A 109,873-nucleotide genomic window follows, 5' to 3' on the forward strand; every position below is an offset into this window, starting at 1 on the left:
CCGACCACTGCTCGTCAGAAAGATCCCCTCGCCCCACACCGAGATCATCACGGCACAGGGCGAGAGACGGAGCCCACTTCTAAAACACGGCCTAGGCCGCCCTGCGCCGGCGCACCGGGCGCACCGGGTGTACGGGCGTACGCCTACGATCGACGGGTGAACGACGACGCGACGCCGCCCAGCCTCCTGGGGCACACCACCTACCTGATGTCCCGGACGGGCCGGGCGGCCCGGTCCCGGCTCGCGAAGCGGCTGGCCGGGCGCGGCCTGCGGCTGCGGCACATGGCGGTGCTGGCCGCGCTCTGCGACTTCGGGCCGCACGCGCAGCGGGAGCTGGCGTCGCGGCTGTCGATCGACCGGGGCGACATGGTGACCCTCGTGGACGACCTCGGGGCCCTCGGCCTGGTGGAGCGGGCGCGCGACACCGCCGACCGCCGGCGGATGACGGTCACCGTGAGCCCGGCGGGAAGGCGGGTGCTCGACGATCTCCAGGCCGAGGCGTCGGAGGTGCAGGAGGACGTCCTGGCCCCGCTGAGCGCCCGTGAACGGACGCAGCTGGCCCGTCTGTTGAAGCGCGTCCACGACCACGTCCGCCATGGCGAGGCGGTGCGGCCCGCAGGTCGCTGACGGTATCCGCCCCCTCGGTGCGGGAGACTTCTGCGATGACCAGTCCCTCGGCCCAGCCGTCCCGTGACCGTGCCCTCGGGCGCGGCATCACCACCCTCATCCCGCAGTCGGCGTCCGCGACCCCCGCCGAGCAGGCCGCCGCCGTGCTGACCGCCATGCGGAGCGTTCCGGTGCGGGTGGGGGTGCTCCAGGCGGCCGTCGTCCTCCTGGAGGAGCGGGTGCGGGCCACCGACGATCCGGCGGAGCGTGCCGCGGCCGCGACCACCGTCGCCATGCTGCGCGGCGCCATCGGCCAGGCCGGCTGACCACGCGCCGTACGCCGCCCCATTGACAGTCTCCCCGGCCGCTCACTACCGTCACGCCCACATTTCGAACGCATGACGAAATTTCGAACAGCGCTGTTTCGCAGTCCCGGTGCGCACGGGCGATGCCGTCGATGTGGCGGACTCCCGCATGCCTCCGCGTACCACGAGTCCCGAACCATGTCCGATATACCGAACCAGAGGAGGGCGGCGCGGCCCGACCGGCCGCCGCCCCCGCACCGGAGGATCGACCATGCGCAGCTCCTCACGTACCCCCACCGCACGGACCGCGACAGTCCTCACCGCCCTGGCCCTCTGCCTCACCCTCGCCGCCTGCGGCCAGAACAGCGACGGCGGCAGCAAGGAGAAGAAGTCCGGCGGCAAGGGCTCCACCATCGGGATCGCCATGCCGACCAAGTCGTCGGAACGCTGGATAGCCGACGGCCGCAACATGGCCGCCGAGTTCCACAAGCTCGGGTACAAGACCGATCTCCAGTACGGCGAGGACGACGTCGACCAGCAGGTCTCCCAGATCGAGAACATGATCACCAAGGGCGTCGACGTCCTGGTGATCGCCGCCATCGACGGACGCGCCCTCGGCGACGTCCTGCGCCAGGCGGGGGAGCAGGGCATCAGGGTCATCGCCTACGACCGCCTCATCCTCGGCAGCCCCGACGTCGACTACTACGCCTCCTTCGACAACGAGAAGGTCGGTGAGCTCCAGGCCGGCTACATCCTCGACAAGCTCGGACTCGCCTCCGGCACCGCCAAGGGCCCGTTCACCATCGAGCTGTTCGCCGGCTCCCCGGACGACAACAACACGCGCTACTTCTTCCAGGGCGCCTGGAAGAAGCTCAAGCCCTACCTCGACAGGAAGCAACTGGTCGTCCGCAGCAAGCAGACGAAGCTCGACCAGATCACCACCCTGCGCTGGGACGGCGGCACCGCCCAGAAGCGCATGGACGACCTGCTGACGAGCGCGTACTCCTCGGCGGACGTCGACGCGGTGCTCTCGCCGTACGACGGCATCTCGATCGGGATCATCTCGGCCCTCAAGTCCGACGGCTACGGCACCGCCGCGAAGCCGTACCCCGTCGTCACGGGCCAGGACGCCGAGATCGCCTCGGTGAAGTCCATCATCGCGGGGCAGCAGACGCAGACCGTCTACAAGGACACCCGGGCCCTGGCCAAACAGGCCGTCCAGATGGCCGACGCCGTGCTGAACGACAAGAAGCCCGAGGTCAACGACACCACCACCTACGAAAACGAGAAGAAGGTCGTCCCCTCGTTCCTGCTGAACCCGGTGAGCGTCGACAAGAGCAACTACCGCGCCGAACTGGTCGATTCCGGCTACCTCAACGAGAGCGACCTGCGATGACCGCCACGACGGCCGACCCGGTGGCCCCCGCACCGATCCTGGAGATGCGGTCCATCGTCAAGACCTTCCCCGGCGTCACCGCCCTCTCCGACGTCTCCCTGACCGTCGCCCGGGGCGAGATCCACGCCATCTGCGGGGAGAACGGCGCCGGCAAGTCCACCCTGATGAAGATCCTCAGCGGTGTGCACCCGCACGGCAGTTACGAGGGCGAGATCCGCTTCGACGGCGAGGACTGCGCCTTCCGCGACATCCGGGCGAGCGAGGCACGCGGGATCGTCATCATCCATCAGGAACTCGCCCTGATCCCCTACCTCTCCCTCGCGGAGAACCTCTTCCTCGGCAACGAACACGCCACCGGCGGCTTCGTCGACTGGAACGAGACCCTTCGCCACGCCGCCGCCCTGCTCAAGCGCGTCGGCCTCAAGGAGCACCCGCAGACCCGGGTCGCGGACATCGGCGTCGGCAAACAGCAGCTCGTCGAGATCGCCAAGGCCCTGGCCAAGAAGGTGGACCTGCTCATCCTCGACGAGCCGACCGCTGCCCTCAACGACGAGGACAGCGCCCATCTCCTCGCCCTCATCCGCGAACTGAAGGACCAGGGCATCTCCTCGATCATCATTTCGCACAAGCTCGGGGAGATCACCGCCGTCGCCGACTCGGTCACCGTGCTGCGCGACGGCCGGACCGTCGAAACGCTCGACGCCCACGCCGGGGCGGCGACCGAGGAGCGCATCATCCGGGGCATGGTCGGCCGCGATCTCGACCACCGCTTCCCGCCGCGCACCCCGTACGAGGGGGACCCGGACGCCCACCCCGCCCTGGAGATCCGGGACTGGACCGTCCACCACCCGATCGACCGGCACCGCAAGGTCGTCGACGGCGTCTCGCTGCGCGCCGGCCGGGGTGAGATCGTCGGCATCGCCGGACTCATGGGCGCCGGACGCACCGAACTCGCCATGAGCGTCTTCGGCCGCAGCTACGGCGCGGACATCAGCGGCACCGTCCTCAAGGACGGCCGGGAGATCCGCACCCGCACCGTGGCCGAGGCCGTCCGCCACAAGATCGCGTACGTCACCGAGGACCGCAAGCACTACGGCCTCAACCTCATCGACACCATCAGCCGCAACATCAGCCTCGGCGCCCTCGGCAAGGTCGCCCGCTACGGGATCGTCGATGAGCACGAGGAGGCCCGCGTCGCCGAGTCGTACCGGACCTCCATGAACATCAAGGCGCCCAGCGTCTTCGAACAGACGGGCCGCCTCTCCGGCGGGAACCAGCAGAAGGTCGTGCTCAGCCGGTGGATCTTCGCGGGCCCCGACGTGCTCGTCCTCGACGAACCCACCCGCGGCATCGACATCGGCGCCAAGTACGAGATCCACACCGTCATCGACCGGCTCGCCGCCGAGGGACGTGCCGTCGTCCTCATCTCCTCCGAGCTGCCCGAACTCCTCGGCATGTGCGACCGGATCTACACCATGGCGGCCGGCCGGCTCACCGGCGAAGTCCCGCGCGCCCAGGCCACCCAGGAGGTCCTGATGCGCCATATGACCAGCGACAAGAGGTAGCAGGACATGGCCCAGGCCCCCACCGACACCCGACGGCCCACCCTCGGCAAGGACGCCCCCGCCGCGCCCACCACCGGCGCGATCCTGCGCGAGGCGGCCCGCCGCAACATCCGCCAGTACGGCATGCTCATCGCCCTCGGACTGATCGTCGTCCTCTTCGGCATATGGACCGACGGCGTCCTCCTCAAGCCGAACAACGTCACCAATCTCGTCCTGCAGAACAGCTACATCCTGGTCCTCGCCATCGGCATGATGATCGTCATCATCGCCGGGCACATCGACCTCTCGGTCGGCTCGCTCGCCGCGTTCGTCTCCGCCGCCTGCGCCGTCATGATGGTCGAGCACGACGTCCCCTGGGTCCTCGCCCTCGTGCTCGCCCTCCTCCTCGGCGCGGTCGCCGGCGCCTGGCAGGGCTTCTGGATCGCGTACGTCGGCATCCCCTCGTTCATCGTCACCCTCGCCGGGATGCTGCTCTTCCGGGGCGGCACACAGATCCTGCTCGGCAGCCGTTCACTGGGCCCGTTCCCCGAGGGCTTCCAGAAGATCTCCACCGGCTATCTGCCCGAGGTCGGCCCGGTCACCAACTACCACAACCTCACCCTGCTCCTCGGCGCCGCGCTGCTCGCCCTCGCTCTGCTCCAGGAGGTCCGCGACCGCCGCCGCCAGCGGCGCCACGGCCTCGACGTCCTGCCCCGGAACCTCTTCCTCGCCACGTGCGCGGCCATGGCCGCAGCCGTCCTCGCCTTCACCCTGACCCTGGCCAGCTACCGGGGCGTCCCCGTCGTCCTGCTGCTGCTCGCCGCGCTGCTCATCGGCTTCGGCTACGTGATGCGCAACGCGGTGATCGGACGCCATGTGTACGCCCTCGGCGGCAACGCGGCCGCGGCGAAGCTCTCCGGCGTCAAGGACCGCCGTGTCACCTTCCTCGTCTTCGTCAACATGGGCGTCCTCGCGGCACTCGCCGGGGTCGTCTACGCCGCCCGCCTCAACGCCGGCGTTCCCCAGGCCGGCACCAACTTCGAACTGGAGGCCATCGCCGCCGCGTTCATCGGCGGCGCCTCGATGAGCGGCGGCGTCGGCACGGTCCTCGGCGCCCTCATCGGCGGGCTGGTGCTCGGCGTCCTCAACAACGGGATGTCCCTCGTCGGCATCGGCACCGACTACCAGCAGGTCATCAAGGGCCTGGTCCTGCTCGCGGCGGTCGGCTTCGACGTCTACAACAAGCGCAGGGTCGGCTCCTGACACCCCCGCGCCGGTCAATCCCCTCGCACGGACGCGCTGCCGCGTGCCAGCATGATCCACATGGAAGACCCTGGGGGCGGTGGAGCGGCGTTGACCGAGGTGTTCGAGACGGCGGCGGGACGGGTGCGCGGACGGCCCCCGCACCGGGGCGTGGTCGCCGTGCTGGGAATTCCCTTCGCGGAACCCCCGTTCGGCGACGGCCGGTTCGGTGCGCCGCGCGCCCGCCGCCCCTGGACGGGCGCGCGCGACGGTACGCGGTTCGGCCCCGTGTCCCCGCAGTCGGCGGAGCTGCCGGGCGCACCCGCCTGGTCGCCCGGCGACGAGGACGTGCTCAGTCTCAACGTCTGGATCCCCGAGCCCGCCGTCCGGGCCGGGGCCGGGCCCCTGCCCGTGCTCGTGTGGATCCACGGCGGCGCCTACACCTTCGGATCGAGCGCCCAGCCCGACGTCGACGGCACGGCCCTGGCCCGCACCGGGACCGTCGTCGTCACCCTCAACTACCGCCTCGGCTTCGAGGGATTCGGCCACGTCCCCGACGACGGCGACGGTTCCCGCCCGCCCAACCGGGGCCTGCTCGACCAGGTCGCCGCACTCGCATGGGTCCGCGACAACATCGCCGCCTTCGGCGGGGCGCCGGACAACGTGACCGTGGCCGGACAGTCCGCCGGGGCCACCTCCGTGGCCTGCCTGATGGTCATGGACGCGGCGCGCGGACTGTTCCGCCGCGCCATCGCGCACAGCGCGGTGGGTCCCGTCTTCGCCCCCGAACTGGCCGAGGACCTCACGCGGCGCATCGCGGAGGCGGCCGGGGTCCCCGCCACCGCCTCCGGGCTCGCGGCCGCGTCGCCGCGGACGCTGGTCAGCGCGGCCGACGCCGTTGTGGACGCGTGCCGCAGTGCCCCGGCGACGGGCCCCCTCTCCTGGGACCCCGTCGTCTTCGGCCCGGTCGCCGACGGCCGCGTCCTGCGCGCCGACCCGGTCGAGCTGATCGGCTCGGGCACGGCCCCCGGCATCGACCTCCTCGTCTGCCACACCACGCAGGAGTACTGGCTGTTCGACGCCGTGAACAGCCTCGCTCCCGTGGCCGACGACGCGGAACTGACCGGGTTCGCCCACGACCTCGGGCTTCCCGACGCCCTGGTGGAGGGCTACCGCCGGCTGCTCCCCGCCGCATCCCCGCGCGAACTCCAGCTCGCCCTCTACGGGGACCTCTCCTTCGGGGAGTACGGGAACCGCCTCGCCGACGCGCACGCACAGGCCGGCGGGCGCACGTTCCTGTCCCGTTTCGTCCGGCAGCGCGGGGGAGACGCGCCGGTGTACGCCTGGCACTGCGCGGACGTGCCCTTCGCGTTCGGCACCCTGGACGAGGAGAGCGTCCACTTCCTGATCGGCGGCCCGCCCACGGAGGACGACCGCCGGCTGTCCGACCGGATGCGCGCCGCCTGGGCCGGATTCGCGGCGGGAGGCGACCCCGGCTGGCAGCCCAGGGCCCGTCCGGGCATTCCCGTCTGCCGGGCGGACGACGGGAACGGCCGGACAGGCCCTGGGGAAACCGCGAACGGCACGGTCCGGATCTGGGGCACGCCCGACCCGGCGGCCGGTCCGGACCCCTGGCGGGACGGCGACGGGGTGCGCGCCCTGTGGAGCGGCTACGCGTACGCGCCCGCCCAGCCCTGAGGAGAAGCCGTCCGGCGGACCGTCACCTGGCGGGGAGCCGCAGCGGACCGCGCCCCTCGCGCACGGAGCCGACGGGGCGCGGTTCGCCCACCGGGGTGCCCCGCACATCGGTGGTGACCTCCACGGCCATGTCGCCGAGACAGGTCAGATCGCCGTCCGGTTCCTCGCAGTACAGCACGTATCCGGTGAGCCGGTCGACGGTCCCCGGCTCCAGACGCCACACCCCCTGGTACGTGCTCATCTGCACCCGGGGGTGGGCGGCGCGGAGGCGTTCGCGCACGGACCGCCGCACGTTCGCGGCGAACTTCTCCTGGACGTCGAAGGGCCGGACGATCCGCGCGCTGCCCGAGGTGTCGAGCGTGCCGTCCGCAGCGGCGTACCCCACCGCGTAATAGGGGCGGGACTGGAGGGAGGCGCGCAGCCGGGTGTCGGTGAGCCGGACGGCGGTCGGCTCCGACGCCTTTCCGACCGGGCGGCCCTCGGCGACGGAGGGGGAGGCCAGATTGACGGCCGCCCCGCGCGCGCCCGCCGCGGCGTCGGTCCTCGCCTCGGCCTGCCGCCAGGTGCGGACGCAGGCGCCGATGTCCGCCAGGGTGGCCTTCACCGTGTCGTTGGTGAGGGAGCCCACGATCCACGGCGCCCCGGAGGCGGGCTCGTACGCGATCACCTCGTAGCCGCACGCCGCGAACGAACGGATCATCAGCCTCAGCCGCCGTGCCTCGGCCCGGCCGCGCGTCACCGCCTCGTCGAGAACCCCCAGGCAGGGATGGGAGTTGCATGTGCCCTTGCCTGCGTCGACGCGGAAGCGGACGACCGCGTCGGGGTCGTCGGCGACGGCGAAGGAGATCTCGGAACCCTCGGACTGAGGGAACAGCGTGCGCGCGCCGATCACCCGGAGCATGCCCGGGTAGTGCTCGTCGGCGAGCTTCTCGGCGTACCGCCGGTCGTCCTTCGTGTCGAGCACCCCGCATCCGGAGAGCAGCAGAGCGACGGAACACAGCAGCGCACCGGCCATCCCCGCCCTGATTCCGTGCCTGCCGCGCACCCCGCCCATGTCCGCTCCCTCTCCCGCCCGCCGGGCCGCGCGCACCTCGGCGCTGCTCCGATCCGGTCATCAGATGCGACGGTAGGACGAGTTCGGCGGGGCCGGATGAGTACGTCTACTCAGCCGGGGCGGCCCGGCCACCCAGGCGCGGGGGAGACCCGGGGCCGGTATCCGCGTACGTCATTGGCATGGACCTGCTCACGGCTCTCCGCTACAGTCCGGAACGGCACACTCTGAGAGCGCTCTCAGAACGAGGAGCCTCCCGGACGCCTGCTGTTCCTCCCCCACATCAGCGGAACAACGGAAGGGCCACTGCCTTGAGACGCACCATGGCATTACGCACCGCACTGTCCGCCGTGCTCCTCGTCGGAGCCTGGGCGGGCGCCGGTTTCCCGTCCGCCACGGCCGCCGGCACCCCTGCCCCCGCACCCCGGTCCACCGCCGCCGAACCGGCCTCCTCCGGCCTGCTGGCCGCCATGCGGCGGGACTTCGGCCTCACCGAGACCGAGGCCCGGGCGCGGCTCGCGGCCGAGAGGTCCGCCACCGCCCTCGAACCCCGGGCCCGGCGCGCCGCCGGGAGCTCGTACGGCGGTTCGTGGTTCGACCCCTCGACGGGCGCGCTCACCGTTGCCGTCACCGGCACGGAACAGGCCGCCGCCGTTCGCAGGACGGGCGCCGCCGTGCGCCTCGTGACCCACAGCGCGCACACCCTCGACGCGGTCAAGGCGAAGCTCGACCGCCTCGACGCGCCCGCGGGTGTGAGCAGTTGGCACGTCGACCCGAAGGCCAACACGGTCGTCGTGAACGTCGTCCCGTCCGCGCGTGCTGACAACGATGTCCGGGCGTTCGTGGCCCGCGCCCGCGCGACCGGACCCGTGACCGTCGAGCAGACGGCCGGGGCCCCGCAGACCTTCGCCGCGGGAACCGTGGGCGGCGACCCCTACTACACCGGCAACGTCCGCTGCTCCATCGGCTTCTCGGTCTACGGAGGCTTCGTCACGGCGGGCCACTGCGGCCGGGCGGGCGCCTCGGTGCGCGGCTGGGACGGCTCCGGGATCGGCAACTTCCAGGGCTCGTCCTTCCCCGGCGACGACTACGCCTGGGTGAACGTCGGCAGCGGCTGGTGGACGGTCCCCGTGGTCCTGGGCTGGGGAACCGTCTCCGACCAGCTCGTCCGGGGATCGGCCGTGGCACCGGTCGGCTTCTCGGTCTGCCGCTCCGGCTCCACCACGCACTGGCACTGCGGCACCGTCCTCGCCACCAACGAGACGGTCAACTACAGCCAGGGCGCGGTCTACCAGATGACCAAGACGAGCGTGTGCGCGGAGGGCGGCGACTCGGGCGGCTCGTTCATCAGCGGCGACCAGGCGCAGGGTGTCACCTCGGGCGGCTGGGGCAACTGCTCCTCGGGGGGTGAGACCTGGTTCCAGCCGATCAACGAGATCCTCAACCGGTACGGGCTGACCCTGCACACGGCCTGACGGCCTGAGACCACGCGCGGGAAGGGGCTGCCACCGTGAGGGGTGGCAGCCCTGTCGCGGTGTCACACGCCGGGCGCCAGCCGCAGATCGATGAACGGAATGGTGTCACCGGGCAGGACATAGCGCTCGATCTCGACGAACCCGCGGTCCAGCGCGAAGCGCAGCCCCTCCGGATTGGACTCCAGGACGCAGGTCTCGACGACCTCGGCCCCGAGCCCGCGCGCCTCCGCCAGGCCGTGCCCGTACAACGCCTCGCCGTACCCCCGGCCCCGGTGATCCGGCAGCACCCGGGCGATGACGGTGGCCGTCGGCGTGTCGCCGGTCGGGGGACGCACGGTGGCGCAGCCCACGACGGTGTCCCCGAGGCGGGCGACAGTGAGCCGGTTGCGCCCGGCGCGCTCACGGACCTCGTCGAGGGAGAGCACGGCGGTCGGGATGATCGTGTTGTGAACCCGCTGCCAGTCCAGCAGGGCGGCCTCGTCGGCCACCGGTTCGATACGGAGTGCGGTCATCGCCGTAGGGAATCGCGCACGAGGACGCACGTCAACCCGGATCATGGCGGTGCGCCCTCCGGCGTACGGGTGCCCCGGAAAGGTGTTGCCGACCCGGGGCCGGCTTGAGAGGCTGCGGCCCATGTCCGATTCACGCACCACGGCAGGACCCGCCCGCGGGGTGGCCGACCTCTTCTCCCACGGCCGGCTGACGGCGATCCCGCGCAAGGCGGCCCGACGGCAGCAGCTTCTCGACCACCTCGCGGAGACCCTGTTCGTCCCCGGGCGCACCTACACCGAGCGCGAGGTCAACGACGCGCTGCTCACCGTGCACGAGGACTGTGCCGCGCTCCGCCGTTATCTGGTCATCGGCGGACTGCTCAGCCGCACCAAGGACGGCGTCAGTTACCGGCGTGCGGAGCCCCGCACGGAGTGAGCCGGTCTCCGGCCGCCGGCCCGCACGGTGGGCCGGCGGATCACGTCCCGACGAAGCTGACGGTCTCCGCCAGGTCCGCCCGCCCGGTGCGCAGCCTCGGCACCCCCTCCTTCTCATATCCCACCGCGACCCCGCAGAGCAGCACGAGTCCGTCGTCGGCGCCGACCGTCCGGCCGACGGTCTCGTGGAACATCGTCCACATCACCTGCGGGCAGCTGTGCAGCCCCTCGGCCCTTAGCAGCAGCATCACCGTCTGCAGATACATGCCCGCGTCCGCCCACTGCCCCGGGCCCATCGTCCGGTCGAGGTAGCAGAACAGCACGACCGGCGCACCGAACGCCTCCGAGTTCAACGCGGCGATCTTCCTGGGCCGTTCGGGATCTGCGCGCTCGATGCCCAGGGCGCCGTAGCGCTGGGCGGCCGCTGCGGCGAAGCGGTCCGTGTACGGCGAGGCCAGCCCGTCCGGATACATCGGATACTGCCGTGCGTCCCCCGGGTCCCCGGCCAGCGCCCTCTCCGTCGCCCGCCACTTCAGCCCGGCCAGTGGCTCGCCCGTCACGACGTACACCCGCCACGGCTGGAGGTTTCCGCTCGACGGCGCCCGGGTCGCGGCGGCGAGGACCCGTTCGAGCAGGGGGCGGGGCACCGGCGCGTCGCTGAACGATCGCACGGCCCGGCGGCTGTCCACCGCCTCGTACACATCCATGACGCAGATCCCTTCGTTCACGGGGTGGAAGGTCCCGCACGAGGATGTCAGACGCCGTCGCCGCGCCCGCGCCGGTCAGGCACCGAGCGGCAGCGCCACATGGCCCGCCCGCGCGGCCAGCGCGGTGAGCCGGTCGGTCTGCGCGGCTCCCAGACAGACCACCGGATAGCAGTCCGACTCGATGTCGAGCACCGCGAGCGCCGCCCCGACCTCCCCGTAGTGCCTGCTGCAGACGGCGAGGAAATCGGCCGTCGGCAGAGCCCACTCGGCGTCGTCGAACAGCGTCCAGGGGTCCACGGAGGGGCGCGAGGCCAGAGTGTCGAGCCGGGCCCGGATCTCCTGGGCGTCCTCCTTCCAGTCGAACTCCGCGAGCAGACCGAACTCGTCGAGGGCGTCGACCAGGGCTATCCAGGCCAGACCGGCGAACGGCTGCTCGATGCCGCGCTCCTCCAGACGGTCGGCGAAGTCGCGCACGTACGCCTCGGGGTGGTCGTGGGCCCGGAGGACCTGGTCGGCAACGGCCGGAGTGCCGGGCGCGAGCAGCGCGGCCAGGGCGGCGAGGGAGGAACGGGCTTCGTCGGGTGCGGACATGAGGGCTCCTCGGCAGGGGCGCCGTACGACGGACGGAGGGAGGGCCGGGCGGGTCGCCGGCCTCTTCTCCGAACCTTCGCACACGGGTCTGACAGTGAGGGTGTGTCAGGCGCGCGGTCCCGGGGCACGGACGTACCGAACGCGCCCTTCGCGCGGGCGCGGCTCCGCGGGTCCGTCACCGTCGTGGATGGTCAGCGTTCCGGCGAGGTCGAGGTCGGAGACCGTGCCGTGCGCTCCGGCGCGGACCAGGAGGACGGCTCCCAGCGCGGTGCTCCAGAAGGTCCGGGCCTCCACGTCCAGCGGGCGCAGGGCGGCCCAGCCACGACGCTCCACGAGCCGGCTCACGAAGCGCTCGGACTGGCGGAACAGCAGCTGGAGGTGCTGGTCGACGACGGGGGCGAGTTCGGGCCGGGAGATTCCGGCGGCCAGGGCGCGCGTGACGTTCGGGAGCGAGGGCATGGCGAGGACGGCGCGGGCGATGTTGCGCCGGAAGGCGGTCGCGTCGGGGGCCTGGCGGCCGATGCGTTCGATGCGGCGGGCATCGTGCAGCAGGCCCAGGAAGGCGGCATGCACGAGGAGCGCGTCCTTGGAGCCGAAGTAGTAGGTCACCTGGTTGGGGAAGGCTCCCGCCGCGTTCGCGATCTCCGCGACGCTCGGGTCGGCGCCGGGCCGTTCCTCGCACAGCCGCGCGGTCGCCTCGATCAGCCGGTACCGGGTCGCGCGACCGCGGTCGCGCGGGCGGGCCGGTGCTGGGCGGGACTCGGTTCGCTTCTTCTCCACCCCGGAATTGTATGTGATACAACAAAGGCGTTCACTTGTATGGCATACAAGAAAGGCTGATGGGTATGCACGGGACTGACGTCGTGGTGACCGGACTCGGCGCGATCACCCCGCTCGGGGCGGACGCCGCGTCCACCTGGGACGCGCTGCTGGCGGGTGCGTCCGGCCTCGGCGCCGGGGTCCTGCCGGGCGTCGTCGCGGGCGCGATGGCGGTCGACCCCGCGACGCTGCTGCCCGCGGTGCGGGCCAGACGGCTCGACCGCTCGCAGCAGGCGGCCCTGGTCGCGGCGGACGAGGCATGGACCGACGCCGGCCGGCCGGAGGCGGACCCCTACCGCGTCGCCTCTGCGATCGGCACGGGCATCGGCGGTGTGGGGACACTGCTGCAGGAGGACGACGTCCTGGAGGCGTCGGGGACGCGGCGCGTCTCACCGCGTACGGTCCCGAAGCTCATGCCCAACGCGGCGGCGGCCTGGATCAGCATCGAGTACGGGGCACGCGCCGGCGCCTACACGCCCGTCTCGGCCTGCTCCTCCGGCGCGGATGCCATCGCCCTGGGGGCGAGGCTCATCCGGGCCGGGGAGGCGGATCTGGTGATCGCGGGCGGCACGGAGGCCGCCATCACCCCGATCACCGTGGCCGGGTTCGTCCAGGCCAAGGCCCTGTCCCGGCACACCGCCGACCCCGCCTCGGCCTCCCGGCCGTTCGCCGCCGACCGCAGCGGGTTCGTGCTGAGCGAGGGCGCCGCGGTCATGGTCCTGGAAAGCGCCGAACACGCCGCCGCGCGCGGCGCGCGCGTCCACGCGGTGCTCGCCGGTGCGGGCATCGCGGCCGACGCCCACCACATCACCGCACCCGCTGAGGACGGCTCCGGTCAGATCGCCGCCATGCGCAAGGCCCTCGCCCAGGCCGGACTGCCCCCCGAGCGCATCGGCCACATCAACGCCCACGCCACCGGCACCCCGGTCGGCGACGCCGCCGAGGCGCGCGCGATCGCGGAGATCTTCGGCCGGGCCACTGCCACGGCCCCCAAGGCATCGCTCGGCCATCTCTTCGGCGCGGCCGGCGCGATCGAGGCACTGCTCGCGGTCCTGAGCGTGGAACACGGCGTCATCCCGCCGACCCGCAACCTCGCCGCCGCCGGGACCGGCCCCGACATCGCCCTCGACGTCGTCACGGAACGACGCGACGTCCCCCAGGACGCGGTCCTCACCAACTCCTTCGGCTTCGGCGGGCAGAACGTGTCACTCGTCTTCACCCGCGCACCCCGGCGGGCGTGAGCCCGCCGGCCGTCGACGGGAGGAGCGATGCCACCCGCCGGCGGCCGGTGCCCGCAGGTCAGATCCCGGCGGCGCGCGCCGTCTCGTACACCTCGGTCGCCACGTCGACGAGTTCCGACGCGTCGCGCAAGGTGCTCTGGAGATCCAGCAGGATCCGGGGCACGCCCGTGGCGGCGTGCGCGGCCAGGTCCTCGACGATCTGCTCGGCACTGCCGTGGAACAGGGCCCGTCCGGAGCCCGCCACGGACCGGGCGCTGTAGCGCGCGTTGGCACGGAGGCAGACATCGAGCGGGCGATCGCGTCCGCGCTCGGCGGCGGCGTCCCGGATGCGCTGCCACTGCGCGTCCAGCGCATCGGCCCCCTGCGCCACCGGCATCCAGCCGTCGGCCCGGTCGACGAGCCGGCGCGTGGCGCGCGGACCCCTCGCGGGCAGGAAGACCGGAATGGGCCGGACCGGCTTGGGCCCCACCACGGACGGCCGGATCGTCGTCAGTTCGCCCTTGTAGGAGACCGGGTCCGGGCCCCACACCGCCGCGCACACGTCCAGCAGTTCGTCCAGCACGGCCCCGCGCCGCTCGAACGGGGCGACGGACGCCGCCGCGTACTCGTCGTGCGACCAGCCCGTCCCCAGCCCGGCGATGACGCGGCCCCCGCTGGCCACGTCGAGCGAGGCCAGGGACCGGGCGAGCTGGAAGGGAACGTGCAGCGGGGCGACCAGCACGCTGGTCCCGAGGCCGATCCGCTCGGTGGCCCCCGCCGCCAGGGTCAGGGTGACCAGCGGGTCCGCCACGCCCCGGTAGTGCTCGGGCCAGGGAGCCCCCGGCATGCCGTACAGGCCCTGCGTGGCCGGTTCCGGAACGAGGATCCGCTCGAACACCCACAGGGTCTCGTACCCCACCGCCTCGGCGGCGCGTGCCACCGCGGCGACATCCCGCCCGAGGGCGTACTGCTTCGTCTGCGGCAGACCGAGACCGAGCGCGACCGGCATACGCGTACTCCTCAGGTAGTTGAACCGGGCAACCAGCCTAGGCCAGAGCGTTTCTGACGCAACGCCTGCGCACCGACGCCCCACCCGTCACCGAACAGAACCGGCCACCTCCCGGCGCGCGGGTATTTCGGTGGCGTCGGGAGCGGACCGGCCGGAGACTGACCGGTCATGACCATCGAGCCTCCCGCCGGCCCCCTGTGCACCCGCGACTCCCTCGCGTCCGAGCTGCGCACCCTCGGGGTGCGCTCCGGCGTGACCCTTCTCGTGCACTCCTCGCTCAGCTCACTGGGCTGGGTCTGCGGAGGCCCCGTCGCCGTCGTCGAGGCACTGCTCGACGTCCTCGGCCCCCGGGGAACCCTTGTCGTCCCGACGCACTCCGGCGACAACTCGGACCCGGCCGCCTGGGGGAATCCGCCCGTACCCGCGTCCTGGTGGGACGGCATCCGCGCGTCCACGCCCGCCTACGACGCGCGCACCACGCGCTGCCTGGGCGTCGGGATCGTCCCCGAGACGCTCCGCACCTGGCCGGGTGCCCTGCGCAGCGCCCACCCCCAGACCTCCTTCGCCGCCGTGGGCCCGCGCGCGGCGGGGATCGTGGACGGGCACGCCCTCGACTGCCGCTTCGGCGAACACAGCCCCCTGGCGCGGCTGGAGGAGGCCGGAGCCCGCATCCTGCTGCTCGGCGCCGGATTCGACTCCTGCTCCGCCTTCCACCTCGCTGAATACCGCGTCGGTAGGCCCCGGGAGCCCAACTCCTTCGCGGTCATGACCCCGCAGGGGCGTCGCTGGACCACCGTGGAGGACACCGCGATCTCCGCCGACCGCTTCGACGACCTGGGCGCGGACTTCGAGAGGACCCACCCGGTTCTGCGCGGCAGGGTGGGCCGTGCGGATGCCCGGCTCTTCGACCTGCCGGACGCCGTGACCCACGCGGCGACATGGATCCGGGAGAACCGGCTCCGGACAGAGGGTTTCTGACGCTACGGACGGTGTGGGGGGCCGGGTCGCCGTCCCGCCGGGTCGTCGGGTGCCGTGGAGCCGCCCCCGAGGATCTTGCCCGCCGTACCCGACCGGGCGACGCCATCGACCTCCACACAGATGCCGTAGACACGGTCGTGGCCCGTCCAGCCGTTGACGCGCCCGCGGTTGTTGCTGATCTGCACCCGCTTCCGGGCGCGGTCCACCGCCGACACCAGGTGCAGGTAGACCGTCCCGGCGACACGGGCGAGAACGATGTCGCCGACCTCCACCGCCGAGGGAACCACCGGGGCGACCACGACCTGCTGCCGACCGCGTATCAGCGGAACCATCGACGAACCGCTGGGGCGGAACGTCACCGTGTCGCCGCCCGTGACCCTGGCGGCCACCGAATCCAAAGCACCCATGCGAGGAGCGTGGCAGACGTCCCCGTGCCTTCCCACCGCATTTCGTGGTGAGCGCGTCAGACCTCGCCCCGCAGATACGCCAGATCGTCCGCGTCCAGCGCGAGCCCGTCCGCCGCGAGGTTCTCCTCCAGGTGGGCGAGGGTCCCGGTGCCCGGGATGGAGAGCAGGACGGGGGACAGGGCCAGGGAGAAGGCGATCTGCACCTGCGGGACGGTCGCGCCGTGGCGGGCGGCGACCTTGCCGAGCCGTGTCTCGTCCAGCGGGTTGCCGCCCCCGCCGAGCGGAAAGAACGGGACGTACGCGATGCCCTCCGCCTGGCACCGCTCCAGGAGCCCGTCGTCGTCCTGGTGGTTCTGCACGGCGGCCACGGGGGCGATGGCGCGGGCCTCCGCGAACTGGGCGGCGTCGACGTTGCTCACGCCGAGGTGGCGGATCAGCCCCTCCTCACGCAGTCCCGCCAGGACCTCGAAGCGAGCCGCGAGGGACTCGCCGCCCGGCCCGGTCGTCCCGCCCACCCGGAGATAGACCAGATCGAGCCGGTCCAGGCCCAGGTCGCGCAGATCCGCCTCCACCAGGGCGCGCAGATGGCCGGGGGCGGCCTGGCCGCTCGGCACACCGCCGGGGCCGGGCAGCGGGCCGACCTTCGTCGCGATCACGAGACCGTCCGGATAGGGGGCCAGGGCCGTGCGGATCATGTCGTTGGCCCGGACCGCGCCCCGCTGGTAGAAGCCCGCCGTGTCGATGTGGTCGACGCCCAGTTCCCGGGCCCGCCGCAGCACCGCGACGGCGTTGCCGGGACTGCGCGGGGGTCCGTGGAGGGTCCCCGTCGCCAGGCGCATCGCGCCGAAGCCGAGCCGGCGGACGGTGAGATCCCCGCCGAGGGGGAAGGTCGTGGTCGTCATGCCGTCCATGCTCCGCGCGGCCGTCCGCGAGGGACAGCGCGTGGCAGTTTGCTGCCAGACTGCACGGATGCGGAATGAACAGATCTTCACCGTGCACGGGGACGAGGAACTGGTCGCGCGCGCCGGCCACCTCTTCGCCTCCGCCCGCACCGAATTCCTCTGCGCCGCCCGCGACCTGGACACCTGGGCTCAGCCGTCCGCCCGCGCCGCCGTCCGCGACCGGCTCCGCACCGGCACCGGACCCGGCCTCCGTGTCCGCAAACTCCTCAGCCCGGTGGCCCTCGCCGACGAGGCGGCGCGCGACCACCTGGCGCTGGTACGCGGCCGGGGGGCCGAGGTCCGCATCAGCGCCTCCCCCCTGCCGCACGAGACGATCCTCATCGACCGGCGCGTGATGATCCTCGCCGGCCGGGACTCGCCCACCGGCCGCGCGTACACCGTGACGACGTCACCGACCATGATCGACGGCGTTCACGCCCTCTACTCCGCGCTCTGGGACACCTCCACCGGCCTCGACACCTATCTGCGGCAGGACGTTCCCCACCTCGACGCCGCCGACCGCACCATCCTGAACGCCCTCGGCTCGGGCCTCACCGACGAGTCCGCCGCCCGGCGCCTCGGCCTCTCGCTGCGCACCTACCGCCGCCGCGTCGCCGCTCTCATGGTCACCCTGGAAGCCGGTTCACGGTTCCAGGCGGGGCTGCGGGCGGGCGAACTGGGGCTGCCCCGAGGGGCGTAGCGCCGCCCGGCCGCCCGGCCGCGGACCCGCGCCTACTCGGCCGCCGCCAGCACGGCCGACCGCCTGCCCCCGAGCGCCGCCGAGAACGCGTCCGTCACCTGCCCCAGCGCCTCGGCGGAGTCGGGAGCCACCGTCAGCGCGCCGTCGCGGCCGACGGTGATGTCCCTGTCGAGCGTGAACCAGCCCGGCACGATGTGCGCGGCGCCCATGGAGCTGAGCACCGGACGCAGCGCGTAGTCGATGGCCAGCACATGGGCGACGCTGCCGCCCGTGGCCAGCGGCAGCACGGTCTTGCCGGCCAGCGCGTACTGCGGCAGCACATCGAGGAGCGACTTCAACAGCCCGGAGTACGCGGCCTTGTACACGGGCGTGCCGATCACCACCCCGTCCGCCCGCGCGAACAGGTCCGCCGCGCCGACGACCGCCGGATGGCCGAAGTCACCGCCGAGCAGCGCGTCGGGCGGCAGCGACCGGGCCTCCAGCGCTATCACCTCGTGGCCCTGGTCCCTGAGCCGCTCGTCCAGGTGGCGCAGCAGACGGGACGTACGGGAGGTCGCGGACGGGCTGCCGGAGACGGAGAGAACAGTGGACACGGGAACACCTTTCGGGTCGGGAGGAAGGACGGGCGGGGGCGGGAGGGGGAGCCGGGTCACCAGGCGCTGGACTCCACCGTGATCACCGGCGCCAGCCCGTTGCGCAGGGTCTCCAGGAAGGTGACGACCTCAGCCGCCACCGCCCGGTGCTGGAGATCGTTCAGGACGTCGTGGCGACCGCCCCGCACCACCGAAAGGCGCGTCCGGGGGCGGGACTTGGCCAGGTGCGCCAGTGCGGCACGGTCGGCCAGAGGATCCTCGTCGCCCACGAGGAGCAGGGCGGGGACCGCCGCCCGCGCGGCGCCGGACCCCTGCTCGTCCCCGTACGCCGCGTCGAGCAGGGCCGCCGGAACGGGCTCGGCGAGCGAGCCCCGCCGCACCGACGCGTCCTCGCCGAGCACCTGGCGGTGGGCCGGGCAGGCGGTGCGCACGTCCAGTTCCTCGTCCCAGGTCCCCGTGGACGTCGAGCCCCGCCCGGGGAGTCCGGCGAGGACGACGCCGTCCGGCAGCCGGGTCCCGGTCCGGCCGAGCAGCGCGGCCACGGCGGCGGCCCCGGAGTCGGAGCCGGCCAGCACGACCGGGTGGGCGACGCCCCCGTCACCGGCGGTTCCTTCGAGCGCGTCGGCCAGCCGGGCGGCGAGCGCCGACAGCGCGGCGGGCGGGTCCGTGGCGTCGAGCGCCGGGGCGTCCAGGACGCGGACCCGGTAGGCGTCGGCGGCCAGACGCCGGCCGAACCGGGCGTAGGACGCGCGGGACTCGCCCCGGCCCGGCACCACCAGGACGGTGCCGCGTACGCGCGGACCGTCGGGGCCGAAGTGGTCGGTGTACTGGCTGGACTCGGTCATACGGGCTCCTGAGGGCGGGGCGGGGGAGGGGAGGGCGGTGTGAGGGGGTGCGGGGCTCAGGCGCGCGCGCTCGCGCGCGCCAGCGTGTGGCGGTTCCCGGGCACCGGGAGGCCCAGGTTGCCGCGCAGCGTGTCGGCCTCGTACTCCGTACGGAACAGACCCCGCTTCCGGAGCAGCGGCACCACGCCCTCGACGAAGCGGCCCAGGTCGTCATTGTTGCGGAAGGCCAGGTTGATGCCGTCGAAGGTGCCGGCCTCGAACCAGCGCTCGATGGTGTCCGCCACGGTCTCCGGCGATCCGACGAACGGGGAGCGGCGGAACGCGTTGACGGAGTCGGCTACCTGGCGCAGCGTCAGATTCTCCCGGCGCGCCCGCTCGATGATCTGCGCGGCCCCGGTCCGCCCGCCCTTCTCGGCGAGGTGGGCGACGTCGGGGAACGGCGCGTCCAGGTCGTGCACGCTGAAGTCGTACGCGCCGAACGACCGGCCCAGCAGCGCCAGATTGCTCGCGAAGTCGTTGTCCTCCTCGAAGATCTCCCGCTCCCGGCGCCGGGCGTCCTCGTCCGTGGCGCCGACGACCGGGCCACCGTGGATGAAGATCTTGATGTGGTCGGGGTCACGGCCGTACGCCGCCGTGCGAGCCTTGATGTCCGCGTAGTACTCCCGCGCCTGCTCCAGGGAGCCGCCCGGCGCGTAGATGCCCTCGGCCACCCGGGCGGCCAGGTCGCGGCCCTCGGGGGAGACACCGGCCTGGAAGATCACCGGCTGGCCCTGCGGCGACCGGGAGAGGTTGAGGGGGCCCGCGACCTTGAAGTGCTCCCCCTCGTGGTCGAGGGCGTGCAGCCGGGACGGGTCGAGGAACACGCCGCGCTCCGGGTCGGCCGGGAAGGCGTCGTCCTCGTACGAGTCCCACAGGCCCCGGGCGACCTCGACGAACTCCAGCGCCCTGCCGTACCGGGTGGCGTAGTCCAGGTGCTCGTCCAGACCGAAGTTGCGGGAGGTGCCGGTGTCGAAGCTCGTCACGACGTTCCAGCCGGCCCGGCCGCCGCTGATGTGGTCCAGCGAGGCGAAGCGGCGCGCCAGGTTGAACGGGGAGTTGTACGTCGAGCTCGCCGTGCCCACCAGGCCGATGTGCCGGGTGTGCGTGGCGACGGCGGAGAGCAGGGTCAGGGGTTCCAGCCGGTTGAGGTAGTGCGAGGGGTAGGTGGCGTTGATGAACTGGCTGTCCACGATGAACAGGGCGTCGAACAGGGCGTGTTCGGCGGCCTGAGCCTGTTCGATGTAGTAGGCGATGTCGATGCTGGCGTTCTTCGCGACGCGCGGGTCCTTCCAGAGCCCGTGCTGGCCGGGGCCCCCGACACCGTACGGGTGCAGGGCGAGATGGATCGTGCGGGACATGGCTGGTCCTTCCGGAGGTGGTCGGTGGTGCGGGGTTCAGGCGTGGAGGAGCGCGCGCAGGGCCTCGCGTTCGGCCCGGTCGGCGGGGCCGCTGCCGAGCGTGGGGGCCGAGCCGACGAGCAGCCGGGTGTACGGGTGGCGGGGCTCGTCGATGACGTCACGGGCGGCGCCGGTCTCGACCAGCTCGCCCCGGTAGAGCACGGCGATCCGGTCGGCGGTCCCGGCGACCGAGCCCAGATCGTGCGAGATCAGCACGAGGGCGGTGCCGGTGTCGCGGAGGTCCTTGAGGATCTCCAGGACCTGGACCCGGTTGGCGGAGTCCAGTGCGCTGACCGGCTCGTCCAGGACGATCAGCCGGGGCTCGGTGATCAGGGCGCGCGCCACCGCGACGCGTTGCCGCTGCCCGCCGGACAGTTCGCCCGGCAGCCGTTCCAGCAGCCGCTGATCGAGGTGCACCCGGTCCAGCAGTGCGACGGCCCGCGCGACCGCCTCCGCGCGCGCCGTTCCCCGGACGAGCAGCGGCTCGACGAGGGAGTCCTCGACGGTGGCGTCGGGGTCCAGGCTGCGCAGCGGGTCCTGGAAGACGTACTGGACGACTCCGCGCCGTCGCAGTGCGCGCCACTGCCGGGGTCGGTACGCGCTCACCTCCTCACCCGCCACCCGCACCGATCCGGCCGCGACGGGCACGAGACCGAGGGCGGCGCGGGCGAGCGTGGTCTTGCCGGAGCCGGTCTCGCCGATGAGCCCCACGGTCTCCCCGGGGACGACGTCCAGGGACACCCCGCGCAGGGCGGGGCGGCGGCGCCGGCCGCGACCGTAGCGGACCTCCAGGTCCCTGATCTCCAGGACCGGGGCCTTCGGGCCCGCGCCCGCGGGGGCGGTGGGCGCGGTGGGTTCGGTGGTCACGATGTCCCCTTCGGCGTGCGGAACTTCTCCAGGCCGTACTGGTTGTGCTCGTCGATGAGCAGCCGGGTGTACGCGTGGCGCGGTGCGTGGAGGACGGCCCCGGTCGGACCCTGCTCGACCACCTCGCCCTGACGCATCACCAGGACCTCGTCGCAGAGCTGGGCCACGACGGCCAGGTCGTGCGAGACGACGACGAGGGCCAGCCCGGTGCGTTCGCGCAGGTCGGCGAGGAGGTCGAGGATCTCCGCCTGGACCGTGACGTCGAGCGCGGTGGTGGCCTCGTCGGCGATGAGGGCGCGCGGTTCGAGGGCGATGGCCGCCGCGATCAGGACGCGCTGGAGCATGCCCCCGGACAGCTCGTACGGGTACTGCCCGTGGACGAGTTCCGGATCGCGCAGCCGGACCGACCGCAGGAGTTCGACGGCGCGGCGCCGCGCCTCGCGCCGGCCCAGTCCCCGCTTCGCCCGCAGCACCTCCGCGATCTGGGCGCCCACCCGCATCGACGGATTGAGGTACGAGGCGGGGTCCTGGAACACCGCACCGATCGTGGAGCCGCGCAGCTCCGTCCACTGACGGGGCGTCAGCGTCGCGATGTCCGTCCCGCCGATCTCGACGGTGCCGCCGCTGACCTCGAAGTGGCGGGGCAGGATGCCGAGCGCGGCCCGGCAGGTGAGCGTCTTGCCGCTGCCGGACTCGCCGACGACGCCCACGGCCTTGCCGGGGGTGAGCGTGAAACCCACGCCGTGGACCATCTCCCGGCCGGTGGAGCGGTCGGTGACGCGGACATCGCGCAGTGCGAGCACCGGGGCGGCCGCCGGGGCACCGGCGGTGGCCGCGGGGACGGGCGCGGGAGCGGTGTGCGGGGACAGGGTCGTCACAGCGAACCTCCGGCGGGGATGGAACCGGTCGTACGGGGGCGGTCGCGGCGGGCCCCGCGCCGGGCGGCGGTCAGCGCCCGGCCGGCCTCGCCGGACACGTCGCGGATGGCGTCGGCGAGCAGATTGCAGGCCCAGACGGTGACCATGATCAGCAGTGCGGGGACCACGGGCGCCCACGGGCGGTGGCTGAGATAGCCGAGGTCCGAGGCGAGCAGCCCGCCCCAGGTCGGGGCCGGCGGCTGGACGCCGATGCCGAGGAACGTCAGGCTCGACACGATGACGAAGCCGACGCCGACGGTCTGCGCGAGCGCCACCGCCAGCGGCGGCAGCACCTTCAGCCATACGTGCCGCCGTACGATCCAGAGGAGCGAGGCGCCCGAGACGACCGCGGCCTCCACGTACGGGGAGCGGGCCACGGCCAGGGTGGCCGCGCGCGAGACCCGGTAGAACAGCGGGGACACCAGGACCCCGGTGACCAGCATGGCCTGGGTGATCCCGTTGCCCAGCAGGGCGATCACCGCGATGGCGAAGAGCATGAACGGCAGCGCCACCAGCGTGTCCGCCAGCCGCAGCGTCAGCCATTCGAAGACCCGGCCCAGATACACCGACAGGATGCCGGGCACGGCTCCCACGGCCAGGGCGGTCAGCGCGACCTCCAGCGAGCCGAGGACGCTGACGCGCGAGCCGTCCAGAAGCCGGCTGAACACGTCGCGGCCCAGATAGTCGGTGCCCAGCCAGTGCGCACCGGAGATCTCGGCGAGCGGCCCGCTCCCGGCCGCGAGGGGGTCCTGCGGGGCGAGCCACGGCCCGAGCAGGGCCAGCAGCGCCACCACCAGGAGGATTCCGACGGCGATCCGTCCGGAGGTGAGCGCGAGGACGCGGCGCACCATGGGTCACACCCCCCGCTGCGATGCCGGCATCACACGGGCCAGCACCAGATTGATGATCAGGTTGAACGAGACGACGAGCACGATCGAGACCACCAGGACGCCCTGAACGGCCGGTACGTCACCGGCCTGGGCGGAGTCGTTGGCGAACCGTCCGAAGCCCTGGAGACCGAAGATCCACTCCGTCACGACGGAGGCGCCCACCAGGGCGGGGAACTTCTGCCCGAGCGTGGCGAGCGCCGGCCCGATGCCGTTGCGCAGCACGTGGGAGAAGAAGATCCGGCGCGGGCCGAGCCCCCGGACCACGGCGCCCGTCACATAGTTCTCGTCGTACGCCGCGACCAGGCCGGCGCGCAGTTGCCGCGCCACGTCCGCGACGACGTCGAAGCTGAGCGCGAGCGCGGGCAGGGTGATGTGGGAGAGCCAGGGGCCGATGCCCTGTTCGGCGGGGACGTATCCGGCCGAGGGGAACAGCGGGACGCCGACCGAGAACAGCGCGACCAGCACGATCCCCACGACGAACGCCGGCATCACCGAGATGACCGTGACGAAGCCGGTGATCGCCCGGTCGACGAGGGTGGTCCGCCGCAGCGCCGCCAGGGTGCCGAGGCCGAAACCGACGACCACCCCGATGACCAGGGCGAGCGTCGCGACCGACAGGCTCACGCCGAGGCCGAGCCCGATCAGTGTCGAGATGTCGGCTCCGTTGACCCAGCTGGTGCCCAGTTGTCCGTGCAGGACCCCGGTGAACCAGTCGCCGTACTGGGTGAGGAAGGGCCGGTCGAGCCCCCACTGCGCCTCGACGCGCTCGATCGCCTCGGGCGTCGCGTTCTCACCGAGCTGGATCCGGGCCGGACTGAGTCCGCTCATCGACCGCAGGGCGAACGTCACGAAGGTCGCGACCAGGAACACCGGTACGAAGATCGCCACCGACCGGCCGAGCGCCGCCAGGGCCCGGCCCGCCGCGTGGCGGGCCCGCGCCGCGGCCACCCCCTCCCGGCGGGCGGGGTCGTCCGGGTCGGCGGGACCGGCCCGGTGCGCATAGGTGTGCGTCGTCATGGGCTGCCTCCTCTCCTCTCTTCCGTGCGTGTGTGAGGGCCGTCAGCGGGAGCCGTCGACGGTCACACCGGTCCAGTCGATGTGCGCGGGGTTCTTCGGCAGATCGGAGATCCGCGTGCTCTTCGCGAAGAGGTTGGGCGAGGAGTACGTGAACACCAGGGCCTTGCTCGCCAGTCCGGCCCGGGTCGCCTCGCGGAGCGTCCGCGTGTACGCGGGATCGTCCAGCGGGGTCCGCCGCACCTTGCCGACGGCCGCGTCGAAGCCCTGCGGCTCGTACGGACCGCTGAGGTTGAGCGGGCCGTGCGGACCGAAGTGGGCGGTGAGGGTCTGGACGGCGGAGTCGCGCCCCGTCGTCGAGTACAGCGAGAACGTCAGGTCCTTCGCGAAGAACGGCGTGGCCCAGTTCTTGTCGATCCTGATCGCGACGTCGATGCCGACCGCGGCCAGCTGGGACTGGACGATCTCCGCCTGCGGGTCCTCGGACGGAATGACCAGGTCCAGCTTGAGTTCCCCGGGCCGGTGACCGGCCTCGGACAGCAGTCGCCTGGCCTTCGCCGGATCGTACGGATAGGCGTCCTCCGAGGCGGGGTCGTAGGCCACGTACCCCTTCGGGAACGGCTGGTCGGTCACCTCGCCGTAGCCGAAGGTCAGTTTGTCGACGAATTCCTGCCGGTTCACCGCGTGGCGGACCGCGTCCACCACCCGGTCGTCGTCGAAGGGCGCCTTGTTGATGTTCAGACTCAGGTTGGCGGCGTTGAAACCGGGCTGGGAGAAGACGTCCAGACCGGCCTTCTTCGCTGCGTCGGCCTGGCTCGGGTCGAGATCGGCGAAGTTGTACACACCGGTGCGCAGGCCCGAGACGACGGTGGAGGCGTCGGGCGCGGAGTCCAGCTCGACATCGTCGATGTGGATGTTCTTCGCGTCCCAGTAGTCCGGGTTCTTCTTCAACACCGCCTTGGTCCCCGGGATCAGCTGCTTCACGACGAACGGGCCTGCCCCGACCGGGTTGCGGTCCAGCTCGGCCGGGTCCTTCGCGGCCTTCGGGCTGGCGATCTGCAGCACGCGCTCACCGAGCAGTTGGGGGATCTGGTAGTCGACCTGGGAGAGGTGGAGCACCGCGTCCAGCCCCTTGGCCTCCACCGAGGCGATCGACGTCAGATCGCCGAACAGGGCGGAGTTCTTCTGCTTCTTGGCACGGTCGATGGCGGCCTTGACCGCGAGCGCGTCGACCGGCTCCCCGTCGCTGAACGTCAGTCCTGGACGCAGGTGAAAGGTGATCAGATCGCCGCGCTTGTTGTACTCCCAGCTCTCGGCGAGGTCCGGAACGGCCTTGCCGCTCTCGTCGGTGCGTGTCAACGACGCGTAGACGAGGGCGAGTTCGCGGAACTGTGCGCCGCTTCCCGACACCACCGGATCCCAGTGGGCCGGGAAGTACGAGGACGCCCACTTCAGGGTCGCCCCGCCGGAGGAGGCGGAGACGTCCCCGCCGCACGCGGCCAGGGCGGGGGTGAGCAGGGCGGCGAGTGCGGCGCCGAGGGCGGTGGCCCGTGTGGTGCGACGTGGGGACATCTCGTTCTCTCTGTGACGGGGCCCGGCCCGGATCGGGGCAGGCCGGACCGCGGGCGGAGGTGCCGGGGACAAGGCATGGCGGGCCGGCCGCACGGCGGGACGGATGTCCGCCGGGGCCGGGCCGGGGGAGGTGGGGCTGGCCGGGGGAGGAGGGGCTGTTCCGGGGCGTACGGAACCGTCGCGGCGCCCCGAGGGACAGGAGGCGTCGGCGATACGGACCGGATGGCGCGGTGATGTGCTCCGACGGGCGGCCGGGACACCCCGGCCCCGGACGTGACGATGCCCTCGGACGACGGGGCGGGTCACGGTGAGACGCGAGGGGCGCGGTGACGCGGCCGGAGCGCGCGGGCGGTCCCGAGCGGCGGGCGGCCGGGGGCCGTGGCCGACGACGGGACGCCAGCGGATCGGAGCGGGTTGGCGGTCAGCGACAGAGTGCGCTGGAGGTGCGCCGAAGATCCACGTATCGGCACTCCACACCGGGGTGCGTCGTGAGCATGGGCACATCCTGGGGGCCGTCGCGGGCATCTGTCAATGGACACCATTTGGTGTCTCATTCGGTGGGACCGGGACTGACCGCAGGTCAGAGCCCTGACACCGCCCGGGGAATGACGCCGGAGCGAGCGGCGGCCTCCTCGGGATGCAGCCACAGCGGACCGTTCCCGGTGTCCACGCGGACCGCGTGCGCGGGCGGCCGGCCGCCCGCGGCCAACAGCTCCGCCTCCGGCCCGGTCAGACTGCGGCAGCGCTCCAGCGCCTCCTCCGGCGGCAGCCGCGGGCACTCCCCGAGCACCCCCGGGCACAGCGCCTCGAACGCCCGCGCATAGGCGTCGAACGGCCGCCAGCCGGGCACCGCCCGATGACCGGCGGGGGAGCGGACGAGCAGCGTCGGCAGCGCGTAGCGCACCGCGCCGTCGGCGGTCTCCTTGGCCCCGCCCGGATGCGGAGAGTCCGCCCGCACCGACAGCACCTCCCGCACCGGCCGACGCGCCTCCGCCCGGTCGGCGCGCACCCCGTCGAGCACCGCACCGGACGCGGCATCGGACCGCAGCCGCTCCGCGTCCAGCCCCGGCACACCCCGTACGGCGGCCAGCGCGCCCGCCTCGGTGTCGGCGGGCTCACCGAGCACGAACACGCTCTCGCGCAGCCTCCGCAGCACCCGGTCGGCGACCTCGGCGCCCTGCCGCTCCGCCGCCTTCGCGACCAGCGACGACGGCCAGGAACTCGCCGCCACCCGGCTCAGCCGAACCGCGTACGGGGCGCGCGTGTGGGCCCCGATCTCCGCCACGTGACGGGCGTACCAGGCCGTCTCGGCGGCCGGATCGGGCGGCGGATCGTCGTCGTGGTCGAAGAGGATCGCGTACGCGCGCCGCCACCGCACCCGGCCGCCCAGCGCCGCGCGCAGCGCGCGGAACACCGGCTCGGAACCCCATGCCCACGGGCACATCGGATCCGTGTACTCCACCACCTCCACCCCGGACGCCGGGAGCGCCCCCGTCATGCGGCGCCGACCCCGGACGGCTCGGCGCGGGCCCCGTCGGGCAGCAGCGCCGCCAGCGTGAGACCGCCGAGGACCGCGACGGCCTCCGCCTCGACACGGCGCCACACCCCGGGCAGCGCCGATGCCGGACCGGGGTAGTCCAGACCGGCCAACGGCCCGCCGCGCAGGGTGATCACCTCGCCGTCCACGGCGCGCACCACGTCCAGCAGGGCGATCTCGTCCGCCGGTCTGCCCAGCCAGTACCCCCCTTCGCACCCACGTTGGCTGCGCACCAGACCCGCTCTGCGCAACTCGCCCACCACGGACTTCAGGAACCGGAACGGGATCTCCTGCGAGGACGCGATGGCCTCACAGGTCAGAGGGCGGCCGGGCTCACGCGCGAGCTCCAGAAGAGCTCGCGTGGCGTAGTCCGCCTTCGCGGAGATATGCATGGCCGACATCATGCCCCCGAACTCCCGTCTCCGAGAGGGAAAACGCGGGGCTCCTCCGCGTCCGGCCGCACCCGGCCGCTCGTACTGTTGCCGGAACATTGCCGCAGGTGAACGGCAAAGGACACCTCTTGACATCCTTTTTCGGGCCGACCTAGCGTCCCTGCCATGAGCGAGCCGTTGACGACCCCCGGTGAGGGCTTCCACCCCCACCTCCACGAGACTCCGGGCCGCCCGGACGCCCCGCTGCGCACCCGCGTGCACCACATCCGGGCGGACGCCCTGGACGGCGACACCGCCCAGACCGGGGGCATGCGCAGATTCGCCGCCGTCAGCGGCCGGACCGTCGGCTCCGAGAAGCTGTGGATGGGCCAGACCCATGTCGCCCCGGCCACCTCCTCGTCCGATCACCACCACGGCGCGTCCGAGACCGCCATCCACGTGGTCAGCGGGCACCCGGAGTTCGTGTTCCTGGACGGATCCGGCGACGAACCCGAGGAGGTGCGGCTGCGCACCTCGCCCGGCGACTACATCTTCGTCCCGCCCTTCGTCCCGCACCGCGAGGAGAACCCCGACCCCACCGAGGAGGCCGTGGTCGTCATCGCCCGCAGCACCCAGGAGGCGATCGTCGTCAACCTCCCCCGCCTGTACGCCCTTCCGGCCGACGACGCCTGAGCGCACCGCGAAGGCCCGCGATCCGCTCCGCTCGGCTCCGGCATCACCGCGGGCGGCAGCGACGGGTCGGCGGCCGCCTCCTCGGCCACCGCCTCGTCCGGATCCCCCAGCAGCCCGGCGACGACGGCGGCGCCAGACCCGGATGACCGGCGGCCTCCCGCCGCGCCCGCCCGTCGCGGAGACGGACGACGAGTGCCCGGCCCGTGGCGCGCGGATGCCGGGCGATCGCCCGCAGGGCCTTGCGCACCGGCGGCTCCCGCAGCTCCGGCAAGGCGTCCGGATTGGCCGCCACCGCGGCGACGACCCGGTCGCCATGACGCCGCGTCAGCGCCCGCAGCACCGCCTCCGGGAGCCCCGGGTGCCCGGCGACGGCCCCGGCCACCTCCGCGTCGGCGTCGAAGACCTGCGCGCACGGCGGGGCATCTGATCCGGTCCCGAGGCGCGGCGGCCCGCCCCGATCGCGGCGAGCCCCGCAGTGGTGCCCGTGCGCCCCGGCTCCGTCCGTTGCTGGAACGATGGGCGGATGGACAAGGTCAGCGACTCCGCGATCCTCGACGCCATCGACGCCATCGACGCCGGACTCCCCGACGAGGCGGGCGGGGATCACCAGCAGTGACCTCGCGCTCGCGGCGACGCTCAGTGCCCTCGCCCGCCGCTCCGGCCTGACCGCCGCCCCCGCCGAGGTGACCCGGCTCGAACTCGCCCTCGACACCGCCGACCACGCCGTGGCCGGACCGTTCTGGGCGGCGCTGCTCGGCGGTGAGGGCGGCCGCGCCGTCGAGGACTCGGTCTTCGACACCCATCATCGCGTCCCCGCCGTGTGGTTCCAGCGGACCGAACCCCACCCCCTGCCGCGTCAGCGCCGGCACGTGGATCTGTGGCTGGCGCCCGAGGCGGCGCGGGAGCGGATCGCGGCGGCCCTGGCCGCGGGCGGCACCCTGGTCGACGACTCCGGGGCGCCGGCGTTCGTCGTGCTCGCCGACCCGGAGGGCAACAAGGCGTGCGTCTGCACGGACCTGGGCCGCGACCGGCCCTGACGACCGGCCCTGACATCCGGTCATGGCACCCGGTCATGGCACCGGCCGCCCGTCCGGTTCTCCGGACGGGCGGCGGGGCGGCGTCGCTCAGCCGATCTCGATCAGGAGGTCCCCGGCCTCCACCTGCTGGACCTTGCCGATCGCCAGGCGGCGGACCACTCCTGCGGACTGGGCGGTGATCGACGCCTCCATCTTCATGGCCTCGATCGTGGCGACCGTCTGACCGGCCGACACGGTGGCCCCCTCCTCGGCCTGGAGCGTCACCACGCCGGCGAAGGGCGCGGCGACATGGCCCGGGTCGGCGCGGTCGGCCTTCTCGGCCGCCTTCACCTCGGTGGCCACGGACCTGTCCCGGACCGAGACGGGGCGCAGTTGGCCGTTGAGGGTGGCGAGCACGCTGCGGAATCCGCGTTCGTCCGGTTCGGACACGGCCTCCAGCTCGATGAGCAGGGTGACGCCCGGTTCCAGCGTCACGGTGTGCTCGGTCTCCGCTTCGAGGCCGTAGAGGAAGTCCTGCGTCGGGAGCACGGAGGTGTCGCCGTAGGCCTCGCGGTGTGCGGTGAACTCCTTCGTGGGGCCCGGGAAGAGCAGCCGGTTCAGCGTGGCGCGCGGGGTGTCGCGCAGACCGTGGAGGTCCTCGTCCGACAGTTCGGGCGTCGCGGCCTTCTCGGGACGGCCCTGGAGGGCGCGGGTCCGGAAGGGCTCCGGCCAGCCGCCGGGCGGGTCGCCCAGCTCGCCGCGGAGGAAGCCGATGACGGAGTCCGGTACGTCGAACTTGCCGGGGTCGGACTCGAAGTCGGACGCCTCCACGCCCGCCCCCACCAGATGCAGCGCCAGATCGCCGACGACCTTGGACGACGGGGTCACCTTCACCAGCCGGCCGAGCATGCGGTCCGCTGCCGCGTAGCAGTCCTCGATCAGCTCGAAGCGGTCGCCCAGACCGAGGGCGATGGCCTGCTGACGGAGGTTGGACAGCTGCCCCCCGGGGATCTCGTGGTGGTAGATGCGGCCCGTCGGCGAGGCCAGCCCCGACTCGAAGGGGGCGTACACCTTGCGGGTCGCCTCCCAGTACGGCTCCAGGTCACCGACCGCCTGGAGCGACAGCCCGGTGGCGCGCGGCGTGTGGTCGGTGGCGGCCACCAGCGCCGACAGCGGCGGCTGACTGGTCGTGCCCGCCATCGAGGCGACGGCCGCGTCCACCGCGTCCACCCCCGCGTCCACGGCCGCCATCAGCGTGGCCAGCTGACCGCCCGCCGTGTCATGGGTGTGCAGATGCACCGGCAGGTCGAACCGCTCGCGCAACGCGGTGACGAGCGTGCGCGCGGCCGGCGGACGCAGCAGCCCGGCCATGTCCTTGATCGCCAGGACATGGGCGCCCGCGTCCACGATCTGCTCGGCGAGCCGCAGGTAGTAGTCCAGCGTGTACAGGGACTCGCCCGGGTCCGACAGATCGGCGGTGTAGCAGAGCGCCACCTCGGCCAGGGCCGTCCCGGTGGCGCGGACCGCGTCGATGGCCGGACGCATCTGCGAGACGTCGTTCAGCGCGTCGAAGATCCGGAAGATGTCCATGCCCGTGGCCGCGGCCTCGGCGACGAACGCCTCGGTGACCTCGGTCGGATACGGGGTGTACCCCACGGTGTTGCGCCCGCGCAGCAGCATCTGCGTACAGATGTTGGGCACGGCCTCGCGCAGCTTCGCCAGCCGCTCCCACGGGTCCTCCGCGAGGAAGCGCAGCGCGACGTCGTACGTGGCGCCGCCCCAGCACTCGATGCTCAGCAACTCCGGGACGGTCCGCGCCACATGTGGGGCGACGGCCAGCAGATCGCGGGTGCGGACCCGGGTGGCGAGCAGCGACTGATGGGCGTCGCGGAAGGTGGTGTCGGTGACGGCCACCGCCGACTGCGCCCGCAGTTCGGCCGCGAAGGCATCCGGGCCCAGGGCCGCCAGCCGTTGCCGTGAACCGGCCGGCGGGGAACCCTGCGGCAGCGGGGGCAGCTTGTCCGCCGGGTCGATGACCGAGGGGCGGGGCCCGTACGGCCGGTTCACGGTGGTCTCGGCGAGGTAGCTGAGCATCCGGCTGCCCCGGTCGGCCGACGGACGGGCGTGGATCAGCTCCGGGTGCTCGTCGATGAAGCTCGTCGTGATGTGTCCGGCCTTGAAGTCGGGCTGCTCCAGCACCGCGCCCAGGAACGGCAGGTTGGTCGCCACGCCCCGGATGCGGAACTCGGCGATCGCCCGCCGCGCCCGGCGTGCCGCGTTGGCGAAGTCGTGGCCGTGGCAGGTCAGCTTCACCAGCATCGAGTCGAAGTGGGCGGAGACCTCGGCGCCGGTGTGCACCGTGCCGCCGTCCAGCCGGACACCGGGCCCGCCCGGCGAGCGGTAGGCCGAGATGGTCCCGGTGTCCGGGCGGAAGCCGTTGGCCGGGTCCTCCGTGGTGATGCGGCACTGGAGCGCCGCCCCGTTGAGGGTGATCACGTCCTGGGTGAGCCGCAGGTCCGGCAAGGTCATCCCGGCGGCGATGCGCAGCTGGGCGATCACCAGATCGCGGCCGGTGACCTGTTCGGTCACTGTGTGCTCGACCTGGATGCGGGGGTTCATCTCGATGAAGACGTGGTTGCCGCGCTCGTCGACCAGGAACTCGACGGTGCCCGCGTTCACGTACCCGATGTGACGGGCGAACGCGACCGCGTCGGCGCAGATCCGCTCCCGCAGCCCCGGGTCCAGATTGGGGGCGGGCGCGATCTCGACGACCTTCTGGTGGCGGCGCTGCACCGAGCAGTCGCGCTCGTAGAGGTGGACGACGTTGCCCTCGGCGTCGGCGAGGATCTGCACCTCGATATGGCGCGGGTTGATCACCGCCTGCTCCAGGAAGACCGTCGCGTCGCCGAACGCCGACCGCGCCTCCCGCATCGCCGCGTCGATGGCCTCGCGCAGCTCGCCCGGTTCCGCGACCCGGCGCATGCCACGGCCGCCGCCCCCGGCCACGGCCTTGACGAAGACCGGGAAGTCGATGTCCGCCGAGGCGGCGACGAGCGCGTCCACGTCCTGCGAAGGTTCCGACGACCTCAGCACGGGAACCCCGGCCTCCCGCGCGGCGGCCACCGCACGGGACTTGTTGCCCGTCAGGTTCAGCACCGAGGCGGGCGGACCCACGAACGTGATCCCCTCGGCGGCGCACGCCGCCGCCAGGTCCGGGTTCTCGGAGAGGAAGCCGTATCCCGGGTAGATCGCGTCGGCGCCCGCCTTCCGGGCGGCCTTGATCACCTCGTCGACCGAGAGGTACGCGCGGACCGGATGACCGGGCTCACCGATCCGGTAGGCCTCGTCCGCCTTGGCCCGGTGCAGGGAGTTGCGGTCCTCGTGGGGATAGACGGCCACCGTGGAGATGCCGAGCTCGAACGCCGCGCGGAACGCGCGGATCGCGATCTCCCCGCGGTTGGCGACCAATACCTTGTCGAACATCCAACTCCCCAGACGTGTCACGGGCGTGTGGCCCCGGAACGGACGGTGTCGCACGGGATGCACGGGCCGGCATCCGGTGTCGGGTGGCGGTGCTGAAGACGGAGCGCCCAGGCGTTCTCGGGCCGAGCGTTCGACACCGTACCGGAGACCTTCCCCGAGATCGCGGGCGCAAAGGATGGCGTGCGTCACGTGCCGCGATCGGCCCACCGCACAGGGTCCGCCCCGCCGTGCGCCGCGACCGGCCGGCGCACGCCGACAGCACGCACCCGACGCCGCCCGGCCCGCCCTCCCGGCGGACGAGGGGAAAGGTCCGACCGGCCCTACCGCGCGGGCCCGCCCGCCTCCGGGGCGGCGGCCGGCCTGCGGGGGGCGTCCAGCATCGCCAGGAACGCGGCGGCGGCGGGGGAGAGGCGGGCGCCGCTCCACACCAGGTGCTCCACCCGGATCGGGGCGTCGCCCACCTCGACGACCGGCAGATCCGGGTACTCCGTCACGAAGCCCGTCGGCAGCATCCCGATCCCCAGTCCCAGCCGGATCAGCTGGACCATCGAGCCGGGCGAGGTGATCTCGAAGGCGACCTCGCGCCGGACCCCCGCCCCGGCGAAGGCGGTGTCCGACTGGACGCGCCCGGCCGTGCCGGAGGGGAAGTCGACGAAGGTCTCGTCCGCGAGCCGTTCCAGCTCCACCTTCTTCCGGCCCGCGAGGGGATGGTCCGGCGGCAGCACCGCCACCAGCCGGCCGCGCCCCAGCTCCCTGCCGTGCACGCCCCGGGGCCGGGGACCGGGCGGAAGCCCGAGGAAGGCGACGTCGAGTCGGCCCTGGCGCACGCCCTCGACCAGTTCCTCGCTCGCCCCCGAGCGCAGGGTGATCCCCACCTCGCGGTGGCGGACGTGGAAGCGCTTGAGCGCGCCGGGCAGATCGACGGCCGTCACCGTGGGGATCGTCCCGACGGCCAGCCGGCCCCGGATCACCCCGGCGGCGGCCGCCACCTCGGCGCGGGCGCGGTCGGCCGCCTCCAGCGACTGGCGGGCCGCGGGCAGGAACGCCTCACCGGCGGCGGTCAGCCGGACCCGCCGGCTGGTCCGCTCGAACAGCCGGGCCCCCAGCTCCCGTTCCAGCCGGGCGATCTGATGGCTCAGCGCCGACTGCACGACCAGGCACTGCTCGGCGGCGCGCGTGAAGTTCCTCGTCTCCGCCACGGCCACCACGTACCGCATCTGCTGAAGGTCCATCGATCCATCGTGAACCACGATCATTCGCATGACAAACATGTGTTGGACTCATCGATGGGCCGCCCGTGAAGCTGAGTCCATGACCACTCCACGCACCGCCCGGGAAGGCGGCCTCTCCCGAGGGCTGCTGCTGCTCATGTCCGCCGCGACCGGCCTCGCCGTCGCGGGCAACTACTTCGCCCAGCCGCTGCTGGACCTGATCGGCCGCGAACTGGGCCTCGGGACCACCGCCGCCGCCTTACTGGTGACGGTGGCCCAGGCCGGCTACGCGCTGGGCCTGATCCTGCTGGTGCCCCTCGGCGACCTCGTCGAGCGCCGACGGCTCGCGGTCGCGCTGTACGCGGCCACCGCGCTCTTCCTGCTGGTGTCGGCCACCGCCGTCAACGGCACGGTGCTCCTCATCGGCACCGCCCTGACCGCGCTCACCTCCGTGGGGGCCCAGGTGGTCGTCCCCTTCGCCGTCTCCCTGGCCGCCCCGGCCGAACGCGGACGCGTGGTCGGCACCGTCATGACCGGACTGCTCCTCGGCCTCCTGCTGGCCCGTACGGCGTCCGGCGCGCTCTCGGAGCTGGGCGGCTGGCGCACGGTCTACTGGGCCGACGCCGTCCTGATGGCGGTGACCGCCGTCCTGCTGCGGACGCGGCTGCCCCGGCTCGGCGGCACGGGTGACGGACTGTCGTACCCCGCGCTGCTGCGCTCGACGCTCGCGATGTTCCGGTACGAGCCGCTGCTGCGGTGGCGTGCGGGGATCGGCGCCCTCAGCCTCGCCTCGTTCAGCGTGCTGTGGACGGCCCTCACCTTTCTGCTCGTGCGGCCCCCGTACGGCTGGTCGGAATCGGGCATCGGCCTCTTCGGGCTGGTCGGCGCGGCGGGCGCGGTGACCGCCATGGTCGCCGGACGGCTCGCCGACCGAGGACACGTCCAGAAGGTGACGGGCGCCGGCACGGTCCTGCTCCTGCTCTCCTGGGCGGCCGTCGCCGCCGGCTCCCGCTCCCTGGTCTGGCTGCTCATTGGCGTCGTCGTCCTCGACCTGGCCCACCAGGCGGTGCTCAACAGCACCCAGAACGTGATCTACGCGCTGCGCCCCGAGGCCCGCAACCGCATCAACTCCGCCTTCATGACCTCGTTCTTCGTCGGCGGAGCCATCGGCTCCGCGCTCACCTCCGTCGTCTGGGCGAGCGCCGGATGGACCGGGGTCTCCGTGCTGGGGGCCTCGCTCGCCGCCGGCACGGTGGTGCTCTGGGCGCTGGAACGACTCACGGCCGCGCGAACCGCCCGCCGGACGCCCCCGGTGAGCATCGAGCCCGCCGCGATGGTCCGGCCGGCCGTGACGCACCAGTGAAACCGTCCGTGATCTACAGTCGAAACTGTACAACTAGCCCTGTGGGTTCTAGCCTGGGAGCATGCAGGAGAAGAACCCCCGCCCGGCCCCGTCGCCCTCGGCGGTCCAGGCGTCCCAGCAGGTTCGCGCCGTGATCAGCCGACTGAGGCGCCGCATCCTGAACGCGGCCGAACCCGAGGACATGACCCTCGGACAGGCATCCGTGCTCGCCCGGCTGACCGGACTCGACCGAGGCGTCACGGCCAGCGACCTCGCCGCCGCCGAAGGGGTGCGCCACCAGTCCATGACGGCCACCGTCGCCGCCCTGGAGCGGCTCGCCCTCGTGGAGCGGCAGCGCGACCCGGACGACGGGCGCCGGATGCTCGTCTCCCTCACCCCCGAAGGGCGCCGGCGCGTGGCCGAAGGACGCCAGGCTCGGCAGGAATGGCTGGCGGGCGAACTCCAGACCCGCTGCACGGAGGAGGAACGGCGCGCGGTCATCACCGCCATGACCGTTCTGGAGCGACTGACCCATGACTGAACGCACGACCACCCGGCGCGGTGGCGTCACGGCCACCGGATTCGACCGACGGCTGCTGCCCCCGATGATCATCGGATCGGTCCTCAACCCGGTCAACTCCACGATCATCGCCGTCACGCTCATACCCATCGGCAACGCGCTCGGCGCCCCGCCCTCGCAGACCGCCTGGCTGGTCTCCGCCCTCTACCTCGCCACCGCGCTCGGCCAGCCCGTCGTCGGCCGGCTCATCGACCTCTTCGGACCGCGCCGGCTCTTCCTGATCGGTACCTCGCTCGTCGGCGTCGCGGGCGTCGTCGGCACCCTCGCGCCGAACCTCGGCGTCCTGATCGGCTCCCGGGTCCTCCTCGGGTTCGGAACCTGCGCCGGCTATCCGGCCGCCATGGCCCTGCTGCGCGGCGAGGAGCGCCGCACCGGAATCAGAAGTCCCGCCGGGGTGCTCACCGCCCTCGCCGTCGCCAACCAGACCATCGCCGTCATCGGCCCGCTGCTCGGCGGCCTCCTCGTCTCCGTCGGCGGCTGGCGCGCCACCTTCGCACTGAACGTCCCCCTCGCCGCCGTCGCCGTGCTGCTCGGACTGATCCGGCTGCCCCGCGGCCCCGAGCACCCCCCGTCCGGTGACGGCAGTGCCCCGGCGGCCGGCCCCGCGCCCCGGGCGGGCCTGGGCGCCCGGCTCGACCTGCCGGGCATGGCCCTGTTCGCGGCGACGCTCGTCGCGCTGCTGCTCTTCCTGATGAACCTGCGCCCGGAGGACTGGTACCTCCCGGTGATCGCGGCGGCGGCCGGCGCCGGCTTCGTCCGGCGCGAGCTGCGCGCCCCCGAACCCTTCATCGACCTGCGCGTCCTGGGCGGCAACACCCCCCTGCTCGTCACCTACGGACGTGCCCTGGTCACCTACACCGTCTCGTACGCCTTCCTCTACGGCTTCACCCAGTGGACCGAGGAGGGCTACGGCCTCTCGCCGTTCCACGCCGGACTCGTCCAGATCCCGATGTTCCTCGTGGCCATCGGCGTCTCCCTCCTCGCCGGCCGCAGCACCGCCGTCCGGGGCAAGCTGCTCGTCGGCGCGCTGGGCCAGGTCGCCGCCTGCCTCGTCATGCTGGCGCTCGCCGGTGACAGCCCGGTCTGGACCCTGGTCCTCGTCGCCCTCGTCTTCGGCGTCCCGCAGGGACTCAACAGCCTGGCCCTCCAGAACTGCGTCTACGCCCAGGCCGACTCCGAGCGCATCGCCTCGTCGGCGGGACTGCTCCGCACCTTCGCCTACATCGGCTCGATGGTGGCCTCCGCGACCGCTGCGCTCTCCTTGGGACCGCACGTCACGACCGGCGGCATGCACCACCTCGCCTGGTTCATGCTCGGCGCGGGCGTTGTGTACCTGCTGCTGACCGTGCTGGACCGCACGCTCGGCCGGAAACCGGATGCGCGGAACGCGGTGGGTGGTGTCTGATCGGCACATGCCGATCGAGCTGACCGAGCCGGACGTGAACGGACTGGGCGGGGCCGTCGCCGCACTGCGCGGCTGGCAGTCCGACGCCTCACCGCTGCAACTGCACCCCGGGGACCTCGGATGGTTCTGGAGAGCGGGGCCGGAGGCGACCGCCGCCGCCGTGCGGACCTGGAGCCGCGACGGCCGGATCCTCGCCGTCGGGCTCCTGGACGGACCCGGACTGCTGCGCCTGACGATCGCCCGCGAGGCCCAGCGCGACGAGGAGCTGGCCCGGAGCATGCTCGCCGACGTGACCGACCCGGACCGGGGCCTCCTGCCCGCCGGGAGGGCGAGCGTCGAGGCCCCGATGGCCGCCCGCCTCCAGGGCCTGCTGGCCGGGGCCGGATGGCACCCCGACGAGCCCTGGACCCCGCTGCACCGCGACCTCACCGAGCCGGTGCCCCACCCCGGCGTGCGCGTCGAGCGCGTCGGCCCCGGACGCGCCGCTGAGAGCACCGCCGTCCACCGGTCCGCGTTCGACGGCTCCGTGTTCACGGCGGAGCGCTGGCACGCCATGGCCGCCGGGCGGCCCTTCGCGGAGGCCCGGTCGCTTCTCGCGTACGACGACGAGGGCGCCGCCGTCGCCTGGGTGACGGTGTGGTCGGCGGGACCCGGCCGCCCCGGACTGCTGGAGCCGATGGGCGTCCACCGCGGCCACCGGGGGCGCGGCCACGGCCGGGCGATCAGCGTCGCGGCCGCCGCAGCACTGCGCGACATGGGCGCGTCGAGCGCGATGGTCTGCACCCCCGCCTCGAACGCCGCCGCCGTCGCCACGTACCGCGCGGCCGGATACGAACCCCGCTCCCCGGTCCGCGACATGACCCGGGACGCATGAGCGCCGCCCCCGCCCGCCGCCGTGAGGCCGGGCCGTCCGGGCGAACATCCCTGCCCCCGGGGCCCGGACCGACGCAGACTCGTCCCATGTCGGACATGGGTCTCTTCCGGAACGCCGTCACCGCGTGGGCGGCAGGGGGCCCGCCCGAGCCGGCCCGCGCTCTGGCGGCACGGCTGTCCGTCCGGGCCGTCGTCCTGCTGGAGGGGCCGAGCGACGCGGCGGCGGTCGACGCCCTTGCCGCGCGACGGGGCCGCGATCTGGAGGCCGAAGGGGTCTGCGTGCTGCCGATGGGCGGCGCGATGAGCGTCGGACGCTACACCGCCCTCCTCGGACCGCCCGGCCTGGACCTCCGCCTCACCGGACTCTGCGACGAGGCCGAACTGCCCTACTACACACGGGCTCTGGAGCGGGCGGAGGCCGGACAGGGGGAGTTCTTCGTCTGCTCGGCCGATCTGGAGGACGAGCTGATCAGGGCCCTGGGCGTGCCCCGGGCGGTGGAGGCCGTACGGGCCGAGGGCGACCTGCGCGCGCTGCAGACGTTCCGGCGCCAGCCCGCCCAGCAGGGCCGCCCCCCGGAGCGCCAGCTGCGCCGCTTCCTCGGCACGAAGAAGGGGCGGAAGATCCAGTACGGCAGGGTTCTCGTCGAGGCCCTCGACCCCGACCGGGTGCCCGCCCCGCTCGACGCCCTGCTGACCGCGCTCTGAGCGGCGGCGGGGCCGGGCCGTGCGTCATCCCCGGTGGGGGAGCGCCGCGGCGGGGCGGAAGGGGCCGTCGAGCGCGGCCCACTGGAGCAGCATGATCGTCTTGGCGTCCGCGATCCTGCCGTCACGGACCATGGCCAGGGCCTCGGCGAAGGGGAGCTCGACCGTCGCGATGTCCTCGCCCTCGGCCGCGATCCCCGTCGCCCCCGCCGGCGTGTCCGCCGGATCGTAGGGAGCGGCGTAGAAGTGCAGGCGCTCGGTGACCGACCCCGGGCTCATGTACACGTCGAAGACATGCTCGGGTACGCCGATGACGTGCCCGGTCTCCTCGGCCGCCTCGCGACGGATCGCCTCCTCGGGCCCGTCCCCGTCGAGCAGCCCGGCGGCGGTCTCCAGGAGCATGCCGTCGGGGTGCCCGTTGACATAGGCGGGCAGCCGGAACTGACGGGTCAGCAGCACCGTTCCGTGCGACGCGTCGTACAGCAGGATCGTCGCGCCGTCGCCCCGGTCGTAGGTCTCGCGCCGCTCGCGGCTGATGTGCCCGTCGCTGTGCTCGTAGTCGAACGTGGTCCGGCGCAGGACGTACCAGTCGCAGGACAGCACCTCGACCTGCCGGATCCGTACGCGGGGATTGCCGGTCAGTCCGAGACCCTGCCGGTCCAGCCCGGTGCGGCCGCGGCGGTCGGGGGTGTCGATCCCGGCGGTCATCGGGCATCCGGGACGTCGGCGAGCGCCGTGTGAACGGCCTTGCCGCCGGCACGGGCCAGGGCGACCATGCGGTCCGCTCCCTCGGAGGGGCCGCCGATGCGCAGGACGGCGTCGCAGCGGGCCAGGAGGCGTTCGGCGACGGGGTGGAAGATCTCGTCGAACAGCGCGTCGCCGGGCCGTGCGCCTCCGGCGCTCTCCAGCAGCGGAAGGGCGAGCGCCTCGCCGGTGACGGGCAGGTGACCGGCCCGGAACAGCGCGAGCGCCGTGCGGTTCATCGCCCGCACGTTCGCTTCGAGCTTCTCGGGGTCGTCGCCGGTGCCCGACCGGTACGGTCCGGCGACCAGGATCATCAGGGGACGGGGTGCGGTGGCCACGGCGGCACACTCCTCGGAAGGGGGAACGGGGGAATGGGGGAACGGGGGAACGGGGGAACGGGGCAGGCGATGAGGACCGGAGGGCGGGCGCGGCTCAGGCGAGGACGGTGTCGACGCCCGCTTCGCGCAGGGCGTCCAGGGTCTGCGGGCCGCCGGGGTGGGTGTCGGAGTCGGCCGCCGCCCGGTCGGTGACGAACCGCTCCACCGAGTCGAGCGGGGCGACCCGGCTGAACGCCCGCACCCCGAGCTTGGTCGCGTCGGCGACCACGACCGTGCGCGCCGACCGGGCGATGCCGACCCGCTTGACGGCGGCGTCCTCCAGCGAGAACTCCGACCAGCCGTGCTCGGCGTGCACCCCGCCGATCGACATCACGAAGCAGTCGAAGGCCAGCTCCTCCAGCGTGCCGAGCGCGAGCGGGCCGACGAAGGACCGCTCGCCCGGACGGGAGCGCCCGCCCACGACCAGGAGGTCGATGCCCGGCCGGTCGGCCAGCCGCACCGCCGCCTGAAGGCTCAGCACGGCCACGGTCAACGGCCCCCGGGACGCGAGCTGTTCGGCCACATGGACCGTCGTGGTCCCCGCGTCCAGCAGCACCCTTGAACCCGGCTCGACGAGCGAGGCGACAGCCGCCCCAAGACGGTCCTTCGTAGCCGCCTGCCAGGAGGCGCGCGCGTCGAACCCGGCGTCCTCGGCGCGCGATCGCGTCGCCACCGCCCCACCGTGCACGCGCCGCACGAGCCCCCGGCCCTCCAGCGCGTCCAGATCGCGGCGCACGGTCATCTCCGACACCCCGAGGCGCTGGGCCAGCTCGGCGACGGAGACACGGGTGGAGCCCTGCACCAGGCGCAGGGTCAGATCGAGGCGGTGGGCGACACTCATGACTGTTTTCTATCACTGGAAAGTGAGAACGAACAAATGAGTGTGCATTCCGAGGACGTGACCGCGTGCCGTGCAGTCATATGCGTAAACAGCATTCATGTACATGTTCATTGACGTGAACATGGTGCATGTCTAAGGTCCATAGAAAGCGCTTGTGCGGGCCTGGGGCAACCCCCACACCACCCCGATCCGTTCATGAAGCCGAACAGGCACGTACGCGCACTCGTCGAACGAACCACACCCCCACTTTGGAGTCGAACGATGAAGATCACCCCCGCCCTCGTCTGCGCCGGCCTGCTGGCCGGCTCGCTCGCCGCCGTGTCGGGCCCCGCCGCCCAGGCCGCGCCCCCCACCGCCGCCCGCGCCTCGGCCGTGCCCGCCGCGCTCGCGGCCGACGCCCTGTACGTGGCGCCGGACGGCACCGACTCCGCTGCCGGGACCGAGTCGGACCCGACGACGCTGTCCTCGGCGATCGGCCGCGTCTCCTCCGGCGGCACCATCTACCTGCGCGGCGGGACGTACCACTACGCGACGACGGTCACCATTCCGCCGGGCAACGACGGCACCTCGGGCGCCCGCACCACCCTGGCCGCCTACCCGGGCGAGAAGCCCGTGCTGAACTTCTCGGCCATGACCGAGGACCCCGCGAACCGCGGCCTCGCGGTGAACGGCGACTACTGGCACATCAACGGGATCACCGTCGAACACGCCGGGGACAACGGGATCTTCGTCGGCGGCAGCGACAACGTCATCGAACGCGTCGTGACCCGCTTCAACCGCGACTCCGGGCTCCAGATCTCACGGATCGCCTCCACCACCCCGCAGGCCGACTGGCCGTCGAACAACCTCGTCCTCAGCTCCGAGTCGCACGACAACGCCGACTCCGACGGCGAGGACGCCGACGGCTTCGCCTCCAAGCTCACCTCCGGCCCCGGGAACGTCTTCCGGTACACCGTGTCGCACAACAACATCGACGACGGCTGGGACCTCTACACCAAGAACGAGACCGGTCCCATCGGACCGGTGACCATCGAGGACTCCCTCTCGTACCACAACGGCACGCTCTCGGACGGCACGGTGAACGAGGACGGCGACCGCAACGGCTTCAAGCTCGGCGGGGACGGCATCGAGGTCGACCACGTCGTGCGCCGCAGCATCGCCTATGCCAACGGGCACCACGGATTCACGTACAACAGCAACCCCGGCTCGATGACGATCTCGGACAACGTCGGCATCGACAACGAGGAGCGCAACTTCTCCTTCGACAAGGGCACGTCGGTGTTCCGGAACAACACCTCCTGCCGCGACGGCAGCGGCTCCAACGACAAGACGATCGGTGACGCCGACGGCTCCAACCAGTTCTGGACGGGGTCGAACGGCTCGCGCTGCGCCTCGTACGACGGCGCCCTCGGCTGGTCGTTCGCCTCGGACGGCCGGCTCGTCGTCACCTTCGGCGGCTCCGTCGTGACGCCCTGACCACGGCGGCCCGGCGGGCGGCACCCGGAAGGCCGGGTGCCGCCCGCCGGCCTACACCTCGTACGCCCGCAGCCACAGTTCCAGCGTCAGCACCAGCCACAGCTTGCCGCCCTGACGCGGCAGCAGCGTGCCCTCGCCCCGCAGCCAGGTCCGCACCGTGTCCCGCCGGAACAATCCGCGCTCCGCCGCCCGCCGGCTCAGCAGCAGATCGTGCCCCAGCTCACGCAGCGGCCCCGCCAGCCACTGCTGCACCGGCACCCGCATCCCGCTCTTCGGCCGGTCGACGACCGTCGCCGGCAGCAGATCGCGCACCGCCTCCTTGAGGATCCACTTCTCCGCCGCACCCCGCAGTTTGAACTCCGGCGGAGTGGCGAAGGCATGGTCGATCACCCGGCGGTCGAACAGCGGCGAACGGCCCTCGATCCCCTGCGACGCGGTGAGGCGCTCCACCTTGGTGAGGATGTGGTGCGCGCCCTTCGTCCGCAGATTGCAGTGCAGGAGCTGGTTGAGGAGATGACTCATCCGGTACGGACCGTCCGCCCCGCCGCCCAGGTACGGCGCGACGAACCGCTGCGGGAGCGGGGCGTCCCGCAACGCGTCCAGCGTCTGCGCCGTCAGCAGCTCCGGCAGATCCGTCCAGCACTTGCGGTACGAGCGCAGGTAGGCCGTCGCCCGGTCCTCGTCCCAGGGAGCGCCGGGCGTGCGGTGCATCTCCTGCACCAGCATCGGCAGGTTCTTCGGCCCGCCGAAGACCGGGTCGCCGCCCTCGCCGTTGAGGACACAGCCGGCCCCGTCCGCCGCGACGGCTTCCGCCAGCAGCAGGTTCGGCACGGTGAGCGGATCACCCACGGGACTGTCCAGGAGCGCCGCCGCGTCCGCGAGCCGGGACGCGACCGTCGCCCCCGACACACTCAGCACCCGGTGACGCGTGCGGCAGTGCGCGGCCACGAGACCCGAGTACCCCAGCTCGTTGGGCAGCCCGTCACCGAAACTGATCGAGTACGTGCGCACGGGACGGTCGTGCAGCCGGGCCGCCAGCGCGGTGACCAGCGAACTGTCGATACCGCCGGACAACAGCACGGCCGCCGGTTCCCCGGCCGGGAGCCGGTCGGCCGTCGCCCGCTCCAGCAGTGCACGGAGCGTCCGTACGTACTCCGAAGGATCCTCCGGCGCGGGCCGCGCCACACACTCGCGCGGCTCCCAGTACACGGACCGCGTCACCGAGCCGTCCGCGCCCAGGCACACCACGCGGCCGGGCAGCACCTCCCGCACCCCCGTCAGCAGGGTCTCCTCGCCTGGCAGATAGGCGAAGGTGAGGAAGGAGCGGACGGCGGCGACGTTCATCGAGGTCCCCAGCGCCGGCCAGCGCCGCAGTGCCCGCAGCGACGTCGAGGCCGCCCAGGACCCGGCGGCGCGTGCGTAGAAGAGGGTGCGCGCGCCCACCTGGTCGCGGATCAGGACCAGGCCCGCCCGCTCCGGCACGGCCAGGACGAACATCCCCTCGGCGCGCGCCACACCCGCCTCACCCAGCCGCGACCAGCAGCGCAGCAGCACCTCCCCGTCCCGGCACCCCTCGGGCACGACGGCCCCCGAGGCGCGCAGCGCGGCCACCAGCTCGGCGCGGTTGTGCAGCGTGACCTCCCCGGCCGCCGTCACCCCGTCCGCCGTGAACGGGCCCTCGGCCCGCCCAGGTTCGTCCCGGAGCAGCCCCAGGCCGAAGCCCTCCGGGCCCTCCACCGCCACCGGGGCCGACCCGGCCATGGCCTCGATCTCCGTCCGGGCCCGCCCGGTCGTCGGGGAGAGGCAGACACAGAACCGTGTCACCGCCGTCCTCCTCCTGTTCCCTGTCGTGTGCTTCCTGCCGCTCCCGCGTACGGCCGGGGGCGCCGTCTCCACGCTCAGCCGAAGTCGTCGTCGCTCCAACTGTCCTCGCCGTGGTCCCAGTCCGCGTCCCACCCGCCGCCGTCGCCGCCGTCCCCTCCGTCACCCGGGGACGAGGATTGGTCACGCGCCTGCTGCCGCAGCTCCTCCTCTTCCTCCGGGGTGAGGCTCGCGGGCGGAAGCTGCGCGGCCGTGACGGCGAGAGTCGCCACGCCCAGCCCGGCCAGGAGCACGCCCACCCGGCCGCCGAAGGAGGTGCGGTTGACCGTGACGCGCTCACCGCGACCCCACACCGTGCGGCCGTAGCCGATGTCGCGGGCGAACGTCACGGTGCCGTCGGCGAGCGTCCGTTTGACGACGCGCCCGCCGAGCAGCTCATCGGTTCCGGAGCCGCCCCGGCCGTCGTGCCAGCGGACGAGCCGCCCGGTGGCGTCCGCGCGGCGGCGCCACTCCTCCCGGCCGTCCTCGTAGCGCCGGTGGACGCTGCCGTCGGCGAGCAGGTCGTCCGTGTAGCCGATCTCCTGGGGGCGGATCATCGTGGGCGTCCTCGGGTCTGTCGGAAGGGCGGGCCCGGACGGGCGACGAGCTGTCCGGGACGGGGCGTCAGGGGGCGGGCCAGGTGAGGAAGCCCGTGGTGCGCAGCCCGCGCAGCTCGGACCGGAGGGACGACCGGTGCCGGCGGGGCCCCCGGGCGAGCTGGAGCACGGTGCGCACCAGGCGCGGCGGGGGCACGGCCGCGACCTCGGCGAAGCGGCCCCGGTCCAGCCAGGCGGACTCGCGGGCGGTGAGCCCCGGTGGCCGGTCCCCGGGCACGGGCGACGGCCCCCGGCCGCTCGGCAGGCGGAGCGCCGCCGCGTGCCGGGGCACCAGCCCCATCGAGACGACCCGGACCCCCGGCACGGCTCCGAGCGCGTTTCGGACCCGGGCGGGGAGCGCGATCCCGGCGGGGGAGGCGTCGTGCAGCACGTGCACCGCGGCCCCCTCCGCCCGCTTGAGGGCCGTGCGCAGACGCGCCGCGAGCGGCAGCGCGTACGCGGCGGGGAGCACCGGGCACGCGGCCTCCAGATGGACGTGGTTGGCCAGCAGCATCGCCGCGATCTCCGGATCCTGGCAGACCAGGAGGCGCGGCAGCCCGTACGCGTACAGATCGGGTTCGGGCGCGTCGGCGGGGTCCCTGGGCGGGCCGGCCTCGACCGGGGGCAGCAGTCCGGGCACGGTCTCGGGGCCCCTGGCCTCCAGGGCGCGAGCGAAGGCGGCGGGGCGCAGGAGCGGGGCGGGGGTGTGCGGGACACGGCGGAGCAGGGACGACGCGGGATCCAGGACCCGGCAGGTCTCGTAGTAGAGCTGCCGTCCGGTGAACCGCACCGCGCCGGGGCCCGCCGCGCGGGCGGCGGCCCGGAGGAGCGCCGCGCCGATCAGGCGCGTGCCGGGCCCGGTGGCCGGTGCGGGCGACGAGCGGTGTCCGGTCATGCGCCGCCCGCCCCCTTCCTCCGGCGCGCGGGGGCGGCGGGCGGGCCCTCGGGCCAGGAGAGGAAGCCGTCGTCGCGGCCCGCCCCGGCCCCGGGCGCCGCGACGGTCGCGGCGTGCTCCACCGCCCGGGTCACGACGGACTCCAGGACGCGCGGCGGCACCGCGGCGACCGGGCTCCGGAACCCCTCGGCCAGCCACGCGGCATCGCGCTCCGCGAGCCCGCCGACCGTCCGCAGCACGGCAGGGTCGACGGTCTCGTCCCTGCGGAACAGCCGGACCGCGCCCGGCGCGGTCCTGGCCGCCGCGACGGCGAGCCCCGCGTCCACCACGGCCCGTTCCGGCGCCGCCGCGCGCAGCAGCGGGGCCAGCAGCACCCCGTCCGGATCGGCATCGTGCAGGACGACCACCGGGAGCCGGCCCCCGTACGGGCCGAGCGCGCCGAGAACGTCGTCGAGTAGGGCCCCGGCGCTCTCCGGAAACGGCTTCCGAGCGGGGGACCGCTTGCCTGCGCCCGGCTCCACGAGCACCGCGCCGAGCCGGCGCGGAATCCGGTTCACCGTCAGGAAACGGGCCACCACCCGGTCCGTGCACAGGATCACCGCCCGGGGCGCGGCCGGTGCCCCGCCGGCCGGCGACCCTTTCGGGCCACCCGGCAGGGGAAGGGCGTCGTCCACCACACCCTTCGGCAGCCGGCGGTAGGTGGTGGTCCAGGCACCGTTCATGAGTGCCCGGAAGCCTTCCTCGGAGGGAACGATCCGGGAGACGTCGGGCCGTGCCGGACGGTGCCGCAGAGCCAGCGCGGCGACGAGGACGGCGCAAGCGGCCAGCGTCGCCGCGACGGCGAGAGGGCCGTCGGCCGGCACCGTGCTCACGAAGAGCGCGCCGGCCACCGGCAGCGCCACCAGGGCCCGCACCCAGCCGGGCACCCCCGAGGCGTCCCGCCCCGCCCCGGCATGGTTCTGCGTCCGGGCCAGATACCAGAGCTGGCCCAGTGTCACCGTGAGCCGGCCGTGGTCCGTGGCCCGGTCCACGACGGCCCGCACCCGTACATCCGTCATGCCCGGCCCGTGGACGGCCGGATCGAGCGCGAACCGCCTCAAGCAGTGCGCGCAGACGTGCCCGGTGCGCTCCCGGCGCGTGAGGGAGGCGGCGCAGTGCGGACAGATCATCGTGTCCCCGTCCCGTGTGCGACGTCCGGGCCGGGCCAGGTCATGAATCCGGTGGCCGCCGCGCGGTCGCGCTCCGGACCGGCCCCCGCGACCACCCGCTCGACGCGGCGGGCCACGGTCTCCAGGAGGCGGGCCGGCTCCACGGCGAACAGCGGGATCCGCCGGCCCGTGCGCAGCCAGGCCAGCTCCTCCTCGGTGTACCCGCCGAGGGCTGCCAGCCGCGCCAGAGCCGCGGCGCCGGGCCGGGCCCCGCGCTCGCGCAGTGGAACGGCGCGGGTGAGGGCCCTGGCGGTGCGCAGGTCCGGTCCGGCGTCGATCACCGGCCGGGGAGCCAGAGCCGTCCGTACCTCCCGAACGAGGAGTTCGCCCGTGGCGTCCGCGTCCCGCAGCACGACGACCGGACCGTCCGCGCCTCCCGCCGCCAGCGCGTCGGGGTGGCCCGCCAGCGCGACACCGCACCGCTCGGGCACCCCGTTGGCGGCCAGGAAGGTCCTGATCCCGGGGTCGGGGCAGAGAAGCACCGCCCCGGACCAGTCCCGCGCGGCCTCCCCTCCCGGGGCGGTGAAGGCCGGGGGAGCGGAGTCCTCGGCCACGCCGGGCGGCAGCCCGCCGTACACCCGCAGCCAGGCGCCCAGCGCCTTCTTCCGGAACGCCGCCCGGTCCATCACCGGGCGTCCCCGCCCCGCTCCAGCCCTCCGGGCCGCCGCACAGCCCGCGCCGATCAGCAGCAGCACACCGGAGGCCACGAGCAGCGGACCCGCGCCCGAGACGAGCCCCGGCACGCCGGCCACCAGCCCGATCAGCACGAAGGCCCCGGCGCGGCCCCGGGGGATGCGCGGCTCCTTCAGCCGGGTGCGCGCGAGGGCGAACCACAACTGGTCCGGTGTCACCGTCACCGTCCCCTCCCGGGTGATCCTCGCGAGGACCCGCCGCACCCGCAGATCGCTGAGCCCGAGTGCGTTGGTCCTGGGATCGAGCGCGAACGCCCGCCCGCAGACGGAGCACTTGTGGCCCTGCCGTTGCCTGAACAGCAGGCTCCGGGCGCAGTGCGGACAGATCACCGGGGGCCCTCCAGCGCGGCAGCCAGCCTCCGCAGGTGTGCCGCGGCCCGTTCGCGTACGGTGACGGCCCCGATGCCGCGCTCGCGCTGGAGCCGCTCGATGTCCCGCAGGGCCGCGCCCATCACGCGGTAGTCGACGGGGGCGGCGACCGCGAGCGGCCCGCCGTCCGCCGGCTCCCGCGCGACGCGCCGCTCGGCCTCGGCGGCGGTGATCGCGTAGTCCTCGTGGTCGATTCCGTAGCCGGTGTTGGCCGCGAGGATCGTCAGCGGGCGGCGGGCCCGGTTCGCGAAGGAGTGCGGCATCAGCTCCGGTATGCGGATGAGCATGCCGGGCCGCAGCGGTACGTCGACGACGCGCCCGGTCCGGACGTCGGAGAGCCCGCACGCCGCGTGGCCGAGGCTCAGCACGAAGTGCTCCCCGCCGTGGGCGTGCGGGGTGAAGGCGCTGCGGGGCCCCACGACGCCGAGTTTCACCGTCGCGTTGGAGGGGCGCTCGGGTGAGGTCGCCGCGTCGCCCACCAGATAGCGGGCGAACTGCCCGTCGTCGATGAACCTCAGGAACTCCCGCTCGGGCCCCAGCACCTGCTCACCGTCGCGGCGGGCCAGCGCGATCTCCCCGTCCGGCCCCAGGCGGTACACCTCCACGCCCTCCGGCAGCGCGTTCCGCACCCCCTCCGGCAGCACGGCGGAACGGCCCCCGTACCTCCCACCCGGCATCGAACCCCCCGGTCACCCGTGCGCGGCGCGTGCCCCGCCCGCGCATCGTACGACCCGGCGACCGCCCAACGGGAGCCTGTCGTGCGACGGTTGGGCAACGGACCGATGGACGGGCGGTGAACCCCCGGATCCGCCACGTCCCGTCACGACACACGGAGTGAACACAACCCCGCCACAACTCCCGCACAGCTGGGTATCTTTGGCCGCGATCACCGCATCACGCACATGTGTGCGGATACCAAGAGGGGGGTCAGGTGTCCCATCACCTGCGCACGACACACCGCACCCGGCGCACGCGCACCACGGCCACCGCCGCGGCCGTCGCCGCCGTGCTCGCCGCGGGCCTGACGACCGTCCTGCCGGCCACGGCCCACGCCGCCGAGGCCGCCGACGTCGCGATACCCGCGCCCGACGCGTACGCGGAGGGCTCGGCGAAGCTGCTGGCCACCGGCATGAACGGCGTCCTCTACCGCGAGGGCGACGCCTACCTGTGGACCAACACCTACAACAGCACCACCACCCGTGTCACCGCCCTCGACGGTGTGGCGGAGGACGCGATCGTCCGCGACCACGACGGGTTCAACCGGGTCTCGTACCTCCGCCCGCGCGAGGACGGCGGCACGGACATCGTGAGAACCGGCGTCGAGGACCCCCGCAACTCCAGCGTCGTCGTGGTCCCGGCCCACTACCTCAACCTGCGGATCGTCAGCGGCTGGCCGTTGGCCACCGTCGACCAGGGCGACGGCACGTACCAGTTGCGCGTCGTGCGCGGTGTCGGCTCCCCGTATCCGGACCCGGTCGTGCAACTGCCCGCCGGCGCCACGACGGGAGCCGTGCCCGAGGTGCTGAGCGGCTGGGACAACCAGCTCCTGATCCGCTACCGCGACGCCGGCGGCACACCCAAGTACGGCGTCCTCACGGCCTACAACGGCACGGTCGCCCCGCTGCCCGTCGAGGCCGACGCCACCAACGTCCGGATCACCCAGGCCACCATCAGCTGGTACTCCCGCTCGGGTCAGCCCGGTGTGCGCATCATGCAGCGCGGCAGCAGCGCGGCGCCCCGGATCTTCCCGCTGCCCACCACGTCGCCCGACAGCGAGGTCACGACGTACGTGGTGCGGCAGAGCGTCGCCTGGCGCGAGGACGACGGGCCGCTGTGGTTCAGCCCCCTCGACGGATCCGCCGCCCAACCCACCCCGCTGGACGACATCGAGCAGATCTTCCAGGCCTCCGACGAGTCGACCCTGTTCGCGCTCGGCAGGAAGCCGGACGGCGACCGGGCGATCCGCCTGCTGAGCTGGACCAGCGTGGGCGGCGTCTTCGGGCTGCCCCTGCGCGAGGTGCCCAAGGTCAAGACCGCGGACGGCGCGATCGAGGCGCTGAGCCTGGACCGGGGCCGCCTGCGCTACGCCAACGCCCTCCAGGGCACCCGTACGCTCCACGGCAGGAACATCGGCACGGCACTCGACCCCGTCGAGGGTGAACCGCTGCCCGCCTTCCCGGGCCTGGCCGCGGGCCGCTTCGCCGACGGCAACGACGAGGGGTTCGCCCGTCTCGTGGCCGATGCCGACACCGGCGCCGACGTCCTCGTGACGGGTGACGACCCCGAGCACCCGGCGGACCGGTTCACCCTGCCCGGCACGGACGGCCGCATCGTCGACACGGCACCGGACTTCGTCCTGTACGAAGCGGCCGGCCGCCAGTACGTCGTGGACACCGTCCGCGACCTCATCGTCCGCGAACAGCCCGCCATGGCCTCCGTGCTCGACCAGAAGCGCCTGCTCAAGGCGGCACCGAACAAGCCGGGCACGGTGAACACCATCAACCTGCTCACCGGCACCGTCACGCGCACCACCGCCCTGGGAACCGCCTGCGTCCCCGACGAACTCCAGCTCAGCGGAACCCTGCTGTACTGGGCGTGCGGTGCGAAGAACGCCGCGGGCGTCCGCGATCTGGCGACCGGGCGGACGTACGACGCCCCGGCGTCCGGCGTCCTGCTCGGTGACCACTTCCTCGCCCGGCACGAGGCGGGCACCGGCATCCGCCTCACCGCGCTCCAGACCGACGGCACCACCGCCGACCTGGGCACCGTGGCCGACGTGAAGGAGCCCGCGAGCGGCGACGGACGCGGCACCACCTGGACCCTCGACGAGGCCGCGGGCAAGCTCGTCACGGTCGGTGCCGACGACACCGTGCACATCACGGCGCCGCAGCAGGCGGTCTCCGCCCTGCGCGTCGCGCGCACCGAGGCGCCGCCCGCCTGGACCGGCGAGTGGGCCGCCGCCTGGTGGCTCTCCAAGCCGGCCGCCTCCTGGCGTCTCACGCTCACCGAGCAGTCGACCGGGACGGTCGTGCGCACCTGGACCGGGGAGAACACCCCCGGCACGGTCCGGGTCGCCTGGGACGGGACCACGGACGCGGGCGCGGCGGCGCCGTCCGGCAACTACACCTGGAAGCTGACCGCCACCCCGGCGGACGGCACGGGCGCGGACGTGAAGGCATCCGGAACGGTCCGCAACAGCGGCTGACGGAAGAGCCTTCTGGAACCGGTGAGGGCGGAGCCGACGCGGCCCCGCCCTCACCGGCCCGGCACAGCACCTCGCCACCCGGCCGCCCGGCACGGCCCCTCCCGTGCCGGGCCGCCCGGCACGGCGGTTCCCTCGCCGTGCTCCGTCCGCGCCTCGGCCGGATGGAGCACGGTCCCGCGCCGCCGACCGGACACGGAGCGAAGCTGGACGCCCCACCGCGTCCACGCCCCCAGGAGCCCGCCCGTGCCGCCCACCGTCCCGCCCCGCGTCCGCCGCCCCCTGGTCGCCCTGCTGGCCGCCGCCTGCCTGACCGCTCCGCTGCTCGCCCCCACCGGCGCGGCAGCCGAGACGGACCACGGCCGCCCCGACGCACTCGACCGACGACTGCGCGAGCTGACCACGGCGCCCGGCGGCCCGCCCGGAGCCATCGCCGTCCTGCGACGGGGCGACCGCACCGAGGTGCACCGGGCCGGCACGGCCGAGATCCGCACCGGCCGCCCGGTCCGGACCACCGACCACATGCGGATCGCCAGCACCGCGAAGGCGTACAGCGGCGCCGTCGCCCTCGGCCTCGTCGACCGGGGGAGCCTGCGTCTCGACGACACCATCGGCCGGGTCCTTCCCCGGCTGCCGCGCACCTGGCACCCAGTCACCCTGCGCCAGCTCCTCCACCACACCAGCGGGCTTCCCGACTACTCCCAGGACGCGGAGTTCCTCGCACTGGTCACCGCGGACCCGCGCCGGCACTTCGACTCCCGCCGGCTCCTCGACTACGTCGCCGACCGGCCGCCGCTCTTCCGGCCGGGCTCCCGGTACGCGTACTCCAACTCGGACAACATCGCCGTGGCGCTCATGGCGGAGGCGGCGACGGGCCGGCGCTACGAGGACCTGCTGTCCCGGCTCGTGTACCGCCCGCTCGGCCTGCGCGACACCACCCTGCCGCAGGGCTACACGATGCCGGCCCCCTTCATGCACGGCTACGACGTCGGGGCCCCGCCCGCGCGGCCCGAGGACGTCAGCGAGGTGCTGAGCGCCTCGGGCGTCTGGGCCTCGGGCGGCATCGTCTCGACCCCCGAGGACATGACGGCCTTCGTCCGCGGTTACGCCGGCGGCACCCTGCTCTCCGCCCGGACCCGCCGCTCGCAGCGCACCTGGGTGGACGGCTCTTCCGAGCCCGCGGGACCCGGCACCAACCGGGCCGGACTGGCCCTCTTCCGCTACGGCACCCGCTGCGGTGTCGTCCACGGCCACACCGGCAACTTCCCCGGCTACACCCAGCTGATCGCCGCCACGCCCGACGGCGCACGGTCCCTGACTCTCTCCGTCACCACCCAGATCAACAAGACGAACAAGCCCGCGCTGCTCGAGCGGCTCCGGGCCGTCGAGGAGGACCTCGTCTGCGCGCTGCTGCGCACGTCCTAGCCTTTCCGGGCACGGTGGGCGGGCCCGGGGTCCCGAACCTCCGGGGCCCGCCCGTCGGTTCGTCCGCGGGCGCTACAGCTCGTCGCCGAAGGCATCGGCCAGCTCGCGCCAGGCGGCACGCGGCAGCGGGGAGCCGTCGTCCCCGGCCGTGTACACCTGGAGCGCCACATGGTCGGCCCCCGCCTCGGCGTACTCCCCGGCCCGCTCCTTCACCCGCTCGGCGTCGCCCAGCGCGAAGAGGGCGTCCAGCAGCCGCCTGCTGCCCCCGCCGTCGAAGTCGTCCACGCCGAAGCCGAGGCGCAGCAAGTTGTCGGTGTAGTTGGGGAGTTGCAGATAGCGGCTCAGAATGCCGCGCGCGGTCGCGCGGGCCCGGTCCAGGTCGGTGCCGAGCACGACGGTCAGCTCGGGGGCCAGCAGGGCGTCGGGGCCGAGCGCGGCGCGGGCCTCCGCCGTGTGCTCGGCGGTCACCAGATACGGATGCGCGCCGAGCGCCCGGTCGGCCGCCAGCCTCAGCATCCGGGGACCGAGCGCCGCCAGCACCCGGCGGCCGGGCCCGACCGGACCGGCCGCCGCGTCCAGCTCGTCGAGGTACGCCACCATCGCGCTGTACGGCTTCGCGTACTGCGGCACCAGCGGACCGTGGCTGACGCCGAGGCCGAGGACGAACCGCTCCCGGTCGGCAGGCGCCAGCGCGGCGATCCGTGCCGCGACCTCGGCCGCGCCGTGGTTCCAGATGCTCAGGATGCCCGTGGCCACCGTGATCCTGCGGGTCGCGGTCACCACCTCGGCCGCGTCCTCGGGCGAGGGACTGCTGCCGAGCCACACCGTTCCGTAGCCCAACTCGTCCAGCTCGGCCACGGCTTCGGCGATGGCCGCCCTCCCCGCGTCGTCCGTCCGCGACGGACGCAGGGCGCCGCTCCAGATGCCGATCCGGCCGAAATCCTTGTGCGTCTCAGAAGTCATGCTGTGATCAACAGCGTCCGCCCGCCGCTATTCCCGCCCCGCGACCGAAGGCCGGTGATTTCACCGATGGCGCCGGCGCCCGGCACCCCGACTCTGGACCGGGCGGGCATCCGTCCGCACCCATCCCCCTCAGGAGTCCCCCATGCGTCGTCGTTCACCACGCCGGCTTCTCGGCGCCCTCGCCGCCGTCACGGTCGCCTTCACTCTGTTCTCCTCGGCCTCCGCGGCCGGCGCGGCCCCCGCCCAGACCCCCACCACGGCGACCGCGGCCGCCGTGCAGCCGCTGTCGACCAGCACCCCGGTCGTGTTCGTGCACGGCTACACGGGCAGCGCGTCGAACTGGGTGACCGCCATGAGCGTCTTCCGTCTCAACGGCTGGTCCAGCTCCAACCTCTTCGCGTACGAGTACGACTCCTACGGCAACAACATCACCAACGCGCAGGGCCTGGCCGCCTTCGTGAACAACGTGAAGGCGCGCACCGGGGCGAGCAAGGTCGCCATCGTCAACCACTCGATGGGCGGCCTCGTCAGCCAGTACTACCTGAAGGTCCTCGGCGGCAACACGAGCGTCAGCCACCTCGCCTCCATCGCGGGCGCCAACCACGGCACCACGTTCGCCGGCGCCTGCCTGATCTACACGACGTGCCAGCAGATGTACCCCGGGTCCTCGTTCATCTCCCAGATCTCCTCGGGCGACGAGACGCCCGGCGACACCAAGTACGCCACCTGGTACTCGGCGTGCGACGGCATCATCCTCCCGTACACCAGCACCAAGCTCAGCGGCGCGACGAACAACAACGTGCTCTGCCAGACCCACCTCGGCTACCTCGCCGACACCGTGGTCCTCGGCCAGATCGCGCGCTTCGTCGCCTCCTGACCCCGCTCCTCCCCGCACACGCGTCCGGTCCCCGGCGTCCGCGAGGACGCCGGGGACCGGACGTCCGTGTCAGCGGTCGGCGCGCAGGGCGTGGAGCAGCATCGGCAGCGAGGCGTGCAGCTCGCGCTGCCAGTACTTCCATCCGTGGGTGCCCGGACCGTAGAAGTTCGTGGTCAGCCGCTTGGCGCCGAGGCGGTGGAGCTCGTCCGCGAGGGCCTGGTTCTGCCGGTCGAAGTCCGCCTCCAGCGCGTTGGTGCTGCCCGGCGGGTCGAACGGACCGGCACTGCCGTCACCGCACGACAGATAGACGGGCAGGGTCGTGAGCCGCCGCGCCAGGTGGTACGGGTCGTGGGCCTCCCACACCGCGCGCTGCGCCACCGGGTCGCCCCACACCCTCAGCGGGTCGTTGCCCTGCCCGGCGAAGAAGCCCATGATGCGGCCGACCGACTCGTCGTCGAGCAGCGGATGCACCGAACCGGAGTACGCCGCGGCGGCCTTGAACATGCCCGGGTGCCGGGCCGCGTACAGCAGGGCGCCCTGACCGCCCATGGACAGTCCGGCGACGACGCGGTTGGTGCTCGCGCCCCAGCCGTGCTCCAGCAGGGAACGCAGTTCCTTCGTGTGGAAGGTCTCCCAGGCCGGGGCGGCGCCCTCGCCGTAGTTCCACCAGTCGCTGTACCAGCCGTTCCAGCCGGCCTCCGGCATCACCACCAGGACGTCGCGCAGACTCTCCGTCCGGGCCACGTCCGTCTGAGCCGTCCACGAGGTGTAGTCACCGCAGCAGCCGTGCAGCAGCCACAGTGTCGGCCAGCGCCGGCTCCGCTCGCCGGGCGCCCAGCCGTCGGGTGTCAGCAGCCGTACCTTGACCGTCCGCCCGCCGAGCGCGGCCGAACGGACCGAGAGATCGACCTGCCGGTCGGCGACCCGGGTGACCGCGGTGACCTCGGCGCCCCGGGAGGCACCGGCCTCCACCCCCGCCCCCGCGCCGGGCGGGGCGGCCGAGGCACGGGCCGTCAGCGGCGGCGCCGACACCAGTGTCAGCAGCAGTGCGGCCACGACGAGCACGAGAGGTGTTCTGCGGACGGGGATCGCGGTCATCGTCGTCTCCTGGTGGTGGGAAGGTCGCGGCCGACGGCCGGGACCGGGACACTCCGGCCGGGTCCGGTCACCTCACCGAGGGTCCGTTCCCCTGCGGGCCGGCAGGATCAACAGGGCGTCGCCCACGGGCCGTTCACCGGCCGCGTCGGAGGGGGCGTTGAGCACCTCGCCGCCGACGACCAGGGAGGTGGACCCGCCCCCGTCGAGGTTGACGGCGTCGCGGAGCCCGAGGGAGCGGGCGACGGCCGCCGCCTCGGGGATGCTCAGCCCGAGCGCGTTCGTGGCGCGCCCGTCGGCGGTGACCAGGACGGTCCGGCCGGCGGCGTCCACCCCGGCGAGGGTGCGCGGGTTCCGCTTGTGCACCCAGCCGTAGTAGAAGCTGGGGTTGTCCGGCTGCACCATGCCGTCGGCCGCCGCCGTGATGTGCGTACGGCCGTCGCGGACCAGTTCGGGGCCGCCGTTGACGATGCCGGTCGCGGGGGAGAGGGCGACCTTTCGGCCCCGGTCGTCGCGCAGCGCCGTGTCGACGCGTAGCGGCCGGCCGGTCCGGGCCAGGGCCGCGAGAGCGGCTACCCGGTCCCCGGTCGCCTGGACGGAGGAGCCGCCGGCCGGCAGCGTCCCGCCGCGCGGCGAGCGCAGCTCCACGACCCGGCCGCGCGCGTCCCGGACGGCCTCCAGTCCCTCGCCGGCCGGGGTCCGCTGCCCGTACTCCGGGGTGAAGGCGATGAGTTCGTCGTCGTCCGTGCAGGTCACGTCGTGCCGGGGGAGCGAGGTCGGGCTGTCGTCCGCCGTGCCGCCGCAGTTCCTGATGAGCCCGGGGACGCGGTCGACGCCGTCCAGGACCAGGGAGGAGCCCCGCGCGGTGATCCGGCCCGTCCAGGTGAACCGCGTGACGGCGGTGGCACGGCCGTCCTCCCGCACGACGAGGGCGGGCCGCGCGCCGACCGGTTCGCTGAGCAGCCGTCCGCCGTACACACCGGCTCCGGCCGGATCGCCGGGCGCGCCCGCCTTCGGGTCGAGGACGAAGAACCCGGCGTTGACCCCGGCGGTGGCGCCCGAGGCGGTCGCCAGGGCGCTGGTCGTCTCGCGCTTCTCCAGATCCGGCCCGTAGGACGCGGTGAGCCCTCCCCGGAAGCGCCGGGGATCGATGGTCAGCACGTCCACGCGCCAGGGCCCCCGGTCCGTGGTCTCGCCGTCCCAGCCGGTGTACACCGCGGACCCGGCGAACCCCGCCTTGCGCAGCGCGGCCAGCCCGGTGGCCGCCGCGGCCTGCGAAGCGTACGAGCCGACCCGGACCCGCCAGCCCAGCGAACCCCCGGCGAAGTCCGCGACGGCCGGCGTCCGCACGTCCTCCACGCGGGCGTCGAAGCCGCGGGCCCGGACTCCGGCCGCCAGTTCGTCGGCGCTGGCCCGGTCCTTGAGCGCCGACGGAGGCGCGTCCGGGTCCGGGGAGGAGGCCCCGCCGGGGATGGACAGTTCGACGGTCCACGCGAGCGCGGCGGCCTCGGCACCCCGCACGATCCGGGTGAGCGTGACGCCCGGCTGCAGGGTCCGGGTCGTGCGCGTCTCGGTCAGCCCGGGGGCACCGAGCGGCAGGCCGGCCGAGGGGGCCGTGCGAGGCGTGGAGGCGTCGGGGGCCGGCGCGGCTCCCACCACGGCCAGCAGGGCGAGCGTCGTGGCCGCGCCGAGAACCGTGCTGTTCATATGTCTCCCCGGGGAAAGATCGGCTCAGTAAAGGTCGCCGCGCGCATGACCTCGAGTCAAGACGTGTGCACGTCAAGCTTGATCGTGGGCGGCGGCGGCTCCGTACGGACCCGGAGGCTCGTGCGAACGTGGCCGCCGCGGCCAGTGCAGCAGCGCGGGGACAACCGGACGGGACGGCACGGTGAACCGGCGGGGAACTCGGGGGGCGGCGGGCCGGGCCCGCCGGGCGGAGGGCCTGGCCGGCCCGCCCGGCCCCCGCCGGGGCTCAGCCGTCCGCGCCGCGCTTCTGCGCGAGCCCCGCCACCGCCGACGTCAAGTCCCCTGCCCGAGCCCGGCCGTTGTCCGCGCCGGCCGGTCGCTGCCGGGTCAGCGCCCTGCGGCCCGGCGCGCCAGGTTCTCGCGGAGTGCGACGAGCCTGCCGATCTCGGAGTCGAGGGCCGCGAGTCTGCGGCCGACGACGCCGGAGGGGGCGCCGCCCGCTCCGGCGGATCCGCACCCGGGCGACGCGTCCTCGGTCACGAGGTGCAGACGGTCGGCGCAGCCGCGCAGATCCTCGACCGTGAGCCCCAGGCTCAGCAGGTCGCGGATCACCCGGACCCGCGCCACCTCGTCGGGGCCGTACTCCCGCTGGCCGGACGCCGTCCGCTCGGGAGGGGGCAGCAACCCCCGCTGCTCGTAGAACCGCAGGGCCCTGGCCGTCGTTCCGGCCGCAGCCGCCGCCTCACCGATCCGCACCGCTCCCACTCCCGTCCCCGTCACCCGGCGTACCGTCCGCCGCCTCCGGAGCCGGGCCGGGTCACACCTCCACGACCACGGCACCGAAGTGACGGCCCTCGATCAGTTCCTGCAACGCTCCGGGAGCGCGATCGATGCCCGGGATCCGGCTGTGCGCGAAGGTGATCCGCCCGGAACGCAGCCAGTCGCCGAAACGGCCGACCCACTCCTCCTCGACGTCGGGATGGTCCGCGCCGCTGTAGCCGCGCAGCGAGATGCCCTTGACGACCAGACGGTAGGCGTCCAGCTCCACCGGGGCGCTGCCCCCGCCGCGCCGCGCCGACAACTGCCCCGACAACGCCCCCACCAGTGCGAACCGCGCCCCCTGCCGCGCCGCCCCGACCGCCGCGGCCAGCTGCTCGCCCGCCACGGTGTCCACCAGCACATCGATCCCCTCCGGCGCCGCGACGGCCAGCTGGTCCGCGATCGGACCCGCACCGCGCACCACCACGGCGTCGTACCCCAGCTCGGACACGAGCCGCTCCGCCTTCCACGCTGAGCCCGTACTCCCGATCACCCTTCCCGCCCCCAGCAGCCGGGCCACCTGCCCCGCCAGCGACGCCACCGCCCCCGCCGCCCCCGTCACGAAGACCGCATCGCCCTCCCGCACGCCCGCCAGCCGCGTCAACGCCCCGTAGCCCGACGACCCCTGAGCCAGATGCGCCACGGGATCCGGCAACTCCCCACCCAGCACCACGCATTCACCGGCCGGCAGCACCGCGTACTCCCGCCACCCGCGCAGATGCGTCACCAGGTCCCCGACCCCCACCGCAGCACCGTCCGGCGCCGCCACCACCTCACCCACCGCCGGACCGAACAGCGTGTCGCCCTCCCGCAGCGGCGGCAGCGGAACCCCGTCGTGCTCCGTCCCCATCAGCGTCCGCAGCCCCGGAAACACCAGGAAGAACCGGTTCCTGACCACCACCCGACCGTCCCCGGCCTCCGCCAACGGCGCCTCCACCACCCGGAGGTGCTCCGCCGTCGGCAACCCTTCCGGCGCCGAAACGAGCCGGACCTCCCGCGTGACACGCGGCAGCGATGTACCCATGAGAATCTCCTGTCCCCACCCGGACCGACAGCACGACCCGCCACCGGCCACGACGTGCGGCGACGCTAACCCCTGACGTACGGGTCAGGGTCAAGTCCGGGGGTGGTGGGGGAAGATGCCGGTGCCGGGCGCATCGCCATCCCCTCCGGAGGGCCGCGCCGGCGTGCCCGGCTATGGTGGTCCGATGGCGACGATCAAGAAAGTGCAAATCACCTTCGACTGCGCGGAGCCCCGGCGTGTGGCCGGTTTCTGGTGCGAGGTGCTCGGGTACGTCGCTCCGCCGCCCCCGGACGGTTTCGAGAGCTGGGACGCGTACGAGAGCACGCTGCCGCCGGAGCGGCGGGACGCGGGGTTCGCGTGCATGGATCCGACGGGGGTGGGGCCCCGGCTGTACTTCCAGCGGGTGCCCGAGGGCAAGGTGGTCAAGAACCGCGTGCACGTCGACGTCCGGGTCGGGACCGGCCTCGTCGGGGCGGAGCGGGTGGCGGCGCTGGAAGCGGAGTGCGCACGCCTGACGGAGCTGGGCGCCAAGCGCCTGTATCTGCTGGAGGCGGACGAGGAGAACGAGTCGTGCCTGGCGATGCAGGACATCGAGGGCAACGAGTTCTGCCTCGACTGAGGGCGCCGGACCGCCCTCAGCCGGCGGTCGGCGCGAAGGCGCGTCGGCAGTGCGCCAGCAGCTCGCGCATGCCGGGGCCCCGCGTCCCCTTCCATACGAGGGCGAGCAGGGCGGGCGTGTCCACGTCGTCGATGACGCGGGCGACGAGGGTGCCCCGGTAGGCGGCGGCCATCGACTCGCTGAGGACGGCGACGGCCAGCCCCCGCGCGGCCAGAGCCGCGATCGCGTCCGCCGCGCCCGCCTCCAGGGCGACCGCCGGCGTGAGCCGCCGCGCCGCGCAGGCATGGTCGAGCACCGTGCGCAGCCCGGTTCCGGGTGGCATGCACACGATCGGATGGGTGATCAGTTCGCTCAGGGTGAGCCCCTGGCCCGACAGCAGCGTGTGTCCGGCCGGGACCGCCGCGACCAGCCGCTCGCTGATGAGCGTGAGCGCCTCCAGCCCCTCGGGCGGCGCGCCCGCCGCCCCGACGAGGGCCAGGTCCAGGGCCCCGGTGCGCACGCCTTCGACGAGGTGTTCCGAGGCGTCTTCCAGCAGCGAGATCTCCACCCCGGGGTGCGCCCGGTGGAACGCGGCGAGGGCGTCGAACAACGGCGTCACGGTGCAGCCGACGACCATGCCCACGGTGAGCCGCCCCCGGACCAGACCGGTCACCTCGCCCACCGCCTGGCCGACCGCCCCCGCCTCGGCGAGCGCCGCGCGGGCGTGAGCGAGCGCGGCCTTCCCCGCGACGGTGAGGGTGACGGTCCGCGCCGAGCGGTCGAACAGCTCGGCGCCCAACTCCCGCTCCAGTTGCCGGATCTGCGCGCTGACCCCGGACTGGCTGATGTGCACGCGCGCGGCGGCCCGGGTGAAGTTGCGCTCCTCGGCGACCGCGACGAAGTACTCCAGCTGCCTCAGTTCCATGAGGGAAAATTCTAGCTCGCACAATAACCATCTGTTGGACTTCTCATCGGGCTCCGCGCACGCTGGGACGGACACCAGCCCGCGCCGCACGGTTCACATGCGCCGCACGGCGCACACGCATCGCGGAACCCGATGCGGCCCACTCAAGGAGATGGACATGACCGCGTACGAGAAGGCCATGCGCCCCGAGGACATCACCCGCCTCTTCGTCGAGCGGTCCAACGCCGGCGACGCGGAGGGGGTGGCCGCACTCTACGAGGAGGGCGCGGTGATGGCCTATCCGCCGGGCGGCAGGACGGAGGGACGCGAGGCGATCCGCGCCCTGTGGGAGAAGGTGCTCGCGAACCGGCCCCGCTTCGCGCAGGAGCAGCCGTTGCCGACCCTGATCAGCGGCGACATCGCACTCACCTCGACCCCGCCCAAGGATGGTTCGGGCGCGCGGGCCCAGGTCGTCCGCCGCCAGCCGGACGGCAGTTGGCTCCGTCTTCTGGACCAGCCCGAGTTCACCCCGCCCACGCGCTGACCCGCGCCCCGCCGCCCGAAATCGGTGGCATACGCGGAATGGGTCCGCAGGTACGAAGAAACGTGCAGAACAGGCACCCTCACCGACCTCTACCAGGACCGCCGCGACTCCGTCTGGGACAACTACGCCGACACCGCCACCCTGCGCGACAGCCGGGGCCGGACCGTCGACACCGAGTCCTGGGGCCGGGGCCACCGCCACCACCGGCGCTGACCGCCCCCAGCGACCGGAGGGAAGACCGCGGACCCCCACCCCGTGACGGTCCGTGAACCCCCCTCCCTCAGGGGCCGGGCACCGACCTGCCCGGCCCCGCCCGCCCCCGTCGCTAACGCCGTCCGCCGCACTCCCACGGACGCACCTCGACGGCCGCGTACGCGCCCGGTGTCAGGACGGCCCGCGCCGCCTCGGGGCCCGAGGCCCTGAGCAGGACCGCCGTGCCGAGCCAGGTGGCGCCGTCGTCGGACAGCAGCGGTCCGTACGCGATCAGGTCGTCCCGGTTCTCCGGCACATCGAGGTCCACCGCCTCGCCCTGTCCGAGGCCGAGGACGAAGTAGCGGTCGTCGCCCTCCGTGCCCCCGGGAAACTCCCACATCGTGCGGCCCAGCAGATTGCGCCACCGGCGCAGCAGCACGTCGCGGTAGACGCCGGCCTGATAGGTGGGTTCGTCGAAGGCGAAGGTCCGGGCGGCGGCGGGGTCCGGCAGGTCGACGATGTGCACGCTGCCGACGGGCACCTCGCGGTCGGCGTCGAAGGCCGGGCCCCGGGCGACCAGTTCCTTCGCGTACCGGTCCATGTAGGACCAGTGCTCCTCGGTCAGCGCACGGCGCAGGGGCAGGGAACCGGGCCGGTCGCGGTGATAGCAGATGAACTCCATGCGGACGACTCTCGTGGACACCCGGCCGCGGCTCAACCCGCTTTCGCGGCAGGCGGATGGGCGCGCGGCATCCGTCGCCGGGATCCGGCGGGGGCGGGGCCCCGCCGCACCCCCGGGTCAGCCCGTCGGGGAAGATGACCGGATGACCGACGACGGTGACCGGATCGCCCTCAGTACACAGGACCTGCGTGCCGTGACCGCGTTCGCCGCCTCGTGCGCGCACGAGGCGCTGCGCGCCTTCGAGAACGACCGGCCGGGAGACACGCGGCCCCGGGACGCCCTCGCCGCCGCCGATGAGTTCGCGAACGGCGGCGCACGCGGAAAGGCCCTGAGGGACACCGCGTCGGCGGCCCTCAAGGCGGCCGCGAGCGCGGAGACCGAGCCGGGACGCCAGGCGGCCTGGGCGGCCATGTCCGCGGCCGCCGCCGCGTACCTCCATCCGCTGGCCAGAGCGACCCAGGTCAAGCACATCCTCGGAGCAGGTGCCCACGCGGCGCGGACGGCCGAACTCCTCGCCGGCGACGACCGGAGCGTCGGCCCGCGCCACCTCCGGCGTCTGGCACAGCACGCCACCCCGCACGTCGTCGATGTCCTCACCCGGTTCCCGGCGGCCCCCGACGGCGGCGGACGGGTCGGTGAACTGACCCGCCTCCTGGACACCGTTCTGCGGACGCCCGGCCCGGTAAATCCGTTGCGTGGGGGTGGGGACGAGAGCTAGGTTCACCCGGCCGTCCCCGTGCTGCGGGCCGGCGTTCCCGACAAGGAGGTGTGGAGCACATGCGCAGGAGTGCCCAGGAGCCGGACCCGCGTCCCGACCCTTGCCCCCTCCTCACGACGGAGACACCTTGTCCCTGCGCATCACCCCACTGACCGACCCCGCCGACACCTCGCACAGCCGGCGCCTCGCCTGGCTGGCCTCGGACGCGGACGCCGTCCCCGTCGGATCGGCCTTCCTCCGGCTGTTCACCGGCTCCGGACAGGACCACCCGGCCGAACTCGACCTGCGCGTCCACCCGGCGGAGCGGCGCAAGGGCGTCGGCTCCCGGCTCCTCGACAGCGCCCTGTCCCGCGCCCGTGACCACGCCCGCCGCGTCGTGGCCCAGGCCGAGACCGGATCGCCCGGTGACGCCTTCCTGGCGGTGCACGGCTTCCGGACCGTCCTGACCCTGAGGTTCGCCCGATTGCCCCTGTCCGACGCGGACACGGCCGCCCTCACCGGCATCATCGAGCAGCCCCACCCCGGCTACCGGCTGACGTCCTGGCGGGGGACCGTCCCCGACGCCCTCGCCGAGACGTTCGCCACATCGCGCCGCGCCATGGACGACATGCCCATGGGCGACGTCGACCACACGCCGCTGAGCTGGGACGTGGACCGGGTCCGGGCCGTCGCGAAGGCCGTCGCGGAGCGCGGCGACCACCTGTACACGGTCGTCGCGGTCGACGGCTCCGACGGCTCGATCGCGGGGTTCACCGAAGTCGTGGTCCCCGGGAACGGAACGGGAGACGGGCAGCACTACGGCACCGGCGTGCTGCCCGAGCACCGCGGACACGACCTCGGACGGTGGATGAAGGCCGAGTCGATCCGCCTGGTCCGCAGCCGCCACGAGGGCATCGACGGCCTCCTGACCGACACCGCCGCCGACAACGCGCACATGCGGCGGATCAACGACGACCTCGGTTACCGCACCACGCACACGACACACCAGCGGCAGCTCGACCTCTGACGGCGGGCAGGCCGACGGCTCCGCGACCGGGCGTCACCCCGCCCGGCCCGCGGAGCCGTTCGTCGTCCCGGACTCCGGCTCAGCCGCCGGTCCCGGGCTTCACCCCCCACACGTAGACGACATCGTCCAGCGCCAGCAGATCCCACAGCTTCGCCGCGTCGGCCACGGTGAGATTGACGCACCCGGCGGAGCCGCCGCCGTCGTACAGATCGCCCGGGTGCCCGTGCAGCGCCTGTCCGCCGTCGAAGAACTGCGAGTACGGCATGGGCGCGTTGTCGTAGATCGTGGAGACGTGGTCGCGATCCCGCCAGTAGATCGTGTGGCGGCCGGGCCGCGTCTCCTGCGCGTCGCGGCCGGTACGGGTGGGTACCGGTCCGAAGACGACCTTCTTGCCCTTCTGCACCCACAGCAACTGCCGGTCCATGTCGACACACGTCACCCGCGAGGACTCCACCGGGCAGTGCCCCGCCGCGTTCGGATTCGGGGTGGCCTCCACCACGAGCATGGTGCGGTACGTGCCGAGATCGGCGAGTCCGTCCGCGTGCGGGCGGTCGTGCGCGGTCTGGAAGGCGCGGATCGCCCGGCAGTCGGCGGCGGACTGGCGCCCGTCCACGGGCAGCCCGAGGTGCTTCTCCATCTGCCGCTGGTACGGGCCGGCGGGCGCCGTGCACGCGGCCTCGCGCGCGGAGGAGGCCGCCGAGGGGACCGCCGAACACAGCAGTGCCGTGGCCGCTGTGGCGACCACGGCACTGATGAGGCTGTTGGGACGCACTGCCTGACCTCCTGGCGGATCGGGAAACGTATGCCGCCAGCCAATCAGTGCGCCCACCCGGCCGCCCATCGATGAACGGCCGGGCGGGTGACCGGATCAGGCATGTGCCCCCTGGTGGGAGCGGTCCTTGCAGGACTTGCCCTTGCACGGCTCGCCGCGCTTGTTGGACAGCTCGACGTGCACGCCCTCGGAGCTGTTCGCCTCCGTCACCTCGAACGGACCCGAGACCGGGTCGGCCGGCAGGACGTAGCCCTCCGGAACGGCGATCTCGCGCAGGTAGTACTCACCGAGCGGCAGGTTGTCGAAGGTGCACACCCCGTCGTCGTCGGTCGAGCAGCCGGCGTCGGCGAGCGTGTCCGGGTTCGTTCCCCCGGTCTGCAGACCGGGCATGTCGTTCGTCTCGCGCCACAGCTCGAAGACGGCTCCGGGCAGCGGCTCCCCGTTCTTCGAGTCCGTCTTGTCCAGCGTGATCGACCCCTTCACCGGCGGCACCGGGGTCTGCGTGTTGGCGGCCTCGACGCGGACGCCGTCCTCCGAGTTCTCCTCGGTGAGGACGAGGGGGCCGAAGACGTTCGGGTCGGGGAGGTCGTAGCCGTCGGGGGCCGCGGTCTCGCGCCAGTAGTACGTGCCCAGAACGGTGGTCTGCGAGCAGATGCCCGAGGCGGGCGTCGTGCAGTCGGTGACCCGGGTGTCGGGGTTGATGCCGGTGGTCTGGAGCCCGTCCACCCCGTTCGTCTCGTGCCACAGCTCGAAGTCGGCACCGGCGAGCGGGGCACCCGTGTCCGCGTCCTTCTTCAGCACACTCACCAGACCGGTGGTGCGCGGCACCGGGGTCTTCGCGTTGGCGGCCTCGACGCGGACGCCGTCCTCGGCGTTGTCGTCGGTGAGGACGAGGGGGCCGAAGACGTTGGGGTCGGGGAGGTCGTAGCCGTCGGGGGCCGCGGTCTCGCGCCAGTAGTACGTGCCCGCCGTGGTGGTTTCGGAGCAGACGCCGTCGGCCGGGGTGGTGCAGTCGCTGACGTGGGTGTCGGGGTTGACCCCGGTGGTCTGGAGGCCGTCCACGCCGTTGGTCTCGCGCCAGAGTTCGAAGTCGGCGCCCGCGAGCGGGTCACCGCTCTCCACGTCCGTCTTGAGGACGCTGACGTCACCGGTCACCGGGGGGACGTCGCTCGGGATGTTGGCGGCCTCGGCCCGGACGCCCTCGTCGGCGTTGTCGTCGGTGAGGACGAGGGGGCCGAAGACGTTGGGGTCGGGGAGGTCGTAGCCGTCGGGGGCCGCGGTCTCGCGCCAGTAGTACGTGCCCGCCGTGGTGGTCTCGGAGCAGACGCCGTCGGCCGGGGTGGTGCAGTCGCTGACGTGGGTGTCGGGGTCGGTCCCGGTGGTCTGGAGGCCGGGGACGTCGTTGGTCTCGCGCCAGAGTTCGAAGTCGGCGCCCGCGAGCGGGTTGCCCGTGACGGCGTCCGTCTTCCGGACGCTGACCTGACCCGTCACCGGCTGCGGTCCGCCGCAGTCCGGAAGGTCGCCGTTGAACGGGTACGCGTGGAACTCCTGGCCACCGCCCCCGCCTTCGGGGCTCGTGTGCGTCACCGAACCGGTGGTGAAGAAGCGGCCGTTCACGCCCGGGAGCGTCACCGTGGTCATCGAGGACTGCTCACCCATCAGGAAGCTGCCCTGGAACTGGCCGGACCCCGCCAGGTCCACCGTCGTGGCGTCCGGGAAGTTCCACAGGAGGCGCTCACGGTAGGCGTTGAGCGGGTCCGTGGCGTCGTCGATGCCGCCGCTGGACGTGTTGATCGTCCGGTCGGCCCCGATGACGTTCACGAGGATCGTGGCGTTGTCGGGGATGTTCTCGAAGAGGACCGCCTGCTGGCCGCCCGTCGCGCTCGTCATGTCGAAGTCGACGTTGAAGACCTGGAGGGCGGAGGTCCCGTCGCCGGTGAACCGTGTCTGGAAGCCCTCGTTGACGGCGGTGCCCGTGGGGGTGCGGAGGGAACCGTCGGGACGGGCATAGCACTGGCTCGCGGCGGTCAGCTCGTCGCGCAGGCCCGCGTACGGGGCGACGGCGTCCGGGTCCTGGATCGGCGTCCCGATGATCGTGCCGGTCTGGTCGCCCGCGTACCGCACGATGCCCTGTTCGTCGGGCAGACCGCCCGTCGTGTCCAAGCGCTGTCCGGCGGCGATGGTGACGTCCCCGCCCGTCGCCAGGGAGTCCGAGCCGTTGGGCGGCGCAACCCGGGACCCGACGCCCGCGACCCCGAGGTTGTACAGGGCGCCCGCGTCCGCGTCCTTGTTCTGGTCGAAGTCGTCGAGCACCACGACGCGGCCCTCGGCCTCGGCGGCACGGCCGCGGACGAGGAAGTCGTTGCCCACGAAGATGTTGATGCCGTCGTCCCGGCCGGCGATGTCACCGTTGTTGATGCCGGGGAACGGGTCGGGACAGTCACCGGGCACGCACGGGCCGAGACCGCCGGGCAGCGGGGCGGCCGCCGCGGGCGTGGCGCCGAAGCCGAGGGTGACGGCCGGCACGACCGCGGCGAGCACGGCACAGGCCACGCCCGTGGACCGGGCGCGTGAACGCAGCGCGGCAAGGCGCTGGGGCTTGGGTTTCATACGGGCATCCTGAACAGACGCCCCACGGGGGCCCGTGGACGACACGTGTCATTGCCCCGACCAGCGGACCGGCCCACCCGGACGGACCCACTCGGGCGTGTCCGGGAAGCAGCGCCGTCCGCTGCCCGCCGGATCACTCCCACCGCCCGGCGCCCCGCCGCTCGACCCCCGTCCGGCGCCGCGTCGCAGGCCCTACGCGAAGGTCTCGGCGAGCAGGCCGACGAGGGGAGCGGAGGCGGGGTGCGGGGACCGGCGCGGAGTGACCGCGTAGACGCCCCGGGTCGGCGGATCCACGAGTCCGACGGTGGTGACGTCGGCCCGCAGCGCGCCCGTCAGCACTCCGGGGATCAGGGCGATGGCGTGCCCGGTCGCCACCATGGCCAGCTTGCCGGGCAGATCGGCCGCGACGAGATCGATCCGGGCGTCGACGCCCGCCCGGGCGGCGTGCCGGCGCAGCAGGGCCGCCGAACCCTCGTTGTCCTCCACCCACGTCTCGTCGCCCAGGACCCGCATCTCCACGGGGCCCCGTCCCGCGCGCGGATGACCCACGGGCAGAACGACCACCATCGCGTCGAGACCCAGGTAGCGGCGGTCGCACGACGCGTCGGCGGGCAGCCCCGGAGGGGCGTCGGTCACCACCGCCAGGTCGAGGTCACCGGAGACGACGCGGCTCACCAGATGCGCGCTGAGCCCCGGCAGCAGGCTCCAGCGCAACGGCCCCGACCGCTCCAGCAGACGCCGGACCGCTTCGGGCACGATGCCGGCGGCGAGCGACGGAGTCGCCCCGATCACCAGCGGCCGGCCGGCCACCCCGTCCCGCGCCTCCCGCACCGCACGCAGCGCACGGTCGGCCTCGGCCAGCGTGGCCACGGCATGGCGGCGGAACACCTCACCGGCCTCCGTCGGCCGCACCCCGCGCGCATGACGCTCCACCAGGGGCACGCCGAGCTGTCGCTCCAGCCCCGCGATCTGCCGCGAGACGGCCGACTGCGTGTGGTTCAGTTCCGTGGCCGCCGCCGACAGCGAGCCGAGCCGGCACACCGTCACAAAGGCGCGCCACACCAGCAGATCCATGCCTCAAGTGTGCACTCTGGTATGCGGTTGCGGCAGACCGGGCATGCGAACTCTGCGCTTGTCGCATCTCTCGCCGTGCAGCACGGTGGCCCGTATGAACACATCGCACACCGTCGCCGTCCTCGGACTGGGGCGCATGGGGGCCGCCTTCGCCGCACGCCTCGCCTCCCGGGGGTGGGACGTCATCGGCTGGACCCGCTCGGGGCGGCCGGACAGCCCCGTCCGGACGACCGGCGATCCGGCGGAGGCCGTCGCAACGGCGGACGTCGTCGTCCTGGCCCTGTTCGACGGGTCGGCCTGCGCCGAGGTCGTCGAGGCGACGAGCGCCTCGCTGCGGGCGGACGCCGTGGTGGTGAACACCGCCACGGTCTCCCCGGCCGAGGCATCGGCCCTGGCCGGGCTGATCGGCCCGTCGTACGTCCACGCACCGGTGCTCGGCTCCGTTCCGGCGGCGCTCGCCGGCACCCTCGGGATCCTCGCGGCGGCGCGGGAGAGCGCCTTCGACCGCGCGCGTCCGGTGCTCGACGCCCTGGGCACGGTCCGCCGCGTGGACGACGCCGCCACGGCCGCCGCGCTCAAGCTCGTGGCCAACAGCGCGCTCGCCGGCGCCGTTCTCGCCCTGCGCGATCCTCTGCGCCAGGCGGACGCGCTCGGACTCCCGCGCGCCGACGTCCTGGACGTCCTCGAACCGGGCCGGCTCGGCGCTCTCGTGGCGGGCAAACGCCGCTTCCTGCTCGGCGAACCCGCCGAGGGGCACGCCGACTTCACGACGGCCGCCCTGGCCAAGGACATGGCTCTGCTCGCCTCGGCCACGGATGTGCCCCTGCGCAGCGCGTCGGAGCTGGCCGCGACCCAGGCGGGCCCCGACGCCGACATCGCGCTCGCCGCGACGTCCCCCGCTCCCGACGCGGCGGTACGTGCGCCGCTGAGCGCGTACATGCGCGGACACGCCACCGGCGACCCCGCCCACTTCCGCGCGGCCTTCCTGCCCACCGCCAGGATCGAGGGCATCCGCGACGGCGCGTTCGTCTCCTGGGACCTCGACACGTACTGCGCCCTCTTCCCGGGGCACCCGGCACCGGACGAACCGGCCCGCGCCCGCCGCATCGACACGGTCGACGTCCACGGGACCGTCGCCACCGCCGGCATGACGTTGTGGCACGGGGCGGACACCTTCACCGACGTGTTCCTGCTGGTGCATACTGACGTCGGCTGGCGCATCGCCAACAAGGCCTATCACCGCCACGGGTGAGCGCGCTCCTCCCAGGGCCCCGCTCCCCGGGCCCCCGCCCGTTCCGCCCGCCCCGGCGCCGCGACGACCGGCCGGTGAGGGACGTGCGACCGGCGTGGAGGACTCCCACGCGTACACGGGTCCGCCCCGCCGTGCGAGGACCGGCCGAGGCCGGAAGACCGCACCACCTCATCCGTTCCGACCCGAAAGCGGTGTCCCGCATGCGTCCGACCCTGTTCACCGTCGACCTCCCCGGCCCGGGGCGGCTCAGCACCATGGCCCGGCCCCGGGGAGGCGACTGGCTGGAGCCGGAGATGGCCGCGCTGAGGGAGGCCGGTGCCGACGTCCTGGTCTGCGCGCTCACCGAACCCGAACGCGCGGAGCTGGGCCTGACGGACGAGCCGCGCTCTGCCGCGGCGGCCGGCCTGCGCTTCGTGGCCCTGCCCGTCCCCGACCTCGCCGTCCCCGATCGGGCCACCGTGCTGCCGGCCCTGCGCGCCCTCGTCCGGCAATGGCACGAGGGCGCGCACATCGTCGTCCACTGCCGGGCCGGCATCGGCCGTTCGTCCCTCCTCGCGGCAGCGATCCTCGTCCTCGACGGCGTCGACCCCGACACCGCCTGGAGCCGTATCGAGGAAGCCCGCGGCCTCCGCGTTCCGGACACTTGGGAACAGAGGGACTGGCATCCGCTCGCGGAGGGCCCTGCCCGGCAACGGCCGTGACCTCAAGCGCGATCGGGGGACCCGGAGGCGGAGCGACGCCTCCAGGCCGCCCACGGGCGGCCCCCGGACCCCCCGGGGCTGCGGGCCTGCTAAAATCCCTGACCGAAGCACCCGAGCCTTCCTGACGGAGATCCCGCCACCAGGAAGGCTTTTTTGTGTCCGGGGGACGTTCCGCGCCCCCGGAGCCCACGGCCCGGCCCGGGAGAGGGCGACCTACCGCCCCGCCCGACACGCACAAGGAGCACCCCTGCCATGAGCACCCATACGACGACCCCCTCACCGGCCGGCACCTGGCGCCTCGGTGATCTCACCGTCAACCGTGTCGGATTCGGCGCCATGCGGCTGACCGGGACCAAGCCCTTCGACCAGGGAGTGCCCCGCGACCGGGAGCAGTCGATACGGGTGCTCAGGCGGGCCGTCGAGCTCGGGGTGAACCACATCGACACCGCCGCGTTCTACTTCTCCGCGACCCGCTCGGCGAACGAACTGATCAACCGGGCCCTGGCCCCCTACCCGGAGGACCTGGTCATCACCACCAAGGTCTGGCCCGGCCGCGACACCTCGGGCGCGTGGTGGTGGGCGTCCCCGCAGCAGTTGCGCGGACAGGTCGAGGAGAACCTGCGCCAGCTCGGCCGCGACCACCTCGACGTGGTGAACCTCCGTGTACCGCCGAGCCGGAAGGCGGCGCCGATCGGTGAGCACGTCGCCGCCCTGGCCGAACTGCGGGACGCCGGACTGATCAGGCACCTCGGCCTCTCCAACGTCACGTCCGGGCAGTTCGCCGAGGCCCGGTCGCTGGCGCCCGTCGTCTGCGTCCAGAACCCGTACGGGCTCGGCGCCGACGCCGAGAGCCGGGAACTCCTGCGGTTCTGCGGCGACCAGGGCATCGCCTTCGTGCCGTTCTTCGCCATCGCCGGACCGGGCAGCGAGGACGGTCCCGGGCCCACCGAATCCGAGGAGGTGGCGGCCATCGCCCGCGCGCACGGCGCGTCCCCGGCGCAGATCCGGCTCGCCTGGACCCTGCACCAGGGACCGCACGTCCTGGCGATCCCCGGCACCGGCGACCCGGAGCACCTCGCGCAGAACGTGGCGGCCGGCGCGATCCGCCTGTCGGAGGAGGAACGGGCCCGCCTCGACGCGGCCCGCGCGACCGGAGCGTAACGGCGCAACGGGCCCGGACGGCGGCGACGCCCGGTGGCCGGGCCCGGCCACCCTCGCGCACCCACCGCGAGAGGGGCCGGGCGCACAATGGAGGCGTGCCGTCCGCTCCGATCGCCCGCCACCTGGTCCGCGCGAAGGACCTCGTCGACGCCCGCTACGCCGAACCGCTGACCGTGGCGGACATGGCGGGGGCCGCCGCGCTGTCGCCCGCGCACTTCAGCCGCTGCTTCAAGGCCGCGTTCGGGGAGTCCCCGCACCAGTACCTGCTGACCAGACGCCTGGAACGCGCCGCCGCGCTCCTGAACGCCACCGACTGGACCGTGGCCGAGGTCGGGATCGCGGTGGGCGCGCGGAGCATCGGCGGTGGGTGACCGACGGAGGAGGAACGGCCATGACGACGACCCGCATCGCCAACGCCCAGTTCTGGGTGCACGACCAGGACGAGGCGCTCGCGTTCTACACGAAGAAGCTCGGCTGGGAGGTCCGGGCCGATGTGACGATGGAGGCGTGGCGCTTCCGCTGGGCGTGCGTCGGCCCGCCCGGCGGGGAGGGCCCCGCCCTCGTGCTGATGCCCGTGCCCGGCCCGCCGATGCTGGACGAGCCCAGCAGCGGACAACTCTCCGAGCCGGTGGCGAAGGGGGCGGGCGGCACCCTGTTCCTGGAGACCGACGACTGCCGGGCCGCGTACGACGAACTGTCGGCCCGGGGCGTCGAGTTCAACGACCCGCCGACGGTCCGGCCGTACGGCATCGACACCTCGTTCCGCGATCCCTCGGGCAACAACATCCGGCTCACCCAGGTCCTGGAATTCGATCCGGAACGCTCCTGACCACCGCCACGCCCGGACACGCACCGGGCGCGGCCTGCCGGCGCCCGGTCAGACGGGTCCGGCCTGCCCCACGGCAGGGGTACGACCCCGGGACAGCCGCCCGCCCGTCCACGCGAGGCCGAGTGCGGCGCCCACCACGAGGACGCCACCCGGCGAACCCGTCGCCGACGCGGCCCAGGGTGCCCCCGCGGCTAGGATCGCGAGGAGGTGGCGGGGCCGGACGTCCGGGGCCGCCGTGCGCAGCGCGAGGAGCAGCGCGGTGGGCCCCGCCTGCTGAACGAGCCCGAGCGAGACGAGGCTGCCCGACAGCGCCGTGCACAGCGACGGCAGCCACGTCATGACGGCGAACGCCCCCGCGAGCCGGCGGTCCCTCCCGGCCGGAGCGACCGCCGCCGGCATCGCCGCGACCAGGGCCAGCAGCGGAACGAGCCACGCCGGACCCGGCCCGCCCGCCACCAGCGCCACCAGGCACACGGCCGCCGTGCCCCGGGCCGCCGGCCAGCGCCCCAGACAGGCCAGCACCCCGGCCATCAGCACCGCTGTCGCCAGCGCCGTCCCGCCGGTGTCCGGCAGGTCGCCGCCGCGCAGGACGTGCGACAGCGAGGTGGTGAGCCGGGCGGCCGCGACCGCTCCGGCGGCGGCCAGGGCGTAGGGGGCCGCGGCCACCAGGAACCGGCCGGCCGGCCCGTCCGACCCGGTACGGGTGCGTACGCGCACCGCGTGCGCCGCGAGGTCCAGCCGCTCCCGGCGGGCGGCGCCGGGCGAGGCGTCCGCCGTGGCCGCCAGGTACATGTCCAGGATCTCGGCGCCGTGGCGCGCCCGGTAGCGGCGCGGGTAGAGCGCCAGCACACGGAGGGCGGGCCGGGGGTCGGTCATGCGGGGTTCCCGTCCGTTCGTTCGATGAGCGCCCATAGTACGGTCACCTGACTATGGGGCGGTGGCCGGCCGGCACGGTCGCGCGCGGACGGCCCCGCCCCGGGCCGCCGCTCCGTCCGGAACGAGGTTTCCGGCGCGGCGTCAGAGCCAGGCGCGGGACCGGTGCGTGGGAAGCGGGCGCGGGGCCGGGCGGTGGGTGAGCAGGCGGTTGGCGAGGCCGGAGCAGAGGCAGCCCAGGGACGCGAGGTGGTCGTGGTCGCGGGCCAGTCGGGCGACCACGTCGAGGCGGTGGACGAGCCGTTCACGGGCGGTGATGTACCCCCACGTGAAGTCCTTGCCCGGGACCCGGGCGAAGTGGTCCACCGTGCCGCGCTCGGCCCGTTGGACGAGGGAGTCGCCCCGGATCAGCCAGGCCGCGCACGCGTCGGCGAGATCGCCGGGCACCTCGCGTCCGGTGAGGTCCCGCCAGGTCGAGCGGTAGATCCCCTCGGCCTCGGCGAGCGGGGCCCCCGTCACGGACATGGCACACCAGCAGGTGGGAAGCCCGACGCGGAAGTAGGCCAGTTCGATCAGTCCGTTCCCGAGCGAGGCGCCCTCGAAGTCGAGGAAACGGACGCCGTCTCCGGTGTGGACGTCGTTGCCGGGGCACGGATCGCCGTGCAGCAGCGCGTGGTGCGGCGCGGGGTCCAGCCGCACGAGGAGCGCGGCGAGTTCGTCGGGGACCCCGGGCGGCACCGGGACGTCGAGCCTCCGCGCCAGGGCGAGGAAGGACTCGGCGTCGGCGGCCGTGGGCCCCGCCCAGGCCGGCAGCACCCCCGCGTCGCCGGGTCCGGTCAGCGCGTGCAGCCGGGCCAGCGCCTCGGCGTACCCCGGCAGCCAGTCCTCCGGCGTGGCGGATGTGTCGAGGAGTTCGAGCACCATGGTCCGCACCGTGGGGTCCGTGGCCAGGAGGGCGGGCGCGACCGCCGGTGCGGCGGCCCTCCCCGCCAGGCGCAGCGCGGCCACCTCCCGGGCGAACCGGCTGTCCGCGTCGACGCCCGGAGCACCGTCGTCGGTGATCTGCTTGACGGCCACCCGCCGCCCGTCGGACAGCCCCACCCGCCACACCCGGGACCGCGGACTGCTGTCCAGCGGCGTGGCGCGCCGGGGCGCGCCCACGGCGGAGCGCAGGTGCTCGGTGAAGGGTACGGGGGCGGTCATGGGGCGAGGGTAGCCGCGTCGTCGCCCGCCCGTCCTGCTCGTTCGGCCCGATCCGCCCGGCGCGGCAGCGCGCTCCGCCCCGGGGGAGCGTCGGGTTTCCGCCCGGCCAGGGGGAGTTGTGCCTGCCGGGACTGGTGCGAAAGTTGCTGGTGAGGAAACATGGGTGTGCGCGGTACGGGGGTTGTCCGCGTGGCCGAAATGCGACATGAAGAGGGCTGATGACTGGCGAGCAGGGTTTTCAGGCGGCGGTGGACGGGATCGACACGGGGACGCCGCATTCGGCGCGGGTGTGGAACTACTGGCTGGGCGGCAAGGACAACTACGAGGTGGACCGCCGCCTCGGCGCCACGATGGAGGAGCTGTACCCGCAGATCATCGAGATAGCGCGCGCCTCCCGGGCCTTCCAGGCGCGGGCGGTGCGCTACCTGGCGGGTGAGGCCGGGGTGCGTCAGTTCCTCGACCTGGGCACGGGGCTGCCGACGGCGAACGCCACGCACGAGGTCGCCCAGGACGTGGATCCGACGGCGCGCATCGTGTACGTGGACAACGACCCGATCGTGCTCGCCCATGCCCGCGCCCTGCTGACGAGCCGTCCGGAAGGCGCCACGGACTACGTGCACGCGGACATCAGGGATGCGGAAACGGTTCTGCGCGAGGCCGCCAAGACGCTGGACCTCGACCGGCCGGTGGCGGTGATGGTGCTCTCGACGCTGGGGCACGTCGCGGACTCCGACGAGGCATCCGCGCTGCTGCGCACCTACCTGGACGCGCTGCCCTCGGGCAGTTACCTGATGCAGTGCGACACCATCGAGACCCCGATGACGGCGGCCGGTTCCGACGAGTACGCCAGCGGCGGCGCCATGCCGTACATCTCGCGCCCCAAGGAGGTCATGGCGACCTTCGCCGACGGGCTGGAGATGGTGGAGCCGGGCTTCGGCTCCATCAGCCTGTGGCGCCCCGAGGAGCCCTTCACCGGGACCCCGGTCGAGCAGTGGGGCTTCGTGGCCGCCAAGCCGTAACCCTTCGACCGCACCCGCCGGCCCTGCCCGTCCACCCGGACGGACAGGGCCGGCTGGCGTTCCCGGGGGCGGAACGCCGGGCTCCGCGCGAAACCCCTTGCACAATGGTCAAGAAACGTTGACCATTTCTCGCATGCCTGCCGACGATCTCCCCGAGACCTTTCACGTCACCACCGACGAACACCTGCGCGCCGTCTCCAACCTGACGCGCCATCGGATCATGGCCGTCCTCCGTTTCGAGCCCGCGACGATCACGCAGATCGCCGAGCGCGTGGGCTTGGCCAAGGGCAGCTCCAGCTACCACGTGCGGCTGCTGGAGCGGGCCGGCCTGGTGAAGGTCGTACGGACCCGCAAGGTGCGGGGCGTCATGGAGCGGTACTACGCGATGGCCGCGCGCTCGGTCACGCTGCCGGACCCGGGCGAGGGCGGCCCCGATGTGCTGATGCGCCACGCGGTGGCCGACCTGGAGGCGTCGCCGGGGCCGGACCGGCAGGTGCGGATGGCGCATCTGCGCCTGACCGACGCCCAGTTCGCGGAGCTGGGGGAGCGGTTGCAGGCCCTGGCGGACGAGTACCGGGCGCTGTCCGACCCCTCCCTGCCGGACACCTCCCTCGTCTTCGCCCTCTTCCGCCCGGCCTCCGGCACGCGGCCCGAGGAGGGTGCCGAGTGAGCGCGCGCACCCGGATGCTGCCGACCGGATTCGGACGGCTGTGGACCGCTCAGACCGTCTCCTCGTTCGGCGACGGCGTGACCCACGCGGCCCTGCCGCTGCTCGCCCTGGCGCTGACCCGCGACCCCATGGCGCTCGCCGTCGTCACGGCAGCCGGGACGCTGCCGTGGCTGCTCTTCGGGGTGCTCGGCGGGGCGCTGGTGGACCGCTGGGACCACCGCCGCACGATGTGGGTCGCGGACACGGCCCGTGCGGCACTGCTCGTGATACCCGCGGCGGCGGCCGCGTCCGACGCCCTGAGCATCCCCCTGCTCGCGGCCGTCGCCTTCCTGCTCGGCCTCGGCGGGCTCTTCTTCGACACCGCCGCCACCGCCTATCTGCCCGACCTCCTCGACCGCGAGCCGGCACTCCTGGAACGCGCCAACTCCCGTCTGCGCGGCGCCCAGACCGCCATGTCCGGCTTCGCCGGACCGCCCGCGGGCAGCGCACTGCTCGCCCTCGGCCGCGCCGTCCCGCTGCTCGCGGACGCGCTGTCCTTCCTCTGCTCGGCCGTCCTCGTCCGTACGCTGCCCGCCACGCCCCGGCCCGTTGCGCAGGCCCGGGAATCGCTGCTGCGGCAGGCGCGGGCCGGTGCCGCGTACGTGTTCCGGGACCGGGTGCTGCTCGGACTGGCGCTGCGTCCGGCCGTCGGGAACGTGGCGTTCGTCGCCGTCGAGACCGTTCTCGCGCTCTTCGCGCACGAGCGCCTCGGCATCGACACCTACGGCTTCGGACTGCTCCTCACGGCGGAGGCCGCCGGCGGTCTGCTGGGCGCGGGCCTCGCCCCGTACCTCGGCCGGCGCCTCGGCACGGGCACCGCGCTGACCTGCACGGCCGCCGTGGAAGGGCTCGCCGTCCTGGGGCTGGCCTCGGCCCGCGACCCGTACGTCGCCGGGCTGTCGCTCGCCGTCTGCGGCGCGGGCATGGGAGCCACGATGGTGCTCGCGCCCTCCCTGCGGCAGGCCATCGTCCCCGGACACCTCATGGGCCGGGTCGCCTCCACCTCCCGCATGCTCGCGATGTGCGCCGCCCCCGGCGGTGCCTTCCTCGGCGGCTGGCTCGCCACCGCCTACGACATCCGCACCCCGCTCTACGCTTCCGCCGTCCTGCTCCTGACGATGACGGCGGTCACGGCCTCCATGACCAGCAACCGCCGGGTCGAGGCGGCCCGGCGCGCCGCCGCCGAGCCGGAGCCGCCGGACCGTCCGCAGGACGGGAGCGCCGTGCGGGCAACCGCCGCCGACGCGGTGTGAGCGGCCCGCACGGGCGCTGCGCCGGATACGCCGGGTCAGGCGTCGCCCGAGCGGCGCGCGGTGACCGCCACCGTGGTGTACGGCACGGCGACCTCGCCGCCCAGGGCATCGACCACGGCACCGACCTCGTCCAGGACCTCCCGCAGAAGATCCGGCGCGAGCCGGGTCAGGGCGCCGAAGGTGGGGAGCTGGTCCAGCCACTCCTCCCGCGTGTACGTGCGCTCCCAGGCGACGTGCCACTGCTCCGGCGCGTCGAAGAGCCCCGAACTCCGGATCCCGTCGGCGATCCGGGCGAACAGCGGCTGCGCGGCGTCGAGGGCCGAACCCTTCATCAGCCCCAGATCCACGGGGGAGTCCGGAGCGACGCGCCGGTGTGCGTCGGCGAGCGCGCCGGCCACCTCGTCCGGGAGCTGGGGAACGTGGTGGAACGGGGCCAGCAGTCCGCCGGGGCGGAGCACCTGTCCCGCCTTCGCCGCGCCCGCGACCGGGTCCACCCAGTGCCAGGCCGTTCCCGCCACGACCGCGTCGAACCGGCGTCCGGCCGGCTCCCAGTCCTCGAACCGCGCGACCTCGACCGCGACGCCGCCGCGCCGCGCGAAGCCGGCCATCCGCGCATCCGGCTCCACGCCGAGCACGGCGCAGCCGGCCGCCGCGAACTGCCGGGCCTCGATGCCGGTCCCGGCCCCCACGTCGAGAACGTCCCGCCCCGGCAGCGCTGCCACGATCCGCTCCACCAGGTCATCGGGGTACGGCGGTCGGGCGCGGTCGTAGCGGGCGGCGTCAGCGCCGAAGGACTCGGCCAGCCGTCGGTGGTGATGCGGCGCGGACCCGGACGGCCCGGATGGTCCCCGCGATAGAGTGGGCATGTGCCCACACTAGTGGGCGACCGCCCACTCAGGAAGTGGACAGCACCGGGAAGAGGAGCGATGCCGACAGGGGTGCACCTCCGGAACGTGCGCGGCCGGCTGTTCGAGGCGGCCGAGCGCGTGCTGCTCCAGGACGGGCCCAGCGCGCTCACCAGCCGCGCGGTCACGGACGAGGCGGACTGCGCCAAGGGCGTCCTGCACCGGCACTTCGCCGACTTCGACGCCTTCCTCGCCGACCTGGTCCTCGACCGCGTCCGCGCCGTCGACGACCGGACCGCGCTCCTGCTCCGCACGGCCGGAACGGGCGATGTGACCGGCAACCTGGTCGAGGTGCTCCGGGACCTCTTCGGTCCCCTCACGGTGTCGATCGTCGCCCTCCTCACCTTCCGCGACGGTCTGCGGGCCCGGCTGCGCGAGGCCGGTCTCGCCAGCATCCCGCTGGCCGCGCAGGCCACGTCGGGGATCGCCGCCTATCTGGCCGCCGAACGGGAGCGCGGCCGAGTGGCCGAGGACGCCGACATCGACACCCTCGCCCCCACCCTCGTCGGCGCCGCCCATCTCCTCTTCGCCGACCGGACGAGCCCACCGCCACCGGCGGCCGCCGTCCGCAGGACCGTGACGGCCGTCGTCGGGGGAGCGCTGCGCGGCCCGGACGCCTGAGCCCCCACCGGGCTCCGGGCGGGGGCGCGTCGCGGAGGGACCTCGGGATGACGTACCTCCGCCGCGCGGGTGAGGCGGAGGGCGGAGGCATCATCCCCGGGCCGCCCCCACGGCCCGGACTCGCGGCCGACGCCCCGGCGCCGGGCCGCCGCGACGATGGTGAGCATGACCACGAAGCGGCGCACGCACTGCCGACCACCCGTCAACGATCGCTCCGCACCGCCTCGTTGGGCCGTACGCGCCGCCCACATCGTCCCGCTGCTCACCCTGCCCTCGGGCCTCTGGCGCCTGCTGCTGGCGGCCGGGTACCGGGGCGGGTACACGGAGGCCGGATACGCGGCCATGGGCATCGACGGCTGGGGGACGGTGTACGTGATCGGCCTGAGCGCGGTCGTGGAGGCGCTGGCCCTTCTGACGCTGGGTCTGGTGCGGCCGTGGGGCGAGAGGGTGCCCGGCTGGATCCCCTGGCTCGGCGGCCGGCGGGTCGCCGTGTGGGCTGCGGTCGTCCCGGCCGCCGTGGGCGCGGTCGCCCTGACGGTGCTGTGGTCGCCGTTCGCCCTGTGGTGGACGGTCCCCCACGACGGGATGACCGGTATGGGCGCCCTGGTCGCCGGGCTTCTCTACCTGCCGCTGGTGGCGTGGGGGCCGCTGCTCGGCGCGGTCACCGTCGCGTACCACCGCCGTCGGCGCGCCGAGGGCCGATGACAGGGCGCGCCCACGCGTCCGGCCTGCCTGTCCGCCTGTCTGCACGTCGGCGTCAGCTCAGCGCACTGCCCACCAGCGTCAGCCCGCCGGCGCAGGACACCGCCAGGACCCCGATGCGCGTCGCCGTCGCCGGCAGCCGGGGCGCGGACACCATGCCCGCGCCCGCGCCGACCGCCAGGGCGGCCACGGCCGGCCAGGACGGCAGCGCGAACCCGAGGACCGCGGCGGTGACGAGGTTCTGGACGAGGAAGAAGGAGTGCAGCGTGGCCCGGGTCTCGCGGGCGGGCCAGCCCGCGTTGGCCGCGTAGAGACCGACCGGCGGCCCGCCCACACCGCCGATGACATTGAGTCCGGCGCTGCCCAGGCCGGTCAGCCAGGCGCCCGCCGGAGTGTTCAGGAACGACGAGCGCACCCCTCGGCCGAGGAGCGCCACCCCGACGAGGACCCCGCAGCCGGCCGCCGCGGCCAGGGCACGGGTGTCCACGGCCCCCAGCAGCCAGGCCGCCACCGGCGCCCCCACGACGGCGGGCAGCAGGAGCCGGCCCGCGTCACGGGGCCGGGTGTGCCGCCAGTCGCGCGACAGCGGCAGCAGGGAGGCGGCCACCGCGAGGACCAGGACCATCGCCACCCCCTCGTGCGGCCCGTACGCCGCGATCAGGACCGGAGCCGCGATCAGCGAGAAGCCCATGCCCGTCGACGCCTGCGCGAACGCCCCGAGGGCCACCGCCGCCACGGCGGCCTGCTCCCACGCGCTCACCGCGCACCGCCCCGCCGCAGGCTTCCGTCCCGCGCCGCCCGGACCGGCGCACCGCTCCGACCGGTCGGATCCGCCGCCATCGTCCCCACCCCTCTCGTCACGCGCTCCCGCACCCTCACGCCGCCGCGAGCACACAGCGCCGCTGGAAACGCAGCGCCACCCCCATCAGCACCGCCGGCACGCACGTGAAGCCGACGAGCAGCGCGGTCAGCGCCGTACCGGACTGGCCGGCGGACGTGCCGGCCGTGCTGGAGACGAACCCGCCCGCCGCCAGAACCGCCGCGTACACATACGGCCCCACGGCCGTTCCCGTCGCCTCGGTCGCGGTCCAGACCCCCGTGTACGCCCCCGCCTTCGCCGCCCCGGCCGCCGCGATCGCGTCGGGCAGCATCGAGAACGCGAACAACTGCAGCCCCGCGAACGCCACGCCCATCACTATCACCACGGCGGAGGTGGCCATGACACCCGGTGTCCCGCTCAGTGACACCGCCGGAAGCAGGACCAGTGATCCGGCCGCGAACACGCCCTGGGACAGCAGCAGTCCGCGCTGCTTGCCGTGCCGGCGCGACCAGGCCGTCCACACCGGCGCGGCGAAGAGCGCGGGACCGAGGAACAGTCCCATGAACAGCGCGGTGAGCCCCGGCGCGTCGAAGACGTACGCGGTCACGTAGGGCAGCGCCGCGAGGAAGAGATGCGTCGTCGTCCCCGTGAACAGGTACGACAGCACCAGCGCCCGGTACGGGCGGTCCCGCCAGGCCAGGCGCAGATCGGGCAGGGGGGAGTGGCCGGTCCGTACGTCGGGCGTCCGGAAACCGCAGGCGTCCGTGAGTCTGCGCACGCCGACGAGGGCGACGGCCGCCGAGCCCGTCATGGCCGCCGCGAGGACCGCCGCCATCAGGGCGTAGTCGCCCCGCCCGCCCGCCGAGGACAGCGCCGGAGCGGCGACGCCCGCGCCGAGGAGCCCCACGGTCAGCAGGACCATGCGGAACATGAAGACCCGGGTCCGCTCGTGGTAGCCGATCGGAAGGTCGGAAGGAGTCGTCAGATACGGCACCTGGAAGCCGGCGAACAGCAGATTGCCCACCACGAACCAGCAGCCCACCCAGAGGGCGGCCGCCCCTCCGCCCAGCCCCGGCGGCACGCTGAACATCGCCACCATGGCCGGCCCCAGCAGCAGCCCGGACCGCAGCATGCGCCGCCGGTGCCCGAACCGCAGCGCCTCCCGGTCCGAGCGCGAACCCAGCAGCGGATGGACGACGATGTCGACGACCTTGGGCAGCAGCAGCGTCAGACCGGCCGCGAACGCGGGCACGCCGAGGACGTCCGTCAGGAAGTACAGCAGCAGCAGCCCCGGCACGGTGACCCAGACGCCCATGCCCACCGAGCCCGCCGCGTACGCCGACAGCACGCCCCGGCCCGGTGGCCGCTCCGGCGTGACCGGGGCGGCCTGAGCGGCCGTCACGTCCCGCTCCGGTGGCGCTCGACCACTCCGGCGGCGAGTTCCGCCCCGTCGAAGACCCCGGTCCGGGCCCGCGCCGCGAGCGTACGGGCCACGACGCGGTCGGTCAGCGCGGGCAGATGCCGGGCGAGGAAGAACTCCACCGCACCCCGCCGGGTCGTGGTCACGTCCCTGCGGGGCCGTCGGGCCAGCGCCGTACGGACCAGCGCGTCCACCACCCCGTCCAGCGGCTCGTACACGCTCATGCCCTCCAGCGAGAGACCCGCGGCCCGGGTCGAGTCGTGGATCGGGCTGCGCACCGCCGAGGGGTACACGCAGCTGACCGAGACGTGCGTGCCCAGCTCCAGACGCAGCGCGTCGGCGTAGGCGACCATGGCCCGCTTCGACGCGCCGTACGCGGCGGCCAGCGGCAGTTGCATCACCGCCATCCGCGAGGTCACCATGACCACCCGTCCGCGCGCCGCGACCAGCGCGCCCACGCAGGCGGCCGTGACCCGCCACGTCCCCAGCAGATTCAGCTCCAGCTGCCGGCGCACCTCGTCCCCGGGCGCGTACTCGGCCGGGGCCGGTCCGCCGACGCCCGCGTTGTTCACCAGCACGTCCAGACCGCCGAGCACCTCCAGGGCCCGCGCGACGGCGGCGGCCGTTTCCGCGTCGTCGGTGACGTCGCACGGGATCACGGGGAAGGGCTCGTCGCCCCCGGGGCGCAGATCGAGACCGACCACCCGCGCTCCCGCACGCGTCAGCCGCTCACCGAGGGCCCGGCCGATGGTGCCCGAGGCTCCGGTGACGAGGACCCGTCGCCCGCGTGCGTCGTGGCGGGCGGCGGAGGAGAAGGGGAAACCGGAGGAAGAGGTCATGACACATCTGCTTTCGTGGTCGACGCGTGGACGAGGGCGCCGCGGGCGGCCCGGCGGACACCGGCCCGGATCTCGCGGGGAAGCGCGGTCACGTACCGGTCGAAATCGATCCGCATCACCGGTCGCCGGTCGCCCCAGCGCCCGACCGCGGCGGCGCGGGCACGCTCCACCGCCGAGCGCTGCTCGGCCGGTGAGGGCAGGGCGTACCGCCCCGCGAGATACGCGGCGACGAGCCTGCCCTGCGCCTCGACGACCGGCAGGGCGGCACCGGTGGACTGCATCAGGCCGACGAAGGTGAGCGTCGGGTCGTCGAGGTGGAAGACCCGCTGGTAGAGGGGGAGTTCTTCGGGGTCGTCACCGGTCCAGTCGCGGCCGAGGAACGGCATCGTCACGTGGTAGCCGGTGGCCCACACGATCACGTCGACGTCGTCGGCCGCACCGTCCGTGAAGACCACCCGGCCTCCGTCGAGCCGTGCGATGCCGGGCCGGGCGACCACCTCGCCGTGGGTGAGCCGGTGCAGGATCGTGTCGCTGACCGTCGGATGGTTCTGGAACAGCCCGCCCGCCGGACGTGGCAGCCCGTAACGCTCCGGGGTGCCGACGGCCAGGCGCAGCACGCTCTCCGCCACCTTCTGCCGGATCCGCCACGGCAGCACCGCGAGGGCCCCGCCGGTCGCGTCCGCCGGACGGCCGAAGAGGTACTTGGGAACGATGTGCGTACCGTGCCGCGCCGACAGCAGCACGGGGCCCGAGGACACGTACGAGGCGTCCACGGCGATGTCCATCGCGGAGTTGCCCATGCCGACGACGAGGACCCGCCGCCCGGCGAACAGGTCCGGGCTCCGGTAGTCGTGGGCGTGCGTCTGCACGCCGTCGAACGCGCCCGGATAGGCGGGAGAGGGCCATTTCGGCTCGCGGTTGTGCCCGTTCGCCACGACCACGGCGTCGTACACCTCCACCACCGGCTCCCCGCCGCGCCGGGTGGTCACCTCCCATCCCGTGCCGCACCGCCGCACGGTCCGGACCTCGGCGCCGAAGCGGACGCGCTCGGTGACCCCGAAGGCGTCCGCGTACGCCGCGAGATAGCCCCCGACGAGCGCCGCCGAAGGAAAGTCCGGCCACGCCGCGGGCATCGGGAAGTCCGCGAACTCGGTCCGCCCCTTGCTGGTGTTGAGATGCAGACTCCCGTACGCCGGCGTCGCGCCCTCGTCGTCCGGTGCCCACAGGCCGCCGACGCGCTCGCCCCGCTCCAGGACCGTGACGTCCAGACCGTCGTCGAGCAGCGCCTTCGCGGACGCCAGCCCGGCGGCACCGGCACCGATCACCGCAACCCTCGTCGCACCCATGCCACGCCCTCTCTTCCGTGAGGGCGCTCATTCAATCGAATGATGGAGAAGAGCGCAATCGTCTCTGACCTGGTTTTTCGCTCTCCGGCACCTGATTGAACGGGGCGCGGCCCGTCAGGTAGCCTCAGACCCATGAGCCAGCGAGCCGACGACGGATCCAGCCGGGAACGCATCCTGGAGGCGGCCACCCGACTCTTCGCCGAGCGCGGGTACGATGCCACCAGCACCCGCGCGATCGCGGAGGCGGTCGGCCTCAACATCGCCACGGTCGCCTACCACGTCGGCGGCAAACCGGACCTCTACCGTGCCGTGATGCGCCGCGCCCATCTCGCCCAGCGTGAGGTCGCCACCGCCGCCCTCGACCAGTTGCGCGCCTGCGGCTCCTCGGCCGACGAGACCCGCGCCGCCCTGCTCGGCTTCGTCGACACGTACCTCTCCTTCTGCCTCGGCCACCCCGAGGTCCCCGCGCTGTGGATGCGGCGCTGGCTCTCGGAGGGAGCCGAACTCGCCGAGATCGAGACGGAGTTCGCGGGCCCGCTGGTCGCCGAGGTGGCGGCCGGTGTCCGCACGGTCCTCGACCGCGCCGGAATCGGCGCCGACGTCGACATCGAGATGCTCGTCTTCACCATCGTCTGGACGACCCATTCCTTCGGCCAGGCCGGAGTGATCGACCCCGCCGGCCGCAGGCGCGGCCCCCACGACCTGCCCGCCCTCGACCGGTTCCGCCACCATCTGCACACCGTGGTGACCGGAGTCCTGGACCACGGGGCCCGCCCGCGCTGAGCGAGCCGCACAAGGCGGGCCGGCGGGCGGGTGAGCGCGGCCGATCGGCCCCACCGCACCGCGGCCGACGCGCGTCACCCCGTCGCGGCTTGACCTGGAGCGCGCTCCAGGTTCTAGGTTTGTCCGTGTGACCGAAGGAAACGCCCTCCCCCGACCGGAACCGACCCTCACGATCGCCCAGGTCGCCGAGCGGACGGGCCTCTCGCCCGACACCCTCCGCTACTACGAGCGCGCCGGCCTGATCGACCGGGTCGGACGCACCACCGGCAACCAACGCCGTTACGCCGCAACGGACCTCGCCTGGCTGGAGTTCCTCATCCGCCTCCGCGAGACCGGCATGTCGATCAGCGACATGCAGCGGTACGCCAGGCTGCGGGCGGCCGGTGACGCCACCGTCGCGGACCGCCTCACCATGCTCCGCGACCACCGCCACGACCTCGCCGCACGCATCCGCGCGCTGCGCCGCAACGCCGCCGCGCTCGACACCAAGATCGAGCACTACGAACAGCTGCTCGACCAGCAGCCGGAAACGGACCCGTCATGAGCACTCCCACGCCCACCGCCGAGACCCGCCAGGACCGCTTCGACCGCGGCATGAAGACCCTCACCTCCATCGACGGCGACGGGGCCCAGCGCGTCATCGACGCCCTCGCCGACATCAGCCCCGAACTCGGCCACCAGGTCGTCTCCTGGGCCTTCGGAGAGATCTACGAGCGCACCGCCCTGCCCCCGCGCGACCGCCAGCTCGTCACCCTCGGCATCCTCACCGCCCTCGGCGGCTGCGAACCCCAGCTGGACGTCCACATCAACGCCTCCCTCAACGTCGGCCTCACCCCCGAGGAGATCGTCGAAGCCCTCCTCCAGACGTCCGTCTACTGCGGCATGCCCAGGGCCCTCAACGCCACCTTCGTGGCCAGGAAGGTCTTCGCGGAACGCGGCCTCCTGCCCGTCGAGCAGCGGTAGCCGAGGCGTGGGAGGGCGCCTCCGGCCCACCCGCATCCCTGTGCGGCCCCGACCCCTCGACGGCAACGCGGCGGGTGCCCGGCGCCGCCGTGCGGCGAACGCGAAGACGGCGGGGTGCGAGGGGACGGACCTCTGCTCCGACGCATCCCACCGTCGGTCGCCACGACCTCGCCCTCGGCCTACGCCTCCTCCGGGTGCTCCTCGACGGAGTGGGAGTCGGTGAGGCTCAGGGAGCCGAGGGCGGCGATCAGGCCGACGACGACGGCGAGAACGCCGTAGGTGATGCGTTCGCCGTGGAAGAAGGACCGGATCAGATCGCTGCTCCAGACGCCCGCCGGCAGTATGGCGGTGACCAGGGCGGCGATCAGCGTGCCGGCGACGGCGGTGCCGACGCTGGAGCCGACCTCCTGGGCGGTGTCGTTGAGGGCGGCGCCGATGGAGGTGCGGTTGCTGGGCATCGCGTCGACGAGCGCGACCGCGCAGATGGTCATCACGGTGCGCAGACCGATCGTCATCACCACCATGCAGGCCGCGATGACCGCGTAACCGTGGTAGACGCCCCAGGCCATGCCGGCCAGCGACACGGCCAGGCAGGCCGAGCCGACCAGGCAGGCGACGCGGTGGCCGTAGCGGCGGGCGAGCCCTTCCGAGAGCGGGGTGGCCGCGATCATGGTCACGATGATCGGCAGATTGGCGAGGCCGGCGCGGACCGGGCTCCAGCCGTAGGCGTACTGGAAGTGCAGGATCATGCCGAACATCACGGCGGCCATGGCGATGGCCGTGCCCACCTGGGCGATCGCGGCGCCACGGACCGTGCCCCGCGTGAACACCTTCAGGTCCAGCATGGGCGCCGCGGCCCGGCGCTCACGGAGTACGAAGCCCGCCCCGGCGGCCACCGCGCCGACGACCGAGGCCACCGTCGCGGCCGACAGCCAGCCGTGCTCGACGCCGCTGGTCAGGGAGTAGCAGGCCAGGCCCATGGCGGAGACGCTGAGGAACGCGCCGGGCAGGTCGAGGCGGTCGGTGGTGAGGTCCTCGCGACGGTCGGCGGGGACCCCGAGCCGTACGCCGATGACGGCGATGAGCGCGATCGGCGCGTTGACGACCAGCAGCCACTCCCAGCCGACATGGGCCAGCGCGGTGCCGCCGAGCAGCGGACCGAGGACGAAGCCGGACATGCCGACGACGATCATGACGGTCATGGCCCGCATCTGCAGGGCCTTCTCGTCGAAGAGCCGGAAGACCAGCGAGTTGGTGATCGGCGCCATCGCCGCGGCGGGGACGCCGAGCGCGGCGCGCAACGCGATGAGCTGACCGGTCGTGTCGACCGCGAGGGCGCAGAGGCTGAGCGCCCCGAAGATGCCCAGGCCCACCAGCAGCACCTTGCGGCGCCCTATCCGGTCGGCCATCGAGCCCGCGGTCAGCAGCAGCCCCCCGAAGGTCAGTGAATAGGCGCCGGTGACCCACTGCAGCGAAGTGGTGCTGCCGCCGAGGTCCCGGCCGATGGTCGGCAGGGCGATCGAGAGCAGTGTGTTGTCGACCATCTCGACGAAGAAGGCCAGACAGAGCGCGAGCATCGGGATCCAGGCCGCGCGGAGCGAGGGGTATGTACGCGAGCCGCCGCCGCGAGTGGCGGCACCGGTGGCGTCAGTGGTTCCGGCGGAGCCGGTATCGGTAGTCATGGTGTCCTCCACTCGTACAGCGTTCGACTATCGAACGACGTTCGATGAAGTACGATAGAACGGCGTTCGATGAGGACGCAAGGCAGGCAGGTCGGAAACCGGTCGATGAGGGATGTGAGCCGTGGCGCGCATGCAGAGCCGCTCGGGCGAAGGACGCCGACGGGCGTCGCACTCGCTGGAGTCCGTGATCACCGAGAGCGTGGCCCTGCTCGACGAGGCAGGAGAGTCGGCCCTCACCTTCCGCGCGCTCGCGCAGCGCCTCGGCGGCGGCGTCGCCAGCATCTACTGGTACGTCGCCAACAAGGAGGAACTCCTCGACCGCGCCACCGACCACGTGATCGCCGGCGTCCTCGCCGAGGTCGAGGCGCTGCCGCCCTCCGACGACCCCATCGACGACCTGCGCGCGTCGGCGCTCACCCTCTTCGCCGCGATCGTGAAGCGCCCCTGGCTGGGCACCCGCTTCATGCGCTCCGCACTCGCCCAGGGCAACTCGCTGCGGCTCTACGAACGCCTCGGCCAGCACACGCTGCGCCTCGACCTCACCCCGCGCCAGCGCTTCCACGCGGTGACGGCGGTGATCGGTGTCGTGGTCGGCTCCGCCCTCGACATCGGACAGGACCCGCCCCTCGAAGTCCTCGACGGCGCGGTGAGCCGCGACGAGTTCCTGGGTCGCTACACCCGGGCCTGGCGCACCCTCGACCCCGCCGAATTCCCGTACGTCCACCAGACCGTGGACGAATTCGAGGGCCACGACGACGCCGACCAGTTCCGCTCCGCCCTCGACCTCACCCTGGCCGGCCTCCGGATTCAGGCCGGAGGCTGAAGGGGGCCACGCCTCGCGCCCCGGCCCCGTCGGCGCCTGCTGTCGGTGCCGACTCCTGCGATCGCGGCCATGACGCCTTCACCGACCTGCGGACCCGCGACGCCTGCCGCGCCCTGCGCAAGGCACCCGTACGGTTCGACACGCCCCGTACCGGGCGCCCTGCTCCCCGGCCTCACCTGGCGGAACGCCCGGGGCAGGACCCGCAGCCTGAAGTACGTGGTGGACGGCCGCCTCGAGAACTCCATCGGCCTCCAGGGCTTCTACCGGCTCACGCCCGAGTCGGCGGAGGCGCCGGCGGGCATCGTCGAGGGTGCGCGGCGGGACGTCGCGCCCGCGTAAGGGGGAGCCGGGCGGGGGTCAGCCGCTCGTGGCGGTGACGCCCGGTGCGGGGGAGGCGTCGCGGATGCCGAGGCGCAGGTGCTCGACGTGGTAGAGGGCCTGGTCGAGGAGTTCGGCGACATGGTCGTCGTAGAGGGCGTACACGATCGAGCGGCCGTGCCGTTCGCCGGTGACGAGGCCGAGGTTGCGCAGCAGCCTGAGCTGGTGGGAGCAGGCGGAGGGCTCCATGCCGACGGCGTCGGCGAGATCGCCGACCGCGCACGGGCCTTCCTGGAGGCGGGCCAGGATGTGGAGCCGGGAGGGGGTGGCGAGGGCCTGGAGGGTGGCGGCGACGTCGGCGGTGCCCACGGCGTCGAGGCGTTCGCGGGTGGTGGAGCTGCTGGCGGTGGTGTCGCGTCCGTGGCCCATGGCTCCATCGTACCGATGACATATGAAGACCTGTTCAGGTGTTCTTGTATGGTGGGAGTGTCACCGCCGATCCACCCACCCGCGAAGGGTTGTCCCGCCATGTCCTCGGTCCTCGGCCGGCAGCGGTCCGCCCCACCCACCCCGGCCCCCGCCGCCCGGCCCGTCCGGTCCCCGCGCCGTACCCGGCTGCTCGCGCTGCCGGAGGCCCGCTGGGCGCTGACCGCGCTGGTGCTGTTCGCGCTCGCGCTGCCCGCGTACGTACTCGACGGCCCGGCATGGCTGTGGGGGACCCTGTTCGCGGCCACCTATGTCACGGGCGGCTGGGAGCCCGGGTGGGAGGGGCTGAAGGCCCTGAGGGACCGGACCCTGGACGTCGACCTGCTGATGGTGGTCGCCGCCATCGGCGCGGCCGCCATCGGCCAGGTACTCGACGGAGCCCTGCTGATCGTCATCTTCGCCACCTCCGGCGCGCTGGAGGCCGTCGCGACCGCGCGGACCGCCGACTCCGTCCGCGGTCTCCTCGACCTCGCGCCGGCCACGGCGGTCCGGCTCCTGCCCGGCGGCGGCGAGGAGCGCGTACCCGCGGACTCCCTCCGCGTCGGAGACATCGTCCTGGTGCGGCCGGGCGAGCGGATCGGCGCCGACGGGCAGGTCGTCGACGGCGCCTCCGACGTCGATCAGGCCACCATCACCGGCGAACCGCTGCCGGTGGCCAGGCGGACGGGCGACGAGGTGTTCGCCGGCACCGTCAACGGCACCGGAGCACTGCGCGTACGGGTCGCGCGCGATCCCTCGGACTCGGTCATCGCCCGGATCGTGACGATGGTCGAGGAAGCCTCCGAGACCAAGGCCCCCACCCAGCTGTTCATCGAGAGGATCGAACAGCGGTACTCGATCGGCATGGTCGTGGCCACCCTGGCCGTCTTCGCGATCCCCCTCGCCCTCGGTGACGAACTGCGCCCGGCCCTGCTCCGGGCAATGACCTTCATGATCGTCGCCTCCCCGTGCGCGGTCGTGCTGTCCACGATGCCGCCGCTGCTGTCCGCGATCGCCAACGCCGGACGTCACGGCGTCCTCGTCAAGTCGGCGGTCGTGATGGAGCGCCTGGGCGCCACCGACCTCGCCGCCCTGGACAAGACCGGCACCCTGACCGAGGGCACCCCACGCGTCACCGACATCCATGCCGCCCCCGGCTCCGGCCTGGACCGGCACACGGTGCTGGCCCTGGCGGCAGCGGCCGAGCACCCCAGCGAGCACCCCCTGGCCCGCGCCGTTGTCGACGCCTGCGCCGAACGCGGACTTCCTCTTCCCGAAGCCACCGACTTCACCTCCGAACCCGGCGCGGGCGTCACGGCCGTGATCGGCGGTCACACCGTCCGCGTGGGCTCACCGGCCCGGCTCCCCACCACCGACCCCGACATCCGGCGCCGGGTGAAGGACCTCGAAGAGCGCGGGCGCACCGTCGTCCTCGTCCTGCGCGACGGCGCCCCCGCCGGACTCCTCGGCCTCTCCGACCGTCTCCGCCCGGACGCCGCCGCCACCGTGTCCGCCCTCACGAAGCTGACCGGCCGCACCCCCGTCCTGCTGACCGGCGACAACGCACGCGCCGCCTGCCACCTGGCCGCCCGCACCGGCATCACGGACGTCCGCGCCGCGCTGCTCCCTCAGGACAAGGCCGCCACCGTACAGCGGTGGGAGGCCGAGGGGCGTCGCGTTCTGGTGGTGGGCGACGGCGTCAACGACGCGCCCGCCCTCGCCGCCGCCCACACCGGCATCGCCATGGGCGGGGCGGGCTCCGATCTCGCGCTGGAGACCGCCGACGCCGTCGTCGTCCGCGCAGAACTCACCACCGTCCCCGCCGCGGTGAACCTGTCCCGCAGGGCCCGCCGCCTGGTGATCCAGAACCTGGCCGTCGCCGCCGTCTTCATCACCGTCCTCGTGGCCTGGGACCTCATCGGCACGCTCCCGCTGCCGCTCGGCGTCGCGGGCCACGAGGGCTCCACCGTCGTCGTCGGCCTCAACGGCCTGCGCCTGCTGCGCGAACGCGCCTGGACGGCCTCGCTCCCCGGGAACGCCGAATGAGCGGACGCACCCGACGCGCACGGGCCGCCGTCCCCTCCGGCCCGCCCCGCTGCACCGTCACCGTCTGCCGCGGATGCTGCTGCGGCACCCCGGGCAAGGTGCCGCACCTCGACCACGAGGCCCAGCTCACCGACCTGCGCACCGCCCTCTCCGGCATCGCCGCCATCCGCCGCGCCGACTGCCTCGACGCGTGCGAGCGGGCGAACGTCATCGTGATCCAGCCCTCCGCCGAAGGCCGCAGGGCAGGCGGCCGGCCCGTCTGGCTGGGCCAGGTCAACGACCCGGACGCCGCCGCCGACATCACCGCCTGGGTCCGCGACGGCGGCCCCGGCCTGGCCGAACCGCCCGCGATTCTCGACCTGTACGTCTTCCAGCCCTCGCGCCGCGTACGTGCCGAACTCGACGACGCGTAGGGACCGCCGGGCCCCAGGGGCGGGGGAGCCACCGCCCGTCCCCGGGAGGGTCGTGCGCGGTCGACTCACGGCGAGCCGGCGCCGGCGGCGTCCCGTGGGCGGACCAGCGCCGACGACCAGTCATCACGCGTCGGCACGGGGGCCGTTCCCGACGACGCACGGGCACCACGCGCCGTTCAGGTTCGTGCTCTATCGTGCCCGCGCGACGCGGAGCCCGTCCGCGAGCGCGTCCGGCAAGGAGAAGTGACCGTGAGCAGCACGCCCCCACCCGCGGCCGGACTGCCCGACGAACTGCGGCGGCGCCTGGGCGTGCCGGACGCCGTGATGATCGGACTCGGGTCGATGATCGGCGCCGGGATCTTCGCCGCCCTGGCCCCGGCCGCCCGCGCGGCCGGCTCCGGGCTGCTCCTCGGACTGGCCCTGGCCGCGATCGTCGCGTACTGCAACGCCACCTCCTCCGCCCGCCTCGCCGCCCTCTACCCGGCATCCGGCGGCACCTACGTGTACGGGCGCGAACGCCTCGGCGCGTTCTGGGGCCATCTGGCGGGCTGGGCGTTCGTCGTCGGGAAGACCGCCTCCTGCGCGGCCATGGCGCTGACTGCCGGCACCTACCTCTGGCCCGCCCACGCCCACGCGGTCGCCGTCGCCGCGGTCGTCGGTCTCACGGCGGCCAACTGCACCGGTGTACAGAAGTCCACCCTGCTCACACGCGCCGTCGTGGGCGTCGTCCTGGCCGTCCTCACCGCGGTCGCCGTCACCGCGGTCACCTCCGACGCCGCGCAGGCGCAGCGCCTGGACATCGGCGCGGACGCGACGCCGGGCGGGGTACTGCAAGCGGCGGGCCTGCTGTTCTTCGCCTTCGCCGGGTACGCCCGCATCGCCACCCTGGGCGAAGAGGTCCGCGACCCCGCCCGTACCGTCCCGCGCGCCATCCCGACCGCCCTCGGCGTCACCCTCGCCGTCTACGCGCTCGTCGCCGTCTCCGCCCTCGTGGTCCTCGGCCCCGACGCTCTCGCTTCCGCCGAGGCCCCGTTGACGGAGACCGCCCGCGCGGCCGGCGCCGGCGGGCTGGTCCCCGTCGTGCGGATCACCGCCGCCCTCGCCGCACTCGGCTCCCTGCTCGCCCTCCTCCTCGGCGTCTCCCGCACCACCCTCGCCATGGCCCGGGACCACCATCTGCCCCACGCCCTGGCCGCCGTCCACCCGCGCCACAAGGTCCCTCATCGGGCCGAACTCCTCGTGGGCGCCGTCGTCGCCGTCGCGGCCGCCACCACCGACGTACGCGGTGCGATCGGCTTCTCCTCCTTCGGTGTCCTCGCCTACTACGCCGTCGCCAACGCCTCCGCCTGGACCCTGACCCGCGCCGAGGGCCGCCCCGCCCGACTCGTCCCCGTCGTCGGCCTGGCCGGCTGCGCGGCCCTGGCCTTCGCCCTGCCCCTGCCCTCCGTCGTCACCGGCGCGGCCGTACTGATTGTCGGAGCCATCCTGTACGCGGCCCGCCGCGTCGCAGCCCGTCGTCGGTAGGGGCCTGCCCGTCCGGACCGCTCCGGCGCCACGGTGCGCCCCTGCGCCCCGTTCAGGCAGCTGCGGCGCCCCGTAACGGCACGGCGAAGGCGCACGGGGGCAGGGGAACGTCAGGAGGAACGGGGCGGAGCGCGGACCGGAGGACGGCCCCCTGTCCCGCTCCTTCACTCCGGATACCATGTCGCCTGGCTCGTTCCTTCGGAGCGGGTGGTGTGCCGGGAAGCCTGGTCGGCGTTGTCTCAGCCGCGCCCTGGAAGGTTCGCCGTGCCCCCGCTGTCCCGTACCCGGCTCCCGCGTGCCCGCCGTGCCGCCCGCGGCCACGATGCCGGGACCCGCCGCCCGGCAGCCCTCGTACGCGCAAGACCGCCGGACGTCCTCGCCCGTGGCCCCACGTCGCCGCGTGCCACCCGGCCGGACACACCCCTTCCCCCCGACCTCGACTCCCGCGCACCGAAGGACCATCCATGCCCCCGCGTATACCCGACTCGCCCTCCCGACCCCCCATCGAAAGGGTGCTCACCTGCTTCGACGCCTACGACCGCGCTCGCGGTGCCGGGAACCGGCTCCTGCCGACCGGTCGTGACTCCCGCCGCGACGAGCAGCGAGCCTTCGACGATCTGCGCCGAGCGATCGAAGAACTCCGCGCGGCCGGCATCGAATAGGGAAGCGGCTTCCTCCTCCGGCACCGCCTCCGCGCGCCCGGAGGCAGGAGGAGCCGCCCCGCCACCGGACCACGCGTCAGGCAGCGGTGACATCGTGGTGGGCGAGACGGATATCGTCCCGGCATGACACAAGAGTTCGATCTTGCCGCGTCGCTCTCCCGAGGGGTGGAAAGCCGCACCGCCGCGTGGGCCTTCGTCCAGGACTTCGCCGCTCACTGGGCCGGGGCGGCGCTCGACGGATCCGACGGATGGACGGAGGCCGATCTCGCCGCCGCCGAGGCGAGACTGGGCATCCCCCTGCCGGCGGCGTTGCGCGAGGCATACGCGTTGTTCGGGCGTCGCCGTGATCTCACCAGCAACCACGACGTGCTGCTCGATCCGGCACACCTGTATATCGACGAGGCGCGTGAGGCGCTGGTCTTCCGCCACGAGAACCAGGGAGCCGCATCCTGGGGAGTCCTCCTGGAACACCTTCCGGCCGACGATCCCTCGGTGTTCATCCGGCTCGACCTCGCCGACAAGAGCGCCGAGCAGTGGGAGACGTGGCTGGAGCGTCTGTCCGTCTTCTTCGTCGAGCTCGTCCTGTCCGAGTCCTTGCACGCCGACGGAGAACTCTGCGACGTCCTCGAACCGGGCGACGACAGCATGGGGCCCCTGGAGACGCACTTCGCACGACTGCCGGTCCCCGCCTGTCCCGCAGGGGAACGGACCCGCTGGTTCCTGGGCCAGGACGTCCTCGTACGCGACGACGACGGCGCGGCGCTCCTGGCCCGAGGCCGGACCGTTGAAGCCGTCGACCACGTCCGTGAACTGATCGGCGGTGACTGGCTCAACGGCTGACGCCTGATCACACGCCCCGCGCGAGCTGCCGAATGGCGGCCCCGGGCGGGGCGCTGCACGCGCACGTCGCCTTCCCGTGTGCCCGGCCGCCCAGGCGGCTGTGGCAGTCTTGGGCCGTGGACTGCACCTTCTGCCGACTCCTCCGGGACGGCGACGCCCGATGGGTGACACGTGGACCGGTGGCCAGCGCGCTCGCCCCGCTGAATCCCCTGGCGCCAGGGCACACCCTCGTCATCCCCACGGCCCACTGGCCGGACATCTTCACCGTCCCCGCAGACGTCCTGACGCACACGACGGCGCTGGTCCAGCAGGTCGCCGCCACCATGCGGACCGCGCTCGGGGCCGAAGGCGTGAACATCCTGAGCGCCAGCGGACCCGGCTCGGAGCAGTCCGTGCCGCATCTGCACGTTCACGTCGTTCCGCGCTGGTCCGACGACGCGTTCTCGACCTGGCCCGCCCAGCAGTCCCGGCACCGGTACGACGGCGACCCGATCGCCCGACTCGCTGACGCCCTGTCCGCCACTCCCGTCATATGACGTCTCCGGAGGCGGCGAGGCCGGTGGGCTCCGTGTCCGGGGCGCACGGCACGACGGACGGCGCACCCGCCACTGACCGGCTCGGAGGCCGCATGTCCCTGGAGATGGAACTGGCCGCGATCACGCTGGACTGCCCCGATCCCCTCGCTCTGGCGGCGTTCTACCAGAAGGCCACCGGCTTCGAACCGCACCCGAAGTCGGACGCCGAGTTCGCCGGTCTCAACCGTGGGGACGGACTCTTCATCGGATTCCAGCGGGTCGCGGACCACCGGGCCCCGACCTGGCCCGACGGGACCGTCCCGCAGCAGCTCCACCTCTGCTTCACCGTGGCGGGGACTCTGGACGAGGCGGAGACCCGGCTGCTGGAGCTGGGTGCGGGCAAGCCGGATCACCAGCCCCACGGGGACAGGGCGCGGGTACTCACCGATCCGGCGGGACACCCCTTCTGCATCCTCCGGCGCTGACCGGCGTCCCCGCGACCGCGCACCCGGACCCGGCCGGTCAGCCCTCCCTGCCCTGTTCCTCCGCCTCGTCCGTGGTGTGCACGGCGGCCTCCTCGGCCGATGCGGCGCCGCCGTCGATGCCCACGTCATCGGCGTAGACGTCCGTACGCCGCCCCGGCACCTCGTCCTCCGCGCTCAGCCGGCCCGAACGCGTCTCGTCGCCCGGCTCCAGGGGTTCGCCCTCGCCGTCCGCCAGGTCCCCGATGCCGTCACCGTCCGGCGGCCGCACGTCCTCGGTCTCCTGGGCCAGGCGCTGGTCCAGCGACTCGCCGAGTCGCTCCTCCTCGCCCGTCGTGCCGTACTTGTCGACGGCCAGGGGCCGCTCGGGCGGGGAATAGCCCTCTTCCATCACGTCGTCGAGATCCCGCTCGTCGAGCGTGTTCTCCAGATCGAGGTCGTCGTTCGGCGGGTCCTGGCCGTCGCTCTGCGACTGGTAGACATCGTCGCCGCGTGCCTCTGCCGGCATGATTCGCCCTTCCCTCGGAGCTGTCGCGGGCGCCCGGGGCCGCCGGACGGCATCCGGCCCTGCCGCGGCCCCCGCGAACGGTGCGCGTCCCCCCGTCCCTCTCCACCCTAGGCGCGCCGCCGATCCACGTCCTCCCGGGCTTCCCGCGCCCGGTGACGCCACCGGGACCTACGCGGGCGGGCCCTGTCCGGTGTCGCGCCGGGAGACCGTCTCGCCCGGAATGACGCGTGGCGTGGCGGGTCCGTCTCCGACTCGATCGTCCTGGTGCTTGAGCGCTCTGGCCTCCGCCTTGAGGATGCGGGCCGACGAGCCCGCGGACCGGGCCAGTTCCGGCAGCTTCTTCGCGCCGAGCACCACGACGACCACGATCAGGACGATCGCCAGCTCGCTGATCCCGAACACGGTCAGTCCTCCCCGCCCTCGTCGTCGCCCTCGAAGAAGTCGCCGATCTCGTCCACGGCCTCGGCGGCGACCATGCCGCCGACGACGCCCACGGCGAGACCCGCTGCGCCGACGGCGACGGCGGTACCCATGCCCGGTCCGGCACGGTGGCCGCCGTCGTGGTGGTGTTCGGCGTGGGGCACGCCGTGGCCGTACCCGGCGTCGTAGGAGGTGTGGCCGGCGTGGGCCGGGCGGTGCTCGACGAGGTGCCGTACCCACCCGTCGACGAGCGCGGTCCAGTCCTGGTGCTCGACGCCGTCGTGGCCCACGGTGAACCGCGTGAGGGCGTCGTGGCCATCGGAGAAGAGGCCACCGCGTTTGTCCGCTTCGAGGACGACCTCCATGCCGCCGGGGGTGGCGAGGAAGGTCACCTCGATCTCGTTCACCGCGTGGGCGTACTGCGGGGCGGGCGTCAGCTCCAGCTCCTGGTAGAAGGGCAGCTGCTGGCCGGTTCCGCCGATGCGACCGTACTCCAGGTCGGCGGAGTCGAAGCCGAAGCCGAGCCGGCCGAAGGCATCGAGGATCGCCTCCTGGACGGGGAGCGGGGTGACCGCGAGCTGGTCCAGGTCGCCCTTGTCCCTGGCGCCGGAGACGGAGAGCTCGGTCCGTACGCCCAGGACGATGCCGAGGGCCTGACCGTACAGCTCGGTGATGGGGGTCTCCCACGGAAGCCGTACGGTGAACGGCAGACTCTGCTCGGCGCCGGCGGCCAGACGGAATCCTCCGCCGACGGTGAACCGGTCGAACGTGACGACACCCTGGCTCTCGCCGTCGTCGTGCTCCGCCTCGACGCGGGCGACCAGCTCCAGGGCGATGTGGTCGATGTCGAAGTCGGCGCTGCCGCCCCGGAGATGGACATGGCCGGAGAGGCTGCCCCCGGGAGCGGTGGCTCCCGGGGCGAGCACCGTGTCGACCGTGGGGCCGCCCACGCCGAGTGAGCCGAGCAGTCGTTTGAACACCATCGCGGCGTTCACTCCCTTATGTGCGTACGAGGGTGGGAAGAAGAAGTCGTGGAGCGCGCGAGAGCATCGTCACCCGGCGCCCACGTTCTACAACTGTGTAGAGGATAGATCGCCGGGGCCTTGCTTCCGGCTCTCGGCGGCGTCATGCTGCCGGAAAGGCCGAAACCCATCGCCAGGCGCGCCGGTATCGGCTCTTGACGAGCGTCTTTTGCTGTGTCTTTACCGTTCCGGCCGGGAGGGGACCGCCCATGCCGAGGCGCCCGGCCACTCGCCCGGTCGCCGCGTGGGCGACCGGCCCGGTATTGGATACGATGACGCGTTCCCCGCCCCTGGCGCGCCACCGCGTACGGGGCAGTCGTCGTGCAGGAGGCCCCATCGTGTCGCCCCCCTCGCCCCGTCCCTCGCGGCGCCGGCACGGAGAGCTGGAAGCGCAGATACTCGACCTGCTGCACGACGCCGGAGAACCCGTCACGGCGGGCTGGATCCGCGAACGGGTCACCGGGGACCTCGCCCACACCACCGTCGTGACGATCCTGGCCCGGCTGCTCGGCAAACAGGTGGTCACCCGCGTCCGCGACGGGCGTTCCTTCCGGTGGTCACCGGCGGCCGACGGGGCGGGACTCGCCGCGATGAGGATGCGCAAGGTGCTGGACAGCGAACCCGACCGGGATGCCGTACTGGCGAGCTTCCTGGTGTCGCTCTCCGAGTCCGACGAGCGGACCGTCCGCGAACTCCTGCGGCGCACGGGCGACGACACGGGGACCGGCTGAGCCCGTGGGCGTGTTCGTACTCCTTCCCCTGGTCCTTCCGGTGACCGCCTGGCCCGTCGCGCACCTGGCGTCGGCCCGACTGCACCCCCGGACCGCCACCCGCCTGCTGACCGCCGTGGGCGTCGTGATGGCGGCGTGCTCCACCCTGTGCCTCGCGCTCCTGGTGGTGGCCGGCACCGCCCAACTGCCGGGCAACCCCCTGCCCGACGGCTGGTCGTCGCCCGCGGTACGGGCCGTGATCCCGCACGACGAGGCCGTCGGGATCGCCGCCATCCCCGTCCTTCTGCTCGCCCTCGCGAGCAGCGCCCGCGTCGTGTCGGGCCACTACCGGGTCCGACGGCGCGCGCACCGGGCCCTGGCGCGTCTGCGCCCGACGGCCGTCGTGGTGCTGCCCGACGAGCGCCCCTACGCGCACGCCCTGCCGGGCCGGAACAGGGGGCGCGTCGTCGTGTCCACGGCGATGCTCGGCGCACTCCGACCCCGCGAACGGCGCGCGCTGTTCGCCCATGAGCGGGCCCACCTCACCGGCCACCACCACCGGTACGTCCTCGCGGCCCGACTGGCCGCGCGCTGCAACCCGTTCCTGCGCCCGCTGTGCACGGCCGTCTCGTTCACGACGGAGCGGTGGGCGGACGAAGAAGCCGCTCAGGTGCTGGGAGACCGCGCCGTCGTGGCGCGGGCCATCGGCAGGGCCGCCCTCTTCCCGCCGGCGGGGGCCGCCACCGGGCTTCCCGCGATGGCCGCCCCGGGCCAGGTGCCCCGGCGCATGTCCGCCCTGCTGGCACCGGCCCCGGCCGCCCGGAGCTGGCCCTCGCTCTGCACCGGCGTCGGGATCGCCTCCTGGGCGGCGGGCGCGGGCACCGTCCTGTCCGCCCTGTCGTCGGCGAACTCCACGATCACCCTGCTGGCAGTGCTGCGCGCGGCGACACCCATGTGAACGGGCCCCGGGCCGACGGGAGTTCGACCCGCCGGCCCGGGGCCCGTGCCACGTCGGCGCCTACAGGTCGAACTCGTGCGGCGCCAGACCCAGCATCAGGCACGCCTCCCGCACGACGGCCTGCTCCTTCTGGTCGAAGTCACCGTCCGCGCCGCCGATGACGATGCCGATCTGGATGACCGCACGTGCCTCGTTCTCCTTCTTCTTCGCCTTGGCGATTTCCTGGAGGACGCTCACCTTGCCGAAGTCGAAGTCGGCGACCAGCCGGTCGAGGTTGGCTTCGAAGCGCCGCTGGAGGTCGGTGGCGTCGAAGTTCTGCAGCACCTCGTTGCTCATGATCAGCTGGGCGACCCGGCGCCGCTCGGACGGGTCGATGGTGCCGTCGGCCGCCGCCACCAGGGCGCACATCGCCATCGACGCGTCACGGAAGGCACCGGACTTCAGGTCGTTCTTCTTCGCCACCAACTGCGTCTGCATGGTTGACGCGGATTCCTTGATGCGGTCCCACAGGGCCACGAGCGTTCCTCCGGGTGAAGTGTTCCACCGAACATGTTTCTACAACAATGTAGAAACTAGCGGGCTCGCGGAGAAGTTCCCCCATCGATGCCGGATCTTGGCCGAAAGCCGTCAGGCCCGTGACCAAGGACGCGTGTGCGGCGTCGGGAGCCCGAGCACCGTTGCCGTGCAGGCCGTCGTGACACGGTGCCAGCGGCGGGCGTCGCGGATCATGGCGTGGCCGCCGCGCGGCATGCGGATCCCGCGGACGCGCGCACCGGCCGCGGCGGCGCGGGCGAGGTAGTCCCAGGTCGACGCGGCGGAGGTGACCCGGTCGGCCTCGTCATGGAGGGCCAGGACCGTACGGTCCGTCAGGTGCCCGGCCGGCTCGCCCGGTGGGCACCAGGGGGCCAGGGCGACGACGCCCCGTACCTGAGGGTCGTCGGCCGCCCGCAGCGCCGCTCGGGCACCCAGGGAATGCCCGACGAGGACCACGGGCAGCGGCCCGGCGGTACGCCGCAGCTCCTCCAGCGCGCGCCGGGTGTCCCGGACGGGGTCGGCGCGGTCCCCGTTCCAGCCACGCACCCGGTAACGGACGGAAGCGATCAGAACGTCCGAGAAGCGTGGGTCCAGGACCATCGCGCGCAGGAACGGGCGCATCCGCAGACCGGGCAGATTGAGCGGAGAGGGTGGCGCGAGGGAATCGGCGCGACCACCGTGCAGGACGAGGACCGCGCCGGCCGGGGCCGGGCGCGGCCGGCGGAGTGTGAGGGCGCGGTGCTCCCGCAGGCCGTCCGACGGGTGTGTGCTCATCCGGCGCGCCTCCGCCCGGTCATGGAGGCCCGGCCCGGGGGCAGCGGCAGGAATCCGCTCGTGCGTGCGGCGTACTCCGCGTACCCGGGACGGTCGGCCATGTGTTTCTCCAGAAGGCGCTTGCCGCTGCCGACGGTCAGCAGAAGGGTCATCAGGACCGGGGACAGCAGGGTCAGGAGAGCCGGCTGCCAGGCGGTGCAGGCCGACAGGTACAGCCCCCACCACACGAGGCTGTCGCCGAAATAGTTGGGGTGCCTCGTCCAGGACCACAGACCCCGGTCCATGATGTGTCCCCGGTGGGCGGGATCCCGCTTGAAGCGCGCAAGCTGCTGGTCCCCGACCGCCTCGAACCCGAGCCCGAGAGCCCAGAGCGCGATCCCGCACAAGGCCGGGGCATCCAGGGGGCGGGAGCTGTAGGAGGCGGCCTGGACGGGCAGGGAGATCAGCCAGACCAGGGCCGCCTGCGCGAGATAGACGGTGCGCAGCGCGTACCGGGTCCGGTTGCCTCCGGCCTTGTCGAGGAGTGCCGTGTAGCGGGGATCCTCGCCGTGGCCGCGGGAGCGCCGGGCGATGTGCACCGCCAGCCGCAGCCCCCAGACCGCGGTGGCCGCCGCGACGAGCAGCCGCCGCCCGTCGTCGCCGTGCCCGACGGACAGCGTCCAGGTGGCCGCGGCGACGACGGCGAAGGCGAGGCCCCACGCGATGTCGACGATGCGGTGCAGCCCCCGGCGGACGGCCACGGCGAAGGTCACGAGGAGCACGGACGCCGCCGCGACCGCGCACCAGGCGAGGTTGAGGCCGAGTGCGCCCCAGTCCGTGCCGGTCACGCCGCACCCGGGGCGCCGTACCAGGTGACGGGCGTGGCCGGCATGGCGGACGTCCCTTCACGGGACGGCCGTACGGCGAGGATCTGGTCCACGCCCATGCGGCGTTCCGCGAAGGCGAGCGAGGCCCCGGCCAGGTAGAGGCGCCACACCCGGCCGGTGGTCTCCCCGACGAGGGCCCGGACCTCGTCCCAGCGCTCTTCGAGGGTCGCGCGCCAGGCGTCGATGGTGGCGGTGTAGTGCTCGCGGAGCGCTTCGGTGGAGCGGACTTCGAGCCCGGCGCCTTCGAGCATGTCCACGGTCCGCCCGACGGGCCGCATGTGCATGTCGGGGGCGATGTACGTCTCGATGAAGGCCCCTCCTCCGGGGGCGCGGGCGCTCCGGGACATCTGCTGGACGAGCAGCCGGCCCTCCGGACGCAGCACCTCGTGGAGTTTCGCGGTGAAGGCGGGGTACTCGGCGTCGCCGACGTGTTCGCCCATCTCGACGGCGGCCGCCGCGTCGTAGCCGCCGCCGTCCACGTGCCGCCAGTGCCGGAGCGTGACGTCCACCAGATCGGTCACCCCCTCCCGGGCGGCCCGCTCGGCGACGACATCGCGCTGGGCCCGCGAGAGCGTGACGGCGGTGACGCGCGCCCGGTGCTCGCGGGCGGCGTGCACGGTGAGCGCACCCCAGCCGCAGCCGACGTCGAGCAGCCGGTCACCGGGGCGCAGGGCGAGCTTGCGGCAGATCAGTTCGAGCTTGTCCCGCTGGGCGTCGGCAAGGGTGTACGCGGGGTCGCCGGGGCGGGTCCAGTAGGCGCAGGAGTACGCCATGGACGGGTCGAGGAGGAGCGCGTAGAAGTCGTTGGACAGGTCGTAGTGGTGGCTGATGGCGGCCCGGTCGCGTGAGGCGCTGTGCAGGGGGCCGGTCAGGCGGGCCCGCCCGCCGGGGCGCGGCGGCGGCGGACCGGCCGCACCGAGACGCACGGCGAGAGCGGCGGCCGCCGCCAGACGGGCCGGCCGGGGTCGGCCGGCCGGGCGGTCGCGGACGGTGCGTCCGGCCCGCGACAGGGCTTCGGCGAGGTCCCCGTCGACATCGAGGTCGCCGGTGATGTACGCCTCGGCGAGGCCGAGCTCGCCGGGCCGCCGGATCAGACGGCGCAGGGCGTCGGGGGAGCGGAGCGTGACGACGGGGGCGTCCGCGGGGCCGCACCGGCTGCCGTCCCAGGCGTGGAGGCGTACCGGCAGAGGGCCCGGCAGGACGTGGCCGATGAGCCGGGCGAGAGAGTCGGCGGCGGACTTCAACGGGGGGTCCCTTCGGTGAGGAGCAGGTGGCGCACGTCGAGGTAGCCGGAGCGGAACCCGGCTTCCGAGTAGGCGAGGTAGAACTCCCACATCCGCTGGAAGACGGTGTCGAAGCCGAGCGCGGTCACGGCGGGCCGGGCGGCGGCGAACCGCTCCCGCCACAACCGGAGGGTCTCCGCGTAGTGCGGGCCGTAGCCGTGGTCGGCGGCGACCGTCAGCCCGGCGGCGGCGGAGTGCCGGGCGAGGGCCCGGCGCGAGGGGATCAGGCCGCCGGGGAAGACGTACTTGCTGATGAAGGTGTGGGTGGCGGCCGTGTGCAGCATCTGCCGGTGGCCCATGGTGATGGACTGCAGGGCGATCCTCCCGCCGGGAGCGAGGGCCCGGCGCAGCGCGGTGAAGTAGGACGGCCAGTACTCCGCGCCGACGGCCTCGATCATCTCCACGCTGACCACCGCGTCGTGGCGGCCCTCCGCGTCGCGGTAGTCGCGCAGGAGGACGTCGACCCGGTCGGAGAGGCCGGCGGCGGCGATCCGGGCCCGGGCCAGACCGGCCTGTTCGGCGGAGAGGGTCAGGGTGGTGACCCGGGCTCCTCGGGCGGCGGCCCGCAGGGCGAGTTCGCCCCAGCCGGTACCGATCTCCAGCAGCCGCGTCCCGTCGCCGACCCGGGCGAGGTCCAGCAGCCGGTCGATCTTGCGGTGCTGCGCTTCCGGAAGGTCTTCGGCGCGGGCGGGGAACGCGGAGAAGAGAGCGGAGGAGTAGGAGAGGGTGGGGTCGAGGAAGGCGGAGAACAGGTCGTTCGACAGGTCGTAGTGACGCCCGATGTTCGCGCGGGCCCCGGCGCGCGTGTTGCGGTCGGCGGCCGGCCGCGCGGAGACCCACAGCCCGCGCAGCCCTCGCAGGGGGGCCGGGACCAGTTCGTCGACGTGGCCCGCGAGCACGGTCAGGACGCCCGCGAGGTCGTCGCTGTCCCATTCCCCGGCCATGTACGACTCGCCGAAGCCGATCAGCCCGTCGCGGCCGATCCGCCGGTGGAAGGCGTCCGGGTCGTGGAGGGCCAGCAGGGGACCGGCGGTGCCCGCGCCGGGCGCCGCGAGCCCGAGCCGGGCCAGGGCCCGGCCCACGAGCACACGGGCCACGGCCGTCCGAGCGGCTCCCGCGGACGGCGTCCGCGCCACGTCCGGCCAGCGCTCCGCGTCGACCTCGGCGCGGCGGACGACCGGCCCGGCGGGACGGGGGGCACGCGTCGAGGGGATCCGCCGACGCAGTACGTCAGGCGCGGGGGTCCCGACGGTGCGGCCGGACGGTCCTGCGGGACCTGAGGACGTGGTGGCGTGCTGGGTCACGACGGCGTGCCTTCCTGCGGGGCGGAGCGGGGGCGGGGACGTACGGGCAGACCGCGCAGCAGCAGCGCGATGCCGTGGCGGCGGATGCCGAACCAGACGGCGGCGGTCGACCACGGTCTGCGGACGGCGGCGGACAGCAGGGCGGGCACGGTGGCGGGACGGCGGCGCCCTTGGACGACGGCCGTGAACACCCGGCCCCGCGCGTCGTCGAGGTGCACGGTGAGCCGGAGGCGTTCGCCGGGCAACGGCAGCCGCATCCGGTAGTGGCCCTCGACCGCGAAGAAGGGGGAGACGTAGAACTCCTTGGCCGCCCGGGCCTTACCCGAACCGTCCGGGCGCAAGAGGTAGCAGTGGCGTTGGCCGTAGGTGTTGTGGACCTCCGCGACGACGCAGGCGAGGACACCGGAGCGGTCGTGGCACCAGAACACGCTGAGCGGATTGAAGACGAACCCGAACACCCGGGCGTGCGCCAGCATGACGACCCGTCCGCCGTCCAGATCGATGCCGTGGGCGGCGAGGCAGGCGTCGAGTCCCGCGCGGATGGTGCCGGCGGTCCCGGTGAAATGGTCGCGGGCATCGAACCGGGCGAGCGGTCGCACCGGCCGGGGCAGCACCGGCAGCCGGTCCGGATCCACGCACCACAGATAGGTGCGGTGCCGGAAGGCGCGGCGCAACGGCGTGGTGCGCGTGTGGGTGATCACGCAGTCGTACAACGACGCCACGGGTTGCGCCGACCGGGTCACCACCGCGCACCCAGGCAGCGGGCGGCGGCGACACCGGAGCGGCAGCCGTCCTCGTGGAATCCCCAGCCGTGCCAGGCCCCCGCGAAGGCGGTGATCCCGTCGTTCAGGCCCGGCAGCCGCTTCTGGGCCGCGACGGAGGCGGACGTGTACACCGGGTGCTCGTACACCATCCGCTTCACGACCCGTCCGGCGTCGATCCCGTCCTCCCCGCCCAGCGTCACGACGTAGTCCGCGCCGTCGGGCAGCCGCTGCAGGCGCCGCATGTCGTAGCTGACGCGCACGGGCTCCGCCGAGGGGTCGCAGCCGGACATCCGGTAGTTCCAGCAGGCGCGGGCCCGCGGCGAGCGCGGCAGGACGGCGGTGTCGGTGTGCAGCACGGTGCGGTTGCGCGCGTACGTGAACGCGCCCAGAACCCGCCGCTCCTCCTGTGTGGGATCCCCCAGCAGGCGCAGCGCCTGGTCGGGGTGGACGGCGATGACGACGCCGTCGAACGCCTCGGTGCCCCTGTTCGCGGCGGTGACCAGAACACCCCGGTCGGTGCGCAGGACCCTGCCGACCGGACTGGAGGTGTGCACGCGCTGGATGTGCTTCGCGGCAGCGGTGACGTACGCGGCGGAACCACCGGTGACGGTCCTCCACTGCGGAGAGCCCGTGACGGACAGCAGGCCGTGATGGCGGAGGAACGCGAACAGATGGGCGGCCGGGTAGGAGAGCGCCGTGCGCGCGGGGCAGGACCACACCGCGGCGACCAGCGGCAGAGCGAAGTGGCTGACGAAATAGCGCGAGAAGCCGCCTCCGCGCAGGAAGTCCCCGAACGTGAGGTCCGCGTCGGCACCCCGGTCCAGGAGGCGCCGGGCGCCGCGGTGGAAGACCGGTACCTCGGCCAGCAGCCGCAGGTGGCGGCCCCTCAGCGCGGCCCGGGAAGCGAACAGCGCGGCCGGCCCGCGGGCGCCCGCGTATTCCAGACCGCAGCCGTCGCACCGCACCGACATGCTCATCTCGGCGTCCTGCGTGCCGACTCCCAGTTCCCGCAACAGCCGCAGCAGCGTGGGGTAGGTCCGCTCGTTGTGGACGATGAACCCCGAGTCCACGCCCACCACGTCCCCGCCGGGGCCCGGCAGTTCGTGCGTATGGGCGTGACCGCCGAGCCGGTGGTCCGCCTCGTACAGGGTGACCTCGCACGAGGACGCCAGGACGTAGGCGGCGGTCAGGCCCGCCACCCCGCTGCCCACCACGGCCACTTTCCGTTGCTCCACTCCAGGTGCTCCCCACTCCACACGCCGCCGGCCGCCGCGCTTCATCTGTACTTCGCAGCGGCCCGGCGGGCGGATGGGTGGAAAGGCGAACCGGTGGGGAACGTGTCCGAAACGCGGTGGGGGCGGGGTCGTTCAGGCGGGCAGAGGCATCAGGAGGAGGGGATCGGTGGTGGGCCGGGGAGAGCCCCCGGCGGGTTCGAGGGTGAGACCGACGGCGCCGGCGTCGGCGGGGTTGCCGGTGAGGAGGACGGTGCCGTCGTGGTCGATGAGTCCGGCGGGGCGCATCGTGCCGTCGTGGTCGAGCCACAGCTGGTAGGTCCTCCCGGCGCCGGGGGCCGGGAGACCGGCGGCCGTGAAGACCGCCCTGTTCTGCCGGTCGGAGGAGACCACGGTGGTCAGCGCACCGTTGTCGGTCCGCCCGTGAACCGTGCGCGCGTCGGGGGCCGCCAGGAGCGAGGTCACCGCGTCGAGCTGCCGCTGGGACTGGCGGGCCCGGTCCTTGAGCTCCTGTCCGTTTCTCACCTGCCAGACGGCGACCCCGCCGAGCGCGGCGGCCGCCACACAGGCGGCGAGCGCCAGGGGTACGGCACGGCGGCCCGGGAACCTGCCGCGCACCGGCGCTCCGGGGGCCGGGGCGGGCACGCGGGGCGGCAGCTGGCGGACCGAGTCGACGGCGGCCATCACCTGTGCCTTGGCCGAGGCGGGCGGCGGCTGGGCCACGGCCGCCGCCAGACGGGCCGCGGTCGCCTCGAACTCGGAGGCATCCTGCCGGCACGCGTCACAGCCCCGCAGATGGGCGTCGAAGGCCCTCCGCTCGCCGTCGTCGAGCGCGCCGAGGGCGTACGCGGCGGCGAGGGTGTGGGTGTCGGTGGCGTGGTGTTTCATGCGGTCACCCCCATGCAGTCGCGGAGCCGGATGAGCCCGTCGCGCATGCGTGTCTTGATGGTGGGAAGCGGAGCGCGCAGCGTTTCGGCGACTTCACGGTAGGTCAGCCCCTGGTAGTAGGCCAGGGTCACCGCCTGGTGCTGGAGTTCGGTCAGTCCGCGCAGACAACGGCGGACCTGCTCGGACTCCAGACGGGTCTCCACCTGCTCGGCGACCTCGTCGAAGGCGGTGGTGTGCTCCCGGGCGGCCCGAGCGTGCTCGCGGTCGGTGGCCGCCTGTGCCGAGCGGACCCGGTCCACGGCCCGCCGGTGCGCGATCGTGGCCGCCCAGGTGACGACGGAGCCGGCGCCCGGCCGGTAGCGGGCGGCCTGGCGCCACAGGTCGATCATGACCTCCTGGGCGACTTCCTCCGACTGGGAGCGGTCGCGTACGACCTTGACGACGATCCCGAACACCAGGGGTGCGAGAGCGTCGTAGAGGACGGAGAAGGCATCCTTGTCACCGTGGGCGACCTTCTGCATGACATCGGTCAACTCGCGGCCGGAAGGCTCGCAGGAGCGGCCGGCGCCGAGGGGGATCGGTCGGTTCACGTGTGGGGCTCCGGCTCGGGGGAGAGAACGGAGAGACGGGCCGGGGTGGCCGTCGGGGGGCGGGGCGTCCATGGCATGCCGGTCCTCGTGCCGTCGCTGGTGCGGGGCCGGACCATCGACGGTCCGGCCCCGGAAACCCATATGTGTTTCGCCTCTTCTTCGTAGCCGACGCGCGTGCGGATGGGAGGCCGTTTCGCCCCCGCGCACGTTCTGTCCGTGCGGCCGGTCACGGACCGGCTCCGGTCAGCTCGCCAGAACCTTTTCGAGGAGCGTGAACGACTTCGGCGTACCACCCGGCTGGGGCTTGCCCTCCGTGCGGCCGACCACCCGGTAGCCGGCGTTCAGGTAGTACGCGGTGAGAGGTTCGTTGCCGGCGAGACAGTCGAGGCGCACCAGCGTCCGGCCCGTCGAGGCGACGCGCCTCTCGGCGGCGCGCAGGAGCCGGCGCCCCGTTCCGGGCGGGACGCCGTCACGGTCCACCATGAGGCGATGCACGTAACCGGCCGGCACCGGCCGGCGGCCCCAGGCGTCCTCGTCCTGCCACCACAGCTCCCAGGCCCCGACCGCCCGGCCGCCGGCCTCGGCGAGCCACACCTCGCCGGTCTCCATGATCCGGCGGAAGTGGTCGGGTCCCAGCTCACCGGGCTGCCACTGGCCCGTGACGCCCCGGCCGATCATCCGGCGGGCCGCGTCGTCGCGCAGCCGTACGAGGGAGGCGAGGTCGGCGTCACCGGCGAGGCGGAAACGCAGGTCGTCGAGGCGCTGGTTGGACGCATTCATGACGCGATCGTCGCACGGGTGTACGGGGACGGGTGCGGGGAGACGGGGCGCCTTCCCGCACCCGGCTCACGTCAGGCCGAGCCGTTGGGCGCGATGACGGAGAAGGCGCCGCCCTGGGGGTCGGCCAGGACCGCCATGCGGCCGGCGACCATGTCGAAGGCGGGTGCCAGGACCGTGGCCCCGGCGCGGACGGCGGCGGCCTGGATGTCGTCCACGCTGTCCACGTTGAAGTACGGCTGCCAGTGCGGCGAGGCGCCGGGCGGCATCTTGCTCATGTCCATGATCCCGCCCACCGCCCGCCCGGCGACCTGGAACTCGACGTAGCCGTCGGCGCCCTCCAGCTCGGAGCGCGCGGTCGTCACCGGCAGGACGGCGGAGTAGAACGCGGAGGCCGCCGCCAGATCGGGCGTGGTCAACTCGCTCCAGATCAGCGCGCCGTGCTCGTTGACGATGGCCGCGCCGCCGAACGTACCGGGCTGCCAGAGGCCGAAGACCGCGCCCGCCGGATCGGCGATCACGGCCATCCGGCCGAGATCCATGACGTCCATCGACGGCACGACGACCTGGCCGCCCGCCTCGGTGGCGGAGGCCACGGTGGCGTCGATGTCGTCCGTCGAGAGGTACGTCGTCCATTCCGACGGCGGCATCGGGTCCGGCACCGTACCGTCCGGGTTCATCGCCTTCATGATCCCGGCGACCGCCTTGCCCTTGAGGGTGCAGACGGCATAGCCGCCGTGTTCGGGCGGCCCGACCTCGCCCTGCCAGCCGAAGAGCTCGCAGTAGAAGTCGATGGCGGCCTGCTGGTCGGGGACCATCAGGTCGATCCAGCACGGGGTGCCGGGCTGATAGGGACTGTTCACTTCGGGCACGGATGCCTCCGGAAGACGCTCGGGGACGGACGGGCCCTCCTTACCCGCAGCGCGCGCAAGCGGAATCGGGCCGTGCGGGTGATGCCCGCGTGCCCTCGGGGCGGTGCGGCCCGCGAGCACCGTGACGACCAGGCCCGACGTGGACAACTCGCTCGCCGTACTGACCACGTGGAACGGACACCCGGGGGCGCCGGCCTCCTCCCCGCGCCCGCCTGTCGCCGGCGATGCACATCGGAACGAACAGGACGTGCCGGCACCGCATCAGGCAAGCTGGGCCCATGCCGAACGACAGCGCGCTTCCGATGCGGCATCACCTGCCCGGCGGCCCGCCGCCCGGCTCCCCGGAGAAGACCCCCGACCACGTCGGCGCCCCCTGCCCCCGCCCTCTCGCTCCGGCCGTCCAGGTGCCGGCGGGGCTCGTTGTCCTCGTCGGACCACCGGCGTCGGGCAAGAGCCGCTTCGTCCGCGCCCTGATCGCACGCGGGCAGATCGACGCGGCGGCCGTGGTGTCGAGCGACGAGATCCGCGCGGAACTCTTCGGTACCGCACCCGCCGAAGCGGAATCCGACGCGGCGGACGCGCGGATCTTCGAGGAACGGGACCGCAGGATCGTCGCCAGGCTCGCCACCGGGCACAGCGCGGTCGCCGAGTCGACCAACGTCACGCCGCGGGCACGCGCACGGCTCATCGCCCTCGCCAGGCGATTCGACGCCCCGGGTGACCATGCTGCGATTCGATCCCGAGATCACCGATCTCCTCCAGCAGTTCGCCGAACGAGGCCGTACGGACCTCACCGCCGCCGACGTCCGTGCCTACGCCGCCGTTATGTCCAGGGACGCCGGCGCCGCCCGCCTCCGTTCCGAGGGGGCGACCGGCGTCCACGATGTGCCCGGACGTCGCCTGGCGACGCCCGCAGAAGCCGCCGCGCATTTCTTCTTCGCCTGACGCCACGGGCCGCGTCGGGCGAGCCGCTCTGAGTACGTGTACTCAT

General features: G+C 73.6%; 114 protein-coding genes and 1 pseudogene. 53 read left to right on the forward strand and 62 right to left on the reverse strand.

The features are described from left to right. The first annotated feature begins 156 nt into the window (after positions 1-156). From ACWCXC_RS21475 to ACWCXC_RS21500, 6 genes are all read left to right on the forward strand, one after another. The gene (locus ACWCXC_RS21475; protein ID WP_450890223.1) at positions 157-627 is read left to right on the forward strand and encodes a MarR family winged helix-turn-helix transcriptional regulator; all 471 of its coding nucleotides are present in this window, start codon (positions 157-159) and stop codon (positions 625-627) included. A gap of 35 nt (positions 628-662) precedes the next feature. Further along, complete coding sequence (locus ACWCXC_RS21480; RefSeq protein WP_450890224.1) at positions 663-932, forward strand: hypothetical protein; 270 nt, start codon at positions 663-665, stop codon at positions 930-932. 250 nt (positions 933-1,182) lie between these two features. Continuing rightward, the gene (gene chvE / locus ACWCXC_RS21485; RefSeq protein WP_450890225.1) at positions 1,183-2,307 is read left to right on the forward strand and encodes a multiple monosaccharide ABC transporter substrate-binding protein; all 1,125 of its coding nucleotides are present in this window, start codon (positions 1,183-1,185) and stop codon (positions 2,305-2,307) included. Next, positions 2,304-3,872: a multiple monosaccharide ABC transporter ATP-binding protein gene (mmsA, locus tag ACWCXC_RS21490; protein WP_450890226.1), complete on the forward strand. Its 1,569-nt coding sequence runs from the start codon at positions 2,304-2,306 to the stop codon at positions 3,870-3,872. The genes chvE and mmsA overlap by 4 nt, the downstream gene beginning before the upstream one ends. Before the next feature lie 6 nt (positions 3,873-3,878). Then, entirely contained in the window at positions 3,879-5,114 is a 1,236-nt protein-coding gene (mmsB, locus tag ACWCXC_RS21495) for a multiple monosaccharide ABC transporter permease (RefSeq protein ID WP_450890227.1), read from the forward strand. Between the two features lie 60 nt (positions 5,115-5,174). Beyond that, on the forward strand, positions 5,175-6,791 hold the full coding sequence (locus ACWCXC_RS21500; protein WP_450890228.1) for a carboxylesterase/lipase family protein: 1,617 nt from the start codon (positions 5,175-5,177) through the stop codon (positions 6,789-6,791). A gap of 22 nt (positions 6,792-6,813) precedes the next feature. Here the strand turns inward: ACWCXC_RS21500 and ACWCXC_RS21505 are convergent, their stop codons facing one another. Next, positions 6,814-7,845 carry an SCO7460 family lipoprotein gene (locus ACWCXC_RS21505; RefSeq protein WP_450890229.1) on the reverse strand — a complete coding sequence of 344 codons (1,032 nt, stop codon included), beginning with the start codon at positions 7,843-7,845 and terminating at the stop codon, positions 6,814-6,816. A 320-nt stretch (positions 7,846-8,165) separates the two neighbouring features. Between ACWCXC_RS21505 and ACWCXC_RS21510 the strand changes: the two genes are divergently transcribed. Continuing rightward, positions 8,166-9,317, forward strand: coding sequence for a S1 family peptidase (locus tag ACWCXC_RS21510; protein WP_450890230.1), 1,152 nt, complete (start codon positions 8,166-8,168; stop codon positions 9,315-9,317). Positions 9,318-9,379: 62 nt separating this feature from the next. Here the strand turns inward: ACWCXC_RS21510 and ACWCXC_RS21515 are convergent, their stop codons facing one another. Beyond that, positions 9,380-9,829, reverse strand: a complete 450-nt coding sequence (locus tag ACWCXC_RS21515; protein ID WP_450890231.1) for a GNAT family N-acetyltransferase — start codon at positions 9,827-9,829, stop codon at positions 9,380-9,382. Positions 9,830-9,950: 121 nt separating this feature from the next. Between ACWCXC_RS21515 and ACWCXC_RS21520 the strand changes: the two genes are divergently transcribed. Then, positions 9,951-10,244, forward strand: coding sequence for a DUF2087 domain-containing protein (locus ACWCXC_RS21520; RefSeq protein ID WP_450679592.1), 294 nt, complete (start codon positions 9,951-9,953; stop codon positions 10,242-10,244). Between the two features lie 40 nt (positions 10,245-10,284). On the opposite strand, the gene ACWCXC_RS21525 is transcribed toward ACWCXC_RS21520, so the two are convergent. The 3 genes from ACWCXC_RS21525 to ACWCXC_RS21535 form a co-directional block, all read right to left on the reverse strand. Beyond that, positions 10,285-10,950: a nitroreductase gene (locus ACWCXC_RS21525; RefSeq protein ID WP_450890232.1), complete on the reverse strand. Its 666-nt coding sequence runs from the start codon at positions 10,948-10,950 to the stop codon at positions 10,285-10,287. A 75-nt stretch (positions 10,951-11,025) separates the two neighbouring features. Beyond that, positions 11,026-11,541 carry a DUF6630 family protein gene (locus tag ACWCXC_RS21530; protein ID WP_450890233.1) on the reverse strand — a complete coding sequence of 172 codons (516 nt, stop codon included), beginning with the start codon at positions 11,539-11,541 and terminating at the stop codon, positions 11,026-11,028. 105 nt (positions 11,542-11,646) lie between these two features. Next, positions 11,647-12,321 carry a TetR/AcrR family transcriptional regulator C-terminal domain-containing protein gene (locus ACWCXC_RS21535; RefSeq protein ID WP_450890234.1) on the reverse strand — a complete coding sequence of 225 codons (675 nt, stop codon included), beginning with the start codon at positions 12,319-12,321 and terminating at the stop codon, positions 11,647-11,649. Positions 12,322-12,386: 65 nt separating this feature from the next. On the opposite strand from ACWCXC_RS21535, the gene ACWCXC_RS21540 reads away from it, so the two are divergent. After that, on the forward strand, positions 12,387-13,601 hold the full coding sequence (locus tag ACWCXC_RS21540) for a beta-ketoacyl-[acyl-carrier-protein] synthase family protein (protein WP_450890235.1): 1,215 nt from the start codon (positions 12,387-12,389) through the stop codon (positions 13,599-13,601). Positions 13,602-13,659: 58 nt separating this feature from the next. On the opposite strand, the gene ACWCXC_RS21545 is transcribed toward ACWCXC_RS21540, so the two are convergent. Next, positions 13,660-14,589, reverse strand: a complete 930-nt coding sequence (locus tag ACWCXC_RS21545) for an LLM class F420-dependent oxidoreductase (RefSeq protein WP_450890236.1) — start codon at positions 14,587-14,589, stop codon at positions 13,660-13,662. 168 nt (positions 14,590-14,757) lie between these two features. On the opposite strand from ACWCXC_RS21545, the gene ACWCXC_RS21550 reads away from it, so the two are divergent. Beyond that, positions 14,758-15,567 carry an aminoglycoside N(3)-acetyltransferase gene (locus tag ACWCXC_RS21550; RefSeq protein ID WP_450890237.1) on the forward strand — a complete coding sequence of 270 codons (810 nt, stop codon included), beginning with the start codon at positions 14,758-14,760 and terminating at the stop codon, positions 15,565-15,567. 2 nt (positions 15,568-15,569) lie between these two features. Here the strand turns inward: ACWCXC_RS21550 and ACWCXC_RS21555 are convergent, their stop codons facing one another. Together ACWCXC_RS21555 and ACWCXC_RS21560 are read right to left on the reverse strand one after the other, a co-directional pair. Beyond that, entirely contained in the window at positions 15,570-15,974 is a 405-nt protein-coding gene (locus tag ACWCXC_RS21555) for a S26 family signal peptidase (protein WP_450890238.1), read from the reverse strand. Positions 15,975-16,030: 56 nt separating this feature from the next. Then, on the reverse strand, positions 16,031-16,876 hold the full coding sequence (locus ACWCXC_RS21560) for an aldo/keto reductase (RefSeq protein WP_450890239.1): 846 nt from the start codon (positions 16,874-16,876) through the stop codon (positions 16,031-16,033). A 67-nt stretch (positions 16,877-16,943) separates the two neighbouring features. Between ACWCXC_RS21560 and ACWCXC_RS21565 the strand changes: the two genes are divergently transcribed. Beyond that, on the forward strand, positions 16,944-17,615 hold the full coding sequence (locus ACWCXC_RS21565; RefSeq protein WP_450890240.1) for a DNA-binding response regulator: 672 nt from the start codon (positions 16,944-16,946) through the stop codon (positions 17,613-17,615). Positions 17,616-17,647: 32 nt separating this feature from the next. Here ACWCXC_RS21565 and ssuE read toward each other — a convergent pair whose 3' ends face one another. The 10 genes from ssuE to ACWCXC_RS21615 all read right to left on the reverse strand — a co-directional run bounded on the left by ssuE (position 17,648) and on the right by ACWCXC_RS21615 (position 27,678). Then, positions 17,648-18,208 (reverse strand): NADPH-dependent FMN reductase, encoded by a 561-nt coding sequence (ssuE, locus tag ACWCXC_RS21570; protein WP_450890241.1) that lies wholly within the window; start codon positions 18,206-18,208, stop codon positions 17,648-17,650. 56 nt (positions 18,209-18,264) lie between these two features. Next, complete coding sequence (locus ACWCXC_RS21575) at positions 18,265-19,053, reverse strand: alpha/beta hydrolase (RefSeq protein WP_450890242.1); 789 nt, start codon at positions 19,051-19,053, stop codon at positions 18,265-18,267. Positions 19,054-19,109: 56 nt separating this feature from the next. Continuing rightward, positions 19,110-20,450 carry an LLM class flavin-dependent oxidoreductase gene (locus ACWCXC_RS21580; RefSeq protein ID WP_450890243.1) on the reverse strand — a complete coding sequence of 447 codons (1,341 nt, stop codon included), beginning with the start codon at positions 20,448-20,450 and terminating at the stop codon, positions 19,110-19,112. Between the two features lie 36 nt (positions 20,451-20,486). Further along, entirely contained in the window at positions 20,487-21,359 is an 873-nt protein-coding gene (locus ACWCXC_RS21585; RefSeq protein WP_450890333.1) for an ABC transporter ATP-binding protein, read from the reverse strand. After that, a complete protein-coding gene (locus tag ACWCXC_RS21590; RefSeq protein WP_450890244.1) occupies positions 21,353-22,234 on the reverse strand; it encodes an ABC transporter ATP-binding protein in 882 nt (293 codons plus the stop codon). The genes ACWCXC_RS21585 and ACWCXC_RS21590 overlap by 7 nt, the downstream gene beginning before the upstream one ends. Further along, positions 22,231-23,124, reverse strand: coding sequence for an ABC transporter permease (locus ACWCXC_RS21595; RefSeq protein WP_450890245.1), 894 nt, complete (start codon positions 23,122-23,124; stop codon positions 22,231-22,233). The genes ACWCXC_RS21590 and ACWCXC_RS21595 overlap by 4 nt, the downstream gene beginning before the upstream one ends. A gap of 3 nt (positions 23,125-23,127) precedes the next feature. Then, positions 23,128-24,180 (reverse strand): ABC transporter permease, encoded by a 1,053-nt coding sequence (locus tag ACWCXC_RS21600; protein ID WP_450890246.1) that lies wholly within the window; start codon positions 24,178-24,180, stop codon positions 23,128-23,130. 42 nt (positions 24,181-24,222) lie between these two features. Next, on the reverse strand, positions 24,223-25,749 hold the full coding sequence (locus ACWCXC_RS21605; protein ID WP_450890247.1) for an ABC transporter substrate-binding protein: 1,527 nt from the start codon (positions 25,747-25,749) through the stop codon (positions 24,223-24,225). 580 nt (positions 25,750-26,329) lie between these two features. Next, complete coding sequence (locus tag ACWCXC_RS21610) at positions 26,330-27,247, reverse strand: DsbA family oxidoreductase (RefSeq protein ID WP_450890248.1); 918 nt, start codon at positions 27,245-27,247, stop codon at positions 26,330-26,332. After that, entirely contained in the window at positions 27,244-27,678 is a 435-nt protein-coding gene (locus tag ACWCXC_RS21615; protein WP_450686306.1) for an RrF2 family transcriptional regulator, read from the reverse strand. Before ACWCXC_RS21615 ends, ACWCXC_RS21610 begins: the two co-directional genes overlap by 4 nt. A 165-nt stretch (positions 27,679-27,843) precedes the next feature. On the opposite strand from ACWCXC_RS21615, the gene ACWCXC_RS21620 reads away from it, so the two are divergent. After that, positions 27,844-28,350 carry a cupin domain-containing protein gene (locus ACWCXC_RS21620; RefSeq protein WP_450686307.1) on the forward strand — a complete coding sequence of 169 codons (507 nt, stop codon included), beginning with the start codon at positions 27,844-27,846 and terminating at the stop codon, positions 28,348-28,350. Between the two features lie 683 nt (positions 28,351-29,033). Continuing rightward, complete coding sequence (locus ACWCXC_RS21625) at positions 29,034-29,387, forward strand: VOC family protein (RefSeq protein ID WP_450890249.1); 354 nt, start codon at positions 29,034-29,036, stop codon at positions 29,385-29,387. An 87-nt stretch (positions 29,388-29,474) separates the two neighbouring features. Here the strand turns inward: ACWCXC_RS21625 and ACWCXC_RS21630 are convergent, their stop codons facing one another. Beyond that, entirely contained in the window at positions 29,475-32,849 is a 3,375-nt protein-coding gene (locus ACWCXC_RS21630) for a pyruvate carboxylase (RefSeq protein ID WP_450890250.1), read from the reverse strand. A gap of 320 nt (positions 32,850-33,169) precedes the next feature. Then, entirely contained in the window at positions 33,170-34,081 is a 912-nt protein-coding gene (locus tag ACWCXC_RS21635) for a LysR family transcriptional regulator (protein ID WP_450890251.1), read from the reverse strand. Between the two features lie 79 nt (positions 34,082-34,160). Here ACWCXC_RS21635 and ACWCXC_RS21640 point away from each other — a divergent pair, with 79 nt between their 5' ends. The 5 genes from ACWCXC_RS21640 (at position 34,161) to ACWCXC_RS21660 (ending at position 38,965) form a co-directional block, all read left to right on the forward strand. After that, a complete protein-coding gene (locus ACWCXC_RS21640; RefSeq protein ID WP_450890252.1) occupies positions 34,161-35,423 on the forward strand; it encodes an MFS transporter in 1,263 nt (420 codons plus the stop codon). Between the two features lie 61 nt (positions 35,424-35,484). Beyond that, on the forward strand, positions 35,485-35,943 hold the full coding sequence (locus tag ACWCXC_RS21645; protein WP_450890253.1) for a MarR family winged helix-turn-helix transcriptional regulator: 459 nt from the start codon (positions 35,485-35,487) through the stop codon (positions 35,941-35,943). Further along, the gene (locus tag ACWCXC_RS21650) at positions 35,936-37,387 is read left to right on the forward strand and encodes an MFS transporter (protein WP_450890254.1); all 1,452 of its coding nucleotides are present in this window, start codon (positions 35,936-35,938) and stop codon (positions 37,385-37,387) included. The genes ACWCXC_RS21645 and ACWCXC_RS21650 overlap by 8 nt, the downstream gene beginning before the upstream one ends. Before the next feature lie 7 nt (positions 37,388-37,394). Beyond that, positions 37,395-38,261: a GNAT family N-acetyltransferase gene (locus tag ACWCXC_RS21655; RefSeq protein WP_450890255.1), complete on the forward strand. Its 867-nt coding sequence runs from the start codon at positions 37,395-37,397 to the stop codon at positions 38,259-38,261. Between the two features lie 86 nt (positions 38,262-38,347). After that, the gene (locus ACWCXC_RS21660) at positions 38,348-38,965 is read left to right on the forward strand and encodes a TOPRIM nucleotidyl transferase/hydrolase domain-containing protein (RefSeq protein WP_450890256.1); all 618 of its coding nucleotides are present in this window, start codon (positions 38,348-38,350) and stop codon (positions 38,963-38,965) included. Positions 38,966-38,989: 24 nt separating this feature from the next. On the opposite strand, the gene ACWCXC_RS21665 is transcribed toward ACWCXC_RS21660, so the two are convergent. The 3 genes from ACWCXC_RS21665 to ACWCXC_RS21675 all read right to left on the reverse strand — a co-directional run bounded on the left by ACWCXC_RS21665 (position 38,990) and on the right by ACWCXC_RS21675 (position 40,924). Then, positions 38,990-39,670 (reverse strand): NUDIX domain-containing protein, encoded by a 681-nt coding sequence (locus tag ACWCXC_RS21665; protein WP_450686425.1) that lies wholly within the window; start codon positions 39,668-39,670, stop codon positions 38,990-38,992. Next, positions 39,667-40,020: a DUF4406 domain-containing protein gene (locus ACWCXC_RS21670; RefSeq protein ID WP_450890334.1), complete on the reverse strand. Its 354-nt coding sequence runs from the start codon at positions 40,018-40,020 to the stop codon at positions 39,667-39,669. Before ACWCXC_RS21670 ends, ACWCXC_RS21665 begins: the two co-directional genes overlap by 4 nt. A gap of 118 nt (positions 40,021-40,138) precedes the next feature. Next, on the reverse strand, positions 40,139-40,924 hold the full coding sequence (locus tag ACWCXC_RS21675) for a DeoR/GlpR family DNA-binding transcription regulator (RefSeq protein WP_450890257.1): 786 nt from the start codon (positions 40,922-40,924) through the stop codon (positions 40,139-40,141). Positions 40,925-41,185: 261 nt separating this feature from the next. On the opposite strand from ACWCXC_RS21675, the gene ACWCXC_RS21680 reads away from it, so the two are divergent. After that, the gene (locus tag ACWCXC_RS21680; RefSeq protein ID WP_450890258.1) at positions 41,186-42,400 is read left to right on the forward strand and encodes a right-handed parallel beta-helix repeat-containing protein; all 1,215 of its coding nucleotides are present in this window, start codon (positions 41,186-41,188) and stop codon (positions 42,398-42,400) included. A gap of 51 nt (positions 42,401-42,451) precedes the next feature. Here the strand turns inward: ACWCXC_RS21680 and ACWCXC_RS21685 are convergent, their stop codons facing one another. The 6 genes from ACWCXC_RS21685 to ACWCXC_RS21710 all read right to left on the reverse strand — a co-directional run bounded on the left by ACWCXC_RS21685 (position 42,452) and on the right by ACWCXC_RS21710 (position 48,697). Beyond that, entirely contained in the window at positions 42,452-44,224 is a 1,773-nt protein-coding gene (locus tag ACWCXC_RS21685; protein ID WP_450890259.1) for an asparagine synthetase B family protein, read from the reverse strand. A gap of 74 nt (positions 44,225-44,298) precedes the next feature. Continuing rightward, positions 44,299-44,817, reverse strand: a complete 519-nt coding sequence (locus ACWCXC_RS21690) for a hypothetical protein (RefSeq protein ID WP_450890260.1) — start codon at positions 44,815-44,817, stop codon at positions 44,299-44,301. Positions 44,818-44,884: 67 nt separating this feature from the next. After that, on the reverse strand, positions 44,885-45,751 hold the full coding sequence (locus ACWCXC_RS21695) for a hypothetical protein (protein WP_450890261.1): 867 nt from the start codon (positions 45,749-45,751) through the stop codon (positions 44,885-44,887). Then, a complete protein-coding gene (locus tag ACWCXC_RS21700) occupies positions 45,748-46,920 on the reverse strand; it encodes a hypothetical protein (RefSeq protein ID WP_450890262.1) in 1,173 nt (390 codons plus the stop codon). The genes ACWCXC_RS21695 and ACWCXC_RS21700 overlap by 4 nt, the downstream gene beginning before the upstream one ends. Beyond that, on the reverse strand, positions 46,917-47,981 hold the full coding sequence (locus ACWCXC_RS21705; protein WP_450890263.1) for a hypothetical protein: 1,065 nt from the start codon (positions 47,979-47,981) through the stop codon (positions 46,917-46,919). The genes ACWCXC_RS21700 and ACWCXC_RS21705 overlap by 4 nt, the downstream gene beginning before the upstream one ends. After that, positions 47,978-48,697: a cupin domain-containing protein gene (locus ACWCXC_RS21710; RefSeq protein WP_450890264.1), complete on the reverse strand. Its 720-nt coding sequence runs from the start codon at positions 48,695-48,697 to the stop codon at positions 47,978-47,980. Before ACWCXC_RS21710 ends, ACWCXC_RS21705 begins: the two co-directional genes overlap by 4 nt. Positions 48,698-48,951: 254 nt before the next feature. Here ACWCXC_RS21710 and ACWCXC_RS21715 point away from each other — a divergent pair, with 254 nt between their 5' ends. Next, entirely contained in the window at positions 48,952-51,225 is a 2,274-nt protein-coding gene (locus ACWCXC_RS21715; RefSeq protein ID WP_450890265.1) for a FlgD immunoglobulin-like domain containing protein, read from the forward strand. A 243-nt stretch (positions 51,226-51,468) separates the two neighbouring features. Continuing rightward, a complete protein-coding gene (locus ACWCXC_RS21720; RefSeq protein WP_450890266.1) occupies positions 51,469-52,647 on the forward strand; it encodes a serine hydrolase domain-containing protein in 1,179 nt (392 codons plus the stop codon). Between the two features lie 72 nt (positions 52,648-52,719). Here the strand turns inward: ACWCXC_RS21720 and ACWCXC_RS21725 are convergent, their stop codons facing one another. After that, a complete protein-coding gene (locus ACWCXC_RS21725) occupies positions 52,720-53,610 on the reverse strand; it encodes a TIGR03620 family F420-dependent LLM class oxidoreductase (RefSeq protein WP_450890267.1) in 891 nt (296 codons plus the stop codon). 142 nt (positions 53,611-53,752) lie between these two features. Between ACWCXC_RS21725 and ACWCXC_RS21730 the strand changes: the two genes are divergently transcribed. Further along, positions 53,753-54,487: an esterase/lipase family protein gene (locus ACWCXC_RS21730; RefSeq protein ID WP_450890268.1), complete on the forward strand. Its 735-nt coding sequence runs from the start codon at positions 53,753-53,755 to the stop codon at positions 54,485-54,487. Positions 54,488-54,556: 69 nt separating this feature from the next. Here the strand turns inward: ACWCXC_RS21730 and ACWCXC_RS21735 are convergent, their stop codons facing one another. The 4 genes from ACWCXC_RS21735 to ACWCXC_RS21750 form a co-directional block, all read right to left on the reverse strand. Further along, complete coding sequence (locus ACWCXC_RS21735) at positions 54,557-55,585, reverse strand: alpha/beta hydrolase (protein ID WP_450890269.1); 1,029 nt, start codon at positions 55,583-55,585, stop codon at positions 54,557-54,559. Between the two features lie 72 nt (positions 55,586-55,657). Further along, complete coding sequence (locus tag ACWCXC_RS21740; RefSeq protein WP_450890270.1) at positions 55,658-57,289, reverse strand: phosphodiester glycosidase family protein; 1,632 nt, start codon at positions 57,287-57,289, stop codon at positions 55,658-55,660. 366 nt (positions 57,290-57,655) lie between these two features. Beyond that, a complete protein-coding gene (locus ACWCXC_RS21745) occupies positions 57,656-58,024 on the reverse strand; it encodes a MerR family transcriptional regulator (RefSeq protein WP_450890335.1) in 369 nt (122 codons plus the stop codon). Positions 58,025-58,085: 61 nt separating this feature from the next. Next, positions 58,086-59,111: an MDR family NADP-dependent oxidoreductase gene (locus ACWCXC_RS21750; protein WP_450890271.1), complete on the reverse strand. Its 1,026-nt coding sequence runs from the start codon at positions 59,109-59,111 to the stop codon at positions 58,086-58,088. Between the two features lie 184 nt (positions 59,112-59,295). Here ACWCXC_RS21750 and ACWCXC_RS21755 point away from each other — a divergent pair, with 184 nt between their 5' ends. After that, a complete protein-coding gene (locus ACWCXC_RS21755) occupies positions 59,296-59,730 on the forward strand; it encodes a VOC family protein (protein WP_450890272.1) in 435 nt (144 codons plus the stop codon). A gap of 16 nt (positions 59,731-59,746) precedes the next feature. On the opposite strand, the gene ACWCXC_RS21760 is transcribed toward ACWCXC_RS21755, so the two are convergent. Then, on the reverse strand, positions 59,747-60,634 hold the full coding sequence (locus tag ACWCXC_RS21760) for a LysR family transcriptional regulator (RefSeq protein ID WP_450890273.1): 888 nt from the start codon (positions 60,632-60,634) through the stop codon (positions 59,747-59,749). A gap of 157 nt (positions 60,635-60,791) precedes the next feature. Between ACWCXC_RS21760 and ACWCXC_RS21765 the strand changes: the two genes are divergently transcribed. Together ACWCXC_RS21765 and ACWCXC_RS21770 are read left to right on the forward strand one after the other, a co-directional pair. Continuing rightward, on the forward strand, positions 60,792-61,157 hold the full coding sequence (locus tag ACWCXC_RS21765; protein WP_450686167.1) for a YybH family protein: 366 nt from the start codon (positions 60,792-60,794) through the stop codon (positions 61,155-61,157). Between the two features lie 24 nt (positions 61,158-61,181). Beyond that, the gene (locus ACWCXC_RS21770; protein ID WP_450890274.1) at positions 61,182-61,370 is read left to right on the forward strand and encodes a hypothetical protein; all 189 of its coding nucleotides are present in this window, start codon (positions 61,182-61,184) and stop codon (positions 61,368-61,370) included. A 112-nt stretch (positions 61,371-61,482) separates the two neighbouring features. On the opposite strand, the gene ACWCXC_RS21775 is transcribed toward ACWCXC_RS21770, so the two are convergent. Next, positions 61,483-62,031 (reverse strand): YciI family protein, encoded by a 549-nt coding sequence (locus ACWCXC_RS21775; RefSeq protein ID WP_450686165.1) that lies wholly within the window; start codon positions 62,029-62,031, stop codon positions 61,483-61,485. A gap of 142 nt (positions 62,032-62,173) precedes the next feature. Here ACWCXC_RS21775 and ACWCXC_RS21780 point away from each other — a divergent pair, with 142 nt between their 5' ends. Together ACWCXC_RS21780 and ACWCXC_RS21785 are read left to right on the forward strand one after the other, a co-directional pair. After that, positions 62,174-62,749 carry a putative immunity protein gene (locus ACWCXC_RS21780; protein ID WP_450686164.1) on the forward strand — a complete coding sequence of 192 codons (576 nt, stop codon included), beginning with the start codon at positions 62,174-62,176 and terminating at the stop codon, positions 62,747-62,749. Positions 62,750-62,876: 127 nt separating this feature from the next. After that, the gene (locus ACWCXC_RS21785) at positions 62,877-63,755 is read left to right on the forward strand and encodes a GNAT family N-acetyltransferase (RefSeq protein WP_450890275.1); all 879 of its coding nucleotides are present in this window, start codon (positions 62,877-62,879) and stop codon (positions 63,753-63,755) included. Positions 63,756-63,834: 79 nt separating this feature from the next. On the opposite strand, the gene ACWCXC_RS21790 is transcribed toward ACWCXC_RS21785, so the two are convergent. From ACWCXC_RS21790 to ACWCXC_RS21800, 3 genes are all read right to left on the reverse strand, one after another. Continuing rightward, a complete protein-coding gene (locus tag ACWCXC_RS21790) occupies positions 63,835-64,527 on the reverse strand; it encodes a L,D-transpeptidase (protein WP_450890276.1) in 693 nt (230 codons plus the stop codon). Positions 64,528-64,623: 96 nt separating this feature from the next. Then, complete coding sequence (locus ACWCXC_RS21795) at positions 64,624-67,137, reverse strand: SpaA isopeptide-forming pilin-related protein (RefSeq protein ID WP_450890277.1); 2,514 nt, start codon at positions 67,135-67,137, stop codon at positions 64,624-64,626. A gap of 192 nt (positions 67,138-67,329) precedes the next feature. After that, a complete protein-coding gene (locus tag ACWCXC_RS21800) occupies positions 67,330-68,211 on the reverse strand; it encodes a LysR family transcriptional regulator (protein WP_450890278.1) in 882 nt (293 codons plus the stop codon). Between the two features lie 94 nt (positions 68,212-68,305). Here ACWCXC_RS21800 and ACWCXC_RS21805 point away from each other — a divergent pair, with 94 nt between their 5' ends. From ACWCXC_RS21805 to ACWCXC_RS21825, 5 genes are all read left to right on the forward strand, one after another. Continuing rightward, positions 68,306-69,463 carry a nuclear transport factor 2 family protein gene (locus ACWCXC_RS21805; protein ID WP_450890279.1) on the forward strand — a complete coding sequence of 386 codons (1,158 nt, stop codon included), beginning with the start codon at positions 68,306-68,308 and terminating at the stop codon, positions 69,461-69,463. A gap of 200 nt (positions 69,464-69,663) precedes the next feature. Further along, on the forward strand, positions 69,664-70,164 hold the full coding sequence (locus tag ACWCXC_RS21810; protein WP_450890280.1) for a protein-tyrosine phosphatase family protein: 501 nt from the start codon (positions 69,664-69,666) through the stop codon (positions 70,162-70,164). Between the two features lie 252 nt (positions 70,165-70,416). After that, the gene (locus ACWCXC_RS21815; RefSeq protein WP_450890281.1) at positions 70,417-71,325 is read left to right on the forward strand and encodes an aldo/keto reductase; all 909 of its coding nucleotides are present in this window, start codon (positions 70,417-70,419) and stop codon (positions 71,323-71,325) included. 95 nt (positions 71,326-71,420) lie between these two features. Continuing rightward, complete coding sequence (locus ACWCXC_RS21820; protein ID WP_450890282.1) at positions 71,421-71,696, forward strand: helix-turn-helix transcriptional regulator; 276 nt, start codon at positions 71,421-71,423, stop codon at positions 71,694-71,696. 20 nt (positions 71,697-71,716) lie between these two features. Beyond that, positions 71,717-72,154, forward strand: a complete 438-nt coding sequence (locus tag ACWCXC_RS21825) for a VOC family protein (RefSeq protein WP_450890283.1) — start codon at positions 71,717-71,719, stop codon at positions 72,152-72,154. A gap of 48 nt (positions 72,155-72,202) precedes the next feature. Here the strand turns inward: ACWCXC_RS21825 and ACWCXC_RS21830 are convergent, their stop codons facing one another. Further along, positions 72,203-73,030 carry a hypothetical protein gene (locus tag ACWCXC_RS21830; RefSeq protein ID WP_450890284.1) on the reverse strand — a complete coding sequence of 276 codons (828 nt, stop codon included), beginning with the start codon at positions 73,028-73,030 and terminating at the stop codon, positions 72,203-72,205. A 141-nt stretch (positions 73,031-73,171) separates the two neighbouring features. Further along, positions 73,172-74,230, reverse strand: a complete 1,059-nt coding sequence (locus ACWCXC_RS21835; protein ID WP_450890285.1) for a phosphotransferase — start codon at positions 74,228-74,230, stop codon at positions 73,172-73,174. A 218-nt stretch (positions 74,231-74,448) separates the two neighbouring features. Here ACWCXC_RS21835 and ACWCXC_RS21840 point away from each other — a divergent pair, with 218 nt between their 5' ends. The 3 genes from ACWCXC_RS21840 to ACWCXC_RS21850 all read left to right on the forward strand — a co-directional run bounded on the left by ACWCXC_RS21840 (position 74,449) and on the right by ACWCXC_RS21850 (position 77,211). Beyond that, positions 74,449-75,249, forward strand: coding sequence for an SAM-dependent methyltransferase (locus ACWCXC_RS21840; protein ID WP_450686290.1), 801 nt, complete (start codon positions 74,449-74,451; stop codon positions 75,247-75,249). 133 nt (positions 75,250-75,382) lie between these two features. Continuing rightward, positions 75,383-75,919 (forward strand): ArsR/SmtB family transcription factor, encoded by a 537-nt coding sequence (locus ACWCXC_RS21845; protein ID WP_450890286.1) that lies wholly within the window; start codon positions 75,383-75,385, stop codon positions 75,917-75,919. Positions 75,920-75,936: 17 nt separating this feature from the next. After that, positions 75,937-77,211, forward strand: coding sequence for an MFS transporter (locus ACWCXC_RS21850; protein ID WP_450890336.1), 1,275 nt, complete (start codon positions 75,937-75,939; stop codon positions 77,209-77,211). A 35-nt stretch (positions 77,212-77,246) separates the two neighbouring features. Here ACWCXC_RS21850 and ACWCXC_RS21855 read toward each other — a convergent pair whose 3' ends face one another. Further along, complete coding sequence (locus tag ACWCXC_RS21855; RefSeq protein WP_450890287.1) at positions 77,247-78,077, reverse strand: class I SAM-dependent methyltransferase; 831 nt, start codon at positions 78,075-78,077, stop codon at positions 77,247-77,249. A gap of 60 nt (positions 78,078-78,137) precedes the next feature. Between ACWCXC_RS21855 and ACWCXC_RS21860 the strand changes: the two genes are divergently transcribed. After that, complete coding sequence (locus ACWCXC_RS21860) at positions 78,138-78,737, forward strand: TetR family transcriptional regulator (protein ID WP_450890288.1); 600 nt, start codon at positions 78,138-78,140, stop codon at positions 78,735-78,737. 165 nt (positions 78,738-78,902) lie between these two features. After that, positions 78,903-79,442 carry a hypothetical protein gene (locus tag ACWCXC_RS21865; protein ID WP_450890289.1) on the forward strand — a complete coding sequence of 180 codons (540 nt, stop codon included), beginning with the start codon at positions 78,903-78,905 and terminating at the stop codon, positions 79,440-79,442. A 52-nt stretch (positions 79,443-79,494) separates the two neighbouring features. Here the strand turns inward: ACWCXC_RS21865 and ACWCXC_RS21870 are convergent, their stop codons facing one another. From ACWCXC_RS21870 to ACWCXC_RS21885, 4 genes are all read right to left on the reverse strand, one after another. After that, complete coding sequence (locus ACWCXC_RS21870; protein ID WP_450890290.1) at positions 79,495-80,199, reverse strand: sulfite exporter TauE/SafE family protein; 705 nt, start codon at positions 80,197-80,199, stop codon at positions 79,495-79,497. 115 nt (positions 80,200-80,314) lie between these two features. Further along, the gene (locus ACWCXC_RS21875) at positions 80,315-81,661 is read right to left on the reverse strand and encodes an MFS transporter (protein WP_450686310.1); all 1,347 of its coding nucleotides are present in this window, start codon (positions 81,659-81,661) and stop codon (positions 80,315-80,317) included. Beyond that, positions 81,658-82,518, reverse strand: coding sequence for an SDR family NAD(P)-dependent oxidoreductase (locus tag ACWCXC_RS21880; protein WP_450890291.1), 861 nt, complete (start codon positions 82,516-82,518; stop codon positions 81,658-81,660). The genes ACWCXC_RS21875 and ACWCXC_RS21880 overlap by 4 nt, the downstream gene beginning before the upstream one ends. Beyond that, positions 82,515-83,864: a flavin-containing monooxygenase gene (locus ACWCXC_RS21885; protein WP_450890292.1), complete on the reverse strand. Its 1,350-nt coding sequence runs from the start codon at positions 83,862-83,864 to the stop codon at positions 82,515-82,517. Before ACWCXC_RS21885 ends, ACWCXC_RS21880 begins: the two co-directional genes overlap by 4 nt. A gap of 132 nt (positions 83,865-83,996) precedes the next feature. On the opposite strand from ACWCXC_RS21885, the gene ACWCXC_RS21890 reads away from it, so the two are divergent. The 3 genes from ACWCXC_RS21890 to ACWCXC_RS21900 all read left to right on the forward strand — a co-directional run bounded on the left by ACWCXC_RS21890 (position 83,997) and on the right by ACWCXC_RS21900 (position 85,610). Further along, a complete protein-coding gene (locus ACWCXC_RS21890) occupies positions 83,997-84,647 on the forward strand; it encodes a TetR/AcrR family transcriptional regulator (RefSeq protein ID WP_450686046.1) in 651 nt (216 codons plus the stop codon). A 127-nt stretch (positions 84,648-84,774) separates the two neighbouring features. Further along, positions 84,775-85,191 carry a MerR family transcriptional regulator gene (locus ACWCXC_RS21895; RefSeq protein WP_450686047.1) on the forward strand — a complete coding sequence of 139 codons (417 nt, stop codon included), beginning with the start codon at positions 84,775-84,777 and terminating at the stop codon, positions 85,189-85,191. After that, the gene (locus ACWCXC_RS21900) at positions 85,188-85,610 is read left to right on the forward strand and encodes a carboxymuconolactone decarboxylase family protein (protein WP_450686048.1); all 423 of its coding nucleotides are present in this window, start codon (positions 85,188-85,190) and stop codon (positions 85,608-85,610) included. The genes ACWCXC_RS21895 and ACWCXC_RS21900 overlap by 4 nt, the downstream gene beginning before the upstream one ends. A gap of 179 nt (positions 85,611-85,789) precedes the next feature. Here the strand turns inward: ACWCXC_RS21900 and ACWCXC_RS21905 are convergent, their stop codons facing one another. Further along, positions 85,790-87,187: an MFS transporter gene (locus tag ACWCXC_RS21905; RefSeq protein WP_450686050.1), complete on the reverse strand. Its 1,398-nt coding sequence runs from the start codon at positions 87,185-87,187 to the stop codon at positions 85,790-85,792. A gap of 280 nt (positions 87,188-87,467) precedes the next feature. On the opposite strand from ACWCXC_RS21905, the gene ACWCXC_RS21910 reads away from it, so the two are divergent. Both ACWCXC_RS21910 and ACWCXC_RS21915 read left to right on the forward strand, forming a co-directional pair. Continuing rightward, positions 87,468-88,115 (forward strand): TetR/AcrR family transcriptional regulator, encoded by a 648-nt coding sequence (locus ACWCXC_RS21910; protein ID WP_450686051.1) that lies wholly within the window; start codon positions 87,468-87,470, stop codon positions 88,113-88,115. 69 nt (positions 88,116-88,184) lie between these two features. Continuing rightward, positions 88,185-88,454 (forward strand): hypothetical protein, encoded by a 270-nt coding sequence (locus ACWCXC_RS21915; protein WP_450686049.1) that lies wholly within the window; start codon positions 88,185-88,187, stop codon positions 88,452-88,454. Between the two features lie 18 nt (positions 88,455-88,472). Here the strand turns inward: ACWCXC_RS21915 and ACWCXC_RS21920 are convergent, their stop codons facing one another. Next, the gene (locus ACWCXC_RS21920) at positions 88,473-88,862 is read right to left on the reverse strand and encodes an ArsR/SmtB family transcription factor (RefSeq protein WP_450890293.1); all 390 of its coding nucleotides are present in this window, start codon (positions 88,860-88,862) and stop codon (positions 88,473-88,475) included. A gap of 99 nt (positions 88,863-88,961) precedes the next feature. On the opposite strand from ACWCXC_RS21920, the gene ACWCXC_RS21925 reads away from it, so the two are divergent. The 7 genes from ACWCXC_RS21925 (at position 88,962) to ACWCXC_RS21955 (ending at position 95,383) form a co-directional block, all read left to right on the forward strand. Continuing rightward, the gene (locus tag ACWCXC_RS21925; protein ID WP_450890294.1) at positions 88,962-90,944 is read left to right on the forward strand and encodes a heavy metal translocating P-type ATPase; all 1,983 of its coding nucleotides are present in this window, start codon (positions 88,962-88,964) and stop codon (positions 90,942-90,944) included. Continuing rightward, positions 90,941-91,357, forward strand: a complete 417-nt coding sequence (locus ACWCXC_RS21930; protein WP_450890295.1) for a (2Fe-2S) ferredoxin domain-containing protein — start codon at positions 90,941-90,943, stop codon at positions 91,355-91,357. Before ACWCXC_RS21925 ends, ACWCXC_RS21930 begins: the two co-directional genes overlap by 4 nt. A gap of 249 nt (positions 91,358-91,606) precedes the next feature. Further along, the gene (locus ACWCXC_RS21935; RefSeq protein WP_450686097.1) at positions 91,607-92,881 is read left to right on the forward strand and encodes an APC family permease; all 1,275 of its coding nucleotides are present in this window, start codon (positions 91,607-91,609) and stop codon (positions 92,879-92,881) included. Positions 92,882-93,345: 464 nt separating this feature from the next. Continuing rightward, positions 93,346-93,543, forward strand: a complete 198-nt coding sequence (locus ACWCXC_RS21940; RefSeq protein ID WP_450686098.1) for a hypothetical protein — start codon at positions 93,346-93,348, stop codon at positions 93,541-93,543. 123 nt (positions 93,544-93,666) lie between these two features. Continuing rightward, positions 93,667-94,383: an SMI1/KNR4 family protein gene (locus tag ACWCXC_RS21945; RefSeq protein ID WP_450890296.1), complete on the forward strand. Its 717-nt coding sequence runs from the start codon at positions 93,667-93,669 to the stop codon at positions 94,381-94,383. 164 nt (positions 94,384-94,547) lie between these two features. Continuing rightward, on the forward strand, positions 94,548-94,919 hold the full coding sequence (locus tag ACWCXC_RS21950) for an HIT family protein (RefSeq protein WP_450686100.1): 372 nt from the start codon (positions 94,548-94,550) through the stop codon (positions 94,917-94,919). A gap of 92 nt (positions 94,920-95,011) precedes the next feature. Next, a complete protein-coding gene (locus ACWCXC_RS21955; RefSeq protein WP_450890297.1) occupies positions 95,012-95,383 on the forward strand; it encodes a VOC family protein in 372 nt (123 codons plus the stop codon). A 37-nt stretch (positions 95,384-95,420) separates the two neighbouring features. Here the strand turns inward: ACWCXC_RS21955 and ACWCXC_RS21960 are convergent, their stop codons facing one another. The 3 genes from ACWCXC_RS21960 to ACWCXC_RS21970 all read right to left on the reverse strand — a co-directional run bounded on the left by ACWCXC_RS21960 (position 95,421) and on the right by ACWCXC_RS21970 (position 97,291). Continuing rightward, a complete protein-coding gene (locus ACWCXC_RS21960) occupies positions 95,421-95,888 on the reverse strand; it encodes a DUF5709 domain-containing protein (RefSeq protein WP_450890298.1) in 468 nt (155 codons plus the stop codon). Between the two features lie 168 nt (positions 95,889-96,056). Continuing rightward, the gene (locus ACWCXC_RS21965) at positions 96,057-96,290 is read right to left on the reverse strand and encodes a twin-arginine translocase TatA/TatE family subunit (RefSeq protein WP_450890299.1); all 234 of its coding nucleotides are present in this window, start codon (positions 96,288-96,290) and stop codon (positions 96,057-96,059) included. A 2-nt stretch (positions 96,291-96,292) separates the two neighbouring features. Then, the gene (locus tag ACWCXC_RS21970; protein WP_450890300.1) at positions 96,293-97,291 is read right to left on the reverse strand and encodes a sporulation protein; all 999 of its coding nucleotides are present in this window, start codon (positions 97,289-97,291) and stop codon (positions 96,293-96,295) included. Positions 97,292-97,668: 377 nt separating this feature from the next. Here ACWCXC_RS21970 and ACWCXC_RS21975 point away from each other — a divergent pair, with 377 nt between their 5' ends. Together ACWCXC_RS21975 and ACWCXC_RS21980 are read left to right on the forward strand one after the other, a co-directional pair. Further along, entirely contained in the window at positions 97,669-98,061 is a 393-nt protein-coding gene (locus ACWCXC_RS21975) for a BlaI/MecI/CopY family transcriptional regulator (RefSeq protein WP_450890301.1), read from the forward strand. Between the two features lie 4 nt (positions 98,062-98,065). Continuing rightward, a complete protein-coding gene (locus tag ACWCXC_RS21980) occupies positions 98,066-98,998 on the forward strand; it encodes a M56 family metallopeptidase (protein ID WP_450890302.1) in 933 nt (310 codons plus the stop codon). 60 nt (positions 98,999-99,058) lie between these two features. Here ACWCXC_RS21980 and ACWCXC_RS21985 read toward each other — a convergent pair whose 3' ends face one another. The 11 genes from ACWCXC_RS21985 to ACWCXC_RS22035 all read right to left on the reverse strand — a co-directional run bounded on the left by ACWCXC_RS21985 (position 99,059) and on the right by ACWCXC_RS22035 (position 108,873). Next, entirely contained in the window at positions 99,059-99,514 is a 456-nt protein-coding gene (locus ACWCXC_RS21985; RefSeq protein ID WP_450890303.1) for a tellurite resistance TerB family protein, read from the reverse strand. A 111-nt stretch (positions 99,515-99,625) separates the two neighbouring features. Beyond that, the gene (locus tag ACWCXC_RS21990; protein ID WP_450890304.1) at positions 99,626-100,306 is read right to left on the reverse strand and encodes an alpha/beta fold hydrolase; all 681 of its coding nucleotides are present in this window, start codon (positions 100,304-100,306) and stop codon (positions 99,626-99,628) included. Further along, a complete protein-coding gene (locus ACWCXC_RS21995; RefSeq protein WP_450890305.1) occupies positions 100,303-101,133 on the reverse strand; it encodes a DUF1295 domain-containing protein in 831 nt (276 codons plus the stop codon). The genes ACWCXC_RS21990 and ACWCXC_RS21995 overlap by 4 nt, the downstream gene beginning before the upstream one ends. After that, complete coding sequence (locus ACWCXC_RS22000; RefSeq protein WP_450890306.1) at positions 101,130-102,416, reverse strand: class I SAM-dependent methyltransferase; 1,287 nt, start codon at positions 102,414-102,416, stop codon at positions 101,130-101,132. The genes ACWCXC_RS21995 and ACWCXC_RS22000 overlap by 4 nt, the downstream gene beginning before the upstream one ends. Further along, positions 102,413-103,681, reverse strand: coding sequence for a class I SAM-dependent methyltransferase (locus ACWCXC_RS22005; RefSeq protein ID WP_450890337.1), 1,269 nt, complete (start codon positions 103,679-103,681; stop codon positions 102,413-102,415). The genes ACWCXC_RS22000 and ACWCXC_RS22005 overlap by 4 nt, the downstream gene beginning before the upstream one ends. Before the next feature lie 74 nt (positions 103,682-103,755). After that, positions 103,756-104,460: a DUF1365 domain-containing protein gene (locus ACWCXC_RS22010; protein ID WP_450890307.1), complete on the reverse strand. Its 705-nt coding sequence runs from the start codon at positions 104,458-104,460 to the stop codon at positions 103,756-103,758. Positions 104,461-104,498: 38 nt separating this feature from the next. Next, positions 104,499-105,803 (reverse strand): NAD(P)/FAD-dependent oxidoreductase, encoded by a 1,305-nt coding sequence (locus tag ACWCXC_RS22015; protein ID WP_450890308.1) that lies wholly within the window; start codon positions 105,801-105,803, stop codon positions 104,499-104,501. 87 nt (positions 105,804-105,890) lie between these two features. Continuing rightward, on the reverse strand, positions 105,891-106,643 hold the full coding sequence (locus tag ACWCXC_RS22020; RefSeq protein ID WP_450890309.1) for an anti-sigma factor: 753 nt from the start codon (positions 106,641-106,643) through the stop codon (positions 105,891-105,893). Continuing rightward, complete coding sequence (gene sigK / locus ACWCXC_RS22025; protein ID WP_450686112.1) at positions 106,640-107,233, reverse strand: ECF RNA polymerase sigma factor SigK; 594 nt, start codon at positions 107,231-107,233, stop codon at positions 106,640-106,642. Before sigK ends, ACWCXC_RS22020 begins: the two co-directional genes overlap by 4 nt. A 243-nt stretch (positions 107,234-107,476) precedes the next feature. Beyond that, positions 107,477-108,013, reverse strand: coding sequence for a GNAT family N-acetyltransferase (locus ACWCXC_RS22030; RefSeq protein ID WP_450890310.1), 537 nt, complete (start codon positions 108,011-108,013; stop codon positions 107,477-107,479). Positions 108,014-108,084: 71 nt separating this feature from the next. Continuing rightward, the gene (locus ACWCXC_RS22035; protein WP_450890338.1) at positions 108,085-108,873 is read right to left on the reverse strand and encodes a VOC family protein; all 789 of its coding nucleotides are present in this window, start codon (positions 108,871-108,873) and stop codon (positions 108,085-108,087) included. A gap of 311 nt (positions 108,874-109,184) precedes the next feature. Here ACWCXC_RS22035 and ACWCXC_RS22040 point away from each other — a divergent pair. Both ACWCXC_RS22040 and ACWCXC_RS22045 read left to right on the forward strand, forming a co-directional pair. Continuing rightward, positions 109,185-109,538: pseudogene (locus tag ACWCXC_RS22040) on the forward strand (AAA family ATPase); the annotation flags it as partial. A gap of 61 nt (positions 109,539-109,599) precedes the next feature. Continuing rightward, entirely contained in the window at positions 109,600-109,827 is a 228-nt protein-coding gene (locus ACWCXC_RS22045) for a hypothetical protein (protein ID WP_450890341.1), read from the forward strand. The last annotated feature ends 46 nt before the right edge of the window (positions 109,828-109,873 follow it).

It is taken from the genome of Streptomyces sp. NPDC001515 (assembly GCF_053597115.1).

Coding starts and splice junctions, on each gene's coding strand:
- ACWCXC_RS21855 (WP_450890287.1), bottom strand. CDS start 78,077: ATGCCCACTCTATCGCGGGGACCATCCGGGCCGTCCGGGTCCGCGCCG.
- ACWCXC_RS21840 (WP_450686290.1), top strand. CDS start 74,449: ATGACTGGCGAGCAGGGTTTTCAGGCGGCGGTGGACGGGATCGACACG.
- ACWCXC_RS21500 (WP_450890228.1), top strand. CDS start 5,175: ATGGAAGACCCTGGGGGCGGTGGAGCGGCGTTGACCGAGGTGTTCGAG.
- ACWCXC_RS21830 (WP_450890284.1), bottom strand. CDS start 73,030: ATGACCGACCCCCGGCCCGCCCTCCGTGTGCTGGCGCTCTACCCGCGC.
- mmsB (WP_450890227.1), top strand. CDS start 3,879: ATGGCCCAGGCCCCCACCGACACCCGACGGCCCACCCTCGGCAAGGAC.
- ACWCXC_RS21695 (WP_450890261.1), bottom strand. CDS start 45,751: ATGACCGGACACCGCTCGTCGCCCGCACCGGCCACCGGGCCCGGCACG.
- ACWCXC_RS21725 (WP_450890267.1), bottom strand. CDS start 53,610: ATGACTTCTGAGACGCACAAGGATTTCGGCCGGATCGGCATCTGGAGC.
- ACWCXC_RS21740 (WP_450890270.1), bottom strand. CDS start 57,289: ATGAACAGCACGGTTCTCGGCGCGGCCACGACGCTCGCCCTGCTGGCC.
- ACWCXC_RS21775 (WP_450686165.1), bottom strand. CDS start 62,031: ATGGAGTTCATCTGCTATCACCGCGACCGGCCCGGTTCCCTGCCCCTG.
- ACWCXC_RS21730 (WP_450890268.1), top strand. CDS start 53,753: ATGCGTCGTCGTTCACCACGCCGGCTTCTCGGCGCCCTCGCCGCCGTC.
- ACWCXC_RS21645 (WP_450890253.1), top strand. CDS start 35,485: ATGCAGGAGAAGAACCCCCGCCCGGCCCCGTCGCCCTCGGCGGTCCAG.
- ACWCXC_RS21915 (WP_450686049.1), top strand. CDS start 88,185: ATGACGCCTTCACCGACCTGCGGACCCGCGACGCCTGCCGCGCCCTGC.
- chvE (WP_450890225.1), top strand. CDS start 1,183: ATGCGCAGCTCCTCACGTACCCCCACCGCACGGACCGCGACAGTCCTC.
- ACWCXC_RS21630 (WP_450890250.1), bottom strand. CDS start 32,849: ATGTTCGACAAGGTATTGGTCGCCAACCGCGGGGAGATCGCGATCCGC.
- ACWCXC_RS21805 (WP_450890279.1), top strand. CDS start 68,306: ATGAACACATCGCACACCGTCGCCGTCCTCGGACTGGGGCGCATGGGG.
- ACWCXC_RS21795 (WP_450890277.1), bottom strand. CDS start 67,137: ATGAAACCCAAGCCCCAGCGCCTTGCCGCGCTGCGTTCACGCGCCCGG.
- ACWCXC_RS21515 (WP_450890231.1), bottom strand. CDS start 9,829: ATGACCGCACTCCGTATCGAACCGGTGGCCGACGAGGCCGCCCTGCTG.
- ACWCXC_RS21835 (WP_450890285.1), bottom strand. CDS start 74,230: ATGACCGCCCCCGTACCCTTCACCGAGCACCTGCGCTCCGCCGTGGGC.
- ACWCXC_RS21580 (WP_450890243.1), bottom strand. CDS start 20,450: ATGTCCCGCACGATCCATCTCGCCCTGCACCCGTACGGTGTCGGGGGC.
- ACWCXC_RS21615 (WP_450686306.1), bottom strand. CDS start 27,678: ATGCATATCTCCGCGAAGGCGGACTACGCCACGCGAGCTCTTCTGGAG.
- ACWCXC_RS21825 (WP_450890283.1), top strand. CDS start 71,717: ATGACGACGACCCGCATCGCCAACGCCCAGTTCTGGGTGCACGACCAG.
- ACWCXC_RS21880 (WP_450890291.1), bottom strand. CDS start 82,518: ATGACCTCTTCCTCCGGTTTCCCCTTCTCCTCCGCCGCCCGCCACGAC.
- ACWCXC_RS21530 (WP_450890233.1), bottom strand. CDS start 11,541: ATGTCCGCACCCGACGAAGCCCGTTCCTCCCTCGCCGCCCTGGCCGCG.
- ACWCXC_RS21700 (WP_450890262.1), bottom strand. CDS start 46,920: ATGATCTGTCCGCACTGCGCCGCCTCCCTCACGCGCCGGGAGCGCACC.
- ACWCXC_RS21900 (WP_450686048.1), top strand. CDS start 85,188: ATGAGCACTCCCACGCCCACCGCCGAGACCCGCCAGGACCGCTTCGAC.
- ACWCXC_RS21665 (WP_450686425.1), bottom strand. CDS start 39,670: ATGACCGCCGGGATCGACACCCCCGACCGCCGCGGCCGCACCGGGCTG.
- ACWCXC_RS21800 (WP_450890278.1), bottom strand. CDS start 68,211: ATGGATCTGCTGGTGTGGCGCGCCTTTGTGACGGTGTGCCGGCTCGGC.
- ACWCXC_RS21735 (WP_450890269.1), bottom strand. CDS start 55,585: ATGACCGCGATCCCCGTCCGCAGAACACCTCTCGTGCTCGTCGTGGCC.
- ACWCXC_RS21640 (WP_450890252.1), top strand. CDS start 34,161: ATGACCACTCCACGCACCGCCCGGGAAGGCGGCCTCTCCCGAGGGCTG.
- ACWCXC_RS21540 (WP_450890235.1), top strand. CDS start 12,387: ATGCACGGGACTGACGTCGTGGTGACCGGACTCGGCGCGATCACCCCG.
- ACWCXC_RS21565 (WP_450890240.1), top strand. CDS start 16,944: ATGCGGAATGAACAGATCTTCACCGTGCACGGGGACGAGGAACTGGTC.
- ACWCXC_RS21860 (WP_450890288.1), top strand. CDS start 78,138: ATGCCGACAGGGGTGCACCTCCGGAACGTGCGCGGCCGGCTGTTCGAG.
- ACWCXC_RS21990 (WP_450890304.1), bottom strand. CDS start 100,306: ATGAGCACACACCCGTCGGACGGCCTGCGGGAGCACCGCGCCCTCACA.
- ACWCXC_RS21650 (WP_450890254.1), top strand. CDS start 35,936: ATGACTGAACGCACGACCACCCGGCGCGGTGGCGTCACGGCCACCGGA.
- ACWCXC_RS21960 (WP_450890298.1), bottom strand. CDS start 95,888: ATGCCGGCAGAGGCACGCGGCGACGATGTCTACCAGTCGCAGAGCGAC.
- ACWCXC_RS21480 (WP_450890224.1), top strand. CDS start 663: ATGACCAGTCCCTCGGCCCAGCCGTCCCGTGACCGTGCCCTCGGGCGC.
- ACWCXC_RS21755 (WP_450890272.1), top strand. CDS start 59,296: ATGGCGACGATCAAGAAAGTGCAAATCACCTTCGACTGCGCGGAGCCC.
- ACWCXC_RS21610 (WP_450890248.1), bottom strand. CDS start 27,247: ATGACGGGGGCGCTCCCGGCGTCCGGGGTGGAGGTGGTGGAGTACACG.
- ACWCXC_RS21510 (WP_450890230.1), top strand. CDS start 8,166: ATGGCATTACGCACCGCACTGTCCGCCGTGCTCCTCGTCGGAGCCTGG.
- ACWCXC_RS21595 (WP_450890245.1), bottom strand. CDS start 23,124: ATGGTGCGCCGCGTCCTCGCGCTCACCTCCGGACGGATCGCCGTCGGA.
- ACWCXC_RS21930 (WP_450890295.1), top strand. CDS start 90,941: ATGAGCGGACGCACCCGACGCGCACGGGCCGCCGTCCCCTCCGGCCCG.
- ACWCXC_RS21940 (WP_450686098.1), top strand. CDS start 93,346: ATGCCCCCGCGTATACCCGACTCGCCCTCCCGACCCCCCATCGAAAGG.
- ACWCXC_RS21545 (WP_450890236.1), bottom strand. CDS start 14,589: ATGCCGGTCGCGCTCGGTCTCGGTCTGCCGCAGACGAAGCAGTACGCC.
- ACWCXC_RS21760 (WP_450890273.1), bottom strand. CDS start 60,634: ATGGAACTGAGGCAGCTGGAGTACTTCGTCGCGGTCGCCGAGGAGCGC.
- ACWCXC_RS21810 (WP_450890280.1), top strand. CDS start 69,664: ATGCGTCCGACCCTGTTCACCGTCGACCTCCCCGGCCCGGGGCGGCTC.
- ACWCXC_RS21655 (WP_450890255.1), top strand. CDS start 37,395: ATGCCGATCGAGCTGACCGAGCCGGACGTGAACGGACTGGGCGGGGCC.
- ACWCXC_RS21905 (WP_450686050.1), bottom strand. CDS start 87,187: ATGCTCGCGCTCTGTCTGGCCTTCTTCGTCGAGATGGTCGACAACACA.
- mmsA (WP_450890226.1), top strand. CDS start 2,304: ATGACCGCCACGACGGCCGACCCGGTGGCCCCCGCACCGATCCTGGAG.
- ACWCXC_RS21765 (WP_450686167.1), top strand. CDS start 60,792: ATGACCGCGTACGAGAAGGCCATGCGCCCCGAGGACATCACCCGCCTC.
- ACWCXC_RS21970 (WP_450890300.1), bottom strand. CDS start 97,291: ATGGTGTTCAAACGACTGCTCGGCTCACTCGGCGTGGGCGGCCCCACG.
- ACWCXC_RS21600 (WP_450890246.1), bottom strand. CDS start 24,180: ATGACGACGCACACCTATGCGCACCGGGCCGGTCCCGCCGACCCGGAC.
- ACWCXC_RS21920 (WP_450890293.1), bottom strand. CDS start 88,862: ATGGGCCACGGACGCGACACCACCGCCAGCAGCTCCACCACCCGCGAA.
- ACWCXC_RS21710 (WP_450890264.1), bottom strand. CDS start 48,697: ATGCCGGGTGGGAGGTACGGGGGCCGTTCCGCCGTGCTGCCGGAGGGG.
- ACWCXC_RS21845 (WP_450890286.1), top strand. CDS start 75,383: ATGCCTGCCGACGATCTCCCCGAGACCTTTCACGTCACCACCGACGAA.
- ACWCXC_RS21605 (WP_450890247.1), bottom strand. CDS start 25,749: ATGTCCCCACGTCGCACCACACGGGCCACCGCCCTCGGCGCCGCACTC.
- ACWCXC_RS21575 (WP_450890242.1), bottom strand. CDS start 19,053: ATGACCGAGTCCAGCCAGTACACCGACCACTTCGGCCCCGACGGTCCG.
- ACWCXC_RS21945 (WP_450890296.1), top strand. CDS start 93,667: ATGACACAAGAGTTCGATCTTGCCGCGTCGCTCTCCCGAGGGGTGGAA.
- ACWCXC_RS21750 (WP_450890271.1), bottom strand. CDS start 59,111: ATGGGTACATCGCTGCCGCGTGTCACGCGGGAGGTCCGGCTCGTTTCG.
- ACWCXC_RS21620 (WP_450686307.1), top strand. CDS start 27,844: ATGAGCGAGCCGTTGACGACCCCCGGTGAGGGCTTCCACCCCCACCTC.
- ACWCXC_RS21520 (WP_450679592.1), top strand. CDS start 9,951: ATGTCCGATTCACGCACCACGGCAGGACCCGCCCGCGGGGTGGCCGAC.
- ACWCXC_RS21525 (WP_450890232.1), bottom strand. CDS start 10,950: ATGGATGTGTACGAGGCGGTGGACAGCCGCCGGGCCGTGCGATCGTTC.
- ACWCXC_RS21560 (WP_450890239.1), bottom strand. CDS start 16,876: ATGACGACCACGACCTTCCCCCTCGGCGGGGATCTCACCGTCCGCCGG.
- ACWCXC_RS21955 (WP_450890297.1), top strand. CDS start 95,012: ATGTCCCTGGAGATGGAACTGGCCGCGATCACGCTGGACTGCCCCGAT.
- ACWCXC_RS21865 (WP_450890289.1), top strand. CDS start 78,903: ATGACCACGAAGCGGCGCACGCACTGCCGACCACCCGTCAACGATCGC.
- ACWCXC_RS21505 (WP_450890229.1), bottom strand. CDS start 7,845: ATGGGCGGGGTGCGCGGCAGGCACGGAATCAGGGCGGGGATGGCCGGT.
- ACWCXC_RS21780 (WP_450686164.1), top strand. CDS start 62,174: ATGACCGACGACGGTGACCGGATCGCCCTCAGTACACAGGACCTGCGT.
- ACWCXC_RS21555 (WP_450890238.1), bottom strand. CDS start 15,974: ATGGGTGCTTTGGATTCGGTGGCCGCCAGGGTCACGGGCGGCGACACG.
- ACWCXC_RS22030 (WP_450890310.1), bottom strand. CDS start 108,013: ATGAATGCGTCCAACCAGCGCCTCGACGACCTGCGTTTCCGCCTCGCC.
- ACWCXC_RS21890 (WP_450686046.1), top strand. CDS start 83,997: ATGAGCCAGCGAGCCGACGACGGATCCAGCCGGGAACGCATCCTGGAG.
- ACWCXC_RS22015 (WP_450890308.1), bottom strand. CDS start 105,803: ATGAAGCGCGGCGGCCGGCGGCGTGTGGAGTGGGGAGCACCTGGAGTG.
- ACWCXC_RS21680 (WP_450890258.1), top strand. CDS start 41,186: ATGAAGATCACCCCCGCCCTCGTCTGCGCCGGCCTGCTGGCCGGCTCG.
- ACWCXC_RS21670 (WP_450890334.1), bottom strand. CDS start 40,020: ATGATCCTGGTCGCCGGACCGTACCGGTCGGGCACCGGCGACGACCCC.
- ACWCXC_RS21690 (WP_450890260.1), bottom strand. CDS start 44,817: ATGATCCGCCCCCAGGAGATCGGCTACACGGACGACCTGCTCGCCGAC.
- ACWCXC_RS21815 (WP_450890281.1), top strand. CDS start 70,417: ATGAGCACCCATACGACGACCCCCTCACCGGCCGGCACCTGGCGCCTC.
- ACWCXC_RS21660 (WP_450890256.1), top strand. CDS start 38,348: ATGTCGGACATGGGTCTCTTCCGGAACGCCGTCACCGCGTGGGCGGCA.
- ACWCXC_RS21635 (WP_450890251.1), bottom strand. CDS start 34,081: ATGGACCTTCAGCAGATGCGGTACGTGGTGGCCGTGGCGGAGACGAGG.
- ACWCXC_RS21550 (WP_450890237.1), top strand. CDS start 14,758: ATGACCATCGAGCCTCCCGCCGGCCCCCTGTGCACCCGCGACTCCCTC.
- ACWCXC_RS22020 (WP_450890309.1), bottom strand. CDS start 106,643: ATGAAACACCACGCCACCGACACCCACACCCTCGCCGCCGCGTACGCC.
- ACWCXC_RS21885 (WP_450890292.1), bottom strand. CDS start 83,864: ATGGGTGCGACGAGGGTTGCGGTGATCGGTGCCGGTGCCGCCGGGCTG.
- ACWCXC_RS21925 (WP_450890294.1), top strand. CDS start 88,962: ATGTCCTCGGTCCTCGGCCGGCAGCGGTCCGCCCCACCCACCCCGGCC.
- ACWCXC_RS21675 (WP_450890257.1), bottom strand. CDS start 40,924: ATGAGTGTCGCCCACCGCCTCGATCTGACCCTGCGCCTGGTGCAGGGC.